This window comes from Rhodococcus sp. SJ-3, assembly GCF_051918125.1.
Classification (GTDB): Bacteria; Actinomycetota; Actinomycetes; order Mycobacteriales; family Mycobacteriaceae; genus Rhodococcus.
In genome coordinates this window covers 4,578,981-4,694,323 of sequence record NZ_CM123306.1, presented here as the reverse complement: position 1 = coordinate 4,694,323, position 115,343 = coordinate 4,578,981, and the positions used below count along the sequence as shown (strand labels likewise).

Annotated in this window: 111 protein-coding genes and 2 pseudogenes (2 of these 113 cut by a window edge); 42 read left to right on the top strand and 71 right to left on the bottom strand. The window is 65.8% G+C overall.

What is annotated here, in order from left to right:
* The 12 genes from ACTDXD_RS21900 to ACTDXD_RS21845 form a co-directional block, all read left to right on the top strand.
* Window positions 1-1,410 carry the 3' portion of a thiamine pyrophosphate-binding protein gene (locus tag ACTDXD_RS21900; RefSeq protein ID WP_440124317.1) on the top strand. The gene continues 297 nt to the left of window position 1, outside the view, so the window shows 1,410 of its 1,707 coding nt (coding positions 298-1,707); its start codon lies off the left edge, out of view; it ends in the stop codon at window positions 1,408-1,410.
* 88 nt (window positions 1,411-1,498) lie between these two features.
* Entirely contained in the window at window positions 1,499-2,932 is a 1,434-nt protein-coding gene (locus ACTDXD_RS21895) for an aldehyde dehydrogenase family protein (protein WP_440124316.1), read from the top strand.
* A gap of 2 nt (window positions 2,933-2,934) precedes the next feature.
* A complete protein-coding gene (locus tag ACTDXD_RS21890; RefSeq protein ID WP_440124315.1) occupies window positions 2,935-3,483 on the top strand; it encodes a nuclear transport factor 2 family protein in 549 nt (182 codons plus the stop codon).
* A gap of 26 nt (window positions 3,484-3,509) precedes the next feature.
* Window positions 3,510-4,445: an SDR family NAD(P)-dependent oxidoreductase gene (locus ACTDXD_RS21885; RefSeq protein WP_440124314.1), complete on the top strand. Its 936-nt coding sequence runs from the start codon at window positions 3,510-3,512 to the stop codon at window positions 4,443-4,445.
* Window positions 4,442-5,011 (top strand): nuclear transport factor 2 family protein, encoded by a 570-nt coding sequence (locus tag ACTDXD_RS21880; RefSeq protein ID WP_440124313.1) that lies wholly within the window; start codon window positions 4,442-4,444, stop codon window positions 5,009-5,011. Before ACTDXD_RS21885 ends, ACTDXD_RS21880 begins: the two co-directional genes overlap by 4 nt.
* Before the next feature lie 25 nt (window positions 5,012-5,036).
* On the top strand, window positions 5,037-5,864 hold the full coding sequence (locus ACTDXD_RS21875; RefSeq protein ID WP_440124312.1) for a TauD/TfdA dioxygenase family protein: 828 nt from the start codon (window positions 5,037-5,039) through the stop codon (window positions 5,862-5,864).
* Window positions 5,861-6,604: an SDR family NAD(P)-dependent oxidoreductase gene (locus tag ACTDXD_RS21870; RefSeq protein ID WP_440124311.1), complete on the top strand. Its 744-nt coding sequence runs from the start codon at window positions 5,861-5,863 to the stop codon at window positions 6,602-6,604. Before ACTDXD_RS21875 ends, ACTDXD_RS21870 begins: the two co-directional genes overlap by 4 nt.
* A 96-nt stretch (window positions 6,605-6,700) precedes the next feature.
* Window positions 6,701-7,240: a carboxymuconolactone decarboxylase family protein gene (locus ACTDXD_RS21865; RefSeq protein ID WP_440124310.1), complete on the top strand. Its 540-nt coding sequence runs from the start codon at window positions 6,701-6,703 to the stop codon at window positions 7,238-7,240.
* Window positions 7,241-7,262: 22 nt separating this feature from the next.
* Window positions 7,263-8,489 carry an ABC transporter substrate-binding protein gene (locus tag ACTDXD_RS21860; protein WP_440124309.1) on the top strand — a complete coding sequence of 409 codons (1,227 nt, stop codon included), beginning with the start codon at window positions 7,263-7,265 and terminating at the stop codon, window positions 8,487-8,489.
* 65 nt (window positions 8,490-8,554) lie between these two features.
* Window positions 8,555-10,570 carry an ABC transporter permease gene (locus ACTDXD_RS21855; RefSeq protein WP_440124308.1) on the top strand — a complete coding sequence of 672 codons (2,016 nt, stop codon included), beginning with the start codon at window positions 8,555-8,557 and terminating at the stop codon, window positions 10,568-10,570.
* Window positions 10,560-11,333, top strand: coding sequence for an ABC transporter ATP-binding protein (locus ACTDXD_RS21850; RefSeq protein ID WP_440124307.1), 774 nt, complete (start codon window positions 10,560-10,562; stop codon window positions 11,331-11,333). The genes ACTDXD_RS21855 and ACTDXD_RS21850 overlap by 11 nt, the downstream gene beginning before the upstream one ends.
* A complete protein-coding gene (locus tag ACTDXD_RS21845; protein ID WP_440124306.1) occupies window positions 11,326-12,102 on the top strand; it encodes an ABC transporter ATP-binding protein in 777 nt (258 codons plus the stop codon). The genes ACTDXD_RS21850 and ACTDXD_RS21845 overlap by 8 nt, the downstream gene beginning before the upstream one ends.
* Here ACTDXD_RS21845 and rlmN read toward each other — a convergent pair.
* Window positions 12,099-13,208, bottom strand: coding sequence for a 23S rRNA (adenine(2503)-C(2))-methyltransferase RlmN (gene rlmN, locus ACTDXD_RS21840; RefSeq protein ID WP_440124305.1), 1,110 nt, complete (start codon window positions 13,206-13,208; stop codon window positions 12,099-12,101). The two genes, ACTDXD_RS21845 and rlmN, sit on opposite strands and share 4 nt — an antisense overlap.
* Before the next feature lie 121 nt (window positions 13,209-13,329).
* Here rlmN and ACTDXD_RS21835 point away from each other — a divergent pair, with 121 nt between their 5' ends.
* The gene (locus ACTDXD_RS21835; protein WP_440127746.1) at window positions 13,330-14,160 is read left to right on the top strand and encodes an HpcH/HpaI aldolase/citrate lyase family protein; all 831 of its coding nucleotides are present in this window, start codon (window positions 13,330-13,332) and stop codon (window positions 14,158-14,160) included.
* On the opposite strand, the gene ACTDXD_RS21830 is transcribed toward ACTDXD_RS21835, so the two are convergent.
* The 6 genes from ACTDXD_RS21830 to rpsB form a co-directional block, all read right to left on the bottom strand.
* A complete protein-coding gene (locus ACTDXD_RS21830; protein WP_440127745.1) occupies window positions 14,117-14,890 on the bottom strand; it encodes a class I SAM-dependent methyltransferase in 774 nt (257 codons plus the stop codon). The genes ACTDXD_RS21835 and ACTDXD_RS21830 overlap by 44 nt on opposite strands.
* A gap of 19 nt (window positions 14,891-14,909) precedes the next feature.
* Window positions 14,910-15,845: a phosphatidate cytidylyltransferase gene (locus tag ACTDXD_RS21825; protein ID WP_440124304.1), complete on the bottom strand. Its 936-nt coding sequence runs from the start codon at window positions 15,843-15,845 to the stop codon at window positions 14,910-14,912.
* Window positions 15,846-15,847: 2 nt separating this feature from the next.
* Window positions 15,848-16,405 carry a ribosome recycling factor gene (gene frr, locus ACTDXD_RS21820; protein WP_440124303.1) on the bottom strand — a complete coding sequence of 186 codons (558 nt, stop codon included), beginning with the start codon at window positions 16,403-16,405 and terminating at the stop codon, window positions 15,848-15,850.
* 28 nt (window positions 16,406-16,433) lie between these two features.
* On the bottom strand, window positions 16,434-17,162 hold the full coding sequence (pyrH, locus tag ACTDXD_RS21815; RefSeq protein WP_440124302.1) for a UMP kinase: 729 nt from the start codon (window positions 17,160-17,162) through the stop codon (window positions 16,434-16,436).
* A 176-nt stretch (window positions 17,163-17,338) separates the two neighbouring features.
* Window positions 17,339-18,163, bottom strand: coding sequence for a translation elongation factor Ts (gene tsf / locus ACTDXD_RS21810; RefSeq protein ID WP_440124301.1), 825 nt, complete (start codon window positions 18,161-18,163; stop codon window positions 17,339-17,341).
* Window positions 18,164-18,295: 132 nt separating this feature from the next.
* Window positions 18,296-19,123, bottom strand: a complete 828-nt coding sequence (gene rpsB, locus ACTDXD_RS21805; protein ID WP_440124300.1) for a 30S ribosomal protein S2 — start codon at window positions 19,121-19,123, stop codon at window positions 18,296-18,298.
* 320 nt (window positions 19,124-19,443) lie between these two features.
* On the opposite strand from rpsB, the gene ACTDXD_RS21800 reads away from it, so the two are divergent.
* Entirely contained in the window at window positions 19,444-19,926 is a 483-nt protein-coding gene (locus ACTDXD_RS21800; RefSeq protein ID WP_440124299.1) for a M23 family metallopeptidase, read from the top strand.
* A 37-nt stretch (window positions 19,927-19,963) separates the two neighbouring features.
* On the opposite strand, the gene ACTDXD_RS21795 is transcribed toward ACTDXD_RS21800, so the two are convergent.
* Together ACTDXD_RS21795 and ACTDXD_RS21790 are read right to left on the bottom strand one after the other, a co-directional pair.
* Entirely contained in the window at window positions 19,964-21,259 is a 1,296-nt protein-coding gene (locus tag ACTDXD_RS21795) for a MinD/ParA family ATP-binding protein (RefSeq protein ID WP_440124298.1), read from the bottom strand.
* A 395-nt stretch (window positions 21,260-21,654) separates the two neighbouring features.
* Complete coding sequence (locus tag ACTDXD_RS21790) at window positions 21,655-22,593, bottom strand: tyrosine recombinase XerC (RefSeq protein ID WP_440124296.1); 939 nt, start codon at window positions 22,591-22,593, stop codon at window positions 21,655-21,657.
* An 87-nt stretch (window positions 22,594-22,680) separates the two neighbouring features.
* Here ACTDXD_RS21790 and ACTDXD_RS21785 point away from each other — a divergent pair, with 87 nt between their 5' ends.
* The gene (locus ACTDXD_RS21785; protein ID WP_440127744.1) at window positions 22,681-23,844 is read left to right on the top strand and encodes a multidrug effflux MFS transporter; all 1,164 of its coding nucleotides are present in this window, start codon (window positions 22,681-22,683) and stop codon (window positions 23,842-23,844) included.
* Window positions 23,845-23,865: 21 nt separating this feature from the next.
* Here the strand turns inward: ACTDXD_RS21785 and ACTDXD_RS21780 are convergent, their stop codons facing one another.
* The gene (locus ACTDXD_RS21780) at window positions 23,866-24,648 is read right to left on the bottom strand and encodes a siderophore-interacting protein (protein WP_440124295.1); all 783 of its coding nucleotides are present in this window, start codon (window positions 24,646-24,648) and stop codon (window positions 23,866-23,868) included.
* Window positions 24,649-24,744: 96 nt separating this feature from the next.
* On the opposite strand from ACTDXD_RS21780, the gene ACTDXD_RS21775 reads away from it, so the two are divergent.
* A complete protein-coding gene (locus ACTDXD_RS21775; protein WP_440124294.1) occupies window positions 24,745-25,023 on the top strand; it encodes a DUF6953 family protein in 279 nt (92 codons plus the stop codon).
* 45 nt (window positions 25,024-25,068) lie between these two features.
* Here ACTDXD_RS21775 and dprA read toward each other — a convergent pair whose 3' ends face one another.
* The 9 genes from dprA to ACTDXD_RS21730 form a co-directional block, all read right to left on the bottom strand.
* Window positions 25,069-26,244 (bottom strand): DNA-processing protein DprA, encoded by a 1,176-nt coding sequence (dprA, locus tag ACTDXD_RS21770; RefSeq protein WP_440124293.1) that lies wholly within the window; start codon window positions 26,242-26,244, stop codon window positions 25,069-25,071.
* Window positions 26,241-27,749, bottom strand: a complete 1,509-nt coding sequence (locus tag ACTDXD_RS21765; protein WP_440124292.1) for a YifB family Mg chelatase-like AAA ATPase — start codon at window positions 27,747-27,749, stop codon at window positions 26,241-26,243. The genes dprA and ACTDXD_RS21765 overlap by 4 nt, the downstream gene beginning before the upstream one ends.
* Entirely contained in the window at window positions 27,749-28,105 is a 357-nt protein-coding gene (locus ACTDXD_RS21760) for a YraN family protein (RefSeq protein WP_440124291.1), read from the bottom strand. The genes ACTDXD_RS21765 and ACTDXD_RS21760 overlap by 1 nt, the downstream gene beginning before the upstream one ends.
* Window positions 28,106-28,276: 171 nt before the next feature.
* On the bottom strand, window positions 28,277-28,591 hold the full coding sequence (locus ACTDXD_RS21755; protein WP_006550963.1) for a DUF2469 domain-containing protein: 315 nt from the start codon (window positions 28,589-28,591) through the stop codon (window positions 28,277-28,279).
* Between the two features lie 37 nt (window positions 28,592-28,628).
* The gene (locus tag ACTDXD_RS21750; protein ID WP_440124290.1) at window positions 28,629-29,327 is read right to left on the bottom strand and encodes a ribonuclease HII; all 699 of its coding nucleotides are present in this window, start codon (window positions 29,325-29,327) and stop codon (window positions 28,629-28,631) included.
* A complete protein-coding gene (gene lepB / locus ACTDXD_RS21745) occupies window positions 29,324-30,064 on the bottom strand; it encodes a signal peptidase I (protein ID WP_440127743.1) in 741 nt (246 codons plus the stop codon). Before lepB ends, ACTDXD_RS21750 begins: the two co-directional genes overlap by 4 nt.
* Window positions 30,065-30,355: 291 nt before the next feature.
* Window positions 30,356-30,697 (bottom strand): 50S ribosomal protein L19, encoded by a 342-nt coding sequence (rplS, locus tag ACTDXD_RS21740; RefSeq protein WP_054715236.1) that lies wholly within the window; start codon window positions 30,695-30,697, stop codon window positions 30,356-30,358.
* An 83-nt stretch (window positions 30,698-30,780) separates the two neighbouring features.
* Entirely contained in the window at window positions 30,781-31,689 is a 909-nt protein-coding gene (locus ACTDXD_RS21735; RefSeq protein WP_440124289.1) for a hypothetical protein, read from the bottom strand.
* Window positions 31,690-31,810: 121 nt separating this feature from the next.
* Complete coding sequence (locus tag ACTDXD_RS21730; protein ID WP_440124288.1) at window positions 31,811-34,186, bottom strand: Tex family protein; 2,376 nt, start codon at window positions 34,184-34,186, stop codon at window positions 31,811-31,813.
* Window positions 34,187-34,311: 125 nt separating this feature from the next.
* On the opposite strand from ACTDXD_RS21730, the gene ACTDXD_RS21725 reads away from it, so the two are divergent.
* Window positions 34,312-35,271, top strand: coding sequence for a serine hydrolase (locus ACTDXD_RS21725; RefSeq protein WP_440124287.1), 960 nt, complete (start codon window positions 34,312-34,314; stop codon window positions 35,269-35,271).
* Window positions 35,272-35,277: 6 nt separating this feature from the next.
* Here ACTDXD_RS21725 and trmD read toward each other — a convergent pair whose 3' ends face one another.
* From trmD to ACTDXD_RS21620, 21 genes are all read right to left on the bottom strand, one after another.
* Entirely contained in the window at window positions 35,278-35,982 is a 705-nt protein-coding gene (gene trmD, locus ACTDXD_RS21720) for a tRNA (guanosine(37)-N1)-methyltransferase TrmD (protein ID WP_440124286.1), read from the bottom strand.
* Between the two features lie 3 nt (window positions 35,983-35,985).
* Window positions 35,986-36,600: a ribosome maturation factor RimM gene (gene rimM / locus ACTDXD_RS21715; RefSeq protein WP_440124285.1), complete on the bottom strand. Its 615-nt coding sequence runs from the start codon at window positions 36,598-36,600 to the stop codon at window positions 35,986-35,988.
* Between the two features lie 8 nt (window positions 36,601-36,608).
* Window positions 36,609-36,851 carry an RNA-binding protein gene (locus tag ACTDXD_RS21710; RefSeq protein WP_169688646.1) on the bottom strand — a complete coding sequence of 81 codons (243 nt, stop codon included), beginning with the start codon at window positions 36,849-36,851 and terminating at the stop codon, window positions 36,609-36,611.
* A complete protein-coding gene (rpsP, locus tag ACTDXD_RS21705) occupies window positions 36,851-37,291 on the bottom strand; it encodes a 30S ribosomal protein S16 (RefSeq protein ID WP_440124284.1) in 441 nt (146 codons plus the stop codon). The genes ACTDXD_RS21710 and rpsP overlap by 1 nt, the downstream gene beginning before the upstream one ends.
* A gap of 172 nt (window positions 37,292-37,463) precedes the next feature.
* Window positions 37,464-38,567, bottom strand: coding sequence for an amidohydrolase family protein (locus ACTDXD_RS21700; protein ID WP_440124283.1), 1,104 nt, complete (start codon window positions 38,565-38,567; stop codon window positions 37,464-37,466).
* A gap of 31 nt (window positions 38,568-38,598) precedes the next feature.
* Window positions 38,599-40,170 (bottom strand): signal recognition particle protein, encoded by a 1,572-nt coding sequence (gene ffh / locus ACTDXD_RS21695; RefSeq protein WP_440124282.1) that lies wholly within the window; start codon window positions 40,168-40,170, stop codon window positions 38,599-38,601.
* Between the two features lie 138 nt (window positions 40,171-40,308).
* Window positions 40,309-42,810, bottom strand: a complete 2,502-nt coding sequence (locus tag ACTDXD_RS21690) for a [protein-PII] uridylyltransferase (RefSeq protein WP_440124281.1) — start codon at window positions 42,808-42,810, stop codon at window positions 40,309-40,311.
* Window positions 42,800-43,138, bottom strand: a complete 339-nt coding sequence (locus ACTDXD_RS21685) for a P-II family nitrogen regulator (protein ID WP_054717737.1) — start codon at window positions 43,136-43,138, stop codon at window positions 42,800-42,802. The genes ACTDXD_RS21690 and ACTDXD_RS21685 overlap by 11 nt, the downstream gene beginning before the upstream one ends.
* A 124-nt stretch (window positions 43,139-43,262) precedes the next feature.
* A complete protein-coding gene (locus tag ACTDXD_RS21680) occupies window positions 43,263-44,570 on the bottom strand; it encodes an ammonium transporter (protein WP_440124280.1) in 1,308 nt (435 codons plus the stop codon).
* A 228-nt stretch (window positions 44,571-44,798) separates the two neighbouring features.
* Window positions 44,799-46,370, bottom strand: a complete 1,572-nt coding sequence (gene ftsY / locus ACTDXD_RS21675; RefSeq protein ID WP_440124279.1) for a signal recognition particle-docking protein FtsY — start codon at window positions 46,368-46,370, stop codon at window positions 44,799-44,801.
* A 12-nt stretch (window positions 46,371-46,382) separates the two neighbouring features.
* Window positions 46,383-50,009: a chromosome segregation protein SMC gene (gene smc, locus ACTDXD_RS21670; RefSeq protein WP_440124278.1), complete on the bottom strand. Its 3,627-nt coding sequence runs from the start codon at window positions 50,007-50,009 to the stop codon at window positions 46,383-46,385.
* Window positions 50,010-50,031: 22 nt separating this feature from the next.
* Entirely contained in the window at window positions 50,032-50,343 is a 312-nt protein-coding gene (locus ACTDXD_RS21665) for an acylphosphatase (protein WP_440124277.1), read from the bottom strand.
* A gap of 9 nt (window positions 50,344-50,352) precedes the next feature.
* Complete coding sequence (locus ACTDXD_RS21660; RefSeq protein WP_440124276.1) at window positions 50,353-50,790, bottom strand: OsmC family protein; 438 nt, start codon at window positions 50,788-50,790, stop codon at window positions 50,353-50,355.
* Between the two features lie 48 nt (window positions 50,791-50,838).
* Complete coding sequence (gene mutM, locus ACTDXD_RS21655; protein WP_440124275.1) at window positions 50,839-51,723, bottom strand: bifunctional DNA-formamidopyrimidine glycosylase/DNA-(apurinic or apyrimidinic site) lyase; 885 nt, start codon at window positions 51,721-51,723, stop codon at window positions 50,839-50,841.
* 7 nt (window positions 51,724-51,730) lie between these two features.
* Window positions 51,731-52,495 carry a ribonuclease III gene (gene rnc / locus ACTDXD_RS21650; RefSeq protein WP_440124274.1) on the bottom strand — a complete coding sequence of 255 codons (765 nt, stop codon included), beginning with the start codon at window positions 52,493-52,495 and terminating at the stop codon, window positions 51,731-51,733.
* 11 nt (window positions 52,496-52,506) lie between these two features.
* A complete protein-coding gene (rpmF, locus tag ACTDXD_RS21645) occupies window positions 52,507-52,689 on the bottom strand; it encodes a 50S ribosomal protein L32 (protein WP_006551208.1) in 183 nt (60 codons plus the stop codon).
* Window positions 52,690-52,691: 2 nt separating this feature from the next.
* The gene (locus ACTDXD_RS21640) at window positions 52,692-53,255 is read right to left on the bottom strand and encodes a YceD family protein (RefSeq protein ID WP_440127742.1); all 564 of its coding nucleotides are present in this window, start codon (window positions 53,253-53,255) and stop codon (window positions 52,692-52,694) included.
* Between the two features lie 163 nt (window positions 53,256-53,418).
* Window positions 53,419-54,177 carry a DivIVA domain-containing protein gene (locus tag ACTDXD_RS21635; protein WP_440124273.1) on the bottom strand — a complete coding sequence of 253 codons (759 nt, stop codon included), beginning with the start codon at window positions 54,175-54,177 and terminating at the stop codon, window positions 53,419-53,421.
* Window positions 54,178-54,305: 128 nt separating this feature from the next.
* Window positions 54,306-54,797, bottom strand: coding sequence for a pantetheine-phosphate adenylyltransferase (gene coaD / locus ACTDXD_RS21630; RefSeq protein WP_169688633.1), 492 nt, complete (start codon window positions 54,795-54,797; stop codon window positions 54,306-54,308).
* Window positions 54,794-55,360, bottom strand: a complete 567-nt coding sequence (gene rsmD, locus ACTDXD_RS21625) for a 16S rRNA (guanine(966)-N(2))-methyltransferase RsmD (RefSeq protein ID WP_440124272.1) — start codon at window positions 55,358-55,360, stop codon at window positions 54,794-54,796. The genes coaD and rsmD overlap by 4 nt, the downstream gene beginning before the upstream one ends.
* Window positions 55,357-58,758, bottom strand: coding sequence for a pyruvate carboxylase (locus ACTDXD_RS21620; protein WP_440124271.1), 3,402 nt, complete (start codon window positions 58,756-58,758; stop codon window positions 55,357-55,359). The genes rsmD and ACTDXD_RS21620 overlap by 4 nt, the downstream gene beginning before the upstream one ends.
* A gap of 306 nt (window positions 58,759-59,064) precedes the next feature.
* On the opposite strand from ACTDXD_RS21620, the gene ACTDXD_RS21615 reads away from it, so the two are divergent.
* Window positions 59,065-59,616 (top strand): dihydrofolate reductase family protein, encoded by a 552-nt coding sequence (locus ACTDXD_RS21615; RefSeq protein ID WP_440124270.1) that lies wholly within the window; start codon window positions 59,065-59,067, stop codon window positions 59,614-59,616.
* 16 nt (window positions 59,617-59,632) lie between these two features.
* On the opposite strand, the gene recG is transcribed toward ACTDXD_RS21615, so the two are convergent.
* Entirely contained in the window at window positions 59,633-61,939 is a 2,307-nt protein-coding gene (gene recG / locus ACTDXD_RS21610) for an ATP-dependent DNA helicase RecG (RefSeq protein WP_440124269.1), read from the bottom strand.
* Between the two features lie 44 nt (window positions 61,940-61,983).
* Entirely contained in the window at window positions 61,984-63,654 is a 1,671-nt protein-coding gene (locus tag ACTDXD_RS21605) for a DAK2 domain-containing protein (protein ID WP_440124268.1), read from the bottom strand.
* A gap of 191 nt (window positions 63,655-63,845) precedes the next feature.
* Here ACTDXD_RS21605 and rpmB point away from each other — a divergent pair, with 191 nt between their 5' ends.
* On the top strand, window positions 63,846-64,037 hold the full coding sequence (rpmB, locus tag ACTDXD_RS21600) for a 50S ribosomal protein L28 (protein WP_054720034.1): 192 nt from the start codon (window positions 63,846-63,848) through the stop codon (window positions 64,035-64,037).
* Window positions 64,038-64,125: 88 nt separating this feature from the next.
* Window positions 64,126-64,926, top strand: coding sequence for an enoyl-CoA hydratase/isomerase family protein (locus ACTDXD_RS21595; RefSeq protein WP_440124267.1), 801 nt, complete (start codon window positions 64,126-64,128; stop codon window positions 64,924-64,926).
* A gap of 36 nt (window positions 64,927-64,962) precedes the next feature.
* Here the strand turns inward: ACTDXD_RS21595 and ACTDXD_RS21590 are convergent, their stop codons facing one another.
* The 3 genes from ACTDXD_RS21590 to ACTDXD_RS21580 are packed head-to-tail and all read right to left on the bottom strand — an operon-like array spanning window position 64,963 to window position 67,241.
* On the bottom strand, window positions 64,963-65,661 hold the full coding sequence (locus ACTDXD_RS21590) for a uracil-DNA glycosylase (protein ID WP_440124266.1): 699 nt from the start codon (window positions 65,659-65,661) through the stop codon (window positions 64,963-64,965).
* Window positions 65,662-65,708: 47 nt separating this feature from the next.
* Window positions 65,709-66,230 (bottom strand): gamma carbonic anhydrase family protein, encoded by a 522-nt coding sequence (locus ACTDXD_RS21585; RefSeq protein WP_440124265.1) that lies wholly within the window; start codon window positions 66,228-66,230, stop codon window positions 65,709-65,711.
* 9 nt (window positions 66,231-66,239) lie between these two features.
* Window positions 66,240-67,241, bottom strand: coding sequence for a thiamine-phosphate kinase (locus ACTDXD_RS21580; RefSeq protein ID WP_440127741.1), 1,002 nt, complete (start codon window positions 67,239-67,241; stop codon window positions 66,240-66,242).
* 105 nt (window positions 67,242-67,346) lie between these two features.
* Between ACTDXD_RS21580 and ACTDXD_RS21575 the strand changes: the two genes are divergently transcribed.
* Entirely contained in the window at window positions 67,347-67,985 is a 639-nt protein-coding gene (locus tag ACTDXD_RS21575) for a DUF3515 domain-containing protein (protein WP_440124264.1), read from the top strand.
* A 10-nt stretch (window positions 67,986-67,995) separates the two neighbouring features.
* Here ACTDXD_RS21575 and ACTDXD_RS21570 read toward each other — a convergent pair whose 3' ends face one another.
* Window positions 67,996-69,549 carry an acetyl-CoA hydrolase/transferase family protein gene (locus tag ACTDXD_RS21570; RefSeq protein WP_440124263.1) on the bottom strand — a complete coding sequence of 518 codons (1,554 nt, stop codon included), beginning with the start codon at window positions 69,547-69,549 and terminating at the stop codon, window positions 67,996-67,998.
* A gap of 146 nt (window positions 69,550-69,695) precedes the next feature.
* Between ACTDXD_RS21570 and ACTDXD_RS21565 the strand changes: the two genes are divergently transcribed.
* The 5 genes from ACTDXD_RS21565 to ACTDXD_RS21545 all read left to right on the top strand — a co-directional run bounded on the left by ACTDXD_RS21565 (window position 69,696) and on the right by ACTDXD_RS21545 (window position 75,255).
* Entirely contained in the window at window positions 69,696-71,798 is a 2,103-nt protein-coding gene (locus ACTDXD_RS21565) for a RecQ family ATP-dependent DNA helicase (protein ID WP_440124262.1), read from the top strand.
* A gap of 141 nt (window positions 71,799-71,939) precedes the next feature.
* Window positions 71,940-72,458 carry a diaminobutyrate acetyltransferase gene (ectA, locus tag ACTDXD_RS21560; protein WP_330131809.1) on the top strand — a complete coding sequence of 173 codons (519 nt, stop codon included), beginning with the start codon at window positions 71,940-71,942 and terminating at the stop codon, window positions 72,456-72,458.
* 66 nt (window positions 72,459-72,524) lie between these two features.
* Window positions 72,525-73,808 carry a diaminobutyrate--2-oxoglutarate transaminase gene (gene ectB, locus ACTDXD_RS21555; RefSeq protein ID WP_440124261.1) on the top strand — a complete coding sequence of 428 codons (1,284 nt, stop codon included), beginning with the start codon at window positions 72,525-72,527 and terminating at the stop codon, window positions 73,806-73,808.
* A 43-nt stretch (window positions 73,809-73,851) separates the two neighbouring features.
* Entirely contained in the window at window positions 73,852-74,253 is a 402-nt protein-coding gene (locus tag ACTDXD_RS21550; protein ID WP_440124260.1) for an ectoine synthase, read from the top strand.
* Window positions 74,254-74,316: 63 nt separating this feature from the next.
* Window positions 74,317-75,255: a D-isomer specific 2-hydroxyacid dehydrogenase family protein gene (locus tag ACTDXD_RS21545; RefSeq protein ID WP_440124259.1), complete on the top strand. Its 939-nt coding sequence runs from the start codon at window positions 74,317-74,319 to the stop codon at window positions 75,253-75,255.
* On the opposite strand, the gene ligD is transcribed toward ACTDXD_RS21545, so the two are convergent.
* Window positions 75,249-76,214, bottom strand: a complete 966-nt coding sequence (gene ligD / locus ACTDXD_RS21540; protein WP_440124258.1) for a non-homologous end-joining DNA ligase — start codon at window positions 76,212-76,214, stop codon at window positions 75,249-75,251. The two genes, ACTDXD_RS21545 and ligD, sit on opposite strands and share 7 nt — an antisense overlap.
* A gap of 107 nt (window positions 76,215-76,321) precedes the next feature.
* Between ligD and ACTDXD_RS21535 the strand changes: the two genes are divergently transcribed.
* Complete coding sequence (locus tag ACTDXD_RS21535; protein WP_440124257.1) at window positions 76,322-77,860, top strand: ATP-dependent DNA ligase; 1,539 nt, start codon at window positions 76,322-76,324, stop codon at window positions 77,858-77,860.
* Window positions 77,861-77,907: 47 nt separating this feature from the next.
* Entirely contained in the window at window positions 77,908-78,726 is an 819-nt protein-coding gene (locus ACTDXD_RS21530) for a Sir2 family NAD-dependent protein deacetylase (protein ID WP_440127740.1), read from the top strand.
* A gap of 313 nt (window positions 78,727-79,039) precedes the next feature.
* Here the strand turns inward: ACTDXD_RS21530 and proB are convergent, their stop codons facing one another.
* The 10 genes from proB to ACTDXD_RS21480 form a co-directional block, all read right to left on the bottom strand.
* A complete protein-coding gene (gene proB / locus ACTDXD_RS21525; protein WP_440124256.1) occupies window positions 79,040-80,140 on the bottom strand; it encodes a glutamate 5-kinase in 1,101 nt (366 codons plus the stop codon).
* A 13-nt stretch (window positions 80,141-80,153) separates the two neighbouring features.
* Window positions 80,154-81,608 carry a GTPase ObgE gene (gene obgE, locus ACTDXD_RS21520; protein WP_440124255.1) on the bottom strand — a complete coding sequence of 485 codons (1,455 nt, stop codon included), beginning with the start codon at window positions 81,606-81,608 and terminating at the stop codon, window positions 80,154-80,156.
* A gap of 135 nt (window positions 81,609-81,743) precedes the next feature.
* Window positions 81,744-82,007, bottom strand: a complete 264-nt coding sequence (rpmA, locus tag ACTDXD_RS21515; RefSeq protein ID WP_169688609.1) for a 50S ribosomal protein L27 — start codon at window positions 82,005-82,007, stop codon at window positions 81,744-81,746.
* A gap of 36 nt (window positions 82,008-82,043) precedes the next feature.
* A complete protein-coding gene (rplU, locus tag ACTDXD_RS21510) occupies window positions 82,044-82,355 on the bottom strand; it encodes a 50S ribosomal protein L21 (RefSeq protein ID WP_169688608.1) in 312 nt (103 codons plus the stop codon).
* A gap of 224 nt (window positions 82,356-82,579) precedes the next feature.
* On the bottom strand, window positions 82,580-85,915 hold the full coding sequence (locus ACTDXD_RS21505) for a translation initiation factor IF-2 N-terminal domain-containing protein (protein WP_440124254.1): 3,336 nt from the start codon (window positions 85,913-85,915) through the stop codon (window positions 82,580-82,582).
* 387 nt (window positions 85,916-86,302) lie between these two features.
* Window positions 86,303-86,722, bottom strand: a complete 420-nt coding sequence (ndk, locus tag ACTDXD_RS21500; protein ID WP_378489939.1) for a nucleoside-diphosphate kinase — start codon at window positions 86,720-86,722, stop codon at window positions 86,303-86,305.
* A gap of 17 nt (window positions 86,723-86,739) precedes the next feature.
* Window positions 86,740-87,069: a DUF4233 domain-containing protein gene (locus ACTDXD_RS21495; RefSeq protein WP_440127739.1), complete on the bottom strand. Its 330-nt coding sequence runs from the start codon at window positions 87,067-87,069 to the stop codon at window positions 86,740-86,742.
* 125 nt (window positions 87,070-87,194) lie between these two features.
* Window positions 87,195-88,634: a bifunctional tetrahydrofolate synthase/dihydrofolate synthase gene (folC, locus tag ACTDXD_RS21490; protein WP_440124253.1), complete on the bottom strand. Its 1,440-nt coding sequence runs from the start codon at window positions 88,632-88,634 to the stop codon at window positions 87,195-87,197.
* Complete coding sequence (locus tag ACTDXD_RS21485) at window positions 88,631-91,300, bottom strand: valine--tRNA ligase (RefSeq protein WP_440124252.1); 2,670 nt, start codon at window positions 91,298-91,300, stop codon at window positions 88,631-88,633. The genes folC and ACTDXD_RS21485 overlap by 4 nt, the downstream gene beginning before the upstream one ends.
* Before the next feature lie 59 nt (window positions 91,301-91,359).
* Window positions 91,360-93,351, bottom strand: a complete 1,992-nt coding sequence (locus ACTDXD_RS21480) for an alpha/beta fold hydrolase (RefSeq protein WP_440124251.1) — start codon at window positions 93,349-93,351, stop codon at window positions 91,360-91,362.
* A gap of 137 nt (window positions 93,352-93,488) precedes the next feature.
* Between ACTDXD_RS21480 and ACTDXD_RS21475 the strand changes: the two genes are divergently transcribed.
* From ACTDXD_RS21475 to ACTDXD_RS21440, 8 genes are all read left to right on the top strand, one after another.
* Window positions 93,489-93,788, top strand: coding sequence for a hypothetical protein (locus ACTDXD_RS21475; RefSeq protein ID WP_440124250.1), 300 nt, complete (start codon window positions 93,489-93,491; stop codon window positions 93,786-93,788).
* Between the two features lie 125 nt (window positions 93,789-93,913).
* Window positions 93,914-94,705 (top strand): bifunctional hydroxymethylpyrimidine kinase/phosphomethylpyrimidine kinase, encoded by a 792-nt coding sequence (gene thiD, locus ACTDXD_RS21470; protein WP_440124249.1) that lies wholly within the window; start codon window positions 93,914-93,916, stop codon window positions 94,703-94,705.
* A 350-nt stretch (window positions 94,706-95,055) separates the two neighbouring features.
* Window positions 95,056-95,376 (top strand): SAV_915 family protein, encoded by a 321-nt coding sequence (locus ACTDXD_RS21465; RefSeq protein ID WP_440124248.1) that lies wholly within the window; start codon window positions 95,056-95,058, stop codon window positions 95,374-95,376.
* Entirely contained in the window at window positions 95,373-95,663 is a 291-nt protein-coding gene (locus ACTDXD_RS21460; RefSeq protein ID WP_440124247.1) for a hypothetical protein, read from the top strand. Before ACTDXD_RS21465 ends, ACTDXD_RS21460 begins: the two co-directional genes overlap by 4 nt.
* Before the next feature lie 4 nt (window positions 95,664-95,667).
* Window positions 95,668-96,765, top strand: coding sequence for a hypothetical protein (locus tag ACTDXD_RS21455; protein WP_440124246.1), 1,098 nt, complete (start codon window positions 95,668-95,670; stop codon window positions 96,763-96,765).
* Window positions 96,755-97,714 (top strand): hypothetical protein, encoded by a 960-nt coding sequence (locus tag ACTDXD_RS21450; protein WP_440124245.1) that lies wholly within the window; start codon window positions 96,755-96,757, stop codon window positions 97,712-97,714. The genes ACTDXD_RS21455 and ACTDXD_RS21450 overlap by 11 nt, the downstream gene beginning before the upstream one ends.
* A 79-nt stretch (window positions 97,715-97,793) precedes the next feature.
* Entirely contained in the window at window positions 97,794-98,024 is a 231-nt protein-coding gene (locus tag ACTDXD_RS21445; RefSeq protein WP_440124244.1) for a hypothetical protein, read from the top strand.
* Window positions 98,025-98,459: 435 nt separating this feature from the next.
* Window positions 98,460-99,122 (top strand): hypothetical protein, encoded by a 663-nt coding sequence (locus ACTDXD_RS21440; protein ID WP_440124243.1) that lies wholly within the window; start codon window positions 98,460-98,462, stop codon window positions 99,120-99,122.
* Between the two features lie 75 nt (window positions 99,123-99,197).
* On the opposite strand, the gene ACTDXD_RS21435 is transcribed toward ACTDXD_RS21440, so the two are convergent.
* The 4 genes from ACTDXD_RS21435 to ACTDXD_RS21420 all read right to left on the bottom strand — a co-directional run bounded on the left by ACTDXD_RS21435 (window position 99,198) and on the right by ACTDXD_RS21420 (window position 101,461).
* The gene (locus tag ACTDXD_RS21435; protein WP_440124242.1) at window positions 99,198-99,608 is read right to left on the bottom strand and encodes a DUF302 domain-containing protein; all 411 of its coding nucleotides are present in this window, start codon (window positions 99,606-99,608) and stop codon (window positions 99,198-99,200) included.
* 38 nt (window positions 99,609-99,646) lie between these two features.
* A complete protein-coding gene (locus tag ACTDXD_RS21430) occupies window positions 99,647-99,916 on the bottom strand; it encodes a metal-sensitive transcriptional regulator (RefSeq protein WP_054716523.1) in 270 nt (89 codons plus the stop codon).
* A gap of 64 nt (window positions 99,917-99,980) precedes the next feature.
* Window positions 99,981-100,859 (bottom strand): sulfite exporter TauE/SafE family protein, encoded by an 879-nt coding sequence (locus ACTDXD_RS21425; RefSeq protein WP_440124241.1) that lies wholly within the window; start codon window positions 100,857-100,859, stop codon window positions 99,981-99,983.
* 2 nt (window positions 100,860-100,861) lie between these two features.
* Window positions 100,862-101,461 carry a rhodanese-like domain-containing protein gene (locus ACTDXD_RS21420; protein WP_440124240.1) on the bottom strand — a complete coding sequence of 200 codons (600 nt, stop codon included), beginning with the start codon at window positions 101,459-101,461 and terminating at the stop codon, window positions 100,862-100,864.
* Between the two features lie 124 nt (window positions 101,462-101,585).
* Between ACTDXD_RS21420 and ACTDXD_RS21415 the strand changes: the two genes are divergently transcribed.
* From ACTDXD_RS21415 to ACTDXD_RS21405, 3 genes are all read left to right on the top strand, one after another.
* On the top strand, window positions 101,586-102,965 hold the full coding sequence (locus ACTDXD_RS21415) for an MBL fold metallo-hydrolase (protein ID WP_440124239.1): 1,380 nt from the start codon (window positions 101,586-101,588) through the stop codon (window positions 102,963-102,965).
* Window positions 102,966-102,993: 28 nt separating this feature from the next.
* A complete protein-coding gene (locus ACTDXD_RS21410; RefSeq protein ID WP_440124238.1) occupies window positions 102,994-103,176 on the top strand; it encodes a hypothetical protein in 183 nt (60 codons plus the stop codon).
* Window positions 103,177-103,315: 139 nt separating this feature from the next.
* Window positions 103,316-104,311, top strand: coding sequence for an iron-containing redox enzyme family protein (locus tag ACTDXD_RS21405; protein ID WP_440124237.1), 996 nt, complete (start codon window positions 103,316-103,318; stop codon window positions 104,309-104,311).
* A gap of 43 nt (window positions 104,312-104,354) precedes the next feature.
* Here the strand turns inward: ACTDXD_RS21405 and ACTDXD_RS21400 are convergent, their stop codons facing one another.
* Together ACTDXD_RS21400 and ACTDXD_RS21395 are read right to left on the bottom strand one after the other, a co-directional pair.
* Entirely contained in the window at window positions 104,355-105,125 is a 771-nt protein-coding gene (locus tag ACTDXD_RS21400) for a class I SAM-dependent methyltransferase (protein WP_440124236.1), read from the bottom strand.
* Window positions 105,126-105,250: 125 nt separating this feature from the next.
* Window positions 105,251-105,856 (bottom strand): GNAT family N-acetyltransferase, encoded by a 606-nt coding sequence (locus ACTDXD_RS21395; RefSeq protein ID WP_440124235.1) that lies wholly within the window; start codon window positions 105,854-105,856, stop codon window positions 105,251-105,253.
* Between the two features lie 155 nt (window positions 105,857-106,011).
* Here ACTDXD_RS21395 and ACTDXD_RS21390 point away from each other — a divergent pair, with 155 nt between their 5' ends.
* Together ACTDXD_RS21390 and fdhD are read left to right on the top strand one after the other, a co-directional pair.
* Window positions 106,012-106,185, top strand: a complete 174-nt coding sequence (locus ACTDXD_RS21390; protein ID WP_440127830.1) for a hypothetical protein — start codon at window positions 106,012-106,014, stop codon at window positions 106,183-106,185.
* Complete coding sequence (gene fdhD / locus ACTDXD_RS21385; protein ID WP_440124234.1) at window positions 106,185-106,997, top strand: formate dehydrogenase accessory sulfurtransferase FdhD; 813 nt, start codon at window positions 106,185-106,187, stop codon at window positions 106,995-106,997. The genes ACTDXD_RS21390 and fdhD overlap by 1 nt, the downstream gene beginning before the upstream one ends.
* A gap of 16 nt (window positions 106,998-107,013) precedes the next feature.
* Here the strand turns inward: fdhD and ACTDXD_RS21380 are convergent, their stop codons facing one another.
* Window positions 107,014-108,198, bottom strand: a complete 1,185-nt coding sequence (locus ACTDXD_RS21380; RefSeq protein WP_440124233.1) for an alpha/beta hydrolase family protein — start codon at window positions 108,196-108,198, stop codon at window positions 107,014-107,016.
* A 61-nt stretch (window positions 108,199-108,259) separates the two neighbouring features.
* On the opposite strand from ACTDXD_RS21380, the gene ACTDXD_RS21375 reads away from it, so the two are divergent.
* On the top strand, window positions 108,260-108,901 hold the full coding sequence (locus tag ACTDXD_RS21375; RefSeq protein WP_440124232.1) for a helix-turn-helix domain-containing protein: 642 nt from the start codon (window positions 108,260-108,262) through the stop codon (window positions 108,899-108,901).
* Window positions 108,902-108,937: 36 nt separating this feature from the next.
* Here the strand turns inward: ACTDXD_RS21375 and ACTDXD_RS21370 are convergent.
* The 7 genes and pseudogenes from ACTDXD_RS21370 to ACTDXD_RS21340 form a co-directional block, all read right to left on the bottom strand.
* Window positions 108,938-109,348: pseudogene (locus ACTDXD_RS21370) on the bottom strand (SDR family NAD(P)-dependent oxidoreductase); the annotation flags it as partial.
* 47 nt (window positions 109,349-109,395) lie between these two features.
* Complete coding sequence (locus ACTDXD_RS21365) at window positions 109,396-110,643, bottom strand: IS256 family transposase (protein WP_106386906.1); 1,248 nt, start codon at window positions 110,641-110,643, stop codon at window positions 109,396-109,398.
* 116 nt (window positions 110,644-110,759) lie between these two features.
* Window positions 110,760-111,146 (bottom strand): annotated as a pseudogene (locus ACTDXD_RS21360) (SDR family NAD(P)-dependent oxidoreductase); the annotation flags it as partial.
* 49 nt (window positions 111,147-111,195) lie between these two features.
* Window positions 111,196-111,852 (bottom strand): PaaI family thioesterase, encoded by a 657-nt coding sequence (locus tag ACTDXD_RS21355; RefSeq protein WP_054717212.1) that lies wholly within the window; start codon window positions 111,850-111,852, stop codon window positions 111,196-111,198.
* On the bottom strand, window positions 111,849-112,718 hold the full coding sequence (locus ACTDXD_RS21350) for a MaoC/PaaZ C-terminal domain-containing protein (protein ID WP_440124231.1): 870 nt from the start codon (window positions 112,716-112,718) through the stop codon (window positions 111,849-111,851). Before ACTDXD_RS21350 ends, ACTDXD_RS21355 begins: the two co-directional genes overlap by 4 nt.
* A 6-nt stretch (window positions 112,719-112,724) precedes the next feature.
* Window positions 112,725-114,914, bottom strand: coding sequence for an acyl-CoA dehydrogenase (locus ACTDXD_RS21345; protein WP_440124230.1), 2,190 nt, complete (start codon window positions 114,912-114,914; stop codon window positions 112,725-112,727).
* A gap of 37 nt (window positions 114,915-114,951) precedes the next feature.
* On the bottom strand, window positions 114,952-115,343 hold the end of the coding sequence (locus ACTDXD_RS21340; protein WP_440124229.1) for a steroid 3-ketoacyl-CoA thiolase. 772 nt of this gene lie beyond the right edge of the window; 392 of the gene's 1,164 nt are visible here — the last part of the coding sequence; its start codon lies off the right edge, out of view; its stop codon occupies window positions 114,952-114,954.

Genomic DNA, 115,343 nt, shown 5'->3' with positions numbered 1-115,343 from the left:
CAGCGCGCCCGTATCACCGAACAGCGCGTTCGGCGTGGTCGTATCCAATTCGTCCAGCAGATGGCGCTCGTCGAGAACTCCGTGAAGTATCACGCGAGCATCGAGTACCCCGAGCAGACCGACGAGATCATCCGCGAAGGCCTGCGTAAGGCGCTCTCGGGCACGCCCGGACCGGTCTACATCGAGTACCCGCAGAACGTCATCCTCGAGGAGATCGACGCTCCCCCCGTTCTCCCGCCCGAGAAGTACCGCCTCGTGGGCCAGACCGCCGGAGCCGATCTGGTCGCCAAGGCAGCCGAATTGATCGGGGCCGCAAGACAACCTGTCCTCCTCATCGGCCACGGCGTGCACACCTCCCGAGCGGGCGCGTCCGTCAAGGAGCTTGCCGACCTCATGGCATGCCCGGTCATCCAGACATCCGGCGGCACGTCCTTCATCGAAGGCCTCGAGGATCGCACCTTCCCATACGGTTTCTCGGCAGCATCCATCGATGCCGTCGTCAACTCCGACCTGTGCCTCGCCATCGGCACCGAACTCGGCGAGCCCGTCCACTTCGGACGAGGTCGGCACTGGGTCGCGAACGAAGCAAACCGCAACTGGATCCTCATCGAGCAGGATCCGACGTCCATCGGCGTCAACCGCCCGATCGATGTTCCGCTGGTCGGTGATCTGCGGGCGATCGTCCCGCAGCTCGTCGACGCGCTGAAGGATTCTCCGCGTACCGCGACCCCCGAACTCGAGGGCTGGATCAAACAGGAGGCCGAACAGCTCGCCGAACTCGCCGAGACCGCACCGTCCGGGATGTCGCCTGTGCATCCGGCTCGCCTGATCGTCGAGGCCACGAAGGCGTTTCCCGCAGACGGCATCATGGTCCGCGACGGTGGCGCGACGACGATCTTCGGCTGGACGTACTCGCAGGCGAAGCCGCACGACGTGATGTGGAACCAGAACTTCGGGCACCTCGGGACCGGTCTCCCCTACGCTGTCGGCGCCGGTGTCGCTGCCGGCGGTAAGCGCCCGATGATGCTGATCACCGGCGACTCGTCGTTCCAGTTCCACATCGCCGAATTGGAGACGGCCGCGCGGGTGGGTCTTCCCCTCGTCTGTGTCGTCGGTGTCGACTACGCCTGGGGCCTCGAAGTCGGTGTCTACAAGCGCACCTTCGGTCACGACTCGCTCGAGACAGGTGTCCATTGGAGCAAGGAAACCCGCCTCGACAAGGTTGCGGAAGGCTTCGGCTGCTACGGCGAGTACGTCGAGCGCGACGAGGACATCGCACCTGCCATCAAACGCGCATATGCGAGCGGTAGGCCGGGTGTCATCCACGTCGCCGTCGATCCCAAGGCGAACTCGGAAGAAATGCCGAGCTACGACGAATTCCGCACCTGGTACGCCGAAGGCCAACAGTGATACAGCACGCCGAAGGCCGGCAGTGATACAGCACGCCGAAGGCCGGCAGTGACATTCGTACAGGACCAGACGAGAGAACCGGGTAGCCATGCGTGAGTATGTGAAGTTCTACATCGACGGACAGTGGACCGATCCGGCCCAATCCAGCACCTTCGAGGTCATCAATCCGGCGACCGAAGAGGTCGCGGGTACGGTGTCGCTCGGGTCGTCGGCAGACGTCGACAAGGCCGTCGCCGCTGCGCGACGCGCCTTCCCCGCGTGGTCGGCGACCAGCCGCGAGGAGCGACTCGCACTGCTCGAGAAAATCCTCGACGTGTACCAGCGTCGGATGGGCGACATCGCTACCGCTCTGACCGAGGAAATGGGCGCACCCGCCGCACTGGCGAGCGGTTTCCAAGTGAACCTCGGCCTCGGGCATCTCACCACCGCGATCGAGGTGCTCAGGAACTTCGTCTTCGAGGAGCAGCGCGGCGGCAGCCTCGTCGTCAAGGAACCCATCGGGGTGTGCGGCCTGATCACGCCGTGGAACTGGCCGATCAGCCTCATCTCGGTGAAGGTGTTCCCCGCACTTGCCACCGGCTGCACGATGGTGCTCAAGCCGTCGGAGCAGTCGCCCTTCAACGGCCAGATCTTCGCCGAGATCCTCGACGAGGCCGGCGTTCCCGCGGGTGTCTTCAACCTCGTCCAGGGCGATGGTCCCGGTGTCGGACGCGCTCTCTCCGGGCACCCCGATGTCGACATGGTGTCGTTCACCGGGTCGACGCGCGCGGGCATCGACGTCGCGGCCAATGCCGCTGCCGGGGTCAAGCGAGTCACTCAGGAGCTGGGCGGAAAAGGCCCGAACATCATCCTCGACGACGCCGACCTCGCTGAGAACGTCGGCAAGGGTGTCGCAACGATGATGATGAACTCGGGCCAGACCTGCAGTGCTCCTTCGCGAATGCTGGTCCCTGGGGAACGCATGGAGGAAGCCATCGCCGCAGCGCGCGAGGCGGCATCGCAGGTGACCGTGGGCGACCCGGCCGGGGATGCCGCGATGGGTCCCGTCGTGTCGAAAGCCCAGTTCGAGAAGGTTCAGGGTCTGATCCAGAAGGGCATCGACGAGGGGGCGAACCTCGTGACCGGTGGTGTCGGGCGACCCGAGGGCCTGACCACCGGCTACTTCGTGCAGCCCACCGTCTTCGCCGATGTCAAGAACGACATGACGATCGCCCGCGAGGAGATCTTCGGCCCGGTCCTCGCGATTCTCGGCTACGACAGCATCGACCACGCTATCGAGATCGCCAACGACACCGACTACGGACTGGCCGGATTCGTAGCGGGTGCGGATCTCGAGCAGGCCCGCAATGTAGCGCGACGGATCCGCGCCGGAAACATTGCGATCAATGACGCGTTCGACTTCGAGGCACCCTTCGGGGGCTACAAGAAGAGCGGAAACGGGCGTGAGTGGGGCGAGTTCGGTTTCGACGACTACCTCGAGATCAAGGGCATTCTCGGTTACTCGTCCGAGGACGGCAGCTAGGCATGGGTACCGCCGCCGACATGGGGGTTCTCCTCGCGCATCACGAGATCCGAGCATGCATCGTACGCCTCGCGCGGGGGGAGGACCGCCGCGACGGTAAGGCGGTCAGTTCTTCGTTCTGGCCCGACGCCGTCGTGGATTTCGGGATCTTCGCCGGCACCTTCGACGACTACCTCGCGTGGGTCGTTCCGGGCTCCCCCGCCGTACTGGTCACCCAGCACTTGCTCGGCCAGACACACATCGAACTGCACGGCAACACCGCCCTGGCCGAAACCCATGTCACCGCGTACCACCGCGTCGACTTGGGAACCGAAGAGCGCGACACGGTGCTCGGCGGGCGCTACCTCGACCGGTTGGCAGCGCGCGACGGACAGTGGCGGATCGCGGAGCGCACCATGCTCTACGACTGGTCTCGCGACGAAGGGGTGTCCGTGGATTGGTCGCAGGGCCTCATGGGCACCCCGTTCAGCGGTGACCACTTCCCAGGTAAGGCCACCGGTGATCACAGCGAGACCTTCTTCGGCGCGGGCCCCCTCGCCACACACAAGTAATCGACTGGACGCAGGAGGAAGTTCGGATGGGTGCGCTCTCGGGCAAAGTTGCTGTCGTCACCGGCGCGAGCCGCGGAATCGGCAAGGGCATCGCGCTGGCACTCGCGGGGCACGGCGCCACGGTCTACGTCACCGGACGCACGGTGACGCCCGGCTCGCACCCACTCCCCGGCACCGTCGGCGACACCGCCTCGGAGTGCGATCGTCGCGGAGGCAACGGTGTTGCGGTCCAGGTCGATCACGCGAACGACGAACAGGTGGCCGCGCTCTTCGAGCGCATCGAACTCGAGCAGGGCCGCCTCGACATCCTGGTCAACAACGCATTCTCCCTCCCCGACGACCTGACCGATCCCGAGCCGTTCTGGGAGAAGCCGCTGTCGAATTGGGAGATGGTGGATGTCGGTGTGCGATCGAACTTCGTGGCGGCGCGGCACGCTGCCATGATCATGGCGCCGCAGAAGTCGGGACTCATCGTGGCCGTCTCCGGGTACACCGGCGTGGCGTACACCTACGGCGTCCTCTTCGGGATGGCCAAGTCCGCGGTGGATCGAATGGCACGCGACATGGCCGTCGAGTTGCAACCGTACGACGTCGCATCCGTGTCGATCTGGCAGGGCCTGACCTTCACGGAGCGCGCCGAGCGGAACCTGGCGGTCATCCCCGGACTCACGGAGGGCGCTGCCACCCGCCCCGAGAACGGCTGCTCACCGGAGTTCGCCGGTCGCGTCATCGCCGCTCTCGCACAGGATCCCGCAATCATGAACCGCTCGGGCGGCACCTTCATCACCGCCGAGCTGGCGGAGGAGTACGGCGTCACAGATATCGACGGCCGCGAGATCCCCTCACTTCGATCGACCCGCGGCGAACCGATCTGGTCTCCGATCGCGGGAGCGGAAAGTTCAAGGCTCGGTGTCGGGCCGGCCCCCTCCCCTTCCTCCTCACTGCAACGGAGCACATCATGAGCACGCCGGTGGCATCTCTCTCGTCCGACAGGGTCGCCAAGCTCGAGGCCCTTCTGGATCGCCAGGAGATCCTCGATACGCTGACCCGCTTCAGCCGGGCAATGGACCGATTCGATCGCGACCTGTTCCTCTCCGCCTTCCACACCGACGCGACGATCGCGGCAGGTAGTTTCGTCGGTGGCCCTGTCGACCTCTACGACTGGTCCACCGCGATGCACGCGCAGGGGCAGAAGGCCACACACCACAATCTGCTGAACCACACCTGCGACCTCGACGGCGATACCGCCCATACCGAAACGTATTACCTGTTCGCAGCCCGGAACGTCGACGACAGCAACTGGATTGCGGGCGGACGGTACATCGACCGCCTCGAACGCCGCGACGGCGAGTGGCGGATAGCCCTTCGCACCAACATCATCGAATGGTCGGGGATGGTTCCCTCGATGGACGTTCCCTTCGCGGATGTCCCCGACGTCTTCGCCAACGGTGCACCCTCCCGCACCACGACAGATCCGTCCTACACCCGCCCACTCACCAACGTCCGACAGCCGAACATCCCGAGTTGACGCGGGCGCACCGAAGAGAGGCACCATGCATACGCTTGCTACCAAGAAACTCGGAAACCTCGTCGGCGTGGAGGTGACGGGGGTCGACATCGATCGTCTGCTCACCGATGACGGGCTCCCCGCAGCACTTCTCGACCTGCTGGAGCAGCACAGCGTCATTCTGTTCCGCGAACTGCACATCGACGATCCGGCGCAGGTCGCGTTCTGCCGCAGACTCGGTGAGCTCGCGCTGTTCCCCAAGTACCGGATCCCTGAGGTCATGGAGATCAGTTTCGAGCCGGACAACCCGAACAAGGAATACTTCGCCAGCAACGACTACTGGCACATCGACGGCGCTCTGGACGCGATTCCCGCCAAAGCATCGGTTCTGACCGCTCACGTCACGGCAGCGCAGGGCGGCGAGACCGAGTTCGCGAGTACCTACGCCGCCTACGATGCACTGTCGGTCGAGGAGAAGGAGTACTTCGGTACGCTGCGGGTCGTCCACACCTTCGAGGCCATTCAGCGCCTGACCTATCCGAACCCGACCGAGGATCAGTTGGCAGAGTGGTCATCCCGCGCCACTCGTGAGCTTCCGCTCGTGTGGGAGCACGAATCCGGAAGGCGCTCGATGGTATTCGGCGCCACCGCGTCCCACATCGTCGGGATGGACATCGACGAGGGTCGAGCATTGCTGCGCGATCTCGAACGTCGTGCCACCACACCGGATCTGGTGTACCGGCACAGCTGGTCGGTGGGCGACACCGTGATCTGGGACAACACCGGCCTCATGCACCGAGCCTGCACCTTCGACCGAGAAAAGCCCCGCAGGATGCACCGCTCGACCCTCATCGGAACCGAGCCGATCCAGTGACCGGCCGCACAGCGATCATCACCGGTGGCGGGTCCGGAATCGGAGAGGCGATTTCCCGGCGCCTCGCCGCCGACGGCAACATGGTCGCGATCTTCGACCTCGACGGTGACGCGGCGGAGTCCGTCGCCGTGTCGATCGCCGACAGGGGAGGCAAAGCCGTCGGTCTGCAGGTCGATGTCACCGATCGCGGCGCACTCGAAACGGCAGTCGACGACGTGCGAGCACGGCTGGCTCGTCCGACGGTCCTGGTCAACAACGCCGGAATGTCGGTGCCGTCCCCGTTCCTCGACATCACCGCCGACGCGTGGCAGCGATCGCTCGCCGTGAACCTCACCGCAGCATTCGACTGCTGCCAACTCGTGCTTCCGGACATGATCGACGAGGGGTGGGGCCGCATAGTCAACATCTCGTCGTCGAGCGTGCACAGTGGCTCCCCCGGCCTCTCCCCCTACGTGTCCGCGAAGTCGGGCGTCGTCGGGCTCACAAAGAGCCTGGCGCTCGAGTTCGGCAAATTCGGGATCACGGTCAACACGATTCCGCCGGGCTTCATCGACACCCCGATGTTGCGAGGCACCGTCGCCAAGGGATTCGTCGATCTCGATCTGCAGACAGCCAAGACGCCGGTAGGCAGGATCGGGCAGCCCGAGGACATCGCCGCTACATGTGCGTTCCTGGTGAGCGACGAAGCCGGCTACATCACCGGGCAGATGATCGGCGTCAACGGCGGACGCAACACCTGACCTGTCCGCCGCTCACCCACGAACTCGAGGACACGCATCATGCCCCGGATACCACCTCTCCCCGAAAACGATTGGACCGAGGAGATCGCAACGTACATGAGCGGTTTCCGATCGGCCGTAGCGAGCGCCACCGACGAAGACAACAGGCAGCCGGGCACGAATCTGCTCGGTACCCTGGCACAGCATCCTTCGCTGGCGATGGCGTTCCTGAGTTTCAACCGGCACCTGCTGGCCCACTCCACCCTGTCGGTCCGGCACCGGGAACTTCTCGTTCTTCGCATCGCTCACCTCCGCCGCGCGGAGTACGAATGGGCCCAGCACGTCATCCTCGCCGAGCGAGCAGGCATCACCGCCGACGAGATCGCCCGCATCGAAGAAGGACCCGACACAGACGGCTGGCCGCCGATCGAGCGGGCACTGCTGACCGCCACCGACGAGCTGATCGGCGACGGCGCGATCGGCGACGATACGTGGGCTGTGCTCGCGGGCGAGTTCGACCGTCAGCAGCTGATGGATGTCGTGTTCACCGTGGGCTGCTACTCGATGCTCGCGACCGCGCTGCGCTCGTTCGGGGTCCGACCCGAACCCGGCCTCGTTCCGTATCTGCCCAACCATCCTGTTTCCTCCCGCGATTGATTCGAGAAAGTGGGACGTACCCGTGAAGAAGCGACATGTCGGCGTCATCGCTGCGATTGCTGCACTTGCCTTGTCGGCATGCAGCTCCGACGGCGGAGACGACAGCGCCGGAGCCACTCCCACCGGCGACCCGATCGTCATCGGCGCGCTGGCCCCGATCAAAGGGGCGTCCGCGTATCCGCAGACCGCGTACGGTCTCGAAGCCGGCGTGCACTATGTCAACGAGATGCTCGGAGGTATCGACGGGCGTCCTCTCGAAGTCGATGTGTGCGGGGGCGACGGCAGTCCCGAGACCGCGATCAGCTGCGCCAACGGCTTCGTCTCGAAGGGTCTGCCGCTCGTGATCGACGCGGTCGATCAGAGTATGGGTGCGGCGGTGCCGATTCTGGCGTCGGCGCAAATCCCTATCGTCGGTACGCTCGCGGGATCATTCGTCGCGGATTCCGCCGAATACGGGCAAGCGTTCTACTTCACCGGGCCGGTGTCTTTCGCTGCGCTCTCGAGCATGTCCGTACTCGACACCATGGGAAAAACGAAGGCTTCGCTCGCCGTGAACGAGTCGCCCACTTCCCACGCGTACGTCGACGATCTGATCATGCCGATCGCCGACAAGATGGGGATCGACGTCAAGGTCCAGTACCCTCCCGCGTCGGGAGCAAACTTGAATGTCGTGGCGGCAACGCAGCTCTCGGATGAACCTGACATGGCCGGCGTCATCGCCCTTCCTGAGGACGGCTGCACCGGCCTGTTCCAGGCGCTGCGCCGGCAGGGTTACGACGACACGATCCTGGCGGGATCATGCTCGCAATTCATCGACGAGATGGGAGCCGACGCCGCAGGCATCGTCACCCAACCTCGGCTGTGGGTGCCTCTCGCCAAGGATGCCGCGCCCGCGGAGGTCCAGGAACAGCTGGACATCTTCGCGGAGTCCATGGATGCGGTCGGGTACGGCGACGAACTCTCCTCGCGCTCGATCTACACATTCGCGGCCCTGGTCAATATCGCGGAGATCCTCTCCGGCTCGGAGGAGATCACCGCGGCCACCGTCACCGACACGTTCAAGGGCCTGAAGGATTTCCCGACCTTCGCCGGACCGACCGTGACATGCGACGGGCAGCAGTGGCCCGGTGTGGCTACCACGTGCAACGCGCAGGCAATTTTCTTCGAGGTGCAGGATGACGGAACTCTCCGGTCGGTGGAGGAAGCCGGATACATCGATCTCGATCCTTCGCTGATGCCCACCTCCTGACAGCACCACGGTGTTCAAGGAGGCCGTTCGACCTCGTTGACGACATACACGCAACGGAGTAGCGCATGAGCACGTATCTGCAGTTCATCGTCCTGGGATTCGGCCTCGCCGCGGTGTATATCGGCCTCGCCAACGGATTGCTCCTCGTCTATCGCTCGACGGGGATCATCAACTTCGCGCAAGGTGCGACCGCCATGTGGGGCGCGTACGTCTACGCGCAGTTGCTCATCGACGGCACCCTGGTCCTGCCGATCGGCAGTATCGAGTTCGACGAGGCACCGTCGGTACCTGTTGCCCTGGCATTCGGACTGGTGATGGCGGTCCTGCTCGGGGTGGTGACCCACTACGTGGTGTTCAGGCCGGTACGACGTGCACCGGCTCTGGCGCAGGTGGTGGTCTCCGTAGCGCTGATGCTCACTATCCAAGCGCTGGTGGTCATCAGATTCGGGCCGAACAGCATCCCGATCGAATCGATGATCCCCTCCGGATCGATCACGCTGTTCGGCATCTCGGTGTCGTCGGCGGAGGTCGTCATGGTCGCGATCATGGCGGTGTTCTCGGTGCTGGTATGGTCCTATTTCCGCTTCACCAGAGCCGGCGCAGCAACTCGTGCGGCAGCCGAGAACGAGCGGGGCGCCACACTTCTGGGGTTCTCACCGGATCGGCTCGCAGCGATCGCGATGGTCATGGCCTCGGTGGTGAGCACGGTCGGTGTCCTGCTCGGGGCATCCCTGACGGGCCTCAACCCGCTGAACTATTCCCTGCTCGTCGTGCCGGCGCTCGCGGTGCTCCTGGTCGCGCGGATGCAGTCTGTCGCGACGATCGTGATCGCGTCGCTGGTGCTCGGGGCATTCCAGTCGGTGCTCAACCTGCTCGCAGGTGAGAATTGGTGGCCCACGTGGGCGCAGTCCGGCGTCGACCAGGTGGTGCCGTTCTTCGTGGTCATCGTCGTATTGTTCGTCTTCGGCGGACGATTGCCCTCGCGTGGGTCGCTGCAGACCATCAAGCTGCCGGACGTGGCGATACCTCGTTTCCGTCCGATCCCTGCCGCGCTCGTGATCGTGGCGACCGGTGTACTCCTCGCGGTGTCGTCCGGTACCTATCGGTTCGGTCTGACGTACTCGATCATCCTGATGTTGTTGGCGCTGTCGTACGTGGTCATCACCGGCTACCTCGGCCAGATCTCACTGGCTCAGGCGGCGTTCGCCGGTGCGGCGGGGTTCACGCTCTCGAAGGTGACGACGAACTGGAACATGCCGTTCCCGATTGCGCTTGTCTTCTGCTCGCTCGTGGCCGCTCTGCTCGGCATGCTGGTCGCATTACCTGCCTTCCGGATTCGTGGTGCGCAGCTGGCCATCGTCACCATCGCTGCAGCACTGGCGATCGAGCGGTTCATCTTCAACAACTACAGTCTCACGCCGCCGTCGGGGAATCCGATCGCGAATCCCACACTGTTCGGTCTGAACCTCGGGGTACGCGAGGGCAGCGACATCGCACGACTGTCGTTCTCGTTCACGGTCCTGATCGTCGCGGCGATCGTCGTGTGGGCATTCATCCGGATCGCCTCGGGCGACACCGGACGCACCTTCCTCGCGGTACGGGCAAACGAGCGGGCCGCCGCGGCCGCCGGGATCGACGTTCGGCTGACCAAACTCGTCGGGTTCGGACTGTCCGCGTTCATCGCCGGAGTCGCCGGCTGCCTCATCGGATTCAGCGCCGGCCAGCTCTCGGCCGAGTCGTTCACCGTGTTCGTCGGGCTGCAGGTGCTGGCGGTCGCCTATCTCGGCGGCATCACCTCTTTCAGTGGTGCGGCGATCGCGGGTGTCATCGGTCCGCTGGGGATCGTCTACGTGCTGGTGCACAACGTCTTCGAGCTGGGCGATTACTACGCTCTGATCTCCGGTATCGCGCTGATCATCACTGCGATCATGAATCCGATCGGAATCGCCGGCGAGGCAGGCAGACTCAGCGCACTGCTACGTGCCAGGCTGCACGGCCCTGCGCCCGCAACAGATTCTACGGTCTCCGAAACCGGCGACAAGGTGGACCACGGGAAGGTGGCGGTGGCAGATGTCCGATGACGTACAGGGCGGCTTGTCGGCCAGGGGCATCACCGTGCGCTACGGCGGTGTCGTGGCGAACGAGAATGTGACGCTGGAGGTCCACCCAGGCGAGATCGTCGGCCTGATCGGACCGAACGGCGCCGGTAAGACGACGTTCGTCGACGCGGTCACCGGATTCATCGACTACGACGGAACGATCACCCTCGACGACACACCGATGAACGGTCTCCCGCCACATCAGCGTCGTCGCACGGGCCTTTCGCGCACGTGGCAGTCGGGCGAGCTCTTCCCGAACCTGAGCGTGAACCAGAATGTCGTCGCGGCAATGCGGCCGGGCGGTGTCGCGACGCTGTGGCGCGACCTGGTCGGGCGTCGGAGGGGTGGCAGCAACGAGGTCGTGGACGCAACGCTGCGAGCGGTCGGGCTCGGCGACGTCGGGAACACCCTCGCACGGGATCTCACGCTCGGGCAACAGAAACTCGTCGGTGTCGCGCGGGCACTCGTCGGAAATTGTCGTGTCCTTCTGCTGGACGAGCCCGCTGCGGGGCTCGACAGTCAGGAGAGTGTCGAGTTCGCAGAGCGCATCCGGGCGGTGGTACAGGATGGGCCTGGTGCGCTGCTGATCGACCATGACATGTCTCTGGTTTTGGGCGTATGCGATCGCATCTGTGTCCTCGAGTTCGGCAAGGTCATTTTCTCGGGAACTCCCGAGCAAGCCAGAAAGGATCCCGCCGTGATCGCTGCATATCTGGGCGCACCGATGGAGACCGCCCATGGCTGACGCTGGCCCCACCGAAGGCCCGGTGCTCACCGCAAAGTCCTTGACAGCCGGATACAACGGCGTCGTCGCGGTCACCGACGTGAACCTCGCGGTCACGGCCGGGGAAGTACTCTCGATTCTGGGACCCAACGGCGCGGGAAAGACCACCACCCTGCTGTCGCTCGCCGGATTGCTCCCCGTGATGAACGGGCGGGTGACCGTATTGGGCGAGCCGGTCGACAGCGGGCGGCCCTACCGAATGGCGCGCAGAGGCATGCGGTTCGTGCCCGACGACCGCGGCCTCTTCTCCTCCATGACGGTGCGTGAGCACCTCCGGTTGGCCCGGCGTCGGCCCGACAAGGACCGCGAACGCATGGTCTTCGACAGGTTCCCGGCCCTGGCGAACCTGCAATCGAGGACTGTCGGGCTACTGTCCGGTGGTGAGCAGCAGATGCTCGCGATCGCAGTGGCACTCCTGGCCGAACCGCGGTTGCTCATGGTCGACGAGCTGAGTCTGGGATTGGCGCCGATGATCGTCGAGCAGATGCTCCCTGCCATCCGCGACCTGGCACGCGCAGAAGGGATCGCCGTCGTGCTCGTCGAACAGCATGTGGGTCTAGCGCTGGCCGTGTCCGACCGGGCAGTGGTGCTCAACCACGGCCGGGTCGTGCTCGAGGGAGAGGCCGGAGCGCTTCTTCGTGAACGCGATCGGGTCGAATCCGCCTACTTCGGTTCCGGCGAATTCGCTGACGAGGAACACGACGGTGTGGACCGTCAGAGCATGGTCTAGGCCTCCGCGGCAAGCTGCCCGCAGGCTGCGGCGATTTCCTGGCCGCGGGTGTCGCGTACGGTGCAGGAGACCCCCTGAGCGATGACGCGGCGGACGAATTCCCGCTCGACAGGTTTGGGACTGGCGTCCCATTCGCTGCCCGGGGTGGGATTGAGCGGGATCAGGTTGACGTGCACGAGCGGGCCGAGGGCCTTGCGCAGCTTCTTGCCCAGCATGTCGGCGCGCCACGGCTGATCGTTCACGTCGCGGATCAACGCGTACTCGATCGAGACCCGGCGGCCGGTCTTGTCGGCGTAGTACCGGGCAGCACTGAGAACTTCGGCGATGGGCCAGCGGTTGTTGACCGGTACGAGGGTGTCGCGGAGTTCGTCGTCGGGGGTGTGCAGCGATACCGCGAGGGTGACGTGCAGGTCCTCGTCGGCGAGCTTGCGGATGGCCGGCGCGAGCCCCACCGTCGAGACCGTGACCGAACGCTGCGACAGTCCGAAGCCTTCGGGTGCGGGCGAGGTGATCCGGCGAACCGCTGCGACGACGCGCTTGTAGTTGGCGAGCGGCTCCCCCATGCCCATGAACACGATGTTCGAGAGTCGACCCGGACCACCGGCGACGTCGCCATCGCGCAGTGCCGCTGCGGCCGCCCGAACTTGATCGACGATCTCGGCGGTGGTCAGGTTCCGGTCGAGGCCGCCCTGCCCCGTCGCGCAGAACGGGCAGGCCATTCCGCACCCGGCCTGACTCGAGATGCACAGGGTCGCGCGTTCCGGGTAGCGCATGAGGACACTCTCGAGGAGAGTTCCGTCACCCGCGCGCCACAGCGTCTTGCGAGTTTCTCCGCCGTCGCACGCGATGTGCTTCACCGCAGACAGAAGCGGGGGAAACAGCGCCGTTCCCACCTTCTCGCGCACGGCCGCGGGGAGATCGGTCATCTTCTCCGGATCGGCCTCCAGCCGGCCGTAGTACTGGCGGGCGATCTGGTCGGCGCGGAAGGCCGGAAGCCCCAGCTCTTTCACGGCCTCACGTCGCTGCGCTGCATCGAGATCAGCGAGGTGCCGCGGGGGCATGCCGCGCTTGGGAGCATCGAAAACCAGGGGCAGAGAGGAAGCCATAATGATCCATTCTCCCATGCTTTGCGACCTGGCTGTTCGATCTGAACTGTGATACTGACCCCGATACCCCTGAATTCGTGCGTCCCTGAAATTCGGACGCCGATAGGGGGAAGATCGGATGATGACCACCCGTATTGCTCCCGAATACGCCAGATCCTGGCTCCTCGTTCCCGGTAATGTGCCGGAACGGTTCGATCCTGCCGCGACCTCCCCGGCCGATGCAGTCGTACTCGACCTCGAGGACGCGATCGCCGACGACGGCAAAGCGGCGGCCCGCACCGAAGTCGTCGAGTGGCTGCGCGACGGAGGCAGCGCATGGGTGCGCATCAACGACGCCACCACGTCGCACTGGTGCGATGACGTCGACGCCCTGACAGGTGTGCCCGGACTCGAAGGTGTCATGCTTGCGAAGGTCGAGAGTGGTCATCAGGTGGACGCCACGGCCGACGCACTGCCGGACGACACCAAGATCCTCGTGCTGATCGAATCTGCCATGGGCCTCGAGGCAGCACCCGAGATCGCCCGTGCCGAAGGTGTGTTCCGGCTGGTGTTCGGCAGTGGCGACTTCCGCCGCGACACCGGAATGAGTGCGGCACCCCTTGCCATGGCGTATCCGCGTTCCCGGCTGGTCGTCACGAGCCGAGCCGCGCGACTCCCCGGACCGATCGACGGCCCGTCCCTGACCGACGATCCCACGATCCTCGAGCAGGAGGCACAGCTGACCCAGTCGATGGGCATGACGGGGAAACTGTGTATGACACCGGATCGGGCGCGGTTCCCGAATGCGGCACTGAGCCCCAGCACCGACGACATCGGCTGGGCCCACACCGTCATCGACCGTCTCGGCGAGGACGGACACGGCGTCAAGGACGGGAGCGATCTACCGAAGTTGGCGCGAGCGAAGAAGATCAAGGAACTCGCCCGCGTGTTCCATCTGCAGGGGACGCACTGAACCCGCCCAATTCGATACCGCGCGGCTTACGCCGGATGTGCAGGCGGTAGCGTACGGCCAAGGTGGTCCCGGGTGTCTCCCGGATCGCGCGCGCCGCAACCTTCGGACCGAACTCGATTCCGAGGACACGCCCCAGGGTGTCACGGTCCGGGAAATTCCATTCGGTGTCGATTCGGCGTAATGAGAATCCCTGGGCGGCGAAGAATGCCTCGACGGCACGTGGACGGTAGTGCGGAAGATCGGCACGCATCCATTCGCCGTACGGGTGCGCTGTCGCGTCGAGATCGATGACCGCGAGTGCGCCGCCCGGGCGAAGGACACGCATGGCCTCGGTGATGCCTGCGCCGCAACCCGGCCCGAAGAAGTACGCGGTGCGGGCGTGGACGAGATCCACCGAGCAGTCCGGTAACGGCAGCTGCGCAGCCGATCCCGGCACGACTCGGACCGCGTCGAGGTGACAGACCCTCCGCCGCGCCGACTCGACGAGCGGAGGGTGTGGTTCGACGCCGGTCACCGACCGGGCCGTCTCCGCGAACATCGGCAGGTGGAACCCGGAACCGCAGCCGACGTCGACGACATCGCAGCCGGCCCAGTCGGCGTCCTCCCTCAACGCCGTGTACACGGCGCCGTGGGAGTCCTGGGCTCGGTTCTCCTCCTCGTAGACCGAAGGCCAGTGCCAGATGTTGGGGCTGGCAATCACGCCTCTGTCGTCGCTTCGATGTCCGTCCATCGGATCTGTGAGCACCGACCTAGACGAAGATCGTGAGGATCAACCAGGTCACGAACGCCGAAGGGAGGATCGAATCGAGCCGGTCCATGATGCCACCGTGTCCGGGCAGAAGTGTGCCCATGTCCTTGATACCGAGGTCGCGCTTGACCTGTGATTCGATCAGATCACCGGCTGTAGCAGTCAACACGAGCACGACGCCGAGGACCGCACCGATCCACCACTGTCCGTCGAGCAGGAACATGACGGTGAGGATTCCGACTGCGACACACGCGACCAGGGATCCACCGAATCCTTCCCACGATTTCTTGGGACTGATCGCGGGTGCCATTGTGTGCTTGCCGAACAGCACGCCTGCGGCATAGCCACCGATGTCCGAGGCCACACACACGAGCATCAGACAGAACACCCGTGCGGCACCCTGGTCTTCGAGAACCATCAGCGTTGCAAAGGACGCCAGCAGCGGTAACCACGCCACCGTGAACACAGCGACCGCTGTGTCGCGCAGGTAATTGCGCGGCTGTGCGGTAAGTCCGTGATCGAACAGCCTCCAGAGCATGGTCACCACGACAGTCCCCGCGAATGCTCCGAGGACACCGGTGGTTCCGTAGGGCCATCCCAGCCAGATGATTGCCTGGCCACCGAGCAGCAGCGGAAGGCGCGGTACGAGCACGTTCGCCTCGCGCAGACGCTTGGTGACTTCCCACGTTGCGATCGCGATCGCGGCCGCAACCACACCGAGCCAGGCTGTGGGAGCGAACAGCAGAATGACGATGACGAGCGCGCCGAGACCGGCCCCCACCGCTACTGCAGCAGGGAGGTCGCGGCCTGCACGTGACGTCTTGACGGGCACTGTCGCGGTGTCGGGCGGTGATGCTGCTCCAGCAGCGGCGACGTCGGAGGTGTCTCCGGCGTCGAGTGGAAGCTCCGGGTCGGGAGACCCGTCGGCTCTGCCCACCGTCAGACCTCCATCAACTCGGCTTCCTTGTGCTTGACCAGCTCATCGATCTGCGCCACGTACTTCGCCGTGGTCTTGTCGAGCTCCTTTTCCGCGCGGCCGACCTCGTCCTCGCCTGCTTCGCCGTCCTTCTGGATGCGGCCGAGTTCTTCCATCGCCTTGCGGCGCACGTTCCGCAGAGCGACCTTCGAGTCTTCACCCTTGGACTTCGCCTGCTTGACGAGCTCGCGGCGGCGCTCTTCGGTGAGCTGCGGCACCGAGATTCGGATGATGTTGCCGTCGTTGGTGGGGTTGACCCCGAGATCCGAGTTGCGGATAGCGGTTTCGATCGCACCGAGCTGCGAAGCCTCGTACGGCTTGATGATGACCATCCGTGCCTCGGGCACGTTGATGCTGGCGATCTGAGTCACCGGGGTCGGCGATCCGTAGTAGTCGACGACGATCCGGTTGAACATTCCCGCGTTCGCGCGGCCGGTCCGGATACCGCCGAGATCGTCCTTGGCCACCGTGATGGCCTTCTCCATCTTCTCCTCTGCCTCGAAGAGAGCTTCATCGATCACGGCAGTTCCTCCATGTTCCGTTGTCCAATCATGACCGTACGAGCGTTCCGATCTTCTCACCGGCGACAGCACGAGCGATATTGCCCTTGGTCAGCAGATTGAAGACCATGATCGGCATGGCATTGTCCATGCACAGGCTGAACGCGGTCGCATCCGCGACCTTGAGGCCGTTCTCGATGACCTCACGATGGGTGACCTCCTCGTACAACTCGGCATCGGGATCGACGCGAGGATCCGCGGAGTAGATTCCGTCGACTGCTTTGGCCATGAGAACGACATCGGCACCGATCTCGAGGGCACGCTGTGCGGCGGTGGTATCGGTGGAGAAGTAGGGCATACCCATACCCGCGCCGAAGATGACGACTCGGCCCTTCTCGAGGTGCCGTCGTGCACGAAGCGGGAGATAAGGCTCTGCGACCTGACCCATCGTGATCGCCGTCTGCACCCGAGTGTCGATACCTTGTTTCTCGAGGAAGTCCTGGAGCGCGAGAGAGTTCATGACGGTGCCCAGCATGCCCATGTAGTCCGAGCGGGCGCGCTCGAGTCCACGCTGCTGAAGCTCCGCGCCCCGAAAGAAGTTGCCGCCGCCGATGACCACGGCGACCTCGACGCCGCTACGCACGACCTCGGCGATCTGCTGCGCGACAGTCGTCACGACATCGGGGTCCAGGCCGACCTTGCCGCCACCGAACATCTCGCCGCCGAGTTTGAGAAGCACCCGGCGGAAACCGGGCCGATCGTGGGCAGGCTCGGACATGACTCTCCTCTGGTTGCGCATGAATCGGCCCTTTCATCCTGCCTCATTCACCCGGTGGAACCGAGACCGGGAGCGAGGCTACACGCTGCGGTCACCGCCGGAGGCCGGTCGACCGGAGGCGCCGGACACGCCACGACCCCGCCGGCAAGAGCCGACGGGGTCGATCGGTCCGTGGACTAGCTGGCGCCGACCTCGAACCGCACGAAGCGGGTCACGGTGGCTCCGGCGTCATCGAGGATCGCCTTGACGGTCTTCTTCGAATCCGTCACCGACGACTGCTCGAGGAGCACGACGTCCTTGAAGAAGCCGTTCACGCGGCCTTCGACGATCTTCGGCAGAGCCTGCTCCGGCTTGCCTTCCTCTTTTGCGGTCTCCTCGGCGATACGACGCTCGCCTGCGACGATCTCCTCGGGAACCTCGTCACGGGTGGTGTACTTCGCCTTGAGCGCAGCAATCTGCATGGCGGCGCTCTTGGCAGCCTCGGCTGCGGCGTCGCCCTCGCCGGTGTACTCGACGAGCACGCCGACGGCGGGAGGCAGATCCGAAGCACGCTTGTGCAGGTAGACCGACACCTGGCCGTCGAACGCGGCGACGCGACGGATCTCGAGCTTCTCGCCGATCTTGGCGGAGAGCTCCTGAACGAGGGTGTCGACGGTCTTACCGTCGACCTCGACGGCCTTGAGTGCATCGACGTCGGCCGGGCGGGCCTTGGAAGCGGCATCGACGATCGTGTTGGCGAGAGCCTGGAATTCGTCGTTCTTCGCGACGAAGTCGGTCTCGGAGTTCAGCTCGACCAGAACGCCGTCCTTGGCGACGACGAGGCCTTCGGCGGTGGAGCGCTCAGCGCGCTTGCCCACGTCCTTGGCACCCTTGATGCGCAGCTGCTCGACGGCCTTGTCGAAGTCGCCGTCGTTGTCGGCGAGAGCATTCTTGCAGTCCAGCATTCCGGAGCCGGTGAGCTCGCGGAGACGCTTGACATCAGCGGCGGTGTAGTTCGCCATCTTGAGCGGGCCTCCTGTGTCTGTGGTGAAAAGTCTCGGGTTGCGGATAGCGCCGCGTTGCGCGGGCCGGGCCGCGAAGCAACGGCCCCGACCATGATCTCGCGATCTTCCGGTCGGGGCCGTGCAAACGGATCAGGCCTCGGGGGCTGCGTCCGCGGCGGGTGCTTCCGCTTCGCCGGTGGAGGCGGCCTGCGCGAGCAGTTCCTGCTCCCACTCGGGCAGCGGCTCTGCTGCTGCTGCCTCGGGCTTGGCGTCGGCATCGGCATTCTTACCTGCGCGGGCCTGGAGGCCCTCGGCCACTGCGGACGCGACGACCTTGGTCAGCAGCGCCGCGGAGCGGATCGCGTCGTCGTTGCCCGGGATCGGGAAGTCGACGAGGTCCGGATCGCAGTTGGTGTCCAGGATGGCGACGACCGGAATGTTCAGCTTGCGAGCTTCACCGACAGCGATGTGCTCCTTGTTGGTGTCGACGACCCAGACGGCCGACGGAACCTTGGCCATGTCACGGATGCCGCCGAGGGTCCGATCGAGCTTGTTCATCTCACGCGTGAGCATGAGGATTTCCTTCTTGGTGCGACCCTCGAAACCACCGGTCTGCTCCATCGCCTCCAGCTCCTTCAGGCGCTGCAGGCGCTTGTGGACGGTGGAGAAGTTGGTGAGCATGCCGCCGAGCCAGCGCTGGTTCACGTACGGCATACCGACGCGGGTGGCTTCTTCGGCGATGGATTCCTGTGCCTGCTTCTTGGTGCCGACGAAAAGGATCGTTCCACCGTGTGCGACGGTCTCCTTGACGAACTCGTACGCCTTGTCGATGTACGTCAGGGTCTGCTGCAGGTCGATGATGTAGATGCCGTTGCGGTCGGTGAAGATGAACCGCTTCATCTTCGGGTTCCAGCGACGAGTCTGGTGTCCGAAGTGGGCGCCGCTGTCGAGCAGCTGCCGCATAGTTACAACAGGCATGCCTGTTTCTCTCTTTCATGTCGGTTGCCGCGGGTGATCTTGCGATCCCCGCCCTGGCGTCCGCATGACCGACGACCCTTGCGGGACCGGCGACGGCCATCTACGGTGCATCCGTATAGACGGAGCGGCACCGATGCGCGGACGCGCGAAGTCGATCTGCGAACACAGACCGCTCGACAATCATACGGCTCCGACGCCTCGAACTGCCAACCGCCTCGTCAGAGCGGTCTCCGGGTCCACTCCTGTGGACAACCGCGAAGTTGTCCACATTCGCCGTTCCGGGCTATCGCGCACGTTGCCCGGGAGCGAGTCTGGGGAGTATGCGAATCACCGCACTTACGCTACTGGCCAGTGTCGCTTCCCTGATGGGCGCTGCGCCCGCTGCAGCAGACACGTCCTTCGTCTGGCCTCTGGAACCGCGTCCGAAGGTGACCCGGCCGTTCGATCCACCCGCGCTGAACTGGTTGCCCGGCCATCGCGGCGTCGATCTCGCGTCGCACCCTGGCCAGAGGGTGCTCGCGTCAGGCGATGGGATCGTGGCGTTCGCGGGAACCGTCGGGGGCAAACCCGTCGTGTCGATCGATCACCCGGGCGGCCTGCGTACCACTTACGAGCCGGTCACCGCGACGGTGGCGGCGGGTCGTCGAATCTCTGCCGGTGATCCGCTGGGCACGGTCGAACCCGGACACGAGGGCTGCCCTACCGATGCGTGTCTTCATTGGGGCCTGCGCCGCGACCGCACCAGTTACCTCGATCCGCTCCCCCTCGTCGAGCGGCCGGTGATTCGCCTCGAACCGGTGTGACCGCGACGGCGATGCGCGATCCACCAGCGTGCCGTGATCACCACTGCACGGCATGCCGCCCGGTCAACACCGGGAAGTCGTCGGCGACCATCGCCGCGAGTTCGGCGAACGCCCGCCTGGTCGCGGGTCTCAGCAGGTTCAGGTCGATCTCGGCGCCCTCTGCAAGATGCTCGTCGAACGGCACGACCTGGACGGCCCGGCAACGAGCAAGGAAGTGCTCGGTCAGCGCATCGAGGTCGATACTGGAGTTCCCCGGCCGCGGTGAGCTGATCACCACGACCGTGCGATCGACGAGGTCGCTGTAGCCGTGATGTTCGAGCCAGTCCAGTGTGGCGGCGGCGCTGCGGGCACCATCGACAGCCGGCGACCCGACGAGCACGAGAGCATTTGCCAGGTCGAGCACGCCCCCCATCGCGGAGTGCATGATCCCGGTTCCGCAGTCGGTGAGAATGATGTTGTAGTAGACCTGAAGAACATCGATGACGCGACGATAGTCGTCCTCGCTGAAAGCCTCCGAGACCGCCGGATCACGCTCACTGGCAAGCACTTCGAGCCGACTCGGCGCTTGCGAGGTGTGGGCACGCACATCCGAATAACGTTCGATGCGGTCCGCAACCGCGATCAGATCTCGCACTGTCGACTGCGTCTGCTCCGGTATCCGCTGCGCGAGGGTTCCGAAATCCGGGTTGGCGTCGACGGCGATCACGCAGTCGCCGCGCATCGAGGCGAAGGTCGAGCCCAGCCCGATTGTCGTCGTGGTCTTGCCCACGCCGCCCTTGAGTGAGAGCACCGCGATGCGGTAATCGCCGCCGATCGGCTGCCGGATACGCGCGACGAGATCGTCGTGATCCGCTTCCTCCGAGGACGTTCCGGGATCGAACAGCCCCCCGGTGAGCCGATGTACACCGCGCCGCCATCCTCTGCTCGGCGCGCGCCGGGAACGACGGACGAGAACCCCCGACGCGAGGTCGAGGTTCGACGGCTGATGGTCCGGCGCCGTCGTAACGCTCGGAACCTGATCGCGCATGACGTCCGCATCATGGTTTTCGACAGACGCGGCGGGTCCGTGAGCAAGCGCGGGCACCTGGATCGGCTCCGTTGCGAGACCACGCTCCGGTTCCGGCAGAGGCAGAGTCTCGGACACAGGCTCAGGCGCGGGTGCCGGCTCGGGATCCGGCACAGGCTCCGGATCAGGCACAGGCTCCGGGTCAGGCGCGGGTGACGGTTCCAGATCAGGCGCGGGCTCAGGAAGACCTTCGGGTTCCTGCACAACCACTACGGGCTCCGGTGCGACCGGCACATGCGGCTCCGGGTCCCGCTCCAGCGGGATCATCGAAAACGGCACCGATGCCGGAGGCGTGATCGAGGCAAGTGTGGAAGAGATCGGCGGTACGCCTGCCGGAGCCGGCAGTACTGCAGCGCCGCCTCCGGGCGGCGACGGGGCTGCCGACGGCGATGTCCCTATGGTCGGGACCGAGCCCGCCACCGGCCCCGTTTGCGGCGCCGGATCTGTGGTGCCTTCTTCCCTCACGCGTGCAGTACTACGACGCAGACCACGTCGCGGCGTGACCGGCGCGGGCCGAACCTCGGGTTCGTCCTGCAACCACGCAGGCAACGCATGGTCAGACTCGTCTCGTGCCATCCGGATCCCCCCGATATCCCCACTGCCGACCGGCTGGACGCTACCAAAAACGAGTCGGGCTGCGTACCCGCAGGCGCGGGCACGGCTCAGGCACGGGGATGCGCCTGCTCGTGGACCGCACGCAGCCGCGCAACCGACACATGCGTGTACAGCTGAGTGGTCGCGAGACTCGAATGACCGAGTACTTCCTGGACGACACGCAGATCGGCACCGCCTTCGAGCAGATGGGTTGCTGCGGTGTGCCGCAGCCCGTGCGGCGCGAGGTCCGGCACACCGGGAACAGCCCCGGCCGCCTCGTGCACCACCGTCCGCACCTGTCGTTGTCCGATGCGACCGCCTCGCTTCCCGAGGAGCAGCGCAGGTCCCGAGGTCGCGGTCGCCAAGGCCGGCCGCCCGGCGGCTACCCACCGTTCGAGCGCATCCGCGGCAGGCAGTCCGTAGGGCACAGTCCTTTCCTTGTCGCCTTTACCCAGCACTCGCACAACGCGGCGTTCTGCGTCCACGTCGTCGAGGTCGAGCCCGCACAGCTCGCCGACGCGGATACCGGTCGCGTACAACAGTTCGACGATCACGCGGTCTCGCAGTGCAAGCGGATGCTCTTCCCGAGCGCCGGACTCCGCAGCCTCCATGACTTCTGCTGCCTGCTCCGCATGTAGAACCGTGGGCAGTGTGCGGCGCGCGCCAGCTGAGGCGAGACGTGTTCCAGGGTCGTGGTCTGCGCGACCAGAGCGGACCAGCCAGGCGGTGAAAGTCCTCACCGACGAAGTGCGCCTTGCAACCGTACTGCGTGCAGCACCGGAGGCGACCTGCCTCGATAGCCACGCCCGCAGCGTCCCGAGGTCGATATCGGACACCCGTGCATCAGGCTTACCTGCTGCGAGATGCTGGAGGAACGAGCGCACGTCCGTCGTATACGCGCGCACGGTGTGCACCGACCGGTTCGACTGCAATGTCAGATGCTCAGCAAAATCGTCGACATGGACGGCAAGCGCAGGAGGCAGCGCCGAGGCCTGATCGTGGTCCATGGGCACCACCGTGCGCGGTGTTCCGGGTCCATGCAAGTCAACGCGCCTCGTTAGAGTTCGTTCGTGAGTAAAACGATCTCTTTGCCGATGCTGTGCGCACTGGCGCTCCTGTCGGCCACAGCGCCGCTGGCGACGGATATGTACCTTCCCGGTCTGCCGATCATGTCCGAGAGTCTCGGCACCTCCACCGTGGGGATTCAGCTCACGTTGACGACATTCATGGCGGGCCTGGGTATCGGCCAGTTGATCACCGGACCCCTCTCCGACGGGTGGGGCCGTCGTCGCCTGCTTGTGCTCGGCACGATCGTGCTCGCAGCAAGTAGCGCCGCGTGCGCGCTGGCACCGACAGTCGAGGTCCTCATCGGTGCGCGTGCGGTCCAGGGTTTCAGTGGAGGCATCGGAATTGTGCTCGCCCGCGCGGTCATCGCAGATCGTACGAGTGGCCACGAATCTGCTCGCTTGTTCAGTTTCATGATGATCATCGGTGGTATCGCGCCCATCGCCGCGCCGATCATCGGTGGTGCACTTCTCGACCCGATCGGCTGGCGAGGTATTTTCTGGGTTCTGACCGGAGCCTCGATCGCGATGCTCGCCGGAGTTCTCGTGTTCATTCCCGAAACACTGCCCCCCGAAAAACGTCACGGCGGCGGGTTCGCAGCGCTTGCGGGCAACTTCGGCTACGTGCTCGGTAACCGCCGGTTCATCGGATATGCCGCGTCATTCGCGCTCGGCTTCGGCGCGATGTTCGCCTACATTTCCGCATCACCATTCGTCGTACAGAACGTACTGGGAATGTCCGCGACTCAATTCTCGCTGGTCTTCGCAGCGAATTCGGTGGGATTGGTGACCGCGAACATCATCAATACCCGGCTGATCGGCCGGTTCGAAGTGCGTGCGCTTCTGCTGTTCGGCGTGGCCCTCATGCTGTCCGCTGGAACACTGCTGTTGATCACGACAGCACTTTTCGGAGCTCACCGCTGGCTTCTTCTTCCACTGCTGTTTGCCGTCGTGTTCAGCCTCGGATTCACGATGGGTAATTCCACAGCGCTCGGACAAGGCCAAGTGCCGTCGGCTGCAGGCACCGGCTCGGCAATCATGGGTGCGTCCCAGTTCGGCCTCGCCGCGATCGTCTCGCCGCTGGTGGGGTTGGGCGGGGAGGACACGGCCGTACCCATGGCGATCGCAATCGTCGCCTCGGCGGGGCTCGCGATGACCGCCCTGCTCACGCTCACCCGCGAGCCCCGCATGTGACCATTCGAAACGGAGCCGGTTCTAGCCGGCCTCGATCTCCGAGAGCTCACGCTTCCAGGTGCGGAAGCCTTCCTCGGTCCTGCCGCGACGCCAGTAACCGGAAATCGACGCGCGCGCCGATGGCACCCCCCGTTCCTTACGCAGATAAGGGCGGATGTGCTTCATGACGGTTTCTGCCTCACCATGCACGAACACCTGGATGTCGCCGTCCGGCCACCGTAGTTCCCGTACCGCAGAAACGAGTGGTGCGTTGCCGTCGATCCGGTCCGGACCGGCATCGCCCGCCGCGACACCTCGATGGAGCCATGTCACGGTCACGCCAGCGGGTGCGATCAGATCGAGTTCGTCGGATTCCCCGGCCACCTCGATGAACACCGCTCCGGATGCATGCGCCGGAAGTGATTCGAGCGCGGCTGCGATCGCGGGGACTGCTGTCTCGTCGCCTGCCAGCAAGTGGAAGTCCGCCGCAGGATCGGGTAGATAGCCCGCTCCGGGCCCCCGGAGCACGACCTCGGTCCCCGGCTGGACGGAGCGCGCCCACGGACCGGCGATCCCTTCGTCGCCGTGGACGACGAAGTCGATCCAGATCTCCTCGGCGGCCCGGTCCACACGGCGCACCGTGTAGGTGCGTACGACGGTGTCGTCTCCCGCGGGCAGCTCGATCTTCACGTAACTGTCGGTTTCGGGACGCGGAGTGAAGTCGGCGAACCCGTCACCTCCGAACACCACTCGAACGAAGTGCTCGGACACGACCTCCGTGCGCAGCACTGTCAGGGTCGACGATTTCGGGGCCTTGGGCGCCACCGTACCTCCTTATTAGGGTTACCTATCCTCAGCGACACTACCCGGTCCTCGACGTCAGGCGCAGCGACCCGACTCCGGCCGACTACGCTCGAGACCATGAGTACCAGCGCGTCCGACATCGCCACCTGGATGATCGACATCATCAACACCGAACGCCGGGTCGGCCAGGCCGACATGGTCGACGCCATCGAATCGAAGTTCGGATCGGAGTGGATCTACGTGGGCGACAGCGGTCACCCCTCGGTCGACCGGACCGTCCTCAAGGAGTTCCGCAAGGCACACCGCGGCGCCGTCAAGTGGCATCGCGAAGACCTTGCCTGGTACATCGACGACAAGCCCGAAACCGGTGCGGCCGAGTCCTCGGCGGCACAGTAGCCACCCAGCACTCACTCGGCCGAGCCGGTTCCCGCCGATAAACCCCTATCTGCCGACTACTCGCGACCACCCGTCCTCGTCACGCTCGACGAGTCCCTCCATCTCCAGCAAGGGCAACGCCGCGCGAACGCGGTCGACCGGAACACCCGCAGACTCCGCGACCGCGATCGGCTCGCACGTGCCCACCGCAGGCAATGCCTCATAGACGAGTGCCAGATCTCCAGAGAGGCCATCGAGCGCCCGAACGAACCGGGCATCCCGGTCGTCGCCGGCTTCGAGGAGTGGACCGCATTCCTCGACGACTTCCCGCGCATTGCCCACCAACCGTGCTTCGCCCTCACGAATCATTCGGTGACATCCCTGCGACGCCGCCGAGGTGACCGGGCCCGGCACCGCCACCACCGGCCGGCCCAGCCGCCGAGCCCACGCCGCCGTGTTACGGGCGCCGCTGCGCCACCCTGCCTCTGCGACCACGGTTCCCGCAGACAACGCCGCGATGAGCCGGTTGCGCGCAAGGAACCGGTACCGCGCGGGGACGGTGCCGGGCGGGTATTCGCTGACCACCAAACCTGATTCGGAGATTCCTCGCAGGAGCTTCGCGTGCGCTGCAGGATAGGCACGGTCCACGCCGCACGCGAGTATCGCAACGGTCGTTCCTCCCACTCCGAGGGCCGCGCGATGTGCCGCGGCATCGATTCCGAAGGCCGCCCCGGATACCACCGTCCACCCGTCGACGGCGAGGTCGCCTGCGATCTCCGCGGTCACGTGCTCGCCGTACCCGCTCGCAGCGCGCGTGCCGACGATCCCGATCGCGCGCTCGACGAGCTCTTCGAGCCGCCGTTGCCCCCATACCCACAGTGCCAGCGGCGGCCCCTCCGCATCGGTGGCGGTGTCCAGTTGTTCGAACCCGAGCATCTGCCATGCGGGCCACTCGTCATCGTCCGGAGTGACGAGGCGCCCCCCGGCCCGGTTCAAGCGATCGAGGTCGGTTGCGGCCGTATCGAGATGAACGCGCGCCGCGAGTTTCGCGGTGAGTTCGACTCCGGCCGAACCTTCCCGCAGTGAACGTGCGACCTGCACGACTCCGTGCTCGGCGATCGCCGCGGACACCATCCTCGAAGCACCGAGCGTGACCGTCGAGAGGTACGCCCACGCGTGCCGTCTTTCGTCGCTGTCCGGTGTCGCGCCGACGGACGTCCCACTGGTGGTTCGACAGGTCACGCGGCACCCCGATCCCGGAAGTCGAGTGCGGCGGCCACGTGGATCTCGGTCGGCCGGGAGGCGCCTTCCAAGTCGCATAGAGTCCAGGCAACTCTCAATGCCCTGTCGGCCCCTCGTGCCGTGATCGCACCCTTACGCAGCGCCCACTCCACCGGTTTGACAACCGTGGCAGGCAACCGGAACTTTTGACGAAGGGCCGGCCCCGGAACCTCCGCGTTCGTCGCCCACCCGAAGTCGTTCCACCGCTCTGCCGCAGCGGCACGCGCAGTCGCGACTCGGGTTCGCACATCGTCGGTGCTCTCCCCCGCCTCACCCATCAGCGCACTCGTCGCGACCGATTGCATCCTCACCCGCAGGTCGACACGGTCGAGCAAGGGCCCCGACAGCCGTCCCAGATATCGGCGCCGCGCCGTGGGCACGCACACGCAATCAGCGTCGCGCGCCGGCGCGCACGGGCAGGGATTTGCTGCCAGAACCAGTTGGAATCGGGCGGGATATCGGGCGACGCCGTCTCGGCGAGCAATCCGAACTTCTCCGTCCTCGAGAGGTGTTCGCAATGCTTCGAGAGTCTTTGTTCCCATCTCTGCCACCTCGTCGAGGAACAACACTCCGCGGTGCGCACGACTGACCGCTCCCGGGGTAGCCATGCCCGTGCCACCACCGATGAGCGAAGCCACCGTCGCGGTGTGATGGGGCGCGATGAACGGTGGTTCTGTGACAAGGGGCCGATCCGCCGTGAGGGTGCCTGCCACCGAATGCACCGCAGTCACTTCGAGTGCGTGAGTTTCGTTCAGCTCGGGGAGGATTCCGGGTAGACGCTGGGCCAGCATCGTCTTTCCGATGCCCGGTGGACCGGTGAGCATGAGGTGATGGGCGCCCGCGGCGGCGACCTCGATCGCGCGGCGAGCCTCGTGTTGCCCGACGACTTCGCTGAGGTCGGCGCGGAGCGTTCGTGCGGGCGCCGCCCGCGGATCGGGGCGTTCGAGCGGTCCGTCACCCTGCAGCCACAGCACCACGTCGCGCAGGCTGTCGGCGCCGTACACATCGATCCCCGCGACGAGTGACGCCTCGGTCATCATCGCGGTGGGAACCACTACTCGCGACCATCCGTAGTTCTTCGCCGTGACGACGGCGGGAAGCACTCCCCGGATCGGTCGCAATCGGCCGTCGAGCGCAAGCTCGCCCAGCAGAATCGTTTTCGTCATCGCTTCGAGCGGTACGACATCGGCGGCGTTGAGCACCGCGCATGCGAGAGCCAAATCGTAGACACTGCCCATTTTGGGCAGTGTCGCGGGCGACAGCGCGAGTACCACCTTCGAGTCCGGCCATTTCCCACCGGAGTTGGACACCGCCGCGCGGACGCGGTCACGCGATTCCTGCAGTGCAGTGTCGGGCAGCCCGACCATCTTCACACCCGGCAATCCTCCACCGATGTCGGCCTCGATCTCGACTACGTGTCCGTCGATACCTGCCACGGCCACCGACCAGGCCTTCCCCAGCGCCATCAGAACACCTGCTTGCGGTGGGTGATCTCGGGAGCATTCCCCCGAATCAGCACGACCGTCACGACGTCGACGCGGATACGCTCCCATCGGCGGCCCTGGTCGGCGAGCCACAATCCGGCAAGACGCCGCAACCGCTCCGCTTTGACGCGACTGACGGCCTCGGCGGGCGTACCGTACCCGAACCCGGTTCGGGTTTTGACCTCGACGAACACGAGGACCGCGCCGTCCTGCGCGATCAGGTCCAGCTCGCCGTACCGGCACCGCCAGTTCCGTTCGAGAACCACCATTCCAGTGGACTCGAGGTGTTCTGCGGCAAGGTCCTCCCCGAGGATCCCCACATCTTGATTTCGTCCCATCCCTGTCGCTCCTCCCTGCGTGCACACACTGTGCAGCAGCGAGATCGGGTGAGCGGGCCGTCTACGCCCGATAGTGGAAATCTGTGGAGGAAACGACCGGTTGTGGACAACCGCCGAGGCATCGCCCGGAGTACGGCAACCCTGTCCGAACCCCTTGTTACGGTGCGGGGCTCACCCCAGCTTGTCGGGCAGACGAAGTTCGGGCTTGTCGAGCTCTTCGATGTTGACGTCCTTGAAGGTGATCACCCGGACATGCTTGACGAACCGGGCGGGACGGTACATGTCCCACACCCACGCATCCGACATCCGGACTTCGAAATACACCTCGCCGTTGGCGTTGTGGGGAAGCAGTTCGACGGCGTTGGCAAGATAGAAGCGCCGCTCGGTTTCGACGACGTAGGCGAACTGACCGACGATGTCCCGGTACTCCCGGTAAAGCGAGAGTTCCATCTCGGTTTCGTACTTCTCGAGATCCTCGGCACTCATCGGTCTCGGTGTCCTCCCACTCTGGTGTGTCCTGCCATCATCTCGCATCCGCTCCGGCTCCGACGAGTCGGCGTCGGAACGGCGCTTCGCCGCATGCTGCGGCCACGTTCGCCCATGATCTCCGATGCTCGGGTGACGGGCCGAGCTCGCGCAGTGCCGCCATGTGCACCGCCGTGCTGTAGCCCTTGTGTATCGCGAAACCGTACCCCGGATACGTTCGATCCAACCCGACCATGATCCGGTCACGAGTCACCTTCGCAAGCACACTCGCCGCCGCGATGCATGACGCGGCGCCGTCCCCGCCGATCACCGGCAACGACGGCGCAGGCAGGCCCGGAACCCGGAAGCCGTCGGTGAGGACGTATCCCGGCGCGACCAGCAGGCCCGCGACGGCGCGTCGCATCCCCTCGATGTTGGCCACGTGGATTCCGATCGCGTCGACTTCGTCGGCGGGCACCTCCACCACGCTCCACGCGAGCGCGCGGCGCACGATCGCGTCGTAGAGTTCCTCACGGGTCTTCTCGGTCAGTTTCTTCGAATCGTCCAGGCGATCCAGCGAAGGGTGTGGTTTCGACTCCAGGATGCAGGCGGCGATGACCAGCGGGCCTGCACACGGTCCGCGGCCTGCTTCGTCGACACCGGCGACCGGGCCGAGCCCGCATCGCAGCAGCGTCGATTCCATCGTCCGTAGACCCGATGATCGACGAATCACCGGTCGCGGGGGCCAGGTACTCACGAAGGCATGATCTCCGGGGAATCGATGAAGCCCCATCGGCCGGGGGGCAGCACGATGAAGCGCGCCTTTCCGATCACATTCTCCAACGGAATGGACCCCTGATGCTCGTCACCCACGTGATAGCGGGAGTCCGCGGAATTGCTGCGGTTGTCGCCCATCACCCACACATGCCCCTCGGGCACCGTGACCGGACCGAAGCAGCGTCCGGACGGCACTTCGGTGTCGCACGTGACCACACCGGGTGTGAACGGGTAGTCCATCTTCACGTACGGTTCGTCGATCGGTTGTCCGTCTACGAGAATGCGGCCCTGGTCATCACAGCACTCGACGGTCTGCCCGCCCACCGCGATCACGCGCTTGACGAGGTCGTTCTCGTCCGGCGGGACCAACCCGACGAGCGAGCCCACTTCCTGGAGCCCGCGCAGGACCGTATTGTCGGAGCGTGTCGAGGTGTAACCCTCGGACCACGAATCGGGTCCCTTGAACACGATGACGTCTCCGGGCCGCGGATCACCGAATCGGTAACCGATCTTCTCGACGACGATGCGGTCGCCGGTGCACCCGGGGCAACCGTGCAGCGTCGGTTCCATCGATTCGGACGGGATCAGGTACACGCGGGCAACGAAGGTCTGGAGGAGAAAACTCAGCGCGAGCGCGACGACGATCAGGATCGGGAGTTCACGCCAGAACGATTTCTGCTTCTTCGTGTTCTTCTCGGTTCCGCGGTCGTCGCTCAGGTCGTCCGGTTCCTCCCTTCTGTGGTGGGCACCGCGCGTCCGGTTGTGTGCCGAGAGTCGGTCGTCGCCAAATCGGTTCGCGTCCGGCCCGGCCGGTTCGTGCGGTGAATCTGCCACCGGACAAGACTAGCGTCTACGTAAATCTCGTACCTGCCGCCACTGTTCGGCGGTCGATGGAGTCGCACATGCTTCACAGCAGCCCGACGACGCGGTATTCGAACAGGTACGACCGAGCCCGGCCCAGAAGTGAATCCGGGCCGGGCTCGTAGGTATGCCGTCAGGAAGCGACGATCAGCGCTTTTCCTTGATCTTGGCAGCCTTGCCGCGCAGCTCGCGCAGGTAGTACAGCTTCGCGCGACGGACGTCACCGCGGGTGAGGACGTCGATCTTCGCGAGGTTCGGGCTGTGCACCGGGAAGGTGCGCTCGACACCGACGCCGAACGAGATCTTGCGGACGGTGAAGGTTTCGCGGATGCCGCCGCCCTGGCGACGGATCACGACGCCCTTGAAGACCTGCACACGCTCCTTCGAGCCCTCGATAACCTTGACGTGCACGTCGAGCGTGTCGCCGGGGCGGAAGTTCGGAATGTCGTCGCGCAGCGACTTGGCGTCCAAAAAGTCCAGGGTGTTCATCGGTGTTCTATCCTCTTGTTCGCTCGAGCAGAGGAACCTGGCGGCGACCGCCGTGAGGCGGGCTCGACCGGTTCGTGCCCAGATCAGGTAGGCGTGCCCGAACGGGGCAACCTGTCTATAGTGCCAGACGCCACCTGGTTGGGTGAAATCCCGGGTGCCGGGGCCGGGTGCACGGTCCTGTCGAGAACGGCCTCGGCCGCGACTCGTGAATGCTCGACGCTGCCGAGCACCGCTTCGAGAGTCGGGGCACCCGCAACGAGGTCCTGCACGAAGATCTTCGCTCGGATCACCGGTCTGCGGAATCTCCTCTCACGCGCGATCGCGCGGGTCATTTTCCGCGTCTTGCCTTGGTAGCGCCAGCGGGCCCAGGGCGCCCCCGGCCGCGAAAGGCGTAACGCGCCGACCCAGAGCAACGGAACGATGAACAGTCCGACCAGACCGGTCCAGATCTTGCCTTTGGCGAGCACCACCCCGGCGAGCAGCAGATTCAGCAGCACCAATACCACCAGAACGAATCGGCTCACCCAGTCTCCGCCATCGTCGAAACTGGTGAGGTCGACGAGATCGAGGGGTTGCAGACCGAGCAGGAGCATCCCGGTCACAGCGATGGCGACGAAGACGGCGTCGACAGAGACACGTCCTTCTTCCTCCCAATACACATCGTGGAGATAGAAGATGAGCGCGAACTCGTCGAGCGTCAGGGCCGCTCCTATCCCGAACAGCGCGGCGAAGACGGCGATGACGGTCCCGGAGCCCACCTCGTACACCGAGATGAGACCGCCACCCGCGATGACCATCGTGATCACACCGAACACCATGTGGTGAACGTGAAGTCCCCCCGGCGTGATGTTGCCGGGCCACCACCGCACCTTCGCCCGGATCATCCGGACGCTGATGCGGATGAACACGAATGCGACGACGAAACCCAGCAGGAAGCACAGCAGCGGCAGTCGCCCCTGATCGATGATCTCGGTTCGGAGCCAGTTCATCATCGCGGCACCGACGCCCTCGTTGCGGCGCTGGGCAAGTCTTCCGGCCGTGAAATCCGCACGGCTTTCAGCATCCCAGGCGCCGGTCGATCGCGGCGCGATACGACCGGCACGCGGGAACGGGCTACTTGCCGAAACCTGCTCGACGAAGAGCGTCGGCCATCGATCCGGAGGCAGGTGCGGCGTCGGGACGCCGGCTCTGCTTGCCACCACCTTGTTTGGCGCCCCCCTGCCCACGGCCACGGCCGCTGCCCTGTCCACGACCGCTGCTCTGCTGACCGCGGGGGGCGGGCCTCGATCCACCTTGGCGGCCACCGCGCGCGGCACCGCCGTTGCTGTCGGATCCTGACGGGATCTCGTCGTCGAGGCGCAAGGTGAGACTGATGCGCTGTCGCGGAACATCGACGTCGAGCACCTTGACCTTGACGACCTCACCCGACTTCACCACGTCGTGAGGATCCTGGACGAAGCTCCTCGACATCGCCGAGACGTGCACGAGTCCGTCCTGGTGGACCCCGACGTCGACGAACGCGCCGAACGCGGCGACGTTGGTGACGACACCCTCGAGCACCATGCCCGGAGACAGGTCTCCGACCTTCTCGATTCCCGCCGCGAACGTGGCGGTCTTGAACTCGGGGCGCGGATCGCGACCGGGCTTCTCGAGTTCGCTGATGATGTCGGTGACGGTCGGCAGACCGAACTTGTCGTCGACGAACTCCTCCGGCCGCAGTTTGGAGAGAACAGCAGAACTGCCGATCAGTTCGAGGACGCCGGTGCCACTTCGGTCGACGATCCGCCGGACCACCGGGTAGGCCTCGGGGTGCACTGCGGACGCGTCGAGCGGGTCGTCGCCGCCCGGGATACGAAGGAAGCCCGCACACTGTTCGAAGGCCTTCGGGCCGAGCCGCGCGACGTCCTTGAGCGCCTTACGAGTGCGGAACGGGCCGTTCTGATCGCGGTGGGTGACGATGCTTTCGGCAAGTGATCCGGTGATGCCCGAGACTCGGGACAACAACGGAACCGAAGCGGTGTTGACGTCGACTCCCACGGCGTTCACCGCATCTTCGACGACCGCACCGAGCGATCGGGCGAGCATCGTCTCGGACACGTCGTGCTGATACTGACCGACGCCGATCGACTTGGGGTCGATCTTGACGAGTTCGGCGAGCGGATCCTGCAGGCGCCGCGCGATCGAGACCGCACCGCGGATCGACACGTCCAGGTCGGGTAACTCCTGCGAGGCATAGGCGGAGGCCGAATACACCGACGCGCCGGCTTCCGACACCACGATCTTGGTCACGTTGGTGACACCGGACTTGGCGATCAGCTCCGCGGCGAGGGCGTCGGTCTCGCGGGAGGCGGTGCCGTTGCCGATGGCGATGAGTTCGACCCCGTGCTCGGCCACCAGAGCTGCGAGAGTCGCGAGCGCTTGGTCGTGCTTGTTGTGCGGCTGGTGCGGATAGATCGTCGTGTGGTCGACGACCTTGCCCGTCGCATCGACAACGGCGACCTTGGTGCCGGTGCGGAAGCCGGGGTCGAGGCCCATCGTGGGGCGTGTTCCGGCCGGCGCTGCCAGCAGGAGGTCCCGAAGATTCGCAGCGAACACGTCGACGGCGTCGCTTTCGGCGGATTGCTTGAGTCGCATCCGCACGTCGATACCCATCGACACCTGCAAACGGGTGCGCCACGCCCAGCGCACGGTGTCGAGCAGCCAACGATCGGCGGCGCGTCCTCGGTCGGCGATCCCGAAGCGACCGGCGATCCGGCCTTCGTAGTACGACGGCGCCCCGGGCTCCTGCTCTTCGAGTTCGGGTTCCAGCGACAGACTGAGCACTTCCTCCTTCTCGCCGCGCAGCGCCGCGAGGATACGGTGCGAGGGCAGGTCGGCGAACGGCTCGGAGAATTCGAAGTAGTCGGCGAACTTCGCGCCTTCGGCTTCCTTGCCCGGCCGCACCGCGGATTTCAGTCCACCGCGGTTCCACATGGCTTCACGCAGTTCACCGACGAGGTCGGCGTCTTCGGCGAATCGTTCGACGAGGATCGCCCGGGCACCGTCGAGTTGCTCGGCGCTGTACTGCGCGGGATCGGTGGTCGGATCGCCGATGAGTGCGTCGGCCACGGGCTCGTGCCCGGCCTCGCGGGCGATCTGGGCTTTCGTCCGGCGTTTGGGCTTGTAGGGCAGGTAGATGTCTTCGAGGCGGGCTTTCGTCTCGGCAAGCATGATCTGCCCGCGGAGTTCGTCGTCGAGTTTGCCCTGCTCTTCGATCGATTCGAGGATCGCAGCGCGGCGTTCGTCGAGTTCGCGCAGGTACCTCAAGCGCTCTTCGAGGGTGCGGAGTTGGGCGTCGTCGAGCCCGCCGGTGACCTCCTTGCGGTAGCGAGCGACGAACGGCACGGTCGAGCCGCCGTCGAGCAGTTCCACCGCCGCAGCCACCTGGTTCTCGCGGACGTCGAGTTCGTCGGCGATGCGCCGGTTCACGGTGTCGAGTTGGGTCGTCACGACGATCGACCCTACCTTTATCCTTTCGTGTGTTCCCCGTGGCGCCACGAGCGCCTGCTCGGCGGGACACCGAACTTCGACTATCGGCGCGCTGTGCGTCGCACAATGGAATACAGGAGCATGGGATGACCCGGGATCGGTTCCGGTCGGGCTTGGCGTTGCTGGTCGTAGCAGCAACGTTGTCGGCATGCGGCACGCCCCTGAACGGGACCACTGCACCCGGGTCCGAGGTGTCCGCTGCGGGCCTGCACGTAGTGGCCGACGCCAGTACCGATGTCACGGCTCCGATCAGGATGGACGGGCTCGCAGACCGCATCGACACGGCGACACAACTCGCAACCGGACGTGGTGCTGAGGTCACGGTAGCCGTCTTGGACCGCGAGACAGGTGCGCGAACGGTCGGCGGCGTCGACGAGCCCATCGAGACTGCATCGGTGGTCAAACTGTTCATCGCCGACGACCTGTTGTTCCGGGAAGGGATCGGCGAGGTCCTGCTTACCGACGACGACTACGACCTGATCCGCGCCATGCTCACCCGGTCGGATGATTCGGCCGCGTCTCTGTTGTGGGATGCGTTCGGCGGTCCCGAGATCGTTGCTCGTGTCGTCGAGCGGCACGCCCTCCGAGGAACGGTCGCCCCTGTCGACTTCTGGTGGAACACCCTCACCACCGCATCGGACATCTTGACCTGGTACGACGATCTGCTCAGCGGCGAGGACGGATTCGACGAACCTGCCGCTGCCCGGATCATCGGGTATCTGCTCGAGTCGGAGCCCACTGGAGCCGATGGTTACGATCAGCAGTTCGGCCTGTCCGATGGACTTTCGTACGCGGTGGACCTCGGTTCCAAGGCGGGGTGGATGTGTTGCCTCGGTTCACAGTGGATTCACCTGTCGACCGGATTCTTCGGCGACGACCACCGGTATGTGGTTGCCGTGTTGTCACGGGAGACGGTGACCTACGAAGATCCCGAGTACGACGGCACGTTCCTTCCCGACACCTCGATGTACGACGCATCCGACGACGAGAGCGCCCGGCATGCACGCGACACGTTGACGATGGTGGTGGAGACCGTATTCGGCTGATCCGGCTCAGTCGCCGGTGAGCAGATCCGGACGTCGCTCGTGTGTCCGGGCCAGCGACTGTTCGCGGCGCCACTGTGCGACTTTGCCGTGGTCTCCGGAGAGCAGGACCGGGGGGACATCGAGGCCACGCCAGCACGCGGGCCGCGTGTAGCTGGGGCCTTCGAGCAACCCGTCGGAGAACGAATCCTCCTGGTGCGACTGTTGATTGCCGAGTACCCCGGGAATCAGGCGTACGACTGCCTCGACCATGACCAGTACGGCGACCTCGCCGCCGATCAGTACGTAGTCGCCGATGCTGACTTCCTCGACGCGGACGCGTTTCGCAGCGTCGTCGAAGACTCGCTGGTCAATGCCCTCGTATCGACCGCACGCGAAGACGATGCGTTTCTCGGTCGACCACCGTTGTGCGGTGGCCTGATCGAACGGCCTGCCCGCGGGTGTGGGGACGACGAGCAGCACATCCGAGTCGGTCTCGCCCTCGTCGACATCGAGGACCTCGTCGAGAGCGGGGCCCCAGACGGTGGGTTTCATGACCATGCCCGGTCCGCCACCGTAAGGCGAATCGTCGACGGCCTTGTGAACGTCGTGGGTCCAGTCACGCAGGTTGTGCACTCCGACCGAGATCAGACCCTTGTCGATCGCCTTGCCGAGCAGCGCCGCGCGTAGTGGTTCGAGATATTCGGGAAAGATGGTGACCACGTCGAGCCGCACGGGCTACTCGTTTTCCTCGGTTGTCCGGCGCAGCTTCATTTCCTGCTGCTTCTTCGCTTTGGTGGGCGGCTCTCCGAAATCGGGATCGAGCAGGCCGTCGGGTGGGTCGATCTCGATCATGCCGTCGGCAACCGACACCGTCGGAACGATCTCGGTGACGAACGGGATGAGGATCTCCCGGCTCGCATCGTCGGCGGGCCGGATCGCCAGAAGTTCGCCCGCAGCGGTGTGCAGGACCTCACGTACGGTGCCGATCTCGGTGCCGCCCTCGGGGTGGCCCGCCACGATCCGCACCGGCAGACCTTCGAGTTCGTGATCGTAGAACTCGTCGGGGTCGGAAGAGGGTGACAGGTCGTCGCTGTCGACGATGAACAGGATGCCCCGCATCGCGTCTGATCCGGTGCGGTCGGCCACACCGGTGAGACGCAGCAGAAGCCGCCCGGAGTGCTCCCGGGCGGCTTCCACCGTGTAGTTGTGCAGCTTCTGCTCGCGGGGTTTGCGGCCACGCAGGACCGTACCTACGGCGAAGCGCTCGTCGGGTTCGTCGGTACGGACCTCGACGACCACTTCACCTTTGATGCCGTGCGACTTGACGACACGGCCCACCACGAGCTCCACCGACGCGCCTAACGGTCGGTGTCGACGACGTCGACGCGGATTCCTCGGCCACCGATTCCGGTGACGAGGGTCCGCAACGCCGTCGCGGTGCGGCCACCGCGACCGATCACCTTGCCGAGATCGTCAGGATTGACGTGGACCTCGACGGTGCGGCCACGGCGACCGGTGATGAGATCGACGCGCACATCATCGGGATGCGAGACGATGCCTCGGACGAGGTGCTCGACCGCATCGGCCACCACGGCGCTCATTACTCGGCGGCCTCGGTGGACTCAGCGGCAGCCTCGGTGGACTCTTCCTTGGCGGCCTTCTTCTTCTTGGGGGTGATCGCCTCGGCAGCCGGCTCGTTCTCGGCCTGAGCGAGTGCGGCCTGGAACAGCTCGAGCTTGGTCGGCTTGGGCTCTGCCTTCTTCAGGGTGCCCTCCGCGCCCGGCAGGCCCTTGAACTTCTGCCAGTCGCCGGTGATCTTGAGAAGGTTGAGAACGGGCTCGGTGGGCTGCGCACCGACGCTCAGCCAGTACTGGGCGCGCTCCGAGTCGATCTCGATGATCGACGGATCTTCCTTCGGCTGGTACCGGCCGATGGTCTCGATCGCACGGCCGTTGCGGCGGGTGCGCGAGTCGGCGACGACGACACGGTACTGCGGGTTGCGGATCTTGCCGAGACGGGTGAGCTTGATCTTGACGGACACTGCTGTGTTCTCCTTCGCGCGCGGAGCGCGCATGTCACGTGCAATTCGGACGGCGCGCCCGATTGGCACGCCCGGTTTTGCCTCTAACCTGTGACCGTCGCGCGGTACGGAACCGGATGCGACGACAGCGGTCCATTCTGCCAGACGCGGGAACCGCACGGGAAATCGACGGTCAAGCGGGGCCCGCTACGACAGCGCCGCAAAGAACTACCAGGTCGGGTCGGGCCGAGGCCGGATCGATGCGGGGGTCGTCCGAGTAGACGATCAGGTCGGCAGGGGTACCCGGCTCGAGACTCGGATGACCGAGCCAGGTGCGTGCCGCCCAGCTCGCTGCGGCGAAGGCCTCGTTCGCGTCGAGTCCGGCCTTGCCGAGCGCTGCGATCTCGTCGGCGATCCTGCCGTGCTGCACCTGTCCGCCGGCATCGGTGCCCGCGTAGATCGGGATGCCCGCGTCGTGGGCGGCGCCGATGGTGTCGGCGACGCGCGCATGCAGATCGCGCATGTGCGCGGCGTACACGGGGAAGCGTGCGGCCGAGTCGGCGATATCAGGAAAATTCTCGATGTTGACCAGGGTCGGGACCAACGCCGTGCCATTCGCTGCCATCGTCGCGATCGTGTCGTCGGTCAGGCCCGTACCGTGTTCGATGCAGTCGATTCCGGCGGCGAGCAGACCGGGCAGCGCATCCTCACCGAAGACGTGCGCTGTAACGCGGGCGCCTTCGCGGTGTGCCGCGGCGATAGCCTCGACGAGGATCGTGTCGCTCCACAGCGGCGCGAGATCACCGGCATCACGGTCGATCCAGTCGCCGACGAGCTTGACCCCGCCGTCGCCCGCGCGGGCCTGGCGCACGACCTCGTCGGGCAGTTCCGACTCGTCCTCGAGGTCGACCGGGAGGCCACGAATGTAGCGCTTCGGCATCGCGATATGCCTGCCCGCCCGGATGATCGTCGGCAGGTCGGGACGGATGTCGAATGCCCGTGTGTCGACCGGGGATCCGGCGTCGCGCAGGAGCAGCACACCCGCGTCGCGTTCGGTGACGGCCTGCGCGAGGGCGCCCGCTTCGCTCTCGACTCCCCCACCGAATCTGATCCCGACGTGGCAGTGGGCGTCCACGAGGCCTGGCAAGACCCATCCGTCGGTCGAGAGCACCTCGGCTCCCGGGATCGGCTCGCGGGAGAATTCGCCATCGCTGCCGATCCACAATTCGATCGGTTCCCCTTCGGGCAGGGTCCTGCCGCGCACGACGAATGGACCGGTGGCACCGCCCCCCACCATGACCGGGCCTCCCTCTCTTCGCAGCTGCGTCCTAGTTCTTGGGGAACTTCAGCTTCGACAGATCGAACCCCTCGAGCCCCGGAGGCAGTTCGTCGAGCCCCTTCGGCATGTTGGACAGATCGGGCATCCCCGCGCCGAGCCCGGGGAACCCGGCGGGCATGCCGCCGGGAAGACCGCCCCGCACCTTCGGCGGCGTCGGGCCGCGACCGCCCTTCTTCCCCTTCTTGCCCTTCTTCGAACGCTGGTTACGCCGAGCACCGGGCATGCCCATCTGGCCGGCCATCGCAGACATCATCTTCCGTGCTTCGAAGAAGCGGTCGACGAGCTGGTTGACATCAGAGACCTTCACGCCCGAGCCGTTGGCGATACGCAGCCGCCGGGAGCCGTTGATGATCTTCGGGTTGGCGCGCTCCGCCGGGGTCATGCCGCGGATGATCGCCTGGATCCGGTCGAGCTGCTTCTCATCGACACCCGCGAGCGCGTCCTTCATCTGCCCTGCACCAGGAAGCATGCCGAGCAGGTTCGCGATGGGGCCCATCTTGCGCACAGCCATCATCTGCTCGAGGAAGTCCTCCAGCGTGAGCTCACCGCTGCCGATCTTGGCGGCAGTCGCTTCGGCCTGTGTGGCGTCGAAGTGCTGCTCGGCCTGCTCGATGAGGGTGAGCACATCGCCCATACCGAGGATGCGGCTGGCCATGCGCTCGGGGTGGAAGACATCGAAGTCTTCGAGCTTCTCACCGGTGGATGCGAACAGGATCGGCTGGCCGGTCAGTTCGCGGACGCTGAGCGCGGCACCACCGCGGGCGTCGCCGTCGAGCTTGGTGAGCACGACGCCGGTGAATCCGACGCCCTCGCGGAAAGCCTCGGCGGTGCTCACGGCGTCCTGGCCGATCATCGCGTCGAGGACGAACAGGGTCTCGTCGGGCTGAACGGCGTCGCGGATGCCTGCGGCCTGCGCCATCAGCTCCTGATCGATACCGAGGCGACCCGCGGTATCGACGACGACCACGTCGTACTGTTTGTTCTTGGCTTCCGCGATGCCCTGCTGCGCGACGGCGACCGGGTCGGCGGCCGTGACACCTAGCTCGTTCTCGCCACCACCGATCGACGTTCCGGGATGCGGCGCGAATACCGTTACACCGGCACGTTCACCGACGACCTGCAGCTGCGTGACCGCGCCCGGACGCTGGAGGTCGCACGCGACCAGCATCGGTGTGTGTCCCTGATCCTTGAGCCATTTGGCGAGCTTGCCTGCGAGCGTGGTCTTACCCGCACCCTGCAGGCCGGCCAGCATGATGACGGTCGGAGCGGTCTTCGCGAACTGGAGCCGACGGGTCTCGCCGCCGAGGATCCCCACCAACTCGTCGTTGACGATCTTGACGACTTGCTGAGCCGGATTCAGCGCACCGTGAACCTCGGCGCCCTTCGCCCGTTCCTTGATCTTCTTGATGAACGAGCGCACGACGGGCAGCGCCACGTCGGCATCGAGGAGGGCAAGGCGGATCTCGCGGCACGTCGCGTCGATGTCGGCGTCGGACAGGCGCCCCTTGCCGCGCAGGTCCTTGAGGACCCCTGTCAACCTGTCGGAAAGGGATTCGAACACCGAATGCGCTCCTGCGGTCTGACGAGAATACGGACAATACTGCGCTCCAGGGTAGCCGCTCCCATCCGCCCGCAGCCGGGGGTGGGCCGTCCGGTCGACCGAGAGCCCGGCGAAGCGGCCTCGGATCACCACCTCACCTCACGGCGCAGCGGGAGGCTTCTTCGGTTCAGGAATAGGAAGGACGGCCAGCACGGCCTGTTCGAGTCGTTCCCGTGACGCTCTCGTTCCGGCGGTCGGCAGGTCGATGCAGAACGAGTCGACCACGGTCGATCCGATCGTCGTCACCGTCGCCCACCGCACGTCTGCCCCGTGCTCCTCGAAGACTCCGGCCAGACGACACAGCATTCCGATCCGGTCCTCCGCCCTGATCTCGAGCACAACCTGCCCCGGATCCGTGGTGTCGAGCCAGATCAGGCGCGGTGGGGCCTGCGAGTACATGCCGGGTACCGCACGCTCGGGACGTAGCGACGGTGCGGACTCGCGCGTCGCGCGGTCCTTCGCGTCGAGTTCCGCGAGGAGGTGCAGGTCACCCGACCGAGCACGCATGAACTCCTGTCGCAGCAGACCCTCGACCGGCGGCGCACCGAATCGCGGTACCACGATGAATGTATTGACGGTGCTTCCCGCATGGCTGCCGATGGAGGCCGACTGCACTCGGAGCCCATGCAGAGCCAGCACTCCCGCGGTGTCGGACAACACGCCGGGCTCGTCCGGTGCCACCACCGTCACTACGAAGCCCCGACCGTCGGGCCTCGGATCGAGCGAGACATGCATGGCGCCGGATTCGGCGAGCCGCGCGAGTTCGGGGTCGATCGGCGACGGAGCCGGAAGGTCCTCCCCCGCCATCATCAGTCGGCAGCGCCGTACCAGTTCCCGGATGAGTGAGGCTTTCCACTCGCCCCAGACGCCGGGTCCGGTGGCCTGCGAATCTGCTTCCGCAAGCGCATGCAGCAGTTCGAGAAGCAGCGGGTCGCCCCCCAGTGCGTCCACCACCGACGTCACCGTTGCCGGGTCGTCGAGGTCGCGGCGGGTCGCAGTGTGCGGGAGCAACAGGTGGTGCCGGACCATCGCTGTGAGCACCGACAGATCGGACGGCCACAAACCCATGCGCGTGCCGATCTGGGCGGCGACCTCGGCGCCGACCACACTGTGATCCCCACCGCGGCCCTTGCCGATGTCGTGCAGGAGCGCTCCGAGAAGCAGCAGATCGGGGCGCGACACCCGCGTCGTGAGTGCACTCGCGTGAACCGCGGTTTCCACCAGATGGCGATCGACGGTCCAAGTGTGGATGGCGTCGCGCGGTGGGAGATCACGTACCGCCCCCCACTCGGGTAGCAAACGTCCCCACAACCCCGTCCGGTCGAGTGCCTCGACGACATCGACGGCGGCCGGCCCCGAGGCAAGCAGCACGATGAGGTCGTCGAGCGCCTGCCGTGGCCACGGCTCCCGCAGCTCCGGCGCGTGATCCGACAGGCGGGTCAACGTCGCCGCGGCAATCGGCAGGCCCGATCGTGCGGCTGCAGCAGCCACCCTGGTGATCAGGCCCGAGTCCTTGCCCGGCCGGGCATCGCGGGCCAGCGCCACCTCTCCGCCATGTTCGACGACGCCCTCGTCGAGGGGGCGCCGTACCGGTCCACGTCGAAGGCGCGACAGACCCTTGCGCGGCAGGGAATTTCCCGCTGTGCGGACACCGACCTCGACAGAGTAGCTGATCGTGCGCGCCGCCTCTGTGAGTAGGCGAGCGAGGTCGAAACGGTCACCGATGCGCAGTGCGGCACCGATCTCGTCGGCATCCTGGGCCTGCAGTTGATCGCGACCGCGACGGGCGACGCGATGCAGTTCGGTCCGGACGTCGAGCAGGTGACGGTGCGCGGCCGCGAGGCCACCGCCGGGTGCGTCCGGTCCGAGACCGGGCATGCCGTCGGTGAGTTGCGCGACCGACAACGCGTTGAGCAACTGTACGTCCCGCAACCCTCCGCGACCGCTCTTGAGATCGGGCTCGGCCCGGTGTGCGATCTGGCCCGACCGCTCCCAACGTGCCTCCGTCATCTCGATCAGCTCGTCGAAGCGGTTCCGGATCCCGGTACGCCACTGTCTGCGTACGCCACCGATGAGCAGATTGCTCAGTTCGTGGTCGCCGGCGATGTGCCGGGCTTCGAGCATCCCGAGCGCCGCCGGAAGGTCGCCCGACGCCACCTGAATGGCCTGTGGAACGGTGCGGACGCTGTGATCGAGCCGGATGTGGGCGTCCCACAGCGGGTACCACAGCCGGTCCGCGACCGACGACACCGTCTCCGGATCGATGTCGTCGTGGAGCAGGATGAGGTCGACGTCGGAGTGCGGCAGCATCTCGCGACGACCGAGTCCCCCTACTGCCACGAGCGCGAACCCGCTGTCCGGCCTGATCCCGAGCTCGGAGCCCTCGGTGATCAACCAGAAATCGAACAGGTCCACGAGTGCGTCGCGCAGTGCCTGGGTGTCGAGGCGGCGAGTGCGGCCGGAGCCGGAGACGAGTGCGTCCCTGGCCGCCGAAAGGTCTGTCGCCGTATTCGTGCCCGAAGACGCCGAGGGCCCACGACCCGCTGCGTGGGCAGCGTGTCCTGGGCCTCGGGTCTCTGCACCCTTGGGGTCAGAGTGCATCCGTACCTCGTTCCCCGGTGCGGACTCGGATCACCGATTCCACCGGGGTGACCCATACCTTGCCGTCACCGATCTTTCCTGTTCGGGAGGCTTCCACGATCGTGTCGACCACCTTGTCCACCACCGAGTCGTCGACGACGACCTCGACGCGCACCTTCGGCACGAAGTCGACCGAGTACTCGGCCCCGCGGTACACCTCGGTGTGGCCCTTCTGGCGTCCGTAGCCCTGCACCTCGCTCACGGTCATTCCGAGCACCCCGGCCTGCTCGAGCCCTGCCTTGACGTCCTCGAGCGTGAACGGCTTCACGATTGCCGTGATCAGCTTCATTTCTCATCCCTTCCCGGTGCTCACCGGACGTTGTCTTGTGTGTCCGCGTAACGCTTGCCCGTTATCTTCGTCCACTTCCACCTCGGCGACGAGGTGAAGCACTACTTCGGTTCGAGACGAAGTACTACTTCAGCGCGGTGGCGAAGTCGTATGCGGATTCCGCGTGCTCGGTTTCGTCGATGCCGCGAGCTTCGTCCTCGGCCGAGACACGCCAGCCCATGGGCCGCAGAGCGAGGGCGATCACAGCGGTGACGACGGCGGTGAACACCAGTGCGACCAGGGCGATCACGATCTGGATAACGAGCTGCTTGTAGTCGCCCCCGTAGAACAGTCCGGTTTCGGTGGCGAGAAGACCGATGGCGACCGTGCCCCACAGACCGGACACCAAGTGCACGCCTACGACATCGAGCGAGTCGTCGTAGCCGAACTTGTACTTCAGTCCGACTGCGAGGGCCGAGAGGATTCCGGCCACGACACCGAGAATGATGGATCCGACCGGGCTGAGAGCACCGGCAGCGGGGGTGATGGCGACCAGACCCGCGACAGCACCCGACGCGGCACCGAGGCTGGTGGCCTTACCGTCCCGCACCCGCTCGGTGGCGAGCCAGCCCAGAATCGCGGCGGCGGTGGCAACGGTGGTGTTGAGCCATGCGAGGCCGGCAACACCGTCAGCAGCGAACGCGGATCCACCGTTGAACCCGAACCACCCGAACCACAGCAGCGCGGCGCCCAGCATCACGAACGGCAGATTGTGCGGACGGAACGCGGTCTTACCGAAGCCTGTGCGCTTGCCGATGATGAGGGCGAGAACCAGCGCGGCGATACCGGCGTTGATGTGGACCACGGTGCCGCCCGCGAAGTCGATCGGGTGAACCGCAGCGGTGAGTCCGCCCTCTCCGTCTTCGACAGTGCCGAAGAGCATCGCGGCGATGCTGTCCTCGGAGCCGGAGAGCAGACCGCCGCCCCACACCATGTGAGCGAGCGGGAAGTAGGCGAGGGTGACCCACACGCCGACGAACACCATCCAGGTACCGAACTTCACGCGCTCCGCGAGCGCACCGCTGATCAGCGCGGTGGTGATGATCGCGAATGTCACCTGGAATCCGATGTCGATGACCTGGGGGTAGTTGCCCAGCCCCGGCAGGAATCCACCTTCGTCGTCGTAGATGGCGCCCTGCAGGCCGAACAGCTCGAACGGGTTCGCGAAGATCCCGCCGATGCTCTCGGAGCCGTATGACATCGACCAGCCCCACAGCACATAGATCACACCGATCAGCGCCATCGCGCCGAACGACATCATCATCATGTTCAGGACCGACTTGGCGCGTGACATGCCGCCGTAGAAGAACGCCAGCCCCGGTGTCATCAGCAGCACGAGCGATGCCGCCATGAGCATCCATGCGGCGTCGCCGGTGTTCACCACTTCCTCCACTTGCACACCTCCCAGTTGTCCGCGCCGGTGAGCGCGTCGTTGGGGAAAGCTTGCTGCGGAGATGTTTCCGCCGAAGCGCTGTCCTGTTTCGTCGGCGTGAACGGGCGACGGGGTGGTGTTTCGTTCATGTTTCCGCCGGAACCGACATCAGGAGACGACAAGGCCGCCCCCGCCGTAGCGGGAGCGGCCTCGATTCGACCGATCGAAGTGTCGGCCGAGAAGTACTCGTCAGCCGAGCAGCGCGTCGACGAAGGCACCCGGCTCGAAGGGTGCGAGATCATCCGCACCCTCGCCCAGACCCACAAGTTTGACCGGCACGCCGAGCTCGTGCTGCACCTGGAAAACGATCCCGCCCTTTGCGGTGCCGTCCAGCTTCGTCAGCACCACACCGGTGATGTCGACGACCTCGGCGAACACGCGGGCCTGCATGAGCCCGTTCTGCCCGATGGTGGCGTCGAGCACCAGCAGAACCTCGTCGACAGCCGCCTTCTTCTCGACCACACGCTTGACCTTGCCCAGCTCGTCCATCAGGCCGGTCTTCGTGTGCAGTCGGCCTGCGGTGTCGATGAGAACTGCGTCGACCCCGTTGTCGATGCCCTTCGCGACGGAGTCGAACGCGACTGCTGCGGGGTCGGCTGCTTCCTTGCCGCGCACCACCTCGGCGCCCACCCTCTCGGCCCAGGTCTGGAGCTGATCCGCCGCAGCAGCACGGAAGGTATCTGCGGCGCCGAGCAGGACTCGACGTCCGTCTGCGACGAGAACGCGGGCGAGCTTGCCGGTCGTGGTCGTTTTACCGGTGCCATTGACGCCGACGACGAGAAGCACCGCCGGATGGTCGTCGTGCGGTAGCGCACGAATGGAACGGTCGAGGTCGGGGCGCAGTTCGTCTACCAGCACCTTGCGGAGCACCGCACGCGCATCGGCTTCCGACCGGACGTTGCTCGCTGCCATCTCCTCTCGAAGCCGGTCGACGATCTTCCCGGTGGTGGCGGAACCGAGGTCGGCAATCAGGAGTGTGTCCTCGATCTCCTCCCACGAGTCCTCATCCAGATCGCCACCCCCGAGCAGGCCGAGCAGGCTCTTGCCCACAGCGTTCTGCGACCGGGCCAGACGCCCGCGGAGACGAACGAGGCGTCCCGAGGTCGGCTCGATCTCGTCGAGCGCCGGTGCAGCAGCCGTGTCGGCAGGAGCAGGCGCAGGTACTGCATCGGCAGGGGCAGCAGGGGCTTGCGCAGCGTCGACCGGCGTCTCGGGCTCCGCAGGCTCGGGAACAGCCTGCGGTGTGGGAGCAGCCTCCGGTGCGGGAGCAAACTCGGGCGCGGGAGCAAGATCGGGCGCGCTCTCCGGCTCTGCCGGCTCGGGTTCTGCGACGACCGGGCCTGGCGCGGCCTCCGGTTCGACGGGCTCCGGTTCGACGGGCTCGGGTTTTGCAGGCTCGGGTTCTGCAGGCTTCGGTACGGTCGGCGGCACCGCCGGGATCTGCGTGGTGGGGGGCGCCTCGGTGACTTCCTCGGGCAACGGGATGGTGCGCGGCTCCGGGACCGGTTCCGGCGCGGGTTTCGGGGCCGGCCGCTGCACCGGTTCCGGCGGAGCGGTCGCAGTCGTTCCCTGACTGAAACTGAATCCGCTCTGCGCCTTGTAACCGCCCGAGCGATCCTTGGCTTCTGCAGTGTCGAGCTTCGGGGTTTCTTTCGCCGTCAGCGACACCTGGCGTCGCCGATAGAGCGTCAGGCCCACGACGAGCGCGACGAGAACAACCGCGAGGGCGGCCGCGATGATTATCCAGGCTCCGGTACTCACGCACCCATACTGTCAGGCTTGAAGCTCACCTTCCGGTTCAGGGACCGGTGTCGTGACATTCTGACCTCGCAGACGCTGGGAGATCACCCGAGTGATGCCGTCGCCTCGCATGCTGACGCCGTACAGCGCGTCGGCAACCTCCATCGTCGGCTTCTGGTGGGTGATCACGATCAGCTGCGACTTCTCGCGTAGCTGCTCGAACAATCCGATCAGCCTCCGCAAGTTCGTGTCGTCGAGTGCTGCTTCCACCTCGTCCATGACGTAGAACGGGGACGGTCGGGCACGGAAGATCGCCACGAGCATCGCGACGGCAGTCAACGACTTCTCCCCACCGGAGAGCAGCGACAACCGCTTGACCTTCTTACCCGGGGGCCGGGCCTCCACCTCGATACCCGTCGTGAGCATGTCCTTCGGGTCGGTGAGGACGAGTCGGCCTTCACCGCCGGGAAACAACTTTGCGAACACCTGCTCGAACTCACGTTCGACGTCGGCGTAGGCCTCGGTGAACACCTGCAGGATCCTCGCGTCCACCTCGTCGACGACTGCCAGCAGATCCTTCCGGGCGTTCTTGACATCCTCGAGTTGAGTCGCCAGGAAGTTGTACCGTTCCTCGAGAGCAGCGAACTCCTCGAGGGCGAGCGGATTGACCTTTCCGAGGGTCGAGAGGTCCTTCTGCGCGCGCTTCGCGCGGCGTTCCTGCGTCGCGCGGTCGTACGGCTGCGGCTGCGGGGCAACCACCTGTTCGCCGCGCTCGCGTGCCTGCTCGTACTCGGCGATTTCGAGGTCGGTCGGCGGGAGCGGGACGTCGGGGCCGTACTCGGCGACGAGGTCGTCGAGCGCGATGCTGAACTGCTCGACCACGGTCTGTTCGAGCTGTTCGATACGCAGCGCCGCCTGCGCCCGGGCCACTTCATCGCGATGCACGGCGTCGGTGAGCTGATCACGCTGGGTCGCGAACTCGCGGACGAATCCCTTGGCCCGCTCCAGTTGCTCGGCGCATTCGGTACGGCGCCGGGTCAGTTCTTCGCGGTGCGCATGCGCGGTAGCGACCGCGCTCTCGAGTTCCCCGGTCACGCGGGCACCGGCCGCAGCGACCGCTGCGGCCACTGCGGCAGCCTGCCGTCGGGTGGCGCGGGCCCGCTCTGCGCGGGCTCGGGCAACGCGTTCGGCCTGTGCGGCGCGCCGCAACGAGTCCGCCTTGCCGCGCAACGATTCGGCGCGCTCCTCCGCGGTGCGCGCGGCGAGCCTGGCCTCCATCTCGACGGCACGCACCTCGGCCAGAGCTGCTGCGGCCATCTCGCGTTCGGCAGCGGTCGATTCGGTACCTGCACCGTCGCCGGCGCCGTCCTGCTCGTCTTCCGCGAGCCGCAAGCGCTCCTCGAGTTCGACGAGCTTCTCCTGCGCCGAATCACGTTCCTTCTCCGCTGCCGTGCGCTGCGTGACGAGACGCTCGGATTCGGCGTGAGCGTTGCGAGCGGCCTGGCCGAGACGTCCGAGCTGTTCATAAACCGCCGACATTGCTGCGTCGGATTCGTTCAGTGCCGCGAGTGTCTGTTCGACGTATTCGGCGCGCGCCTTCTGCTCCTCGGCCGCACCGGTCAACGCTGCGGCGAGTTCTTCCGAACGACGTTCCGCAGCCTCGAGACCCTCCCGCGACGAATCGATCGCGGCCTGAATCTCGAGTGTGCTCGGCGCACGGTCGGAGCCTCCGACGACCCATCCGGAACCGGTGAGATCGCCGCGACGGGTGACCGCACGCAGATCCGGTCGCTGTGAGCACACCGTTGCGGCGGCATCGAGGTCGTCGACCACCACGATCCCGGCAAGGACGGCACCGAGGCCTCCGCGCAGTTCGGCGGGGCATTCGACCACGTCGCGCACCCACCGAGCGTTCGCAGGCAACGACCCTGATTCGTCGGGCGCCTCCGCCCCGACCGCGAGGAATGCAACTCTGCCCTGGTCGGCATCGGCGAGCGCGGTCGCCAACGAGTTCGCTGCGGCCACCGACGTGACCGTGAGGGCGTCGGAGGCCGGTCCGAGTGCAGCGGCCACCGCCGCCTCGAAACCGGGTTCTACACGCAGCCGGTCTGCGAGCTGACCCAGAACACCGGAGTCGGTGTGGTGCTCGAGCAGCCATGCGGCACCGTCCTTGCGCTCGAGTCCCATGGACAGGGCGTCGATGCGTGCGCCGAGCGACGCGACCTCCTTGCCTGCGGCGCGTTCGGCGTTCTGGAGTTCCGTAACGCGGTCGTCGGCAATGCGCGCCGCCTCGACGGCTCGTTCGTGCTGAGCGTCGGCGTCGATCTCTCCCGCGTCGAGATCGTCGATGCGCCCCTGCGCGGTCTCGAACTCGGCCTGCGCGTCGACTCCGCGCCGACGAGCCTCCTCGATCGCGACAGTGAGGCGAGCGATCTCGCTGTCGATCGATTCCGTACGGGTTCGGACGGTCTCGACCTGACCGGTGAGACGAGCGAGTCCCTCGCGACGGTCGGCGATGGCGCGGACTGCCGCCATGTGTGCCCGCTCTGCTGCCGCTGCGTATTCCTCTCGCGCGGTGAGTTGTTCTTTCGCTGCGTCGAGGGTGCCGTGCGCGATCTCGACCGCTTCGAGCAGTTCGGCTTCTTCTTCGGCGATCCGCTCGGCGCGCGCTTCCATCTCGTCGGGGTCCTGCCCGGCACGCGTCTCGGGTTCCGCGTCGAGGTGGCGGGCGCGTTCCTGCGCGATGCGGACGGTCGCGGAGACGCGTTCGGCGAGAGCGGAGAGCTGGAACCAGACCTGGGACGCTGCTTCGGCGCCCGGGGTGAGCTGCGCGAGCGCCTGTTCGTGACGGGCGAGGTCTGCGGTGGCTTCGTCGAGCATCACGTTGACGTGATCGAGACGCTCGCGCAGGACTTGTTCCTGTTCGTCCTGGCCTGCGAACTCGGCGCGACGGGTGACAAGATCGTCGGCAGCGAGGCGCAGCCGGGCATCACGTAGGTCGGCCTGAACGGTCTGGGCCCGGCGCGCGACCTCGGCCTGTCGTCCCAGTGGTTTGAGCTGGCGGCGCAGTTCGGCCGTGAGGTCGGTCAGCCGGGCGAGGTTCGCCTGCATCGAGTCGAGCTTGCGGACCGCTTTCTCCTTGCGACGGCGGTGTTTGAGCACCCCGGCCGCTTCTTCGATGAACGCCCGTCGGTCTTCCGGGCGGGATTCGAGGATCGCAGCGAGGCGCCCCTGCCCGACGATGACGTGCATTTCGCGGCCGATGCCCGAGTCGGAAAGAAGTTCCTGCACGTCCATCAGCCGACACGAGTTGCCGTTGATCTCGTACTCACCTGCGCCGTCGCGGAACATGCGCCGCGTGACGGACACCTCCGAGTACTCGATCGGAAGCGCCCCGTCCGAGTTGTCGATCGTCAGGGTCACTTCGGCGCGACCGAGCGGCGGGCGCCCCGCGGTGCCCGCGAAGATGACGTCCTGCATCTTCCCGCCGCGAAGCGCTTTGGCCCCCTGCTCTCCCATCACCCAGGTGAGGGCATCGACCACATTGGACTTACCCGAGCCGTTGGGTCCGACGACACAGGTGATGCCTGGCTCGAAGCGCAGAGTCGTCGACGAAGCGAAGGACTTGAAGCCCTTCAGTGTCAGACTCTTGAGATGCATGAGGAAAAACCTTACCGGGACGTCAGCGCTCGACGAATCCGGTGAGCCCGCCGCGTGCCGGTTCCCAGCTCTCGACCACGAGGCGCACCTCCCCCGGTGTGAGATCGGACCGCAGCCATGCGAGCAGCATCTCGAGCGCGTGGCGCGGCCCCTCGGCGATGACGAGAACCCGACCGTCCGCGTGGTTGGTGGCGTGGCCGGCGAGTCCGAGTTCCAATGCCCGGGCACGGGTGAACCAGCGGAAGCCGACGCCTTGGACCTTGCCGTGCACCCACGCCGTCAGGCGTGCGGTGTCGTCGGAATGGTCGGCGTCGTCATGGTGTTCGAGTGCCACAGCGCTTCTCTAGGCGTCGGCGGTGATGGTCAACGTCACCTTCGTGCCCGCCTTCAGCGTGCGTCCGACGGTGCAGACCTTTGCTACGGATCGTTCGACGAGCGCGACGAGGCGCTGCTGGGCTTGCGCGTCGAGTTCGGAGAGGTCGAGGATCAGTTCCTCCTCGAGATGTGGGTAGACCTCGTTCTCGCGATCGGCTGCGCCCGACACCTTGATGGTCGCGTCGTAGTCGTCACCGAGCCTTCGCGAGAGAGGGAAGTCCGAGCTCATTCCGGAACACGCGGCCAACGCGATCTTCAGCAGTTCGCCGGGGGTGAAGACTCCATCGACGGTCTCGGATCCGATGAGGACCTCGGCGCCTCGTGAGCTGCGGCCCGTGTAGCGGCGGGTGCCGGTGCGTTCGACCCACAGGTCGGTGGGTGTGGTCGCGGGGTTCTGGTCAGCCATGCGGGAAATCCTGCCATGCGCTGCCGACACCGGGTACAGGACCGCCCCTCACTCCCTGATGGTCGCGCCGCCGCGAACGATGCGTGGCCGGGGCTGGCAACGTGGGCACGAAAAGGACGAGCGGTTCATGAACTTCTCGCGCCGGATCGGTGCGCCGCATCGAGGGCACGGCCTGTTCTCCCGGCCGTACGCGTTCAAGGAGCGATCGAAGTAGCCGGACTCACCGTTGACGTTGACGTACAAGGCATCGAAGGACGTGCCACCCTGGCCGAGCGCTTCGGCCATCACATCGTGAGCCGCAGCGAGCACGGCATGCAGTTTCGGACCGGTCAGTTTGTCGGTCGGCCGGTTGCCGTGGATCTGCGCACGCCACAGCGCTTCGTCCGCGTAGATGTTGCCGATTCCGGAGACGACGGTCTGGTCGAGCAGTGCGCGTTTGATCTCGGTGTGCTTTCCGCGCAGCACCTTCACCACGGCGGACGGATCGAATCGCGGGTCCATAGGATCCCGTGCTATGTGTGCGACGGGCAGCGGTAATCGATCGCCGTCGACCTCGACGAGCGGTGCCAGTGCCCATCCACCGAACGTCCGCTGGTCGACGAAACGCAGATCGGCGCCACTGTCGAGTACCGCTCGGATCCTCAGGTGCTTCTCGTGCGCGACCGTTGGTGGCTGCACCAACATCTGTCCGCTCATCCCGAGGTGCACGACCACTGCCAGGTCGGTCGGTTCCAGAACGAGCCAGAGGTACTTTCCACGCCGTTCGACAGCGGTCACGGTCTGGCCGGTCAGCTGCAGAGCGAGATCACGCGGGCCCGGTTCGTGGCGTCGCGCCGCCCTCGGGTGCAGAACCTCGACGGACTCCATAGTGGCGCCCAGCACGTGGGCGGTCAGACCACGCCGAACGACTTCGACCTCGGGAAGTTCGGGCACGACAGGATCAGTTGGCCCCGGTCGAGGTCTCGGTGTTCTGGTCGGTCTCGCTCGACAACACCTGCCATGCGGTGGAAGCCGCCTTCTGCTCGGCCTCCTTCTTCGTCCGACCGACGCCGACACCGTAGGGCTTTCCTGCCACGAGAGCGGTGGCCGTGAATTCCTTGTCGTGGTCGGGTCCGGTCGCCGTGATCTCGTACACGGGCACGCCGACTCCGCGTTCGGCGGTGAGTTCCTGCAGGCTCGTTTTCCAGTCCAGGCCGGCTCCCAGACGTGGACCGCGGTCGAGCAGTTCGGCGAACAGACGCAGGACCACCTCTCGGGCGACCTCGATGCCGTGCTGCAGGTGAACAGCCCCGAGCAGCGACTCCATTCCGTCGGCGAGGATGCTCGCTTTGTCCCGTCCGCCGGTCATCTCCTCGCCCTTGCCGAGCAGCAGATGTACGCCCAGCCCCCCATCGCCGAGGCCGCGCGCCACTTCGGCGAGTGCGTGCATGTTGACCACGCTCGCGCGGATCTTCGCGAGTTCACCTTCTGGTTTGTCCGGGTGGGTCAGATACAGGTATTCGGTCACGGACAGACCCAGCACGGCGTCGCCGAGGAACTCGAGTCGTTCGTTGGTCGGCAATCCACCCTTCTCGTATGCGTACGAGCGATGGGTCAATGCCAGGGTCAGCAGGTCAGGGGCCACCGGGACACCGAGGGCGGCGAGAAGAGACGCATGTTCTCCCTCGCCGCCCTCGGGTGCGGTATCGATCGACTTGGTCGTCACGTATGTACCGATCAGACGGGCGCGGTCACCTGACGACCGTTGTAGGTGCCACACGACGGGCACGCCACGTGCGGCAGCTTCTTCTCACCGCAGCCGCGGTTCGGGCAGGTGACGAGCGTGGGCGCAGTGGTGTTCCACTGGCTGCGCCGCGACCGGGTGTTGGAACGCGACATTCTGCGCTTGGGGACGGCCACGTCTACTTCTCCTCGTTGTTCTTGCTGTCGGATGCACTGCTGGATTCTTCGGAGCCTGCGCCGAACGCGGCTGCCAACCCAGCCCAGCGAGGATCCAGTATTTCATGTCCGTGCCCGGATTCGGCAATCGCCAGGCGAATACCACATTCCGCGCACAGTCCCGCGCAGTCGTCGGTGCACAACGGACGTAGCGGAAGTTCCAATCCGACCGCATCGACGATCGCAGGCTCGAGGTCGATCAGATCGTCTTCGATCCGATAGACCTCGTCTTCCTGCGTGGTCTGGTCGGTCACACTGTTCGGGTAGGCGAACAGCTCGGTGAGGTACAAACTCACCTCGCCCGTGAACGGCTCGAGGCATCGAGAGCATTCACCGGCGGTGTCGGCACGAACTGTACCGGTCACCAGAACACCCTCCGACACCGACTCCAACCGAAGGTCGAGGTCGATCTCGCTGCCTTCCTCGATCGCGATCATTTCGAGTCCGATGCGCGATGGAGACAGAACGCGGCGCTGCACCGTACGCATCGACCCGGGACGACGCCCCAGCGAGAGCGTGTCCAGCACGAGGCCGGCTTCCCGTTCGGGATGCCGCGTACCGGAGCGGTGGGTAGACAACGTCGATCTCACTTTCGAATAGAAGGCAGTGCGAATTCACTGGGCAACCGTTCAATGGTACGCGATGACCCCGCGATTCACGAAAAAACACGGGTTCACCACGGGAAACGGTTCACCGGCGCCAGGCGGCCCGATGGTCGGCCTCGGCATAGTCCGGTCTTCCCGACGTCCTCAACTGCTGACGCCCGCGGCCCACCGAACGCAGGGTGGTGTCGAGGATCTCCTCGAACTCGGCGAGTTTGCCGTCGACATACTCGTCACACTCGGTGCGCAACCGATCGGATTCGGCGTGGGCACCATCGATGACGCGCGCCGACTCCACATGTGCGGACTGCACGACCTCGGTCTGAGATACCAACCGCGCCTGCTCGGCCTCGCCGTCGGCGATGGATCGGTCGTATGCCGCCTTGCCTGCCTCGACCATACGGTCGGCCTCGGATCGAGCCCTGCCGGTGACGGCGTCGTACTGCCGCTTGCCGTCGGCGATGAGGGCATCCGCCTCCGCCTGCGCATCGGCGACCAGTTCGCCCGCGTGCGCGCGCGCCTCCGCCACCATCCGGTCGGCCTGCGCCTTCGCGTCGGAGAGCATGCGATCGGCGTCGGCCCGGGCCTCCTCGATCAACGTGCGTGCCTCTTCGTCGGCATCGCCGACCGTTTTGTCCGCCAGGGCCCGTGCGTCGCCGACCAGCTTGTCGCGGTGATCGAGAACGTCCTGAGCGTCGTCCAATTCGGCGGGAAGAGCGTCCCTCACGTCGTCGAGAAGTTCGAGCACATCGCCGCGTGGGACCACGCAACTCGCCGTCATGGGAACGCTTCGTGCCTCTTCGGTGATCGCGACAAGTTCGTCGAGTGCCTCGAATACCCGGTACACGCCAACCCCAATCCTGATCCGTCGACCCGGCCGGTGCGACCGCGCCGTGTCCAGTCTGCCGCAGCGTGCGCTCCGGTTCCGGTCCACGCGCCGGTGTGTCGGATCACGGTTCGGCGGTGTGCGGGTAGTTACTCGGCTGCGGCCCGTTCGGCGAGGCGTGCGAGAAGCCGCTTGTGCACGGCCTCGGGAAGCATCTCGGAGACGTCACCGCCGTAGGCGGCAACCTCCTTGACGAGCGAGCTCGAGAGATAGCTGTACACGGGATTGGTGGCCACGAACAGGGTGTCGACGCCGGTGAGCTTGTGATTCATCTGGGCCATCTGCAACTCGTAGTCGAAGTCGTTGGCGCCGCGGAGCCCCTTGACGATCGCAGAGATCCCGTTCGCAGTTGCATAGTCGACCAGCAGCCCCTGCCAGGAATCGACGCGAACATTGCCGAGATGCGACGTGGCCTCGGCGAGCATTTCGAGGCGTTCGGGCACCGTGAACATGCCCTGCTTGTTGGGATTGATCACGACGGTGACCACGACCTCGTCGAATTGCACCGCGGTACGAGCGATGACGTCGAGGTGTCCGTTGGTGACCGGGTCGAAGGATCCTGGGCATACCGCGCGGCTCATGAGTCAGCACCGTAACAGGCCGCGATCTCCACGCGCGTCTCACCGTACTTCCGGACCCGGTCGACGTCGAAACCGGTGGGCCACGCAGTTTCCGGCGCTCGGCTGGAGCGTTCGAGTACCACGATCGTGTTCTCCCCAACCCAACCGTGCTCGACGAGCGCAATGAGCATCGCCGACACCGCGCTCTCCGCGATCGCGTACGGAGGATCAGCGAAGACCAGATCGTATTCGCGGTCGGCACCCGCCACCAGGACCGCGGCGACCGGCGCCGACCGCAGCATCGCGCCGGACAAGCCGACGACGGCGATGTTGTCGCGGATCACCGCCGACGCTTTGGCGTCCGATTCGACGAGCATCGCATGCGCTGCACCTCGCGAAAGCGCTTCGAGACCGAGCGCGCCGGACCCCGCATAGAGGTCCAGCACGACTGCCCCGTCGAGATCCATCCGCGCGTCGAGCGAACTGAACAGCGCTTCGCGCACCCGCTCGGATGTCGGCCGAGTACCGCGGGGCGGCACCTTCAGGCGCCGCCCCCCGGCTCGACCGGCAACGATTCGTGTCACTCGGAGCTTGCCTCCGTAGACACCACTACGAGCAGATCTCCACCTTCGACCTGCTGAACGGGTCCGGCTGCGATGCGAGTGATCCGCCCGCCGCGAGGAGCGGTGATCGCCGCTTCCATCTTCATCGCCTCGATCGTGGCGACCGTGTCGCCTGCCGAGACCGTGTCGCCTTCGGATACGACAAGGGTGACCGTGCCCGCGAACGGAGCCGCGACGTGCCCTGGATCGTTGCGATCTGCCTTCTCCACGACGGGGATCTCGCTGGCGATCGACCGGTCTCGCACCGACACGGGGCGAAGCTGGCCGTTGAGCAGGCACATCACGTTGCGGAATCCACGTTCGTCCGCGTCCGAGATCGCCTCGAGCCCGATCAGCAGCTCGACGCCCTTGCCGAGACGGACGCGGTGTTCCTCGCCGTACCGCAATCCGTAGAAGAACTGGTTCGCCGACAGCTCCGAGGTGTCTCCGTACTGCTCACGATGCTGTTCGAACTCGCGGGCCGGACCCGCGAACAACAACCGGTTGAGGGTCCGACGACGTTCGAGAGAGGATCCCGCGAGGCCCTTTTCCTCGTCGGCCGTCAACGGCGTCTCGGCCTTCGGCTCCGCGCGGCCGGCCAGCGCCTTCGAACGGAACGGCTCAGGCCAGCCACCGGCCGGCGTTCCGAGGTCGCCGCGCAAGAATCCGATGACCGAATCCGGGATGTCGAACTTTCCGGGCTCGGCCGCGAAGTCGTCGACCGAGACGCCCGCGCCGACCAGGTGCAAGGCGAGGTCGCCGACGACCTTCGACGACGGCGTCACCTTGATCAGGCGCCCCAGCAGGCGGTCGGCGCCTGCGTAGGCGGCCTCGACGTCCTCGAACCGGTCGCCGAGTCCGAGCGCGATTGCCTGCTGACGAAGATTCGACAGCTGACCACCCGGAATCTCATGGGTGTACACACGGCCGGTCGGCGCGGGCAGACCCGACTCGAACGGCGCGTACACCCGTCGCAGTGCCTCCCAGTACGGTTCGAGATCGCACACCGCCTGTAGGTCCAGTCCGGTGTCGAACTCGCTGTGCGCCGCGGCCGCGACGATCGCCGACAATGCAGGCTGGCTCGTGGTGCCCGCGAGCGCCGCCGACGCACCGTCGACCGCGTCGGCTCCCGCGTGCCATGCCGCAACGTAAGTGGCGAGCTGTCCGCCGGGGGTGTCGTGCGTATGCACGTGCACCGGCAGATCGAAGTTGCTGCGCAGAGCCTTGACCAGGGTGGCAGCGGCGGGCGCGCGGAGCAGACCTGCCATGTCCTTGATGGCGATGATGTGCGCGCCTGCATCGACGATCTGCTCGGCCAGCTTCAGGTAGTAGTCGAGCGTGTAGATGGTCTCGTTCGGGTTCGACAGATCGCCCGTGTAGGACAGGGCCACCTCGGCGAGCGTGGTGCCGGTCTCGCGCACAGCGTCGATCGCCGGCCGCATCTGATCGACGTTGTTGAGCGCATCGAAGATACGGAAGATGTCGATTCCCGTGTCGGCGGCTTCCTGGACGAATGCGCGCGTGACTGCCTCCGGGTACGGGGTGTACCCGACGGTGTTGCGCCCGCGCAGGAGCATCTGCAGGTTGATGTTGGGAATTGCCTCACGCAACGCCGCAAGCCGCTCCCACGGATCCTCGTGCAGGAAACGCAGCGCCACGTCGTAGGTAGCTCCGCCCCACGCCTCGATCGAGAGCAGTTCCGGCGTCATGCGTGCGACGTGACCGGCTACCGTGAGCAAGTCCTTGCTGCGCACGCGGGTGGCGAGCAGTGACTGATGCGCGTCACGGAACGTCGTGTCGGTGACACCGATGGCCTTCTGTTCGCGCAGGGCCCGCGCGAAACCCTCGGGCCCGAGTTCGAGCAAACGCTGCCGGGACCCGGGAGCCGGGGGCACAGACAGGTCGATTGCGGGGAGCTTGTCGTGCGGGTACACCGTCGCGATCCGCTCGCCATGAGGCTTGTTGACCGTGACGTCGGCGAGATACTCGAGGATCTTCGTTCCCCGGTCGGCCGAACGTCGCTGCGTCAACAGGTGCGGCCGCTCCTCTATGAACGAGGTCGTCACGCGCCCGGCGCGGAAGTCATCGTCATCGAGAACAGCCTGCAGGAACGGGATGTTCGTCGATACACCGCGAATACGGAACTCGGTCACCGCGCGACGGGCACGCGCGACGGCTGCTTCGAGGTCACGGCCTCGGCACGTGAGCTTGACGAGCATCGAGTCGAAGTGCGCCGAGATCTCCGCACCCACCGATGTACCACCGTCGAGACGGATCCCTGCACCACCGGGGGTGCGGTAGCCGGTGATGCGGCCCGTGTCGGGGCGGAAGCCGTTGGCCGGATCCTCTGTGGTGATACGGCACTGCAGCGCCGCGCCGTGGATGCGGATCGTGTCCTGGCTCAGACCGAGATCGGCCAAGGTCTCGCCCGAAGCGATCCGAAGCTGCGCCTGCACCAGGTCCACGTCGGTGATCTCCTCGGTCACCGTGTGCTCGACCTGGATACGCGGGTTCATCTCGATGAACACGTGCTTGCCGCGCTCGTCGAGGAGGAATTCGACCGTGCCCGCGCACTGGTAGCCGATCTGCTCGGCGAACGCGACGGCGTCCGCGCAGATCCTGTCGCGAAGGTCCGGGTCCAGGTTCGGGGCAGGCGCAAGCTCGATGACCTTCTGGTGGCGGCGCTGCACAGAGCAGTCCCGCTCGTACAGATGGACGACGTTGCCGTGCTTGTCTGCCAGGATCTGCACCTCGATGTGACGAGGGTTGACCACGGCCTGCTCGAGGAAGACCGTCGGGTCGCCGAAAGCCGCATCGGCCTCACGGGATGCCGCCTCGATGGCCTCGCGCAGCTGGGAGGGCTCGGCCACACGCCGCATACCGCGGCCACCACCACCCGCTACAGCCTTGACGAACACCGGGAAGGTCATCTTCTCCGAAGCCGCGACAAGCTCCTCGAGATCGGCAGACGGCTCCGACGAGGCCAGTACCGGCAGTCCCGCTGCTTTCGCAGCCGCGATCGCACGCGCCTTGTTTCCGGTCAGTTCCAGGATCTCGGTCGAGGGGCCGACGAATGTGATGCCCGCACGGTCGCATGCCGCGGCGAGGTCCGGGTTCTCGGACAGGAAGCCGTAACCGGGGTAGATGGCGTCGGCGCCGACCGATGCAGCTGCCTTCACGATCTCGTCGACCGAGAGGTAGGCCCGGACCGGGTGCCCTTCCTCACCGATCTGATATGCCTCGTCGGCCTTCAGACGATGCAGGGACTTGCGATCTTCGTACGGGAACACCGCGACCGTTTCAGCACCCAGTTCGTAGGCGGCACGAAACGCGCGGATTGCGATCTCGCCTCGGTTGGCGACAAGCACTTTGGAGAACATTGCATGACGGTACCGCGCCCGAACAGCACTTCAGTCTCCGGGATTCCACATCTCGAGACGCTGCGGCGTTCCTCCCCGACTGTAACGATGCAGTCGTCCACCAGGTAACAAACACGAAACCTACGCGGTCGCAAGGCCGTAACACCGCGGCTTCGATCCTGCCGCGTTCGAAAAAATGCACCGATGAATTTTTCGGGTGGGACGGTCGGTTTTCCGTTACCGCGAGTCGTCGATCCGAGACACTGGGCCCGAGACCTGAGCACAAGGAAACCCTGGAGTTGCACGTCGAAGCAAAGGACAACGCACATGACCCGCAGGACCACCGCGCATCTGTTCAGCTCCGTCAACGGCGTCGTCGAATCGCCCGACAGGTTCCAGTTCGACGCCTTCGGACCCGAGGAGGGCGACCTGATGGCCGAATCGCTGAGCGGGGTGACGGACGTCGTCATCGGACGGAAATTGTGGCGGGAGTGGTCGGGGTACTGGCCGGGCGCCGACGACCCTTTCGGCGCGTTCATCAACCCCGTCCGCAAACACGTCATCACCAGCACCCTGGACAGCGACGGCATCTCGCTCGGATGGAACAGCACAGTGATCACCGGCGATCCGGTCGAGTACGTCAGAGCACTTCAGCAGGACGGCTCGGGTGGCATCACCGTGGCCGGCGGGATAGAAACCATCCGCTCCCTGTTCCTCGCCCGTGTCGTCGACGCACTCACATTGACCGTCCACCCCGCTGTGACGAATGAAGGCCGACGACTGTTCGACGAGTCCGTGCCGCTGACCAGACTCGACCTGGTCGACAGCAGAATCACCGGTCAGGGCAATGCGGTCCTGACCTACACCCTGCGCGACTGACAGCGGTCGCCATCGGTCACGATTTCTCGAGAAACTGGGCTTTCGTAGTGTCGAGCGCGGCGCCCATCATGCTCGCGAGCCCCGGATGTTGCTTCAGTTCCGGATCCTTCTCCGTGACGTCTCGAGCGAAGCGCTGCGCAGCGGCGATCACCTCTACGTCGTCGACGAGCGAGAGCAGACGCAGGGTCGACACCGTTCCGGACTGCGCGACACCGAGCACGTCGCCCTCACGACGCAACTGCAGGTCGAGTTGGGCGAGTTCGAATCCGTCCGCAGTGCTTGCGACCGCCTCGAGCCTGGTCATCGTCGGGCTTCCCGGCTTGGTATCGGTGATCAGCAGGCATAGGCCCTGGTGGCCTCCCCGGCCGACCCGGCCACGGAGCTGATGGAGCTGACTGACACCGAACCGGTCGGCATCGACGATCACCATCACCGTCGCGTTCGGTACGTCGACTCCGACTTCGACGACCGTGGTGCACACCAGTACGTCGATCTCACCCGCACCGAAGTCGCGCATCACCGCGTCCTTCTCGTCGCCGGGGAGCCGACCGTGCAGCAACCCGACCCGCAGATCGGCCAGCGGACCCGACACCAGTTCGTCGAACTGCTGCAGGACCGATTTCGTGTCGGGCGGCTTCTGCTTGCCCTTCTTCCCGGTGACGGACTCGTCGAGGAGTTCGAAGGCTGCGGGATCGAAGACGGCGTCGTCGTCGGCATCCCCATCACCGATCCGAGAACACACGACATATGCCTGACGACCTTCCGCGACCTCCTCACGGATTCGATCCCACGCGCGGTCGACCCAGGTCGGGTGGACCTTCGCAGCCACCACACGGCTGACGATCGGCGAACGCCCCTTCGGGAGCTGACGCAGCGTCGACACTTCGAGGTCGCCGAGCACCGTCATCGCGATGGTGCGCGGGATCGGGGTCGCGGTCATCACCAGCACGTGTGGGGCTGCTCCGTCACGGCCGCGGGAACGCAGCTTGTCGCGTTGTTCCACACCGAATCGGTGCTGCTCGTCGATTACGACCAGGCCGAGATCGAAGAAGTCGACATTGTCTTCGATCAGGGCATGGGTGCCGATGACGATGCCCGCGTCGCCGGTCACCGCCTCGTTCAATGCCTGCCGCTTCTGCGCTGTCTTCATCGAGCCGGTCAGGAGGGTGATACGGGTGGCGAGTTCGTGGGCACCGAGTTCGCCGGCGGCGGCGAGGTCGCCGAGCATCGCGGTGAGTGAACGTGCATGCTGTGCTGCGAGCACCTCGGTAGGTGCGAGCAGTGCACACTGATGACCGGCATCGATCACCTGCAGCATCGCTCGCAACGCGACGATCGTCTTTCCGGAACCCACTTCCCCTTGCAGCAATCGGTTCATCGGGTGGTTCTGCGACAGGTCCGCGGAGATCTCGTCCGCAACGGACAGCTGCCCTTCGGTCAGCTCGAACGGCAGCCTGCGATCGAACTCGTCGGCGAGCGCATCGGCCTGCCGCGGACACCTCGGTGCGCTCCGAACCTCGACGTCGTGGCGCCGGCGCGCCATCACCAACTGCACCGCCGCGGCTTCGTCGAACCGCAACCGTTCCCGCGCGAGGGTGACGTCGTTCTTGGAATCGGGCAGGTGGATGGTTCGCAGGGCCTCGTCGAGTCCGATGAGAGAATTCTCGCTGCGTACGCCGCCCGGGAGCGGGTCCTCCACGGAGTCGAGCTGATCGAGAACCTGCCGGACGCACCGCATCACTGTCCACGACTCCACGTCGCGGGTCGCCGGATACATCGGGATGAGGGCTCGATCGAAGATCGACATGTCGATGCCGTCCGCACCTTGGGCACTGCGCGCCAGCCCGGCCAGCGCACCGGCTCCGCGGACACGTCCCGGTGCGGGCGCAGCGCCGCCGACCTCGGGCTCGCGCGGCTCCGGAAGGATCACATAACTCGGATGGGCCAGGCTCCACTTGTCGCGGAAGTACTTCACGGTGCCCGAGAACATGCCCCGCACACCGGGCTTGATGTTGTATTTGACCTTGTGCGGGTTGAAGAAGGTGACGTCGATCCGGTGGCGGTCCGACACCAGCACCACAGCCAGCCGGGTGCCGGGACGGCTCTTCATCCGCACCTCGTCGGCCTTCTCCACGCGGGCGATGATCGTGACGTGCTCGCCCTCGGCCGGCTGAGTGTCGCCGAGTTCCGCACCCTGGGTGGCGTAGCGGTGCGGGTAGTGCCGCAACAGGTCTTCGACCGTGGTCATCCCGAACGCGTCGGACAGCTTGTCTGCGGTCTTCCGGCCGAGGAGATGATCTAGGCGGTCCGCGAGTGTCGCCACTACCGTCCCTTCCGTTCCGTGCGGTGACCATCCGAGGTCGCCGGTTACTCGACGCCGAGCTGCAGCAGGTCGCTGCGCTGTCCCCCCTGATACACCACGACCTCCAGTTCCGGGTGGCGGTCGTCGAGGTGGCGGGTCAGTTGTTCGGCGAGACCGTCGGGGGCGCCGTCCCCGACGAGCATCGTCACGAGCTCACCACCCGCGGCGAGGATCTTGTCGAGCAGCGACACACCCGCTGCCACAAGATCATGCTCGATGACTACGACATCTCGTCCCGCGAGCCCGAGACTGTCCCCCGGTTGACACGTTCCGACCCAGGTCAAGGCACGTTCGGTCGCGTACCGCAAAGATCCCCAGCGGGTCGCGGCCGCCGCTTCCGACATCGCGAACGCGTCATCGACGGTAGCGCGTCCCGCGTCGTGCACTGCGAGGGACGCCAGCCCCTGGACCATCGAGGAACACGGTAGGAACATCACCTCGCGTCGACCGGCTCGGGCCTGCGCACCCACTGCAACGACGTCCTGCTCGGACACCCACCCGTTGGGAAGGACGAGGACGTCCGTGCTCGGCAACGAACGGATCGCGTCGAGCAGCAGACGGGGGTCGACGGCTGTCTCCGCAGAGAGGACGGTAGCGCCCTCTGCATCGAACAATCCCTCCGCGCCGTCACCCGAGACGATCGCGAGGACTGCACGGCCGGAGGCAGACACCCGAGCACTCGGGGCACTCGATGCACTCGGGGCGCACTGCCCGACTCGGTCTGCTTCCAGCGTGAAGCAGGTGATCGCGATGCGGCGCAGCCTGCCCGCCGCGATTCCCGCCTCGATCGCAGCACCGGCGTCGCAGCAGTGCACGTGGACCGACCATCCTGCAGAACCGTCCCCCACGATCGCAACCGAGTCGCCCAGTTCGTCGAGCCGCGCCCGGAGCACCGCGATCCGCGCGCGATCGGACCCGTCGACGATGTACATGACCTCGTAGTCCTGCGACTCACCGTCCTGTTCGGCAGCGTCATGATCCGGGACGTCCGGACCACCGGTGTCGGCAACGGGAGTGCTGGTGAGGCGTAGGTGACGGTCGGGTCGCTGGCCCGACACGATTTCGACCAGGCAGTCGAGCAGGATCAGCAGGCCGAGACCGCCGGCGTCGACGACTCCCGCAGCAGCAAGGGCCTCGAGCTGTTCCGGTGTGACCTCGAGCGCGGTCGCCGCGGCGTCGGCGGCGGCCCCGACGGCGCCCCGCAACGACTTCGTGTCGATCACAGCGCGTCCCGCTCCGTCCGCGGCTGCGCGCAGCACCGTGACGATCGTGCCCTCGGCGGGGGTGCTCAGGGCATCGGTCACGGTCGTGGCGGCCCGGCCCAGGGCACGGGCGAAGTCGCGACCGTCGACGGCGGTCAGTCCCGCGATCGAGTCCGCGACACCGCGCAGTCCTTGCGCAAGGATCACCCCGGAGTTGCCGCGAGCTCCGACGAATGCGCCGCGGGCCAGTGCCTCGGCGACCGCGCCGACCGTGAGCGCACCATCGACGGGTCCGCCGAGTTCGTCGGCGGCAGCGCGCAAGGTGGCAAGCAAGTTGGTGCCGGTGTCTCCATCCGGGACCGGGAAGACGTTGAGGGTGTTGATCTCGTGGCAACGTTCGTCGAGGGTGGCCAACGCCAGCTCGACCCAGCGACGCAATGCTCGGCCGTCGACGCCCTCACCGCCTTCGAGCACCGATCAACCCCTTTCCCGTGCCGTCGTACACTCGTGGAAAAGACTAGCCGCGCCCCATTTACGTGTCCGGTTTGGTCTTAGGCAGTCCGGTTGGCTAAGCTGGTCGGGTTGCCTGACACGGGTGACGACGCTCCCCGTGTCTGAAGCATGCACAGACAGAAGATATCCACTAGACACAAGGAGTTCGCGACATGGCTGCCGTCTGCGACGTATGCGCCAAGGGCCCCGGCTTCGGGAAGTCGGTCTCGCACTCGCACCGGCGTACCAACCGTCGCTGGAACCCGAACATCCAGAGCGTTCGCGCTCAGGTTGCACCGGGCAACACCCGCAAGATGAACGTGTGCACCTCCTGCCTGAAGGCAGGAAAGGTTGCTCGCGGCTGACCCCGGTCGAGATGTGGATCAAGGCCCCCGATGCGTAATACGCCGGGGGCCTTGATCGTTCGATCGCCGGTACCGATATGGTGCGACGGTGACCGATAACCTACAGCCCCTCGTACGTGTGGAGGACGGTGTGCTGCGGATCGCCGTGGCCACCGCCGAGCACGGCACATCGTTGTCCCCCGAAGGCATGCGGCAGGGCATCGACGCCCTGCGTTCGGCCGGCCCCGAGATCGGTGCAGTCCTGCTCGTCGGCGAGGGTGCGAACTTCTGCGCGGGCGGAAACGTCCGTGGCTTCGCCGCAGCAGAAGACCGAAGCGCCCATCTGTTCGACATCGCGAACCTGTTTCACGACTTCGTTCGCGCGCTCGACGCCATCGCTGTTCCTGTCGTCGCCGCAGTGCACGGCTGGGCGGCAGGAGCGGGTATGAGCATCGTGCTGCACGCAGATATCGCATTCGCTGGTCCCGGAACCAAGCTTCGGGCCGCCTATCCGTCGATCGGGTTCACGCCGGACGGCGGCATGTCGTGGACGTTGCCCCGTGTCGTGGGGCTCGCCCGCGCGCGTGAACTCATCCTCACCGACGCTGTCATCAGCGCCGAGGAGGGTGTCCGGCTCGGATTGCTCAGCCGCATCGTGGGCGACGACGAGATCCAGGGAGAAGCCCTGCGGATCGCGCGCACGCTCGCACACGGCCCTACTGCGGCCTACGCGGGAATCCACCGTCTGGTCAACGAGTCCGTACACCGGTCGTTGTCCGAACAGATGGATGCCGAGGCCGCGTCGATCTCGGCCGCATCGACAACCCCCACCGGCATCGAAGGTGTGGACGCATTCGTCGAGAAGCGCCGCCCCGATTGGTCGCTGGGCGCCAACGCCGTACAGCAGTGATCGTCGCGAGCCGCTGGGTTGTCGCGAGCCGGTCGGCTAAGGCAGACGCCAGTCCACCGGCTCGCCACCCTGCTCCACCAGCAACGCGTTCGCCCGGCTGAAGGGTTTCGATCCGAAGAATCCGCGCGACGCCGACAACGGCGATGGGTGCGCAGACTCGACGATCGGGACCCCGCCGAGAAGCGGGCGGAGGGTGGCTGCGTCGCGACCCCACAGAATCGCGACGAGGGGTGCATCCCGCGCGACGAGCGCTCGGATCGCCTGCTCGGTGACGCTCTCCCACCCTTTACGCCGGTGTGATGCGGGCTCACCCGGTTGCACGGTGAGCACCCTGTTCAACAACAACACGCCCTGTTCCGACCAGGGCGTGAGGTCGCCGTTGGTGGGCTGCGGCAATCCCAGGTCTTCGCCGTACTCGCGGTAGATGTTGGCGAGGCTACGCGGAATGGGGCGCACATCCGGGGCCACGGAGAAGCTCAACCCGACCGCGTGGCCGGGCGTCGGGTACGGATCCTGTCCGACGATCAGCACCCGCACGCCGTCGAACGGGTGGGTGAACGCGCGCAGAACGTTCTCGCCTGCGGGAAGGTACCTGCGCCCGGCTGCGATCTCCGCCCTGAGGAACGCGCCCATCGCGGTGATGTTCTCGGCGACGGGTGCGAGGGCTTGCGCCCAGCCCAGGTCGACGATCTCCGACAGAGGCTTCGTCGCCCGCTCTGTTGTCTGTTCGCTCACGTCGGAAACTCCTCTGTCATACGGTCCGGTCGATCGATCTGCGCCCATTAGTCGATTCGACGCAGGGCGGTGCGGTAGTAGTCCGCGTTCGCGGCATACATCTTCGCGTTCGCATCGAAGTGGCCTTCGGGCAACTCGAATCCTTCACGAATCTTCGCGGGGACTCCCATCGCCATCCGACGCGCCGGCAGCTCGAAACGCGGCGGGATGAGGGCACCTGCCGCAACCTGTGCGCCCTCGCCGATCGTCGACCCGTTGAGCACGAGAGAACCCGAGCCGATCAGAGCGCCGTCACCGATCGCGGCACCTTCGATGTGTGTGTTGTGACCGACCACGCATCGTGCGCCGAGGATCGTGTCGTCGATGGCGGTGCAGTGGATGATCGTGCCGTCCTGGATGTTGGTCTCATCGCCGACGACGATCCGGCCGTAATCGGCCCTCAGCACTGCGGTCGGCCACACCGAGGCATGAGCGCCGAGGGTGACGTTGCCGATGACCACCGCGTCGGGGTGTACGTAAGCAGTGGGGTGAATGTCGGGAGTGCGGTCGCCGAGCGCGTAAACAGCCATGGGAAAAACCTATCTCGAGTTCACGGACCCGAAACTCTCCCACCCACCCTGTGCGCCCCACTTACGGCCGTCGACCGTCACGCCACTGCCGTCGTGCACACGGCCGATCCGCCGCCATCCGTCCGGCAGATCCACTCCAGGGGGGAAGCACGCGGCCAGGGCGTGGTCTTCGCCACCGGTGAAGACCCAGTTCCACGGGTCGGCTCCGAGCTCACGTGCCGCGGCCGTCAGGCGCGCTGGGGGTTCGAGGGTGTGCTGTTCGACGGTGATGGCGACACTTGACGCGACCGCGATGTGCCCGAGATCGGCGAGTAGGCCATCGGAGATGTCGGTGCCTGCACGAGCCCCGGCGAGTACCGCGCTGACACCGGCGTCGTAAGGCGGTGTCGGAACCCGGTGGGCGTCGACGAGATCGGCGAATCCGGTGTGCTCCGCCTCGAGCAGGGACAGACCCGCTGCGGATGCTCCGACGGTGCCTGCGAGCGCAACGATGTCGCCGACGAGCGCTTCGGAGCGCAGCAGCGGTGCGCGTCCCTGCAGGTCTCCGAGGACGGTGACCGAGACAACCACCTGTCCGGCCTGCACGAGATCTCCGCCGACCACGCCTGCGCCGATCGCTTCGGCAGCTTCACCGATACCAGCGGAGATCTCGTCGAGTATCGAGACCGGGGTGTCGGGTGGGCAGCCGAGACCCACGAGGAATGCGGTGGGACGTGCTCCCATCGCAGCGACGTCCGCCCCGTTCTGGGCCACCGCCTTGCGTCCGATGTCCCGCGGCGACGACCAGTCGAAGCGGAAGTGGCGACCTTCGACGAGCATGTCGGTGGAGACCACTACGCGGCCATCGCCCGCCGCGACGATCGCGGCGTCGTGCCCCGGCCCCACCAGCGTCGTCTCGGGCTGTTGTCGTCCGGCGGTCGCGCGGGCGATCGTGGGGAACTCCCCCATCTCGGCGACGGTGGGTTCTCGGCGGGAGCTGCTGGATGAACCGAGCGGATCCGACACGGTGATTGGCGCCTCTTTCTCGATCGGCTGTGGTTCGGGCGGAGCACATGCCCTGCTAGCGTCGTCAAACGCTACCTTCCTACCCGCTCACTCTCCGATTCCGGGAAACAGATGAACGACAACTCCGCGCCCGAACCCGATCCGACCGCGCCTGATGCCGCCGAGACCCCCGATGCCGCCGAGACCCTCGATGCCGTCGGGACCACGGACGAGCCCCGCCGTAGCCCCGCCACTATCGCGACCGCGGTCGCACTTCCCGTCGCACTGCTCACGGGGGTCGTCGTGGCTGCCATCATGATGTCGCGGGATCCCGTGACCAGTCCGGTGGGACTGGGACCGGTGCCTGCACCGGAAGCAGAATCGACCTCGTGCACCGACCTGCTCGCCGCAGTTCCCGAGAATATCGGGGAATTCGCCCGCGCCGAGCTGGCCGATCCCGCGCCGGTCGGGGCCGCAGCATGGCAGGCGCCCGATGCGTCGGAGGTGGTTCTGAGGTGCGGTCTCGAACGACCCGCCGAGTTCGATCAGGCAGCTGCGTTGCAGGTCATCGACGGGGTCCAGTGGTTCGAGGTGTCGGGCGCCGCGCAGGGCATCGACGCTAGCACGTGGTACGCGGTGGACCGTCCGGTCTACGTCGCACTGACGGTGCCGAACGGCTCGGGACCGACTCCTCTGCAAGACATCTCGGCCGCGGTGATCGATGTCCTGCCACAGCACGAAATCGATCCGGCGCCGGTGGAAGGCCCCTGACTCGGCGAGTTCACCGCGGGTGCATGGATCCGGTCTGCTCGTACCGCTGGTGGAAGCCGAACGCCTCACCGAGCAGGTGCGGTGTGTGGCCTGCGCTCTCGCCGGCTTCGGCGCGGTCGACGTAGTCGGTCAGCTCCGCGCGGTAGTCGGGATGTGCACATTTGTCGATGACGACCCGTGAACGTCGTCGTGGCGACAAGCCTCGGAGGTCTGCGAGGCCCTGCTCTGTGACGAGCACCTGCACGTCGTGCTCGGTGTGATCGACATGGGGCACCATCGGCACGATCGAGGAGATGGCGCCGTCTCGTGCGGTGGACGGACTGAGGAACATCGACAGGTAGCCGTTGCGGGCGTAGTCGCCGGAACCGCCGATCCCATTCATCATCCGCGTGCCCATCACATGGGTGGAGTTGACGTTGCCGTAGATGTCGGCCTCGAGCATTCCGTTCATGCCGATGATGCCGAGTCGTCGCACGACTTCCGGGTGGTTACTGATCTCCTGGGGCCGAAGCATGATGCGGCTGCGGTAGAAATCGATGTTCTTCACCAGTTCGTCGAGGCCGTCCTGCGACAGCGCCAAGGCAGTCGCGGAGGCGAATCGTACTGTGCCGTCCTCGATCAGCTGCAGCATGCCGTCCTGGATGACCTCGGAATAGCAGGTCAACCCCCGGTACGGACCACGGGACAGACCGGCGAGGACCGCATTGGCGACATTGCCGATACCCGCCTGCAGGGGAAGCAGGGTGTCTGCAGGGAGGCGGCCTGCCGACACCTCGTGGCCGAAGAAATCGAGGACGTGCATCGCGATCGCTTCGCTGGTGTCGTCCTGCGGGGTCAGCTTGCTCGGGCTGTCGGGTGCGTGGGTTTCCACCACCGCAACGACGCGCTCGGGGTCGACCGCGAAGTGGGGCTGTCCGATCCGGTCGTCCACGCCGGTGAGGAGGATCGGCGTGCGGTGCGGTGGCAGCGCGGTGCCGTAATAGATGTCGTGGCAGCCCGCGAGCCCATCGGGGATCCACGAGTTGACTTCGAGCACGATCCGGTCGGCCATATCGAGCCAGGTCTTGCTGTTGCCGACGGAGGTCGCCGCGATCAACTCACCCGATTCGGTGATGCCGGCGATCTCCACCACCGCGACGTCGATCGTGCCGTAGTAGCCCTCCCAGACTTGCTGTGCGACGTGCGAAAGATGGATGTCGACGTAGTCCATCCGTCCCGCATTGATGCGGGCACGCGCGGTGGCCTCGGACTGGTAGGGCATCCGCAGCGCGACACCCTCGGTCTCGGCGAGCAGACGTTCGGTCTCGGTCGACACCGAGGCACCGGTCAGCAGGTCGATGGCGAATTCCTCGCCGGCAGCACGAGCACGGCGGATCCGCTCGGCCAGGGCCGGGGTAACGGCCTTCGGGGTACCTGCACTGGCGAAACCACTGATCGCAACGGTGTCACCGGGGTGTATGTATCGGGCTGCCTCTTCCGCAGAGACCACCTTGGCGAGAAAATCCCGGTTCCTGATCCGTACCGAAGTCGAGGTCGGGGCAACGGAGGCAGCGCTGATCGACATGCGGGCAGTTTAGCGGCGGTAACGATCCGTCCGTCACACTGCCCGCTCCAACAGAACGGAGGTCACCGTAACGTACAGGCAGTAGGCCCCCGCGGCGTATACCGAGCAACGGGTGGACGTCGGAGCTTTCGTGCACGATGGGGCATATGAGCACCCCGATGATCGATTTGCGCGACGAGGCCGAACGGCTGCTCACCGAACTGGCCGGGCCCCACGCGAGACTCCGTGAGGATCAGTGGACTGCGATCGAGGCGCTCGTGGTGCACCGGCGCCGCGCCCTCGTGGTGCAACGCACCGGCTGGGGCAAGTCCGCGGTCTACTTCATCTCCGCCAAGCTTCTCCGCGCACACGGCCACGGGCCCACCGTCATCGTCTCCCCCCTGCTCGCGTTGATGCGCAATCAGGTCGAGGCAGCGGAACGCGCAGGAGTTCGGGCCGCGACCATCAACTCCGGGAACATCACCGAGTGGGCTGGGATCCACCAGCGCATCGCGGACGGTGAGATCGACATTCTGCTCGTCAGCCCCGAGCGGCTCAACAACCCGGACTTCCGCGATGAGGTGCTGCCTGCACTGGCACGCGACGCGGGGCTCGTCGTGGTCGACGAAGCGCACTGTGTGTCGGACTGGGGTCACGATTTCCGGCCCGACTATCGGCGTATCCGCACACTCGTGGCCGAACTCGGAGAGGGCATCCCGGTCCTGGCGACCACCGCGACCGCGAACGACCGGGTGGTGTCCGATGTCGCCACCCAGCTGGGTGTGGGCGCGGGAAGCGACGACACGCTGGTCCTGCGGGGCGGACTCGACCGGCCGTCGCTGCACCTGTCGGTGGTGCGGATAGACGAGCCGGCCCAGCGTGCCGCATGGCTGGCGCAGCATCTCCACGAGCTCCCCGGCTCGGGCATCGTCTACGCGCTGACCGTGTCCGCAGCACGCGACCTGGCGTCGTTGCTCGCCGAACACGGTCACGCGGTGGCCGCATACACCGGGCAGACCGACACCGTCGAGCGTGAACAACTCGAGGCCGATCTCCTCGCAAACCGTGTCAAGGCACTGGTCGCGACGTCAGCACTCGGCATGGGCTTCGACAAACCCGACCTCGGGTTCGTAGTGCACCTCGGTGCTCCCTCGTCGCCGATCTCGTACTACCAGCAGGTCGGGCGCGCGGGCCGCTCCACCGATCGCGCCGAAGTGATCCTCTTACCGGGCAGTGAAGACCGGCAGATATGGAAATGGTTCGCTTCCGTCGCGTTCCCTGAGGAGTCCCTGGTGCGCCGTGTGATCGGCGCGCTGGACACCGAGCGCCCATTGTCCACGCAGGCACTGGAGCCCCGAGTCGACCTGAATCGGTCCCGGCTCGAGATGGTCCTGAAGGTTCTCGATGTCGACGGTGCCGTTCGCCGCGTCAAGGGAGGCTGGATCGGTACCGGTCGATCGTGGGACTACGACGCGGAGCGCTATGCCCGCCTCGAGGCAGCGCGCTCCGCCGAGCAGGAAGCGATGCTCGAATACGAGCGGACCGATGGGTGCCGCATGGTCTACCTGCGCCGCCAGCTGGACGACCCGGAGTCGAGCCGTGACATGCCCGGGTGCGGTCGGTGCGACAACTGCACGGGAGTGCGGTGGAGCGTCGATGTCGAGAATGAACAGGTGCGGCGTACCCGAGCTCGGCTCGAACGCCCAGGTGTCGATCTCCCGCCGCGCAAACAGTGGCCCACAGGCATGGCCACACTCGGAGTCAAGCTGTCCGGGAGGATCGCGGACGGGCCGGAGCCTGGTCGCGTACTCGGCCGGCTCTCCGATCTCGGATGGGGTCCTCGGTTGCGAACACTGCTGGACAGTCCCGACGCGGACGCGCCGGAATCCGTCGTGAAGGCCGCTGTCGCCGTGCTGGCGGCATGGGACTGGGCCGAGCGTCCGACCGCGGTCATGGCACTCGAGTCGCCCGACCACCCGGTCCTGGTGGAGTCACTTGCCGGGCACCTCGCTCGACTGGGCCGTCTGACGAACCTTGGTGTCCTGCGGCGGCGTCCCGACGCGCCGGCTGTGACCGCCGCGAACTCGGCGTACCGGATCGCATCCTTGCTCGACGCCTGGGAACCGGTGGAGCTCGACGGACATCAAGGACCGGTGCTCCTCGTCGACGCCGTCACCGATACCGGGTGGACCTTGACCATGGCAGCGCGGCACCTCATCGCGGCGGGAGCCGGCGGGGTGCTGCCGTTCGCGCTGGCGAGCCCGAAGTAATCGCTCGGAGAGCGACGGACGATACACAATTGTGACCGGCCTCACAACAGCCGCCTCACCTGCGCAGAACCCGGCAATCCCCCACGAATTCGGACCAAAGGGGTGATTTCGATCGGCACTCTTGTTAGGTTCGAACTACTTATGAAGCCCGTTATGGAAAGTAGTACCCCAACGACCGAACCGGCTGAATTGAGTTTTCGGAGCCCACAGATCTCCGACGGAAAGCGTTTGTGGCAGATTGCCCGCGATTCCGAGGTACTCGACGTCAATTCCGGTTATGCGTATGTGCTGTGGTGTCGCGATTTCGCCGACACGTCTGTCGTGGCTACGGACGAGACCGATCGCCCGGTCGGGTTCATCACCGGCTACCGCAGGCAGGACTCCCCCCAGACACTGTTCGTATGGCAGGTCGCTGTCGATGCTGATCAGCGTGGCCGCGGAGTGGCCGGGCGCATGCTCGATGCCCTCCTCGACCGACTCCGCCCGTCCGGCGTGACCCGGTTGGAAACCACCGTGAGCCCCGACAACGCTGCTTCGATCGCCATGTTCACCGCTCTGGCACGACGCCGTGGCACCCATATCACGCGAACCGACTTGTTCGCTCCCGACGATTTTCCCGATTCACATCTTGCGGAAGATCTTTACACGATCGGCGATTGATCAGGCATTACGGGAATTTCCGCGCCGAGTTCGTCATCGAAATTCATAACAGGAGGACCAGAGAAAATGACCATCCTGGAAGACAAGCCTGCCACCCGCGCTGGTAACGATATCTTCGAGCACCTCGAATCCGAGGTCCGCAGTTACAGCCGTGGGTGGCCCGCAGTATTCGAAACAGCGTCCGGCTCCTGGTTGCGGAGCGAGGACGGCAAGGATTACCTGGATTTCTTCGCCGGCGCCGGAGCTCTCAACTACGGCCACAACAACCCGGTCCTGAAGTCCGCCCTGGTGGACTACATCATGAAGGACGGGGTCACCCACGGCCTCGATATGATGACCACCGCCAAGCGCGATCTGCTCGAGACTTTCGAGAACGTGATCCTGAAGCCGCGCGGACTCGACTACAAGGTCCAGTTTCCCGGCCCCACGGGTACCAACACCGTCGAGGCCGCGCTCAAGCTGGCCCGCAAGGTCACCGGGCGCGAATCGATCATCAACTTCACCAACGCGTTCCACGGCATGACGCTCGGTGCGCTGTCGGTCACCGGCAACTCGATGAAGCGCGCCGGTGCCGGTGTGCCACTCGTCCACGCCACACCGATGCCGTTCGACAACTACTTCAACGGCGTCACCGAGGACTTCCAGTGGTTCTCACGCGTCCTCGACGATTCCGGCAGTGGCCTGAACCGGCCCGCCGCTGTCATCGTCGAAACCGTTCAGGGTGAGGGCGGCGTCAATGTCGCACGCGCAGAATGGCTTCGCGCCCTGGCAGATCTGTGCGCCGAGCGTGAGATCCTGCTCATCGTCGACGATGTCCAGATGGGTTGTGGCCGTACGGGTGCGTTCTTCTCGTTCGAGGAAGCCGGCATCACCCCCGACATCGTGACGCTGTCGAAGTCCATCGGTGGATACGGCATGCCGATGGCGCTGACGCTGTTCAAGCGCGAACTCGATGTCTGGGGACCGGGTGAGCACAACGGCACCTTCCGCGGCAACAGCCCGTCGTTCATCACGGCAACGGCAGCGCTGAACCACTACTGGACCAACGACGAGCTCGAGCGTGGCACGCTGCGTAAGGGTGAGCGCATCCACCAGACCTTCATGAACCTGTCCGACATGTTCGAGGGTGTGTCCACTCGCGGCCGCGGCCTGGTGCAGGGTCTGGTGTTCGAGGATCCGTCGGATGCCCAGAAGGTGTGTGCCCTCGCATTCGAGAAGGGTCTGCTGGCCGAGACGTCGGGTCCGTCCGACGAGGTGGTCAAGCTGCTGCCGCCGCTGACTATCACCGATGACGAACTCGAGTACGGTCTGAACATCCTCGCGGAGGCCACCGCCAAGGTCCGTTCCTGACCCTCCCCTTCCCAATTCACCGATAGAAAGAGCATCGCTTCACATGATCGTGCGCACCACCGAGGAAATCACCGATACCGAGCGCGACATCACCTCCGAAGACGGACAGTGGCGCAGCAAGCGCATCGTCCTCGCCGGTGACAAGGTCGGCTTCTCGTTCCATGAGACGACTATCGAAGCCGGGACGATCAACGAGTTCCACTATGCCAACCACATCGAGGCCGTCTGGCTGGTGGAGGGCACCGGCAAGCTGCGGGACCTCGACAACGATGTCGTGTACGACCTCGGACCCGGATCCATGTACCTGCTCAACGGGCACGAGCGGCACCGCGTCGAGCCGGAGACCCGCATGCGGATGCTGTGCGTGTTCAATCCCCCGGTCACCGGCCGTGAGGTGCACGACGAGAACGGGGTCTACCCGCTCATCGTCGAAGAAACTGCCTGATCGTTCCGAACATCGGGGTCACACAGCGTGACCGATGCGGGGCGGACGCATAGAGTCGAGGCCATGGCCTCCTCTCAGCGTTCGCCCCGCATTGCTGTCGGCCCAAGGTCCGACGCCATGTTCGTACGGGCAGTCACCAGCGGAGGTGGCATCGCGGTGCCACTCGAGGAGAGGCCCGACGCACTGATCTGGACCAGCGGGCCGGACTCGTTTCCTCCCGCCCTGCCCGAGTCGGTCCGCTGGGTGCAATTGCCCTCCGCCGGGGTCGAGCAGTGGCTCGAGGGTGGCATCATCAAGCGTCATCCGCAGATAATATGGACATCCGCGGCCGGCGCCTACTCCGCGACGGTCGCCGAACACGCCCTGATGTTGCTACTCGCCGGTGTGCGAGCACTCCCCCAGCATCTCGCGACGACGTCGTGGCAACCCGAGGAGTTCTATCCACGTCTGGGCACCTTGCGCGGAGCGACGGTCGGAATCATCGGTGCGGGCGGGATCGGACGCGCCCTCATCCCGATGCTTTCGTCGCTCGGCGCGCAGGCTCTGGCCGTCAACCGCAGCGGACGTCCCGTCCCCGGCGCGGTCGAGACCTTCTCCACCGAGAGGATCGACGAGATATGGCCCCTCGCAGACCATTTCGTCGTGTCCGCTGCAGCCACACCCGATACCGAGCAGTTGATCGGCGCGGCCGAACTGGCCGCGATGAAGTCGACCGCGTGGCTGGTCAACATTGCGCGCGGCAGCCTCATCGACACGGAGGCACTCGTCCATGCTCTGGCCACGGGCACGATTGCGGGCGCCGGACTCGACGTCACCGATCCCGAGCCTCTTCCCGATGGGCACCCCCTGTGGTCACTGCCCAATGCGATGGTCACCCCGCATGATTCGAATCCACCGGCCCTGCGGGTGCCCGCCTACGTGGAACGGGTGGTCGAGAACGTCACGCGGTTCGCGTCGGGCGTCGAGCCGGTCGCAGTGCTCGATGTCAGCGCTGGCTACTGAGGTTCCGCGTCCTCCGGGGATTCTCGTTCGTCCCGATCAGCCCATTCCAGCAGCGTCCCGAGTGAGAACGCATCCTCGTCGATCCCGGCTTGCAGGTCACCGAGTTTCGCGAACCGCTCGGGAACGGTCTCGATCGTGAAGTCGCGGGGATCGAGACCATCGATCTCGTTCCACCGCACCGGTGCCGACACAGTCCCCTCCGGAACACCCCGGACCGAGTACGCACTCGCGATCGTGTGGTCGCGGGCGTTCTGGTTGTAGTCGACGAACACTGCGGTCGGATCTCTGTCTTTACGCCACCACGCGGTGGTCACCTCATTCGGCGCACGGCGCTCTATTTCTCGCGCGAAAGCCAGTGCAGCCCTGCGCACATCGTCGAACCCCCAGTTCGGCTCGATTCGGACGTACACGTGGAGTCCGTGCCCACCCGAGGTTTTCGGCCACCCCACTATGCCCAGTTCGTCGAGCACCTCGTGCACAATCGACGCGACGAGCCGCACCTTCCCGAAGTCGCATCCGGGCATCGGATCGAGATCGATCCGCCACTCGTCCGGTTTCTCCACGTCGGTGCGGCGTGAGTTCCACGGGTGGAACTCCACCGTCGACATCTGTACCGCCCACACGACATCCGCGAGATGTGTGACGCACAGTTCGTCGGCGTCTCGGTTGTACCGGGGAAAATGCACGCGGACGGTCTGCACCCAGTCCGGTGCACCGCGCGGCAGTCGCTTCTGGTGCACCTTGTCGCCGTCGAGACCGTCGGGAAATCGGTGCAGCATGCACGGCCGGTCCCGCAATGCGCGGACGATACCGTCTCCGACGGCCATGTAATACCGGGCCAGGTCGAGCTTGGTGATGCCGAGCGCCGGAAAGTAGATGCGTTCGGGATGCGAGATCCGTACCGCCCGGCCGTCGACGTCGAGCTCCACAGCGTTCGACGAATCCTTTGCTGCTCCCATCCCCGTCTCCCCTCGTCGCTTCGTCCTGCAATCCATGGTCGCCGGTCACCGCGTTCCACATCCCGCATTCGTCGACATCGAGAACAATCCGGAGATACCGTCGACCCGTGTTGTTCACACAGGTGGTCGAGACCTCCGCCGCAGTTGCTGCGACACGGTCGAGGAAGGTCAAGATCGCCGCCCTGCGTGTGCTGCTCGAACAGGCGACCGCCGGGGAGGCCGAGCCTGTGGTGTCGTGGCTGTCCGGAGTGCTGCCACAGGGGCGTATCGGCATCGGATTCCGCACTCTCATGGCGCTGCAGGCAACCCCCGGTATCCATCCGACGCTGACGGTGACGGATGTCGACTCTCTCGTCGGCCGCATCGGGGGCCTGTCCGGTCCCGGATCGACCGGGTCGAGGCAGAGGTTGCTGGCCGAGCTGTTCACCCGCGCCACGGCGCAGGAACAGGTCTTCCTGGCGCAGCTACTCGGAGGGGAACTCCGACAGGGTGCGCTCGAAGGTGTGATGATCGACGCCGTGGCGGTCACCGCAGAGCTGCCTGCCGATACCGTACGGCGAGCGGTGATGCTCTCGGGGCAGCTTTCCCGCGCGGCAGCCGCTGCGCTTGCAGGTGGGCAAAGCGCCCTGTCCGCGTTCCGGCTCGAACTCGGGCGACCCGTCCGGCCGATGCTTGCCGTGCCTGCCGAGTCCCTCGAGTCGGCGCTCGACGAGTTCGGCGGGGACTGCAGTGTCGAGTACAAGCTCGACGGTGCGCGCATCCAGGTCCATCGCGACGGCGATTCGGTGTGGGTCTTCACCCGGACCCTGCGCGAGATCACCTCGTCGGTGCCCGAACTCGTCGAACTCGTGGCCGGACTACCGTGCCGCAGTGTCGTGCTGGACGGGGAGACACTCGCCCTCACCGACTCCGGGCGACCCCGTCCGTTCCAAGAGACCATGAGCCGCTTCGGGGCAAGCACCACACGTGAGCTCCTCCTCCACCCGTTCTTCTTCGACTGCCTCCACCTGGATGGCGTGGATCTGGTCGATGTTCCCCTGTCCGAACGCCTTACGTCCCTCGAGCGTATCGCAGGTGCGCATCGGATTCCGTTGGTCGTGGCACCGGATCCGGCTGCTGCGCACGCTCACCTCGATGCCGCCCTCGAACACGGCCACGAGGGGGTCATGATCAAGTCCTTGTCGGCGCGATATCTGGCCGGTCGCCGCGGCCACTCGTGGCAGAAGGTCAAGCCCGAGCACACGCTCGACCTCATCGTCCTCGGTGCCGAATGGGGCTACGGGCGCCGCACCGGGTTCCTGTCCAACCTGCACCTCGGTGCGCGCGACCCCGACGGAGGTCCACCGATCATGGTCGGTAAGACCTTCAAGGGATTGACCGACGAACTGTTGCGATGGCAGACCAGCGAGTTTCCCGCGTTCGAATCCCACCGCGATGAACACACCGTGTACCTGCGGTCCGAGTTGGTCGTGGAGATCGAGCTCGACGGTGTGCAGTCCAGCATCCGATATCCGGGTGGTGTCGCACTGCGTTTCGCCAGGGTCCTGCGCTACCGTCCCGACAAGTCTCCTGCCGACGCCGACAGTATCGACGCTGTCCGAGACCTCCTGCGCGCCCGCGGACCGAACGCACCGGCCCGGGAATAAGATGGTGCCGCGAAGGAGGGCCCGTGTTCGGTACCCGAGAGTCGACGGTGACGAACCCGTCCGAGACATTGCGTTCACTCGTGGACGGGCAACGCATTGCCGTCCTCACCGGTGCGGGGATGTCGACGGATTCCGGGATTCCCGACTACCGGGGGCCCGATTCGCCGCCGCGCAACCCCATGACGTTCCAGCAGTTCGTCGGCGACCCGGTGTTCCGCCAGCGATACTGGGCCCGTAACCACGTCGGGTGGCGCCACATGGATGGAGCACGACCGAACGCCGGTCACCGCGCGGTCGTCGCGCTGGAGCGAAGTGGAGCGGTCCTCGGTGTCATCACCCAGAACGTCGATCTGCTGCACACCAAGGCCGGCAGTCGCCGGGTGATAGACCTGCATGGCTCGTACGCTCAGGTCCGGTGTCTCGCGTGCACCAACCCCATCTCACGATTCACGCTGCACGAACGGTTGTCCGCAGCGAACCCCGGATTCACGGAACGCGCACACGCTGTCACCGGGCTCGAGGTTGCGCCCGACGCCGACGCCGTCGTCGTAGACACCGGTGATTTCACCGTCGTCGACTGCGACAGGTGCGGCGGCATGCTCAAACCCGACATCGTGTACTTCGGTGAGATCGTGCCTCGGCCCCGCGTCGATGCCGCTTACGCGTTGGTCGATCAGGCCGATGTGCTTCTCGTCGCGGGGAGCTCGCTCACGGTGCAGTCGGGGCTGCGTTTCGTCCGGCGCGCCGTCGACCGCGATATTCCGGTGGCGATCGTGAACCGGGGACCGACCCGTGGAGACGCCCACGCAACGGTCAAGGTCGAGGCGGGCACCTCTGAGGTGCTTGGCGCGCTCTCCGGATCATGACATTGCGACATTGCGCGCGAGCCCAAATCCCACACTAACTTTCCTCGCGTTGCCCGGGTCGCCGTGGGTCGTGAGGCAACGGAAAGCCGCACGACTTGGGGAAAGTGTCGCTAGATCTGCGTCAGCCGGAGCGTTTCGCGATCGGCGCGATCGGTGTCCCACCGGGAGTGTCGCTCACAGCCCTCCCTGCCGGGAGATGGACCCGCATCGCATACCGCTCGGGCAGCAAGCGCCGACCGGTCTTTGCCGCAGTGAGCGCCGAACTGCATCGAGCGGCCGTACCTTTTCGCGGGCGCGCCGGGAACCCCTCGACCTAGATCCGCACCAGATCGTCGGCGTGCACAACCGGTCGCTGCAGATCCTGAGGCAACTGCCGCGTGGAGAACCCGATCATGAAGTCGAGTTCACTCGGCTCGTAGGCCACGACACCCCGCGCAACGGTGCGGTCGTCCGGGCCCACGAGCGCAACCACGTCGCCGGCGTGGAAGCTGCCACTCATCCCGGTGACACCGGCCGCGAGCAGCGACCTACGACGTTCGACGACAGCGCGGACTGCCCCCGCATCGAGGTGCAGGGTGCCTACGGTGTCGGCCGCATGCCGAACCCAGAAGTGGCGGGCCGACATTCGCTCGGGACGCGCAGCGAACGCGGTGCCCACATCGGCAGCGCCCAATGCCCGAGCGGCATCCGATGCGGCAGCCAGCAGCACCGGCACCCCGGAGTCCGCCGCGAGCCGCGCCGCGGAGAGTTTGGTCGCCATACCCCCGGTTCCGAGTGCACCGCCCGAGCCGGCCACCACGCCGTCGAGATCTTCCGGGCTCGTGACCTCGCGAATCAAGGTCGCTCCCCCCTTACGTGGATCGCCGTCGTACAGCCCGTCGACGTCCGAGAGGAGGACGAGTGCGTCCGCGCTGGTCAGGTGCGATACGAGAGCGGCGAGACGGTCGTTGTCGCCGAAGCGTAGCTCGACCGTCGCGACAGTGTCGTTCTCGTTGACGACGGGCACCGCACCGAGTGAACGAAGTCGGTCGAGGGTGCGCTGCGCGTTGCGGTGCTGGGTGCGACGGGCGATGTCGTCGGCGGTGAGGAGCACCTGCCCGACTGTGCGGTCGTACCGGGCGAAGGACATTCCCCACGCGTGCGCCAGTGCGAGTTGCCCCACGCTCGCGGCAGCCTGCTTGGTCGCGAGGTCGCGTGGTCGCGCGGTCAGTCCGAGCGGTGCCAGCCCGGCACCGACCGCGCCCGAGGACACGACGGTGACGTTCGAACCGGACCGCATACGTCCTTCGATGGCGTCGACGAGTCGATCGAGGCGTTCGCGGTCCAGACCTCCGGTCAGACTCGTGATGGCCGACGATCCGATCTTGACGACGATGCTGCGTGCGGAAGCGATGACCCCGCGGGTGTCGCTCACTGTTCTCCTCGGTTCAGAAGTCGTCGTCGGTGGCGAGACCGCGGCGGACCTTCTTGGCGTGACGGCGTTCGGCGGCACCCACCCGATCGGTCTGGTCCAGGCGCGAGTCGGTGCCGCGGCCCGTGGGTACCACGTCGACACCCGCGTGAGTCTGCGGTTCCCATTCGAAGCTGACGTCACCGATCGTGACGGAGCAGCCCGGTTCAGCGCCCTGCTTGACCAGCTCGTCCTCGACGCCGAGGCGCGCAAGGCGGTCGGCGAGGTAGCCGACGGCTTCGTCGTTGTCGAAGGCGGTCTGACGGATCCAGCGTTCGGGCCTGGTGCCGCGCACGATGAAGCCGCCGGGCTCGTTCGGGTCTGCCACCACGCTGAACCCGGTCTCGTCGCGAGCGACAGGACGGATGATGGGGCGCGCCGGAGCCGCGGGCGGGTGAGCCTCGCGATACTCTTCGACCATCTTCGCCAACGCGAATGTTAAGGGACGCAGGCCTTCCCGACTTACGGCGGAGATTGTGAAGACTGGCCATCCGCGGGCTTCGAACTCGGGCGTGACGAACTCGGCGAGTTCGGCGGCATCGGGAACGTCGGCCTTGTTGAGAATGACGATGCGGGGGCGCTCGGAGAGCTCGCCGAGACTGCTGTCGCCCGACAGCGCCGGCTGGTATGCGGCAAGCTCCGCTTCGAGGGCGTCGACATCGGAGATCGGGTCACGACCCGGTTCCAGGGTTGCGCAGTCCACGACGTGCGCGAGAACCGCGCAGCGCTCGAGGTGACGCAAGAAGTCGAGTCCGAGGCCGCGACCCTCGCTGGCACCGGGGATGAGGCCGGGCACGTCGGCGACGGTGAAGGTGGTATCCCCCGACTGCACGACGCCGAGGTTCGGAACCAAAGTGGTGAACGGATAATCGGCAATCTTCGGCTTCGCGGCAGACAGCACCGACACGAGCGAGGACTTTCCTGCCGATGGGAATCCGACGAGACCGACATCGGCGACGGACTTCAATTCGAGGACGAGGTCGAGTTCCTGCCCGTCCTCGCCGAGGAGCGCGAAGCCCGGTGCCTTGCGGGCACGGGACGCGAGTGCGGCGTTGCCGAGACCACCACGACCGCCCTGCGCCGCCACGTACCGGGTGCCTGCGCCGATCATGTCGACGAGCACATGGCCGTGTTTGTCGAGGACCACCGTGCCGTCAGGCACCTTCAGCACGAGATGGCTTCCGTTCGCTCCCTCGCGGTTGCCACCGGCGCCCTGTGCGCCGTTCGTCGCCTTCGCGTGCTGGTGGAAATGGAAGTCGAGCAGCGTGTGCACACCCTCGTCGACCTCGAGGATGACGTCGCCGCCATTGCCTCCGTTGCCACCGTCGGGGCCACCGAGTGGCTTGAACTTCTCGCGGTGGACAGAGGCGCAGCCGTTGCCACCCTTGCCGGCGCTGACGTGCAGCACAACCCGGTCGATGAAACGGGACATGGGTGGACCTCTCTCCGAACGAAAACTACCGATGAAACGAACAATAGGGGCGGGTCAGGGTGTGCGACCCTGGCCCGCCCCTATTGGGAGTATGTCGCGAGAATGCTCTCGCGGTGTCCTTATCGGACGGCTGACTCAGGCGTCTGCCGTGGCCGGGACGATGTTGACGGTCTTGCGACCACGCTTGCTGCCGAACTCGACAGCACCCGCCGCGAGAGCGAACAGCGTGTCGTCGCCGCCACGTCCCACGTTCACGCCCGGGTGGAAGTGGGTGCCACGCTGACGCACGATGATCTCGCCGGCGTTGACGGACTGGCCGCCGAAACGCTTCACGCCGAGTCGCTGTGCGTTCGAATCGCGACCGTTACGGGAGCTGGATGCGCCCTTCTTGTGTGCCATGACGAACCCTCCTGGGTTGTGAAGCCGAAGTTCGAGTTACTTGATACCGGTGACCTTGACAACCGTCAGCTTCTGACGGTGGCCCTGGCGCTTGTGGTACCCGGTCTTGTTCTTGAACTTGTGGATGCGGATCTTCGGGCCCTTGGTGTGCTCGACGATCTCGGCAGAGACCGAAACCTTGGCCAGAGCGTCTGCGTCGGTGGTCAGCGCGGACCCGTCGACGACGAGGACCGGAGCAAGCGAGACAGCCGTGCCGGGCTCACCCTCGATCTTCTCGACCTTGACGAGATCGCCCTCAGCGACCTTGTACTGCTTACCGCCGGTCTTGACGATCGCGTACGTTGCCATCGGACGGCTACCCCTTGCTTCTTCGAACGTGCTCGCGTCACAGTGTTGCGACACGACTGGTCTGGTGTGGCTGCTGACTCGGGTCCCGCCGACTTCCTGCATCCAGGCGCAGCTGGGCTGTATCGCCGAGTAGCGACTGTGCAAGATTACGGGAAGGTGACTACCAGGGTCAAACCAGGTGTGGCCGAGGCCGGGTCGACGCGGGCCGACCCGGCCTCAGCACCTCACACCTGGGCGTCGACCGGCGGTCCCGCAGGACGCCCCGCCGCACGACGACGACGGGGACGACGAACGATCTCCACGTCGGCCGCTCCGTCATTCGTCGGCGCGACGTGCTCGGGCTCCGCGGGCTCCGCTGTGGTTTCAGACGTAGGCACCGACATCACGAACACCCGGGGTTCACCTGCACGATCTTCGACCGGTGCCGCTGCCGGTCGCGAAACCCTGCGGGCACGCCGACGGCGCGGAGTCGACGCGGACTGCCCGATCCCGGGCTCCGCAACCTCCTCCTGCTCTGTCGTCTCAGGCTCGGTCGTCACAGGCTCGGTCGTCACAGGCTCGGACTGCTCGCCACGTTCCGGCTCCACCGGCTTCGCAGGGACCTCTCGCTCCTCTGTGAGATCGGACACGGCCTCGCCGTGAACCTCGGAGGCGTCCTCCTTCGTCTCGACCGTCTCGGCGTCCCGGTTCTCTGCGACCACAGCATCTGCGAGCACCTCGCCGGCAGCTGTGTCGACCTGCGGTGTCGACGCAGCAGCCGGTGCGGCATCGTCGGCAGGCTTGTCGTGCGCTTGGTGGGCAGCCATCGCCAGCGCCACCGGATGGGCCGCGCGTTTCGCGGCCTCCTCCGGGTCGGGGACGTGCGCCGGGGACGCGGCGGCGGGTTCAGCGACGACGTCCTGCTGCTGGCTGCTCTTGTCTCGTCCACGCTTGCGTCGCGACCCTCCGCCCTGCGACGACCGTCCGGGCTCCTCGGCGGGCTTCGCCTCGACCGGCTCCGAATGCACGATGATGCCACGTCCCTGGCAGTGGTCACAGGTCGTGGAAAATGCCTCCACGAGTCCGGTTCCGAGACGCTTCCGCGTCATCTGCACGAGACCGAGCGACGTCACCTCGGACACCTGATGCCGGGTGCGGTCGCGGCCGAGTGCCTCGGTGAGGCGACGCAAAACCAGGTCGCGGTTCGACTCGAGCACCATGTCGATGAAGTCGACCACGATCATGCCGCCGATGTCGCGCAGGCGCATCTGCCGCACGATCTCTTCGGCAGCTTCGAGATTGTTGCGGGTTACGGTCTCTTCGAGATTGCCGCCCGCGCCGGTGAACTTGCCGGTGTTCACATCGACCACGGTCATCGCTTCGGTGCGGTCGATGACGAGGGTGCCACCGGACGGCAACCATACCTTGCGGTCCAGTGCTTTCGCGAGCTGCTCATCGATCCGATGCGCACCGAAGACATCCACCGTCGACTCCGACCGGTAACGCTCCACACGCGGCAGCAGGTCGGACGCCACGGTACGGATGTAGCTCTCGACGGTGTTCCAGGACTTCTCACCTTCGATGACCAGCTTGGAGAAGTCCTCGTTGAACAGATCTCGGACGACCTTCACGAGCAGGTCCGGCTCCTCGTACAGAGCCTTCGGCTGGCCCGACCCGTCGGACTGCACCTTGTCGGCCTGTTCGCGGACCGCTTCCCACTGCGACTGCAGACGAGCAACGTCGCGTGCGAGTTCGTCCTCACTGACGCCTTCGGCCGCGGTGCGGATGATCACGCCTGCATCGGCCGGGACGATCTCACGGAGGATGTCCTTGAGACGCTTACGTTCGGTGTCGGGCAGCTTGCGGCTGATACCTGTCGACGATCCTCCCGGCACGTACACGAGGAATCGTCCGGCGAGACTGATCTGAGTGGTCAGACGCGCACCCTTGTGACCGACCGGGTCCTTGCTCACCTGCACGACCACCTGGTCGCCCGGCTTGAGAGCCTGCTCGATCTTGCGGGACTGACCACCGAGCCCGGCCGCTTCCCAGTTGACCTCGCCGGCGTAGAGCACACCGTTGCGGCCGCGACCGATGTCGATGAACGCCGCTTCCATCGAGGGAAGCACGTTCTGGACCCGGCCGATGTAGATGTTGCCGACCATCGACGCCGATCCTGCGCTGGTCACGAAGTGCTCGACGAGGATGCCATCTTCGAGCACTGCAACCTGGGTCATGCCGATGTGGGGTCCGTCGACCTTCTCGCGGACGACCATGACGCGCTCGACCGACTCGCGGCGGGCGAGGAACTCCGACTCGGTGAGGATCGGGGGGCGCCTCCGCCCGGCCTCGCGACCGTCGCGACGACGCTGACGCTTGGCTTCGAGGCGGGTCGACCCGCTGATTCCCTGGACTTCGTCCTTCGCAGCCCTCGCCTTGGTGCGCGGTTCGCGCTCGTGGACGACGGTGTTGGGCGGATCGTCTTCCGAGGCGGTTTCGGCTCCGTCACCGGTGCCGCGCCTGCGTCGCCGACGACGGCGCCGGCGCGAGGTGCCGTCTCCCTGGGCCTCGTCTCCCGAGTCGTCGTCTCCCGAGTCGTCCTCGGACTCCTCCGGCCTGCTGTCCTCCGCACCGGCTACAGCGGTCTCATCCGCAGCGGGCTCCACAGCCGGCGCAGCCTTCTCCTCGCTGCTGTCGCTCTCGGAGTCGCCGGACTTCGCCTGTTCGGAATGCTCGCGCTCGGACTGCTCCGAGGAGCCGTCCTGCTGCTCGTGCTCGGCACTGTCACCACGTCCACGCCCACGTCCACGTCGACCACGGCGGCGGCGACGCGGATGGTCGTCCTGCTCGTCGTGTCCCTCGGCCGGAACGGACTCCGTCGACTCGGCAGTCGCCTCGGTCTCCGGTGCAGCTTCGGCGGTGGTTTCGGTGGACGCGGTCGCCTCGTCGGCAACCGCCGCCGCAGTGCCACGACGCGCCCGACGGCGACGCGGACGATTCTCGCCCTCCTCCGTCGAGGGAACCTCGGGCTGAAGGAACAGCGGGGCTGCGACCTGCTCGGTCGAGCCGGCGGGCACGGGTTCGGGCATCTCGAACAGCGGTGTGTCCTGCTCGAGGGAGGTGAACAATCCGGTCGGGCCACCCACGGAAGGCGCGGCAACGGGCTGGGTTGCTGCCGCATCCTTCGTGTCGTCGAGCTCGAGGGTGTGGCCGGTGGTCGACTCGTCGGCTACCGGTGCTTCGGCGATCTCCGTCGCTTCGGCCTGCACCGGCGTTTCGACAGCCTCCGACACTTCGGCGGGCACCGGTACCTCAGCGGGCACCGAGACCTCGCTCGGCGCCTGCGTCGGAGGGACCTGTTCGGCCGGACCGCTCAACGCGCTGTGCAATTCCTCCGCAGCCTCGCGGGGAAGGGTCGAGTGGGCGCTGCGCAGTTCGGTACCGAGCTCGGCGGCCTTCGCCATCACCTGCTTGCTGGTCAACCCGAGGAGCTTGGCGAGAGCATGCACGCGGATCTTCGCGGGCAAGTTCAGGGCATTCGCCTCGGTCGAGTTGTTCTCCTGCGGCTCTTGATCGGCCACGTAAGTCTCCTAAGACCCCCGGGCGCGTCCATCACCGCGGAATGGCGATGTGAGCGGCCACACGGGGGCGCTGCTTGTGTACTCGCGCAGCAAGCGCGAGTTCTTCCGGTCGCGCATCACTCGGTCGTCCTGTGCCCGTTTTCACTGCACGGCCGAGCGATGCCTGATTAGATCGCGGATCGAGCGCCGGTGCATCCAGCGTGCGGCCGAGCGAGGTATCTCCTGCGTTCCTCGGCCACAGCGATGTCGGGCATCCATCCGTGATGTCTTCGGTCGTGCCGCGCGGGCTCGTGCGGTACAACCTCCCTCAGTATCCCACACAGACATGTACAGATACGCCAACGGCGCCCCGAAGGGCGCCGCCGGGCACATTCAGAAGGGCCGGATCTACGCAGACGCGAGTGCGGGGAACCACAGCGCGATCTCGCGCTCGGCCGACTCCACAGAGTCGGAGCCGTGCACCAGGTTCTCGCCTGCCTCCAGCCCGAGGTCGCCGCGGATCGAGCCAGGGACCGCCTTCTCGACAGGATCGGTGCCACCGGCGAGCTGCCGGAACGCGGCGATCGCACGCGGTCCTTCCAGCACTGCAGCAACCAGGGGACCACCGGTGATGAAGTCGAGCAGACCGGGGTAGAAGGGCTTTCCCTCGTGCTCCGCGTAGTGGGCCGCCGCGATGTCCGCGGGGGCAGTGCGCAGCTCGAGAGCCACGATGTTCAGTCCCTTGCGCTCGATGCGCGACAGGATCTCTCCGACATGACGGCGGGCAACGCCGTCGGGCTTGATGAGTACCAGGGTCCGCTCAGTCACGAAGACAGCGTAGTGGTTCAACCGCGCTGGCCGGGAAGCAGACCCCGCCGCTCGCGGTCCTTGATGTCTTTACGCAGGTAGAGGATGTATGCCCACACGACACAGAACAGGACACCGATCGCGCCGAACGCAAGGTCGATGAAGAAACCGAAGACTGTCAGGACCTGCAACACGATGTTGAATGGGATTGCCCACGACCGTCCCTGGACACCCGCGCCCAGGAACATCAACACTGCGAGTCCCACGACGTATCCGGTCGACACGGCCGTCAGCCCGCCACCGAGCGTCGCGATCACCGGGAGCACCAGCAGTACGACGATCGCTTCGAGCACGAGTGTGCCTGCCATCACACCGCGGAATCCCTTCCACGGATCGGTCGTCGGCGGGAGGAACTCCGCGTTCGCAGCGTTCCCCTCCCCTGCGGTGTCCTTGCTGGAACCCGAATTCTCGTTGTGCGGGGCATTGTCGTTACTCACGCAGGGTCCTTTCCGAAGAGTGTGCGCGCAGCTCCAGCGGTCACGACCGAACCGGTTACGACGACACCGGCGCCCGACACCGCTTCGCCCGGCTCGCCGACTTCCTCTGCGATCGCGATGGCGGTCTCGATCGCGTCGGGCAGGTTGACTGCGGTGACCACGCGTTCATCACCGAAACGCGCGACTGCGACGTTCGCGAGGTCATCGACTTCCATCGCGCGCGGCGAACCGTTGTGCGTCACGACGATCTCGTCGAACACCGGCTCGAGTGCCTCGATGAGTCCCGCGACGTCCTTGTCGGCCATCACGCTGACGACGCCGACGAGCTTGCGGAAATCGAACTCGTCGGAGAGGGCCGCGGCAAGAGCTCTGGCACCGTGTGGGTTGTGCGCGGCGTCGAGAAAGACCGTCGGAGCGTTTCTCACCCGCTCGAGCCGGCCCGGGTTGACGACCGACGCGAAGGCTTCACGCACGGTATCGACGTCGAGCTGCTTGTCGGGACCGGCACCGAAGAACGCCTCGACGGCAGCGAGAGCGAGCGACGCATTGAACGCCTGATGCTCGCCGTGGAGCGGCAGGAAAATATCGGTGTACAGCCCGCCGAGTCCCTGCAAATCGATCTGCTGGCCACCGATCGCCACAGCGCGGCGCACTACCGAGAACTCCGAGCCCTGCCGGGCAACCGCGGCGTCGGCCTCGACGGCCTGCCGCAGCAACACGTCCATCGCTTCGGGTTCCTGCTGCGCGATGATCGCGACGGTGTCGCGGGGGACGAGCCCGTCCTCGGGAGCCTTCTTGATGATGCCGGCTTTCTCCCCTGCGATCTCGGTGAGTGTCTCTCCGAGATACCCGGTGTGGTCGATACCGATCGGGGTTATCACGGCTACTTGACCGGTGACGACGTTGGTCGCATCCCAGCGTCCCCCTAGACCCACCTCGACGATCGCGACGTCGACAGGAGCGTCGGCGAACGCCGCGAATGCCATCGCCGTCGTGACTTCGAACTTGCTCATCTTCGGACCGCCCGCGGCCTCCGACTGTTCGTCGACCATCTGCACGTACGGCTCGATGTCGCGGAAGGTGTCGACGTAGGTGCGCGGCGAAATGGGCGCACCGTCGACGCTGATCCGTTCGGTAGCGATCTGCAGGTGCGGGCTCGTGGTGCGGCCGGTCCGATGCTGCATCCGGGTCAAGAGGGCATCGATCATCCGCGTCACCGACGTCTTGCCGTTCGTCCCCGCCACATGGATCGACGGATAGTTGAGCTGCGGCGAACCGAGAATGTCCATCAACGCCGAGATCCGCGTCAGGGACGGCTCGATCTTCGTCTCGGGCCAGCGCCGGTCGAGTTCGGCCTCGACCAGGGTCAGCTCCGCAAGATCAACCGGGGACGGTGCTCCCGGCCGATCTGCGGACGCCGGATTGTCGGCACTCACGCCTGTCCCAGCTCCTTCAGCCTCGCGGTGATGCGGGCGATCTCTTCCTCGGCGATCTGCTTTCGTCCCGTGATCTTCTCCACCACGGGGGCAGGCGCCTTGGACAGAAACGCCTCGTTGCCCAGCTTCGCTGTGGTACCGGCGAGTTCCTTCTCCGCTGCCGCGAGGTCCTTGCGCAGTCGCGCGATCTCCGCACCGATGTCGATCGTCCCCGAGGTGTCCAGTTCGACGGTGACCGTCGCGCGACTCAGGCGCACCTCGATGGATGCGGATGCGCTGAAGCCCTCCTCGGGCGGCGTCAGACGCGCGAGCGACTGCACAGCAGGAACCTGGGCGTCGAGTTGCGCGGCGTCGATATTCGCGAGACGGGCAGCGACCTTCTGCGACGGCTTGAGACCCTGATCACTGCGGAAACGACGGATCTCGGTGACGAGCTTCTGCAGATCCTCGATTCGGCGGGACGAGTCCGCGTCTGCCGGGACACCGGAGGCAGCGGGCCAGTCGGCGATCACGACTGAGTCCCCACCCGTGAGCACCTTCCACAGGGTTTCGGTGACGAACGGGATCACCGGATGCAGCAGCCGAAGCAGCGCATCGAGGACGGTTCCGAGAACGACCTTGGTGCCGTCGGCGTGGACGCTGCCTTCGGCCAGCTGAACCTTGGAGAGCTCGAGGTACCAGTCGCACACCTCGTCCCACGCGAAGTGATAGAGCGTCTCGCATGCCTTGGAGAACTCGTAGCGGTCGAAGGCGGCATCGACGTCGGCGCGCACCTGCTCGAGCCGGTCGAGAATCCACCGGTCGGCATCGGTGAGTGTGTCGCGGGCGGGAAGCTCCCCGATAACAGCCCCGTTCATGAGGGCGAACTTGGTGGCGTTGAAAAGCTTGTTCGCGAAGTTCCTCGACGACTGGGCGTGATCCTCACCGACGGCGAGATCGCTACCGGGATTTGCGCCGCGGGCGAGAGTGAAGCGCAGAGCGTCGGCGCCGAAACGGTCGACCCAGTCGAGGGGGTCGATGCCGTTGCCGCGCGACTTCGACATCTTCTTGCCGAACTGGTCGCGGACGAGGCCGTGCAGGAACAGGTCCTTGAACGGAACCTTGCCTCCCTCGCCCCCGTCGAGTGCTTCGTCACCGGACACATAGGTGCCGAACATCATCATGCGAGCGACCCAGAAGAACAGGATGTCGTACCCGGTGACGAGAACGCTGGTGGGATAGAACTTGTCCAGCTCGGGTGTCTTGGCCGGCCAGCCCATCGTGGAGAACGGCCACAGGCCGGAGGAGAACCACGTGTCGAGCACGTCCGGGTCCTGCTCCCAGCCTTCGGGGGCAGTCTCGTCGGGGCCGAAGCAGGCAACCTCCCCATCCGGGCCGTACCAGATCGGGATGCGGTGACCCCACCACAGCTGACGTGAGATGCACCAGTCGTGCATGTTGTCGATCCAGTCGAACCAGCGCGGCTCCTGGCTTCGGGGGTGGATCACCATGTCGCCGCCGCGCACGGCGTCGCCTGCGGCCTTGGCCAGTGCTTCGACCTTGACCCACCACTGCATCGACAGGCGCGGCTCGATGGTCTCGCCTGAGCGTTCCGAATGCCCGACGCTGTGCAGGTAAGGACGTTTCTCTGCGACAACGCGGCCCTGCTCGGCAAGCTCCTCGCGGATCTCTACGCGGGCCTCGAAGCGGTCCATACCGTCGAATCGGGTTCCCGAGTCGGCGATCTTGCCTGTCTTGTCCATGATCGTGGGCATGGGCAGGTTGTGCCGCAGTCCCATTTCGAAGTCGTTGGGGTCGTGTGCCGGAGTGATCTTCACGGCACCGGTACCGAACTCGGGGTCGACGTATTCGTCCGCAACGACCGGGATCTGCCGTCCGGTGATCGGATGTTCGAGGGTCGTACCGAGGAGGTGCTTGTAGCGCTCGTCGTCGGGGTGAACCGCCACCGCGGTGTCGCCGAGCATCGTCTCGACACGAGTGGTCGCAACGATGACGTGAGGTTCATCGTCGTTCAGCGAGCCGTAGCGCAGGGAGACGAGCTCGCCTTCGACCTCTTCGAACTTGACCTCGATGTCGGAGATCGCTGTCTGCAGCACGGGCGACCAGTTCACGAGTCGTTCGGCGCGGTAGATGAGGCCGTCGTCGTACATCCGCTTGAAGATCGTCTGCACGGCACGGGACAGGCCGTCGTCCATGGTGAAACGGTCGCGCGACCAGTCGACACCGTCGCCGATGCGTCGCATCTGCCCCTGGATGGTGCCGCCGGACTCGCGCTTCCAGTCCCACACTCTGTCGATGAACGCCTCGCGACCGAAGTCTTCCTTCGTCTTGCCGTCCGCGGCGAGCTGCTTCTCGACGACGGTCTGCGTCGCGATGCCCGCGTGATCCATCCCGGGCAGCCACAGCACCTCGAAGCCCTGCATGCGCTTGCGCCGCGTGAGGGCATCCATCAGGGTGTGGTCGAGCGCATGGCCCATGTGCAGGCTGCCGGTGACGTTCGGGGGCGGCAGCACGATCGAGTAGCCGGGCTTGTCGCTCGTCGGGTCGGCCGTGAAGTACCCGGCATCAACCCAGCCCTGATACAGGGCGTCCTCGACTGCGCTGGGATCCCAGCTCTTGGGGAGGGCGTCTGCGGGATTCGGCGAGTTCTCTGGCGCACTGGTCACCCGACAATCGTAAGCGGATGACCCAAATCACCAGGACACGGCCCGGAGTCGTACCGACCTCACCCGAGGATCTCCGGTAGCTCGATCGGAGTGCCGAGGACATGTTCGGACAAGAACGACTCGACCGCCTGGTACCAGATCTTGGCGTGCTGTGGGCTGAGCACCCAGTGGTTCTCGCTCGGGAAGGAGAGGAAGCGGTGGGCTGTGGAGCCGTCGTCCTCAGCGGGCAGACCGGATTCGTTGAGCAGTTCGTACCAGAGGCGCAGCGCTTCGCCGATCGGGACGCGGTAGTCCCTGTCGCCGTGGATGACGAGCATCGGGGTGACGATGTCGGCGACGTACAGGTGTGGCGAGTTCTCGACAGCCATCTCGGGTGTCATCTCACGCTGCCAGTACCAGGCAACGTCGGTGGTCGGGACGAACTGGTCGAGCGCCCACAGACTCGCGTGGGTGACGATCGCGCGGAACCGATCGGTGTGCCCGGCGACCCAGTTGGCCAGGTACCCGCCGAAGGAACCACCCATGGCGGCCGTTCGCTCCGAGTCGATCTCGGGCCGCGATTCGACAGCGTCGGTGATGGCCATCAGATCGGTGTACGGCTCCTTGCCCCATCGGCCCCACCCGCGCCTGATGAAGTCGTCGCCGTAGCCCGTCGACAGCGCCGGGTCCGGCAGGAGCACCGCATATCCGCGCGCGACGAGCAGCCACGGGTTCCATCGCCACGACCAGGTGTTCCAGCTGCTCAGCGGCCCACCGTGAATCCACAGCACCAGTGGCGCCGGCGCATTTGCCGTCGCGGTGTCCGGGAGCGCAAGCCAGCCCCGCACGAGAGTCCCGTCCTCGGCAGTCGCGGTGACATCGGTGATATATCCCGGAAGCTCCGGCAGCTGTCCGGGTGCCCGCAGCGATGTCACCGTTCCGGCGTCGGACCCGGTCAGCGCCACACGGACAGGGTGCGGCGGTGCCTGATACGACGACCGGAGTGCGTACAGCACGGTGCCGTCGGGTGCGACGGATACATCGGTGTACGCGGCGTCATCGCCTGTGAGCTGCGCGGGTCGGTCCGCTCCGGGCCGGAGGACGAAGATGGGGGCGCGGCCGCGGTCGTCGGCGGTGACCACGAGACCGGCCCCGCCCGGCAGCCATGCGATCGAGGTGGGTCGACGGTCCCAGTCGCGCGCTTCGACGGTGGTAGTCCCCGACGCAATGTCGAGAACGCGCAGCGAGATACGAGGCGGAGTGTCCGAATCGCTCAACGACTCATGCAGGTACGCCAGCATGTTGCCGTCAGGAGACAGCCTTGGGTGGGTCGCGTCGCCGGTTTCGTCGTCGACCAGCGGCGTACGCAATCCGGTAGCCAGGTCGATCCGCACGAGCGTCGTACGTCGCGAGGCGAGGGCGCCGGCCACGATCCAGGTCGACGCAGCGAACGAGCCGTCCGCAGCGACGTCGAGGTGCGCGTTGCGCAGCGAACTCCGCACACCCGGAGTCAGGTCGGTGAGTTCGCCGGCAGCGTCGACGGCGAGCAGATGCGGACGGTCCGGCCCCAGATCGTGGTCCCAGTACCGGATCGGATACCCGGTGTGCATCACAGCCGAGACCTCGAGGTCCTTGCGTGCGGCACGGACGCGTTCGTCATCGGTATCGCTGTGCCCCAGTACATTCGCAATGAGCACAATCCGGTCTGCATGGGTGGCGGAATGCACTCCTGCAACACCGCCCTTGCGGGCGGCCATTTTCTCGGCCTCTCCACCGGACGCGGGGAGACGCCACAGCGAGGCCGGATCATCGTCTCCGCCACGAACCGCAGTGAACAAGAGGTCGCCGCCCGCGGTGAACGCCGGATTCGACTCCCCCTTCACTCCGTGCGTCAGCCGACGTGCCGGAGTGGCGTCCACCGGGTCGATCTCCCACAGCGCACCGACGAACGCGGTCGATGCCTCGTCCAGGGTCGATTGAGCGAGAACCAGTCGGGTGCCATCGGGCGACATCACGAGCCTCGTGGCACGAGGGAGCGCAAGGTAATCGTCGAGGTCGTCGAAGGCCGTCATGCCCAGAACCTTAGAGCGCGCCCGAGAACTCCGTCAGGAAGCTACGCGCCTCGTGGCGACGATCCTGACCGTTGACAGATCCGCAGTCACGCTAGCGTGAGGAGGAAACTGGACAAGCAACCAGAAGGAGACTTCCCATGGCACTGAACAAGACGGCTGTCTCGGCCCTCGCCGCAGGCGGGCTCGTCGGCGGCTACGCCGTTGCACGCCGGACCGGCAACCGTCCGCTCGGTGGCGCCGTGCTCGGTGTCGTCGGCGCAGTGTGCGGGACGCATTGGGCGCGCACGAGCGGTGCCGCCCGCACCACCGCACTGGTCGCGACCTACGTCGGCGCATTCGGAGCCTCCCATCCCCTGGCCAAGCAGATCGGTGCCTGGCCGGCGGTCAGCGTCGTCGCCGCGGGCACCGCGGTGGCGTCGCAACTGGTCAGCCGATGACACCTTGTACGGGCTTCGCGCTCTCGGAGTGACGTGCTGGGCGGGCGTCCGGCCGTTGGTTGTAACCTGGTCGTTCGACGAAACCGTTCAGGTTCGTCTCCCCGATATCGAACGGAGAACGCACAGTGGTCGATCTCGCATATGTCATCGCCGGGTCGGAAGCGACCGGCGGCGCAGGCCTGCAGGTCGACCTCAAGACGTTCCAGCAGCTCGGTGTCTACGGTGTGGGTACGGCAACGTGCATCGTCTCGTTCGATCCGAAGAACAACTGGGGACACCGTTTCTTCCCGGTGCCCGCCGAGGTCATCGCCGATCAGATCGAGGCTGCTACGTCGGCACACGATCTGCATGTCGTGAAGATCGGCATGCTCGGCACGCCGGCGACGATCGACGTCGTCGCCCAGGGGCTCGGCAAGCAGAACTGGCGGCACGTGGTGCTCGATCCCGTTCTGATCTGCAAGGGCCAGGAAGCCGGCGCCGCGCTCGACACCGACAACGCGCTCCGCGAGCAGATCCTGCCGCACGCGACGGTGATCACCCCGAACCTGTTCGAGGCGTGGACGCTGTCGGGTATGGACGCCATCGAGTCCATCGAGGATCTGACCGAGGCGGCTCGCCGCATCCACGATCTCGGACCGAAGTACGTGGTGGCGAAGGGTGGCGTGGAGTTGCCCGGCGACGAAGCTGTCGACGTGTTGTTCGACGGCGAGAACGTCACACTCCTCACCGCCCCGAAGGTCGGTAACGAACGCGTCTCCGGCGCCGGGTGCACGCTTGCGGCGGCCATCACCGCGGAGCTCGCGAAGGGCACCGACGTTGCCGAGGCCGTCAAGGCGGCAAAGGATTTCGTGACGAACGGCATCAAGGGCCGCGTCTCGGCGCACACCCCGTTCGACACGGTCTGGCAGGGCGCGTAGCCCGGGAACGAGGGTGATTGGCGCCGGTCACCCGAAGAACAGTGCTGTGATCGCGGTTTGGCTCTGCGCCTGTTCTGGGAACTCGACGATTCGGCACGGGATTCTTCGGCATGGACGACCCCTCTCTCACCGACCGTCAACGCAGGCTGCGGGCCTCCAAGACGAAGTTCGCCCAGCGAGACTGTGACGACGGCATGATCCGCCCCGTCGCCGGAAGCGACTGAGTCTCTCACCCACACCTCCTGACCGAGCTTCCCTCAGGGCAGCGCATCCCCCCTTGGTATTGTCAGCTCCGACGTGTTCGGCCTGGGGGGTCGAGCATCTGCCGACACGATCATGGGGGGATCGTCGTGACCGACGCACTACCGATAGTGCCGCCATATCTGTATCTGCCTTGTGCACAAGCAGTTTCCGATCCCGCTGATGCGGTCGTCGATCTGAGGAATCTCAGTGACGGCCGAACCGCACTGCTCGCCTACACGGCGCTCGATCGCCTGTTGACCTGCTGCGGCGACGCGCAGCCATGGCTCGTCGTTCCCGCACATCTGCTGCCGCGACTACGCCAGTCGTACCGATGGGACGTGCTTCTACTCGACATCGAGATCCCGGTACACGAACGCCGGAGCGCGCACGACCACCGCGGCACGCTTTCCCACCAGGAGGCGCTATGACCCTGCGCGCTGACCCCGACGAACTCGACCGTGCCGCAGCACGATACGAAGCGTCCGCGCATACAGCAGCCGACATCAGCCGGCGTCTCCCCGATTCGGTGCGCGCGGGTGCTGCGACAGCCCCGCTCACCGGAATGCTCGCCCACGCTGCGTCAGACCTTGCGGGGCTCGTTCAGACGCTCGGCTCGAGCGCGGCAATTCTCGGCGGATGTGCCGCGGCTTACCGCCGAACCGACGACGACGTTGCTACGTATCTCGTGACCACCTGGTCCAACAGCGACGACTGAACCAATGCCGATCGACACGTTCATCGACGGCGACCCCGCCGATATCTCCCGCATCGGCGACTGGCTCCGCCACCGCTTGGCACAAGCCATCGAGACCACGGGAGACGACGCGGTGGCCGCCCGCCGAATCGCCAACGACGCATGGGACGGTGATGCGTCCGAGGAGTTCCTGCGCGAGGCCACCGCTCTCGTCCACTCCATCGATGTCTTCCGGGCCGGAGTCCTCGACGTTGCAGGCCACTTCGATCAGATCGCTGCCGCACTCACGTCGGTGCCGGCCGAGATGGCCGAAATCTGCGACCGCGCCGCAGCAGCCGGTTTGTCCGTGGTGTGCAACACCATTGCCGATCCGGCTCCCCAATCGGACGAGACCGTCCTGCTCGCTTACAACGACGCCGCGGCCGCAGCCCAGGACGTGCACGCGCGCTGGGCGCGCGAGGTAGCCGCAGTGGCCAACCGATGGGCCAGTGACGCGTGGGCCGCATCGTTCACGACCAGTACTGGGCTCGATTATCTGACCGCAGAGTTGAAGCAAGCGGTGCACGGTCTCGCAGAAAGGGCCGACGACCTCACGCGGCAATCTCGGCAGTCGATGCAGTTTGTGGTCGATCTGCCTGACGGAACGCCGTACGACGAAGTGCGCCGACTCTACGGAGCCGCTCAGGGCACCGCCGACGACCTTGCCTCAACCACCGCGAAACATACGCAGCTGGCCGATGTTCCGGGGAGGCTGGCAATCGGCACGGGAACGCTGAGTCTCGTCGCCGGTGTCGGTATCGACTACTACGGCGGTGGAGAATCACTCGAGCAGGCCGTGGTCTCCAATTCCGCCGGACTCGGGGCCTCGATCGTCGCCGGAGCACTGATCGGGTCAGCATTGCCTGGGCTCGGCACCCTCGGCGGCGCGCTGGCCGGGACAGTGGCAGGAATATTCGCCTCAGGCGGGGTCGACTACCTCTACGAAGAATCTGCTCAGTCTTGGGGCGGATTGTGGGATGCAGGCCGGAGCGAGCTGCGCGAAGCGGCAAGCGCTCTCGGAGATCTCGGTGTCGCAGTCGGTGGACTCGTGGGGATAGGAGAAGGACACACGAATGCATCCTGACGAACACACCCGATCCGGGGTATACGGAGCCCGACTGATCTACCACGTCTTCCTGATCACCGGTTACTGGACGCTCATGACTCTCGGACTCCTGATCGGAGCGACCATCGAGAACGCTCTCGCGGGTCGACACCCAATCATTCCTGATGATGCCCTCTTGGGCGTGGCTCTGGGGACCTTCTCTGTCATCCATCCGATCTCGGGCTTCCTCATGTACAGCCCCCGAACCCGGCTCGCCGATATCACCGTCGGCACCGACCAGGGAGTCCCCGCCCTCATGCTGCGCCAGTCCCGGCTGATCTACACCCTGTCTGTTCTTCAGCTCGTCGCGACCACCGCGGTACTGATCCTGGTGGTGAATCTAGCGTTCGACCCTGGACCCCACCCCCTTGCCTCTGGATGGACACTCATGATGGTCATCGTCTCTGGCTGGCAAGTCGGAGTCGTTGCCCTGATGGCACTGCGTCGCATCCGCCCCGGCTACATCGCCATTCGCCATGACGGGATTCGGATACGAGGTTACGTCAACGATGCATGGGTACCCTGGAACAGCGTCAGTCCGTACTTGTTCAACAGCGACAATCTGTTCGCCAGTGTCCACATCCAACCCGAGCACCGAGTGGTCATCTCCTCCCGCGTCCCGCGCATGTGGATGAGCATCGACAAGCGCCAAAGTTTCCACGCTCACCCGTCACGGCCACGCAAGCCCGTCAGCGTCGTCAGCGCTGATCGTCGCCGCTACCGTATTGCTCCCGAAATCATCGATGCAGCCCTCAACCACTTCACCGAAAACCCCGCTGCCCGCGAGGAACTGCGCGACCCTACGGCCATCGCCCGCACCGTCGACACCCTTCGCACCCACGCACCCAAGACATGGTGGCGATCCCAGACGCGGCCCGTACCCATCCCCAGCCTCGCCGTCGATGCCCACCGCCTCCGCGGAGATTGATGGCGCCCATCCATCACCACAGCAATCCACACACCCTGTGCAGTTCGTCTTGAACCTCCCCGCAGGGACCCACCACGACATGCGCCGACACAACAGAGCCGCGCAGGGCACCGTCGACGACCTTGCCGCGACCACCGCGAAACATGCTCAGCTGGCGGATGTTCCGGGGAGGCCGGCAATCGGCACGGGAACACTGAGTCTCGTCGCCGGTGTCGGTATCGACTACTACGGCAGTGGAGAATCATCGCAACCGGCGGCGTCGACCATCTCTACGAGGACTCTTCGGCGGATGTCGTCAGCACATTCGTAGCCGGAGGCAGCGAACTCGGAGAAGCAATCGGCGCGTTGGGCGAGCTCGGCACCGCCACAAGAGGAAGCCTATTCAATGGAGATTGAAGACCTGTCGATGCGCACAGATACCCCGGTCCGAACGAGAGTGTACGGAACCCTCACGATCTACTTCCACTTCATGACCGCCTGGCTGCTGACGTTTGGCGCTGTGACCGGCGTGGTCGTCATCCTCGACACAATGTTTCACACCGGTTCGCATCCACCACACGCGAATCCGTTCATCCCCGACGACCTTGCCGTAGCATTGGCGTTCACATTCTTTTTCGGGCTACTCCCGGTTTTCTGCGTTCTCATGCACAGTCCCCGAACCTGCTCCAAAGAAATCAGAGTCGGCACCGACCAAAATGTACCGGCCCTCGTGCTATGTCAGTCTCGCCTGATCTACACCCTCGCCATGATCGTCGCATTACCTGCCCTCACAGCCGGGATCGTATTTCTCCTGAGGGCCAGCGAGGTCCGTGCGGACCGTGAGTTCAACTCGATACAACACGAGGTCGGGACTTGGGTACTCCTGCTCACTGTGATGTGTGGATGGCAGGTCGGCGTCGCTGTCGCAATACTGCTCGGTCGCGTCCGCCCCGGCTACATCGCCATCCGCCACGACGGCATCCACCTACGCGGCTACGCCAACGACGCATGGATCCCTTGGGACAGCATCTCCCCTTACCTGCGAACCACCCACCACCAAAACCTCACCATCCAGCTCGCCCACGACCACCACGCGATCATCTCCTCCCGGGTTCCACGTCTGTGGACGCATATCGACAAACGAATAGTCGGCCACGCCCACCCATCACGACCGCGTGAGCGCCGGACCAGCGTGGCCATCGACCGACGACCATTCCGGATCGCCCCCGAGGTAATCGATGCAGCGGTCGAACATTTCTACGAGAACCCCGCCGCCCGCGAGGAACTGCGCGACCCCACCGCCATCGCCCGCACAGTCGACATCCTGCGCTCGCAAGCCACGACCGCATGGTGGCGATCCCAGACGCGGCCGGTCGCACTCCCGGTTCTCACCATCGATGGGCCCAGAGGCCATTTCTCATGTGAATGAAGGCACTTGCCTGGTGGGCAAACGCATCAACCTCGTCGAGCAGTCACGAGCCGTACGTCGATTCATAGGCCCTTCTCAGCTCGACTCGTCGCTCGACAACGAGCCGATCGCCGACTGCAACGCGGCGGTGGCGGCCTCCGCCACCTCACGGAGCCCCTCCTCATCGGCGAACTGCACCATCAACTGCGGATTCATCGCATCGATCACGACGGCTTCGGGGTCGGTGCGGTCGCGGCGGACCACGACATTGCAGGGCAACAGCAACCCGATCTGCGGATCCGCGGTGACTGCCCGGTGCGCGAGCGGCGGGTTGCAGGCGCCGAGGATGACGTAGTCCTCCAGATCCGCGTCGAGCTTCGTCTTCAAGGTGGCTTGCATATCGATCTCGGTGAGAACCCCGAAACCTTGATCGGACAGGGCTTTTCGAGTACGTTCGACAGCTTCGGTAAACGGCGCGTGCAGTGTCGTCGACAGCGCGAGATCCATGATTGTCATCCTTTCCTCGATGGTGATCGACCGGCGGGTCAGGCCAGGGCCAAGAACAGCTTCTCGAGTTCGGCCACGCTCATCGGCTCCTTGCCGTCCTCCTTCTCGTTGGTCAGGCATTCCTGCAGACCGGTAGCGACTATTTTGAATCCCGCGCGATCCAGAGCCTTGGACACTGCCGCAAGCTGGGTAACGACGTCCTTGCAGTCACGACCCTGTTCGATCATCGAGATCACGCCGGCAAGTTGCCCTTGAGCTCGACGCAACCGGTTCAGTACGAGCGCGATGCTTTCTTCGTCTCCAACCATGGAAATGGTCCCTTCTCCAGTTTCCCACCACTGTACCCCCTAGGGTATTTGGCATGCCCATCTCTCATCCCACCACTGCGTGAGCACCGCGCCGGAGCAGCAGCCGCCGGAGCGGACAGAACTCACGGCGGGCGCACGCATACGTGGTGCCGGCTGCAGTGAGAGTAAGTACCGCGACCGCGACGCCGACGGCCGGATGGATCTCCTGGGCCAAGATCACCGATGACATGAGCAGGACGAACCAGCCGAAGCCCTTGCGCAGGGCATCAGGATCCACCATCGAGGTCAATCTGCCGCCCATGACGGTGCCGAGAACTGCTGCACCGGTGACCATCGCGGCCAGGCGCCAGTCGATCTGCACGGCCGACAGATACCCTCCCAGGCCCGCGAACGACTTCATCGCGATGACGATTAGCGAGGTTCCGATCGCGAGAGGCATGGACAGTCCGCCGAGAAGAGCCAGCGCCGGGACCACGAGGAAGCCGCCTCCGGCGCCGACGAGCCCGGTGACCAGACCGACGATCACCCCGTCGAGAAGTACCTTGCCGATCGGCATCGAATGCGTTCCGTCCTCGGCGGCCGACTTGCTCTTGCGACCACGCAGCATTGCCACTGCCGTGGCAACCATCATCACAGCGAACGCGAGGAGCAGCACGGTACCGGGAATGAATTGCGAGAGCAGACCGCCCGCGTACGCACCGACCATCCCGGCCAGACCGAAGAAGATACCGGTGCGCCACTGCACGCGACCCGCACGTGCGTGGGAGATCGCGCCGACCGCACTGGTCACACCGACAACGAGCAGCGATGTGGCGATGGCTTCCTTGGCATCCATGCCCGCAACGTAGGCGAGCAACGGAACGGTGAGGATCGATCCCCCACCGCCGAGCAATCCGAGTGTGACGCCGACGAGAACTGCCAGCGCAACGGTCAGCGCGATCACGATCAGTTCCTTTCGGCGGAGACGGTCTTCGCCGCGACGAGCCGGGCGACGACGGACTGTGCGTCACACGAGGCCGCGCGGTTGTACGGCAGCTTCGACAGCACCATGCCCATTGCGCAGGTATTCGACAGGGCAGCGAAGGTGAGACCCCCGCCGATTCCGGCCGCCAACCACTTCAACTTGGGTACCGCGACACTGGCGAGTACCGAACCGAACACGATCGAGCCTGCCACCAGTCGTACCTGCCGTTCGAGATCCCACCGACTCGCACCGCGATTGACGGGCAGCCCCTGCCCTTCCCATCCGAGCATGCCGCCGTCGAGGAGATGAACGTTGATCAGGCCCGCAGCCCGCAGGTCTTCTTCGGCCTGCACGGCGCGCCGGCCCGAGCGGCACACCAGCACGACATCTTCGTCGAGATGTGCACAGAACTCGTCACGATGCTCGCGGAGGAGGTCCAGCGGAACGTTGTACGCGCCGGGGATGTGAACGGTGTCGAATTCACCTGGGGTGCGCACATCGATGACTCGGATGTCCTTGCCCGACTCCATCAGCTCGAGCAGTTCGGCCGGATAGAGGGTGGCAGCAGGGAAGGCAGTCATGGGGACCTTTCGAGAGAAGTCGTACTGGATACCCCAGGGGGTACTTGACATACCCTAGGGGGTATATGCCAATCTGTCTACACGCCCCCGGAGTCCACCCGGCAACCACACCTCGGAGGAAGCAATGATTCTCGAGCAGTACTACATCGAGTGCCTGTCCCACGCGTCGTACCTGATCGGCGATGAGAGCACCGGCCGCGCGATCGTTGTGGACCCGCGCCGCGACATCACCGAATACCTCGACGCCGCAGAAAAATACGGACTGACCATCGAAGGCGTCATCAACACGCACTTCCACGCCGACTTCGTCTCCGGCCACCTCGAACTGGTCGCCGCCACCGGCGCCTGGATCGGATTCGGCGAGGCCGCGGAGACCGACTACCCGATCCGCCGTCTGAGCGACGGCGAGAAGCTGTCCCTCGGCAAGGTCGAGCTCGAGCTCATCGCCACACCCGGGCACACCTGGGAATCGATCTCGGTACTGGTGCGCGAACAGCCCGGAACCACACCCACCGCTGTTCTCACCGGCGATTCACTGTTCATCGGCGATGTCGGTCGTCCTGACCTGGTCAACCTCGGCGACGGATCGAGCACCGACCTGGCGCGCGCGATGTACCACACCGTGCACGAGAAGCTGCTGTCCCTGCCCGACGAGGTTGTCGTCATGCCCGCCCACGGCGCGGGATCGTCGTGCGGGAAGAACCTGTCGACCGAACTGACCTCCACCATCGGCGAGCAGCGCGCGTCCAACCCGTCGGTGCAGCCGATGAGCGAAGAGGTGTTCGTCGCCATGATCACCGACGGCCAGCCCGCGGCTCCGGCCTATTTCTCGGTCGATGCCGCGATGAACAAGCGCGTCCACCCTCTGCTCGCCCAAGACCACGCCATTCCCGAGCTCACGCCTGTGCAGGTGAAGACCGAACTCATCACCGGCACAAGAATCCTCGATGCCCGCGGTGTGGACGACTTCGCCGCCGGCCACCTACGCGGCTCAGTCAACGTCGGGTTCGACGGACGCTTCGCCGAAACGGGAGGGATGGTGGCCGAGGTCGGCGAGAAGATCGTGCTCATCACCTATCCCGGCGAGGAGCAGGACGCGGCGATGCGCCTGGCCCGGATCGGATCCGACGGCGCCGCAGGCTATCTGAACGTCGATCACGACGGGATCTTCCCCACAGAACTCGCCGAGCTGATCGAGACCGCCCCCCGCACGAGCGTCGAGGATCTCGACCGATTGCTCGCAGCCGGCTCGGTGACCCTCGTCGACATCCGGAATCCCGGCGAGCGCGCTTCCGGCTCGATTGCGGGTTCGATTCCGATTCCATTGGCAGAGTTGCAGTTACGGCTCGATCAAGTGCCGGACGACAAGCCGATCGTGGTGCACTGCGCGGGCGGGTGGCGCTCGAGCGTCGCGGCATCGCTGTTGCGTGCGCAGGGCTTCACCAACGTCTCGGATTTGCTGGGCGGATACAACGCCTGGGCCGAATCCCACGCCGCTGCCTGACCATACGAATCATTCCTGGAGGTTCCTCATGTGCTATCCCGTCGCCTGTTCCCGTTGCAACAAGACCGGATGGGGAGGTTGCGGACAGCATGTCGACGTCGTCATGCGGTCCGTGCCCGCCGCCGACCGCTGCACCTGCGATCAGAGCACCGCAGTGTCGGCGCGGCGCCCGCGGCCGGGTCTGCGCTCGCTCTTTCGGTCCGGCCGCTGACCGCGAGGGGGTCTACGCTCGGTGCGCGCGAGACCGCAGCACGCCAGGTGACGAGACCCCCACGGTCGCGGGGCAGGCCGATCAGCGAGATCGTGGGCATTCGGTCGAAGAAGTGTCCCTACCGCGATAGCGTGAGTACATGCGGTCCACCAGTGAACTCCACGCGCACCTGCTACCTGCAGCGCGCGGCCCCCTGTCGGATGCTGTGATCACCGCGCTCTCATCCGACCCCGAAGATCGCGTGGAACTACCCGAGCCCGCCACGGGCGTCGATCCTTTCGGGCACGACGTACAACTTACGCTCTACATCTGCTACGAACTTCACTACCGGGGTTTTTCCACGGTGGACGACTCCTGGGAATGGCAGCCGGATCTCCTGCGACTGCGTGCGCAGCTCGAGCGACTCTTTCTCGCGGAACTGCGCGTACGAGTCGACCCCGGCGACGACGCCGTCGGCGAGATGGATGCCCTCGCAATCGAGCCGAAAACCGGAACGGGTCCTTCGTGGCACCTGCTCGAACAGGGCACATGGGCGCAGATGCAGGAGTATTTCATGCATCGATCGCTCTATCACCTCAAGGAGGCAGACCCCCACGCGTGGGCGATCCCCCGATTGACCGGGCAAGCGAAAGCGTCCTTCGTCGCTGTCGAGTTCGATGAGTACGGGGGCGGTCGCGGAGATCGGATACATGCGCAATTGTTCGCCGACCTCCTCGACGCCGCAGACCTCGATTCGACCTACCTCGCCTATATCGACCAGGTCCCGGCCGAAACCCTGTTGCTCGTCAACCTCATGTCGCTGTTCGGACTCCACCGAGCTCTCCGAGGAGCGGCGGTGGGACACCTCGCCGCCACGGAGATCACGTCATCGCCCGGCTCGAAACGTTTGGTCCAGGCGCTGGTCCGCCTCGGGGCGCCGGCGCCGTGCCTGCAGTTCTACCAAGAGCACGTTCACGCGGACGCGGTACACGAGTTGGTACTTCGTACCGACGTCGTAGGTGATCTGCTGGCCCGCGAGCCTTCGCTTGCCGCAGATGTCGTCTTCGGGATCCGCGCGTTCGGGTTCGTCGAGGACAGGTTCGCCGAGCATGTGATGTCGGCGTGGTCGAGCGGACGCACCTCGCTCCTGCGCTAGGAGCCCGACCAGGGTGCCGGAAGTCGTTCACCAACGGAGCGACCTATGTCGGCGGGACGGTCCCCCGCGCGTACCACGCATGTGCATCGAGAGTGAATGCTCCCGGCGGCAGCGCCTCGCGGCAGAGCTCACGCACTCGGGCCTTGTCCTTCTCGGGAAGTGCCACGAACGACTGGCCGGCCGGACCTACGCCGTAGGCGAACGGCTCCCAGAAGTCGTCGAAGTCTTCATAGGATGCCTCGGCGGTGATCGTTCCATCCACTACGGCAAGCAGGCCTGCTCGACGGAACCGGGCGGCGATATCTCCCTCCGAGGTGCCCGCCATCCGGGTCTCGCCGATGATTGCGGGGTCGACCTGACGCACAGCCGTCCAGAACACGCGGAGCATCGTCATGCGGCCGCCTACGACGTCCCACATACACGACGCCACCGCACCGCCCGGGCGGGTCACGCGTGCCATCTCCCGAACACCACCGTCGGGGTCGTTCATGAAGCCGATCACGAGGGACGACAGAGTCGTGTCGAATGCGCCGTCGGGCCAGGGCAGCTCCTCGGCCACGCCCTCGCGTACGTCTACCCCCGGGTTGCGTTCGCGGCACGACACGGCAAACCGGTGTGCCGGATCTATCGCCGCGACGTTCCCGGCACCGACCCGCGTGACGAGTTCGCGCGTGAGGCCACCGGGCCCGCATCCCACATCACACACGTGCTGGCCAGGTGCAACGCCGGCAGCGTCGGCAAGCGCCACCGCCAGCGACGGTGTATAGCGCCCCATGAAACGGTCGTAGTGCTCGGCCGGACCGGCGAACGACATGTACCCATTAGGCGCCGGTGCAATGACTAGGTCAAGCCTCCGCGCGCCGTTCACGGGCGGTCACGGCCGGACGATGCAACGGAAGCCGATGTGACATGTCGGGATTTCGACACTTTCGCCTTGCCTCATCGTGGGTCTCGCCACATCGCCCACAGGGTCGGGCCACCGCCCGGGACGTGGATCTCCCTGGTGACGGTGAATCCGAACCGCTCGTAGTACGGAACGTTCGATTCCTTGCTCGATTCGAGGTACGCGGGAGCGTGCTCGGAATCGATCCGGTCGAGGCGAGACTTCAGCAGCGCCGTACCGCATCCCGCGCCGCGCGCATGGGATGCGGTTCCGATCGTCGACAGATACCAGTGCGGCTCCGCGGGGTGCGCAGATTCGAGCGCGGAATCCACCGAGCGTCCCACATTGATGTTCCGCCCGAGAGCCCACAGAAGTTGCGGCAGCATGCGCAGCGTGGCACCGACCGGTGCGCGCCATCGATCCGGCGGCGCCCACATCGCGGCACCACCGACCCGGCCGTCCCGTTCGACGATCTCCGTGCCCCCGAACGCAAGCATGTGGTGACGGGCCTCGGCCTCGAAAAATCGTGCCGAGCGGCGGATGCGGCTGTTGTCGTCCGGGAACATCCATGTGAACACGGGGTCGTCGAAGAAGGCGTCTGCGAATACGGCGCCGAGAGCAGCAAGGTCGTTACGTGTAGCGGCCCGGACCGTAACAGTCATGTGTGCAGCTTACGACGGATCCGGCCGGATTCGGCCGAAGCCGGACAGACACCGTCTCGCCGGCCGAGGATTAGCACCGTTCCGAAAAATGAACGCAGGTAGGGTCCACAGCAGGCCAGCGTGAACTACTCGTAGCGACGGGCCACTATGGAGGAATGATGCGACACGGTCCCGACGCGGATATCGACGAGTCCGACGTCAGCAGCTTCCGCCAAGTGGCTTACAGCACCTCGTTGGTGCCGCTCGACCATGTCGCCGAGAAGTCCGACACTCCGGCGTCGAAGGCGATCACTGTGCGTCTCGAGGCCGCGTCGGTCAGGGATTCGTAGTGGGACGTGTAACTACCCGACGGTCGGTCCTGCGGGTCACTGCCGACCGCACGACGCGGCGTCCCGACACCCTCGCCGTCGAGGAGCCTCTGGAGATCCGCCTCGACGGGCAGTCGTTGACAGTCACGATGCGCACTCCCGGTAGCGACGTCGAGTTGGCGCACGGATTCCTGCTCGCCGAGGGAATCATCGCCAGTCGCGATGACATTGCGGTCGCACGCTATTGCGATGGTGTCGACGATTCCGGCGCGAATACGTACAACGTTCTCGACATCCAACTCGCCCCAGGGGTCGCTATTCCGCACGGTGCGGGCGCGCGGAACTTCGTTACCACCTCGGCGTGCGGGGTGTGCGGCAAGGAGTCTCTCGACCAGGTCCGCACCCGCACCCGGTTTCCGCTCGTCGGCACTGTCACGGTGGCCTCTCGCTCACTTGCGGAAATGCCCCATCGGATGCGTCGGCAGCAGAAGGTCTTCCAAACCACCGGAGGCCTGCACGCTGCAGCCTTGTTCACCACCGAAGGATCACTTCTGCAGCTTCGCGAGGACGTGGGCAGGCACAACGCAGTCGACAAAGTGCTCGGGTGGGCGCTGTCGGAAGGCAGGGTGCCGCTTTCCGACAGCGTCCTCGTCGTCAGTGGTCGCGCGTCGTTCGAGCTCGTCCAGAAGGCCGTGATGGCCGGTGTGCCGGTGCTCGGTGCGGTATCGGCGCCGTCGTCACTCGCCGTCGACCTCGCCGAGGAGTCGGGTCTGACATTGGTCGGCTTCCTGCGCGACGACTCGATGAACGTCTACACGGGAACGGTGCTCTGACGACGCCGCACCGGCCTCAGCTGCAGGTGTTCCCTGCGTCCTCCCCCGAGCGGACGGTCTCGACGAACGCGTGTACGTCGTGGAACGACGCTTCGAGTACCGCGCGATGGTCCGCGCCGTCGTACACCCGGTAGGTCAGGTCTGCGTCGTTGCCGCACAGCGCCTCGGTGACCTGGTCGGTGATGGCACGCGACACCAGAGCGTCCTCACTGCCCTGTACGACGAGCGTCGGCACCGAGAGATCGAGGGGTTCGACTTCTTGTGTGGCGTAGTACTCGCGCAAGCCGTCGAGATCCGCGTCGGGTGCAAAGATCCGGTCTTCGGGAACGGATGCGGCAGCCGCCCACACGTCGTTCATGCACCCGGTGCGCGCCGCTGCGAGCAGCGGACGGGATTCGTCGGTGAGCATCGCGTCGGCGGAAAGTTCGGGTTGTGCCGCTTCCGCACCGAGAAGAAGAATCGGCAGGAAGCCGAGCGCCTGTGCGATACCTGGGCCACCTGCCGCGAAGTAGGCAGCGGTCTCGCTGGTGCGGCTGCCCGGCGCGAACGACACCACCGCTTGCAGGTCGAGCTCGGGTGCGCGCTCGGCCCCGAGCGCGCCGGTGTAGAGCGCGGCATGACCGCCCTGGCTGTGTCCCATCGCAATCCACTTCTCCCCGATGGCGGGCTCGAGGTCGCGGGCGGCCCGGACGATGTCGACGACGGAGTTCGAGGCGCTCGTGCCGTTCATGTAGGGATGCCCGCCGGGCGTGCCGAGACCTTCGTAGTCGGTCTGGACCACGGCGTATCCGTCGGCGACCCACCGGTCGAGCATGGCCGAGGTCCGTTCGACGTAGGAATGCGCGGGTCCGCCGACCGTGTCTGCGGATGGTGCACAGGCGTCCCCTACCCCCGTGGTGCCATGAGCCCAGCTGATCACGGGCCATCCGCCTTCTGGCGCCTGGCCCTTCGGAATCGCAACGGTGCCCGAGACCAACGTGGGACCTCCATCGGCACCCTCGGAGAGGTAGGTGACCAGGTCGGTGCGCTCGGCGCTGGGGAGCGCCGCGGCGCTGATGATCGGACTGTCGGTGACAAGCGTTCCCGGAGCCATGGCACCGGATTCGGCCGGCTCCGGAGCCGGACTCGAACATGCTCCGAGGCCGAGTGCCGAGGCGAACGCAAGTGCCACGACAGCGTGCCGGGACTGGAAGGTCTTCATCAAGCCTCCGTTAAGAAGAACGTATTAACCCTGAAGTCAATGTTCTTAGTACAGTGGTCGCATGACGATGTCAACGGGACGTCTCGCACTGCTCGATGCCGCGGAGCGGCTCATCGCACACCGCGGTATCCATGGCGTGGCCGCACGCGAGGTGGTCAAAGAGGCTGGGCAGCGGAACAACTCGGCCGTCGCATACCATTTCGGCTCGTGGCACGGACTCCTCGATGAGATCTGGAGCAGGCACGCTCCCCGGATGAACGCCGAGCGCGCCGCACTGCTTGCCGCAGCAGAGCTCGAGACGACCCCCGCCCTGGACCGGCTCGTCCACGCGTACGTACATCCGCTCGCCACGCAGATCGCGCAGAACGAGCCCAGTTATTGGGCACGATTCAACGAACAGTGGCTCTCCACAGCGCCGCTCGATGTCCTGGCGATCCCGGCGCCGACCGGCGTGCAAGCCGATTACTATCCGTCGGACGACTCGCTCGATGTCCTGTCGGCACTCTTGATGAGGATGGCCGATCGGCTCGACCTTCCAGCACCTGACGCGCGACGCCGAGTGAGCTTGATGGTGCGTTTCGTCATCGGCGCGTTCGCCGCATACGAGCGCGCACAGGAGGCAGGCGCTGCACCTGAACTCGCATCGTTCGAGGCGGAGATTCTGCAACTCGCAAACAGAATGCTCGACCTGTCCCGGCCATAGCCGGGCAGATCGAGCATTCGATTCGTCTACGGGTGGTCAGTCGACCTCCGGGGCCCACTGCACACCGTTGATATGACTTCCGCCATCGACGAACAGGGTATTGCCCGTCAGATAACGAGAATCATCACTCGCCAGGAACGCGGCGACGGTACCGATGTCATCGAGCGGATCACCGATCCGCCCCATCGGATTGGCGGCTTCCTGCGCCGCGGCCATCTGCGGATTCGCCGCGGCGACGCGCTCGTAGGCCGCACTCTTCGCCCCCGGGCAGATCACGTTGCAGCACACGTGCTTCGGCGCCCACTCGCGCGCCGCTGTGCGCGTCATGGTGCGTAGCGCTTCCTTGGCGGTGTTGTAGTACACCGAGTACATGTGGGCATTGACGCCGTTGAGACTGCACATGTTGATCACTCGACCGGTCCCGTGCTCGGCAAGTGCCGGATACGCGGTCAAGTCCCAGGTAGTGGTGTATCGCCTGTGATCCTTCGTAGGGGTTAGGCGCTGAGTTCGAGGACGGGGTCGGTGCTCACCTCCGTCGTCGTGTCGGTCACTGGAGCGAGTCGGCAGCGGGCGAGGACTTCGAGGCCGAGGTAGCGGCGGCCTTCGGCCCATTCGTCGGTCTGTTCGGCCAGCACGGCCCCGACGAGGCGAACGATGGCCTGCCGGTTGGGGAAGATGCCCACGGCGTCGGTGCGGCGCCGGATCTCCTTGTTCAGCCGCTCGGAGGGGTTGTTGGACCAGATCTGGGTCCAGACGTCCTTGGGGAAGGCGGTGAAGGCCAGGATGTCGGCGCGGGCGGCGTCGAGGTGCTCGGCCACCGCCGGCAGCTTGGCGGCCACGTAGTCCAGCAGCCGGTCGAACTGGGCGTGCACCGCGGCGGCGTCGGGCTGGTCGTAGACCGAGTGCAGCATCGCCTTGACCGCCGGCCACATCGACTTCGGGGTCACGCTCATGAGGTTGGCGGCGTAGTGGGTGCGGCAGCGCTGCCAGGTGGCGCCGGGAAGGTTGGCCGCGATGGCCTCGACGAGGCCGGCGTGCGCGTCTGAGGTCACGAGCCGGACCCCAGCCAGGCCGCGGGCCACGAGGTCGGCGAAGAACTCGTTCCACGCCGCCCCGGTCTCGGCCGTGGCCACCCGCATGCCCAGGACCTCGCGGTGCCCGTCACCGTTGACACCGGTCGCGATCAGGACCACGGCGTTGATGACCCGCCCGCCCTCGCGCACCTTCATGGTCAGGGCGTCGGCGGCGACGAACGTGAAGGGTCCGGCCTCGTCGAGGGGCCGGTGGCGGAAGGCCTCGACCTGGGCGTCGAGGTCGGCGGCCATCCGGGACACCTGCGACTTCGACAGGCTGTTGATGCCCAGCTGCTTGACGAGCTTGTCCATCCGGCGGGTGCTCACCCCGGCCAGATAACAGTCCGCCACCACCGTGATCAGCGCCGACTCGGCCCGCTTGCGCCGCTCGAGCAGCCACTCGGGGAAGTACGTCCCGGTGCGCAGCTTGGGGATCGCGACGTCGATCGTGCCGACCCGGGTGTCCAGGTCGCGGTGCCGGTAGCCGTTGCGCTGCGCGGTCCGGTCCGGGCTGCGTTGGCCCCACTCGGCACCGACCACCGCGTCGGCGTCGGCGGACAGCAGCGCGTTGATCACCGTCTGCAGCAGGTTGCGCATGAGGTCCGGGGAGGCTTCCGCCAGGGCCTCGCCAAGCAGGCCGGCAGGGTCGACAATGTGAGGTGCGGTCACCGTGATGCTCCGTTCGAGAGTGCTGTGAAGGGTTCACTCGAAGATCACGCGGTGGCCGCTCCACGTCTACTACGACGAGGCCGGCAACCGCGTTACACCATCATCGGGGACTCAACTGGATACGCGCGCTGCATCGCCCAGAATGCCGCCATCACACCCATGTCGAAACCGGCCCGCATGTTCTCTTCGGTGGTCTTCTCGAGCCGTGCGTAGCCCAGCGGGCGCCAGGCATTGTTGACCAGTATGTCGAGCCGTCCGAACTCCGCCGTGGCAGCGTCGACCATCGCGTGCACCTGATCACGATCGGTGACATCGGTGCGCATGACCTTCGCCTGCACACCCCACTCGTCGATGAGCCATTTCGCGGCGCCGGCTCCCGCCGTCTCATCGACGTCGGCAACGATGACGTTCGCGCCCTCACGTGCCAGTGCACCCGCAACACCACGGCCGATACCCATTGCGGCGCCGGTGACGATGGCTACCCGCCCGTCCAACTTCCCCATGGTCGTATGCCCTCTCCCGATGTCGGTGATCTACCCAGGTGACGTCCTCTCAGCGAGGACGAGGAACCGTCTTGTCGATGAAGAGCGCCTCGACGGACACGCACACCGTGCCATCAGCAGTCGCGATCTCACCCACAGTGTTGATCTTGCGACCGTTCTCTTCGACCAGGCGGCCACGAACAGTCAACGGCTCGAACAGTGGGGTCGGGCGGTGGTATCGGACATTGAGCTGCGCAGTGGCACCGCTTCGTCCGGCCCACGCGTTTGCGACACCCAGGGTGTGGTCGATCAGCAACGCGGCGACACCGCCGTGGACGTGTCCGGGAGGGCCCTGGTACGGGAAGGTCAACTCGACGATCCCTTCGACCCACCCGTCCTCGCGGCCGGCAAGAACGAGTGGCGGTGCCAGCGCGTTCTCCGGCCCGGTGACCGGATCGTGCCGGGTGACGCCTTCTCCGTGCCACATGTCGATCAGCCGCTCCTTCACCTCCGGTGCGTGTTCTTCGAGGTGCACGGCAACACTGTCGAGCTCCTCCGCGACCCGCTCGAGATTCGCGTTGGCCCGATCGGTGCGCAGCAGCGCGTCGACCACACGTCGGGCGGCAGCGGTGGCCCGGTCCATCGCGGAATCCTGAGGCGCCGAGGTCAGTACCGTGCCGTCGGGGGCGTTGCCGACTGTGGGATGTGTATCGGGATCGACCTTCATCGGACCTCCATCGTCGCGTGCGTGAGCACCGGCTGCCCGTCGCGCTCGGGGCAGGTTGCCAACAGCGTGAGAGTGTCGCCGTCGCGCCACACCGAGGTCTCGATGGTCTCCCCCGGGTACAGCGATCCGGCGAAGCGCACCGAAAATGACTGCACCCGAGTCGGATCCCCGGCGAGCACCCCGTCGACGACGGCCTTGCACACCACTCCGTAGGAAGCGAGTCCGTGAAGGATCGGCCGATCGAAGCCGGCCATCTTCGCAAACGCCGGGTCGGCGTGCAGGGGGTTCATGTCACCGCTGAGGCGGTATACCAATGCCTGCGCCGTACCGGTCGGGGTCACCAGAATCTGGTCGGCCGCACGTTCCGGCGCCGACGCAGCCGACTCCGGCCCGGAGTCGCCACCGAAACCACCTTCGCCACGTGCCCAGATCTGCATTGCGGAAGTCCACAGCGGACTTCCGTCAGCACCGCGTGCCGACTGTTCGAGGACGATCACGGCAGCCTTACCCTTGTCCCACACATCGGCCACCCGCGACGAGATGGTCGCGGAGCCCGCCGCCGGGATCGGAGCGTGCACAGTCAAGGACTGCCCACCGTGCAGGATCTTGCGCAGGTCGATGTCGATGCCCGGCAGGTTCATCGACGCCGGCCTGGCAGGACCCGCGGAGACCCCCTGCCCTGCAACCATCGCGAAGGTCGGCACCACTTGCAGGTCCTTCTCGTATGCCCAGCGCAGCTCAGCGGAGTCCATCGAGTTGGTCCCGGCACCCAGGCCCAGGTGGTAGAGGATCACATCGCGCTCGGTCCACGCCGCTTCGCGGAGGGTGGGCTCTGCCGACAGCGCGGCATTCACATCAATCGGCATGGGTGATCACTTTCCGGGTTCGGGGTCGCGCGGCAAACCGAGAATCCGCTCACCGATGATGTTGAGCTGGACATTCGTCGTGCCACCGGCGATGGACAGGTTCTGCGAGTTCAGGAACATCTGGGTGTTGGACCAGCGGTCCTGCTCGCCGAGCAGCGACGACGGGCCCGCCCAGTCCATCGCAACCTCCCACACCTGCTGGATGTGCTCGACACCGACGAGTTTCGCGATCGACGACTCGGCGCCGGGTTGCGCGCCGGTGAGCGAGCGCAGCGTGGTGCGTAATCCCATGAGCCCGCCACTCTGGGCGTCACACAGCACCTTGCCCAGGACGGTGAGCTGTTCGTCGTCCAGCCCTCCCGGAATCATCGAGGCGAGAGTCAGGAGCGCCTCGCCACCGGAGCCGAGTGAAGAGTCGACCGACAGGGAGACCCGCTCGTTCGCGAGGGTGGTGCGGGCCAGCTTCCATCCGTCTCCAGGCTCGCCGACCAGGCATTCGTCGGGCACGAACACGTCGTCGAAGAACACCTCGTTGAACAGCGCCTCGCCCGTGATCTCACGCAGCGGACGAATGTCGAGGCCCTTCGTGTTCCTGATGTCGATCAGGAAATAGGACAGGCCCTTGTGCTTGGGTGCATCCGCGTCGGTGCGTGCCAAACAGATACCCCAGTCCGCGACTCGGGCCATCGACGTCCATACCTTCTGACCGTTCAGCTTCCAACCACCGTCCACCTTCACTGCTTTGGTGGACAGCGAGGCGAGGTCGGAGCCGGCACCAGGCTCGGAGAACAACTGGCACCAGGTGATGTCGCCGCGCAACGATCCGGGCAGGAATCGTGCGAGCTGCTCCTCGTTGCCGTGTGCGATCAGAGTGGGGACGACCCAGTTGCCGATGATCATGTCGTGCGGAGTCAGCTCGGCGGTGCGCAATTCCTCGGCGATGACGAGCTGCGTGACGGCATCGGCCGTCTTGCCCCACGGCGCCGGTAGATGCGGCGTGGTGTAACCCTTCTCGGCAAGGTATGCCTTCTGTTCAGCACCTTCGAGAGCCTTCGCCGCCTCGAGTTCCGCACGAACGTCGGCCCGAATCTGCTCGGCCTCCGCCGGTAGATCGATGCTCAGTACGCGGCGAACTCCGTCGAGGGTCAGGGCCGCGACCCGGCGCTTCCACGATGCGGTCGAGCCCGACAGGATCCGCAGCGACTGCGCCCGCCGCATGTAGAGATGCGCGTCGTGTTCCCAGGTGTAGCCGATGCCACCCAGGACCTGGATGCACGTCCTGGTGACCTGGAAACCGGCCTCGAGCGCCGTCGCCGCGGCGACGGCGACGGCGAGCGACGCCTCCTTCTCCGAAACGTCCTCCCCGAGTGCACGGGCCGCGTCCCACGCGGTGACGCGGGACTGCTCGGTCAGACTCAGCATCCGCGCAACGGTGTGCTTGACACCCTGGAACTGGCCGATGACCCGGCCGAACTGCCTGCGGACACGCGCATAGTCGGCGGCTGTGGTGGTCGCCCAGTCGGCGAGACCTGCCGTCTCCGCTGCGAACAGTGTGACTGCGATGTCGACGACGCGCTGCGGATCCAGTGTCAGGACGTCGCCCTCGGCAAGGACCAGTCCATCCACCGAGACCTCGGCGTTGCGTCGCACGACGTCGTAACTGGGCAGGTCGGTCACGTCGAGTCGGTCACGGTCGACGACGACGAACACGAGCCTGCCGTCGTCGTCGGCTGCGAGCAGGAAGACGTCAGCGACCTGGCCGCCGAGGACATAACTCGACGTACCGGACAGTGCGACGTCGTCGCCGTCCCGGACGATCTTCAGGTCGCCGGGCTGCAGGGAGAGGCCGCCGAACAGTGAACCATCGGCCAGGCCTGCGAGCCGGTCGGTACGTCCGCCCCTGTGAAGGACGGCGGACACCACGACGGTCGGCAGGAACGGACCCGGCACCATCGCGCGTCCGAGTTCCTCGACGACGATGGCCGTTTCGAGGAGGCCACACCCTGCGCCGCCGAACTCTTCGGGCAGATGCAGCCCGAGCACGCCGAGTCCGACGAGCGAGGCCCAGTACGGGGGGCGGGCCTCGGCCTTTGCCTCGACCGCTTCACGGATCACTTCGGGCGTGGCGTGACGTGCGGCCCAGCCGCGCACGGAATCGCGGAGGTCGCGATCGTCGTCACTCAATCCAATGGTCATTCACGGGTCCTTCGATAGGAGCAGAAAGTCGGGTCGGCTAGATGCGTTCGATGATGGTCGCGGTGGACAGCGCGCCACCCGCGCACATCGTGACCAGCGCGGTCGAACGGTTGGAGCGCTCGAGCTCGTGGAGGGCACTGGTGATCAACCGCGAGCCGGTGGAGCCGACCGGGTGACCGAGGGCAATCGCACCACCGTTGACGTTGACCTTGCTCATATCCGCGTTGTGCACCTGCGCCCACGAGAGCACGACAGAGGCAAATGCTTCGTTGATCTCGACGATGTCGATGTCCGACAACGACATCCCGGTGCGTTCGAGGACAGCCTGGGTCGACGTGACGGGACCGTCGAGGTGGTAGTACGGGTCCGAGCCGACCAGCGTGGAGGCGAGGATGCGGGCCCGCGGACGCAGACCGGCTTCGCGCGCCT

Coding starts and splice junctions, on each gene's coding strand:
- ACTDXD_RS21445 (WP_440124244.1), top strand. CDS start 97,794: ATGCGCCGACACAACAGAGCCGCGCAGGGCACCGTCGACGACCTTGCC.
- ACTDXD_RS21875 (WP_440124312.1), top strand. CDS start 5,037: ATGCATACGCTTGCTACCAAGAAACTCGGAAACCTCGTCGGCGTGGAG.
- ACTDXD_RS21495 (WP_440127739.1), bottom strand. CDS start 87,069: ATGGCAGGCACACTCGTGCTCGAAGCGATCGTCGTACTGCTGGTGCTC.
- ACTDXD_RS21685 (WP_054717737.1), bottom strand. CDS start 43,138: ATGAAGCTGATCACGGCAATCGTGAAGCCGTTCACGCTCGAGGACGTC.
- ACTDXD_RS21785 (WP_440127744.1), top strand. CDS start 22,681: ATGCTGTGCGCACTGGCGCTCCTGTCGGCCACAGCGCCGCTGGCGACG.
- ACTDXD_RS21660 (WP_440124276.1), bottom strand. CDS start 50,790: ATGGCTGACCAGAACCCCGCGACCACACCCACCGACCTGTGGGTCGAA.
- ACTDXD_RS21415 (WP_440124239.1), top strand. CDS start 101,586: ATGATTCTCGAGCAGTACTACATCGAGTGCCTGTCCCACGCGTCGTAC.
- ectA (WP_330131809.1), top strand. CDS start 71,940: ATGAAGCCCGTTATGGAAAGTAGTACCCCAACGACCGAACCGGCTGAA.
- ACTDXD_RS21435 (WP_440124242.1), bottom strand. CDS start 99,608: ATGGATCTCGCGCTGTCGACGACACTGCACGCGCCGTTTACCGAAGCT.
- tsf (WP_440124301.1), bottom strand. CDS start 18,163: ATGGCGAACTACACCGCCGCTGATGTCAAGCGTCTCCGCGAGCTCACC.
- ACTDXD_RS21880 (WP_440124313.1), top strand. CDS start 4,442: ATGAGCACGCCGGTGGCATCTCTCTCGTCCGACAGGGTCGCCAAGCTC.
- ACTDXD_RS21800 (WP_440124299.1), top strand. CDS start 19,444: ATGCGAATCACCGCACTTACGCTACTGGCCAGTGTCGCTTCCCTGATG.
- ACTDXD_RS21855 (WP_440124308.1), top strand. CDS start 8,555: ATGAGCACGTATCTGCAGTTCATCGTCCTGGGATTCGGCCTCGCCGCG.
- ectB (WP_440124261.1), top strand. CDS start 72,525: ATGACCATCCTGGAAGACAAGCCTGCCACCCGCGCTGGTAACGATATC.
- ACTDXD_RS21700 (WP_440124283.1), bottom strand. CDS start 38,567: ATGGTGGGGGGCGGTGCCACCGGTCCATTCGTCGTGCGCGGCAGGACC.
- ACTDXD_RS21890 (WP_440124315.1), top strand. CDS start 2,935: ATGGGTACCGCCGCCGACATGGGGGTTCTCCTCGCGCATCACGAGATC.
- ACTDXD_RS21830 (WP_440127745.1), bottom strand. CDS start 14,890: ATGGACGGACATCGAAGCGACGACAGAGGCGTGATTGCCAGCCCCAAC.
- smc (WP_440124278.1), bottom strand. CDS start 50,009: ATGCATCTCAAGAGTCTGACACTGAAGGGCTTCAAGTCCTTCGCTTCG.
- ACTDXD_RS21615 (WP_440124270.1), top strand. CDS start 59,065: ATGACCCGCAGGACCACCGCGCATCTGTTCAGCTCCGTCAACGGCGTC.
- ACTDXD_RS21450 (WP_440124245.1), top strand. CDS start 96,755: ATGCATCCTGACGAACACACCCGATCCGGGGTATACGGAGCCCGACTG.
- ACTDXD_RS21845 (WP_440124306.1), top strand. CDS start 11,326: ATGGCTGACGCTGGCCCCACCGAAGGCCCGGTGCTCACCGCAAAGTCC.
- ACTDXD_RS21400 (WP_440124236.1), bottom strand. CDS start 105,125: ATGTCGTTCGCCGGTCCGGCCGAGCACTACGACCGTTTCATGGGGCGC.
- rlmN (WP_440124305.1), bottom strand. CDS start 13,208: ATGGCTTCCTCTCTGCCCCTGGTTTTCGATGCTCCCAAGCGCGGCATG.
- ACTDXD_RS21475 (WP_440124250.1), top strand. CDS start 93,489: ATGGCACTGAACAAGACGGCTGTCTCGGCCCTCGCCGCAGGCGGGCTC.
- ACTDXD_RS21725 (WP_440124287.1), top strand. CDS start 34,312: ATGACCCGGGATCGGTTCCGGTCGGGCTTGGCGTTGCTGGTCGTAGCA.
- pyrH (WP_440124302.1), bottom strand. CDS start 17,162: ATGTCCGAGCCTGCCCACGATCGGCCCGGTTTCCGCCGGGTGCTTCTC.
- ACTDXD_RS21345 (WP_440124230.1), bottom strand. CDS start 114,914: ATGACCATTGGATTGAGTGACGACGATCGCGACCTCCGCGATTCCGTG.
- ACTDXD_RS21355 (WP_054717212.1), bottom strand. CDS start 111,852: ATGAAGGTCGATCCCGATACACATCCCACAGTCGGCAACGCCCCCGAC.
- ACTDXD_RS21570 (WP_440124263.1), bottom strand. CDS start 69,549: ATGTCGATCAGCGCTGCCTCCGTTGCCCCGACCTCGACTTCGGTACGG.
- ACTDXD_RS21410 (WP_440124238.1), top strand. CDS start 102,994: ATGTGCTATCCCGTCGCCTGTTCCCGTTGCAACAAGACCGGATGGGGA.
- ACTDXD_RS21885 (WP_440124314.1), top strand. CDS start 3,510: ATGGGTGCGCTCTCGGGCAAAGTTGCTGTCGTCACCGGCGCGAGCCGC.
- rpmA (WP_169688609.1), bottom strand. CDS start 82,007: ATGGCACACAAGAAGGGCGCATCCAGCTCCCGTAACGGTCGCGATTCG.
- ACTDXD_RS21690 (WP_440124281.1), bottom strand. CDS start 42,810: ATGCACTCTGACCCCAAGGGTGCAGAGACCCGAGGCCCAGGACACGCT.
- rpmB (WP_054720034.1), top strand. CDS start 63,846: ATGGCTGCCGTCTGCGACGTATGCGCCAAGGGCCCCGGCTTCGGGAAG.
- ACTDXD_RS21575 (WP_440124264.1), top strand. CDS start 67,347: ATGAACGACAACTCCGCGCCCGAACCCGATCCGACCGCGCCTGATGCC.
- ACTDXD_RS21455 (WP_440124246.1), top strand. CDS start 95,668: ATGCCGATCGACACGTTCATCGACGGCGACCCCGCCGATATCTCCCGC.
- ACTDXD_RS21895 (WP_440124316.1), top strand. CDS start 1,499: ATGCGTGAGTATGTGAAGTTCTACATCGACGGACAGTGGACCGATCCG.
- ACTDXD_RS21585 (WP_440124265.1), bottom strand. CDS start 66,230: ATGGCTGTTTACGCGCTCGGCGACCGCACTCCCGACATTCACCCCACT.
- ACTDXD_RS21380 (WP_440124233.1), bottom strand. CDS start 108,198: ATGAAGACCTTCCAGTCCCGGCACGCTGTCGTGGCACTTGCGTTCGCC.
- ACTDXD_RS21405 (WP_440124237.1), top strand. CDS start 103,316: ATGCGGTCCACCAGTGAACTCCACGCGCACCTGCTACCTGCAGCGCGC.
- ACTDXD_RS21350 (WP_440124231.1), bottom strand. CDS start 112,718: ATGCCGATTGATGTGAATGCCGCGCTGTCGGCAGAGCCCACCCTCCGC.
- ACTDXD_RS21835 (WP_440127746.1), top strand. CDS start 13,330: ATGACCACCCGTATTGCTCCCGAATACGCCAGATCCTGGCTCCTCGTT.
- ACTDXD_RS21460 (WP_440124247.1), top strand. CDS start 95,373: ATGACCCTGCGCGCTGACCCCGACGAACTCGACCGTGCCGCAGCACGA.
- ACTDXD_RS21565 (WP_440124262.1), top strand. CDS start 69,696: ATGAGCACCCCGATGATCGATTTGCGCGACGAGGCCGAACGGCTGCTC.
- ACTDXD_RS21735 (WP_440124289.1), bottom strand. CDS start 31,689: ATGATGAACTGGCTCCGAACCGAGATCATCGATCAGGGGCGACTGCCG.
- rplS (WP_054715236.1), bottom strand. CDS start 30,697: ATGAACACCCTGGACTTTTTGGACGCCAAGTCGCTGCGCGACGACATT.
- ACTDXD_RS21550 (WP_440124260.1), top strand. CDS start 73,852: ATGATCGTGCGCACCACCGAGGAAATCACCGATACCGAGCGCGACATC.
- ACTDXD_RS21430 (WP_054716523.1), bottom strand. CDS start 99,916: ATGGTTGGAGACGAAGAAAGCATCGCGCTCGTACTGAACCGGTTGCGT.
- ACTDXD_RS21760 (WP_440124291.1), bottom strand. CDS start 28,105: ATGGGACGAAATCAAGATGTGGGGATCCTCGGGGAGGACCTTGCCGCA.
- ACTDXD_RS21755 (WP_006550963.1), bottom strand. CDS start 28,591: ATGAGTGCCGAGGATCTCGAGAAGTACGAAACCGAGATGGAACTCTCG.
- ACTDXD_RS21850 (WP_440124307.1), top strand. CDS start 10,560: ATGTCCGATGACGTACAGGGCGGCTTGTCGGCCAGGGGCATCACCGTG.
- ACTDXD_RS21620 (WP_440124271.1), bottom strand. CDS start 58,758: ATGTTCTCCAAAGTGCTTGTCGCCAACCGAGGCGAGATCGCAATCCGC.
- ACTDXD_RS21865 (WP_440124310.1), top strand. CDS start 6,701: ATGAGCGGTTTCCGATCGGCCGTAGCGAGCGCCACCGACGAAGACAAC.
- ligD (WP_440124258.1), bottom strand. CDS start 76,214: ATGGGAGCAGCAAAGGATTCGTCGAACGCTGTGGAGCTCGACGTCGAC.
- ACTDXD_RS21420 (WP_440124240.1), bottom strand. CDS start 101,461: ATGACTGCCTTCCCTGCTGCCACCCTCTATCCGGCCGAACTGCTCGAG.
- ACTDXD_RS21545 (WP_440124259.1), top strand. CDS start 74,317: ATGGCCTCCTCTCAGCGTTCGCCCCGCATTGCTGTCGGCCCAAGGTCC.
- ACTDXD_RS21765 (WP_440124292.1), bottom strand. CDS start 27,749: ATGGCGCTGGGGAAGGCCTGGTCGGTGGCCGTGGCAGGTATCGACGGA.
- obgE (WP_440124255.1), bottom strand. CDS start 81,608: ATGTCCCGTTTCATCGACCGGGTTGTGCTGCACGTCAGCGCCGGCAAG.
- ACTDXD_RS21795 (WP_440124298.1), bottom strand. CDS start 21,259: ATGATCCCGCTGGAGCGGGACCCGGAGCCGCATGTGCCGGTCGCACCG.
- ACTDXD_RS21395 (WP_440124235.1), bottom strand. CDS start 105,856: ATGACTGTTACGGTCCGGGCCGCTACACGTAACGACCTTGCTGCTCTC.
- ACTDXD_RS21710 (WP_169688646.1), bottom strand. CDS start 36,851: ATGAGCGCCGTGGTGGCCGATGCGGTCGAGCACCTCGTCCGAGGCATC.
- ACTDXD_RS21375 (WP_440124232.1), top strand. CDS start 108,260: ATGACGATGTCAACGGGACGTCTCGCACTGCTCGATGCCGCGGAGCGG.
- rpsB (WP_440124300.1), bottom strand. CDS start 19,123: ATGCCTGTTGTAACTATGCGGCAGCTGCTCGACAGCGGCGCCCACTTC.
- ACTDXD_RS21790 (WP_440124296.1), bottom strand. CDS start 22,593: ATGGACCACGATCAGGCCTCGGCGCTGCCTCCTGCGCTTGCCGTCCAT.
- ACTDXD_RS21440 (WP_440124243.1), top strand. CDS start 98,460: ATGATCGTCGCATTACCTGCCCTCACAGCCGGGATCGTATTTCTCCTG.
- ACTDXD_RS21390 (WP_440127830.1), top strand. CDS start 106,012: ATGATGCGACACGGTCCCGACGCGGATATCGACGAGTCCGACGTCAGC.
- rplU (WP_169688608.1), bottom strand. CDS start 82,355: ATGGCAACGTACGCGATCGTCAAGACCGGCGGTAAGCAGTACAAGGTC.
- ACTDXD_RS21480 (WP_440124251.1), bottom strand. CDS start 93,351: ATGACGGCCTTCGACGACCTCGACGATTACCTTGCGCTCCCTCGTGCC.
- coaD (WP_169688633.1), bottom strand. CDS start 54,797: ATGAGCCGCGCGGTATGCCCAGGATCCTTCGACCCGGTCACCAACGGA.
- ACTDXD_RS21775 (WP_440124294.1), top strand. CDS start 24,745: ATGAGTACCAGCGCGTCCGACATCGCCACCTGGATGATCGACATCATC.